Raw genomic sequence first — 112,489 nt, forward strand, 5'->3', positions numbered from 1 at the left:
CGGCCGGCTGATCATCCCCATCGCCGACCGACGCGGCCGGATCATCGCCTTCGGCGGCCGGGTGCTGGGCGAGGGTGAGCCCAAATACCTGAACAGCCCCGACACGCCCCTGTTCGAGAAGGGCCGCGTGCTCTATGGCTGGCCGGTTGCCCGAGAGGCCGCGCGCAAGGCCGGAACGGTGCTGGTGGTCGAAGGCTATCTGGACGTGGCCGCCCTGGTTCAGGCCGGGCGGCCCCATGCCGTGGCGCCGCTGGGCACCGCGCTCACCGAACACCAGATCGAAGAGCTGTGGCGCATGGCGCCCGAGCCGGTGCTGTGCCTGGACGGCGATGCCGCGGGGATCCGTGCGGCGCGGCGTGCGGCCGAGCGGGCCCTGCCGTTGCTCAAGCCCGGCCACAGCCTGCGCTTCGTGCGCCTGCCCGGCGGTCATGATCCCGACAGCCTGATCCGGGCCGAGGGGGTCGGGGCGTTCGACCGGGCCGTGGCGGTCCCGCAGCCGATGATCGACCTGCTCTGGCAGGCGGCGCTGGAGGGCCATGCTACCGACACGCCCGAGCGGCTGGCGGCGCTTGAGGCCGATCTGATGGCCCAGGCCGACACGATCCGCGATCCGCTGATCCGCGATCTCTATCGTCGCGACTTCCGCGACCGCGTCTGGCAGCTCCGCCGCGCAAAGCGCGGCGGCGGGAGCGGCCAGATGGCGGCCGGCCGGCCCGGCTTTCAGCGCCCGCAGGGGGAACGTCGCAGCGGCAAGCCGAAGCCCGGCCAGTTGAACGACGATCCGACACCCATCGCCGCTCCGGCGCTGGGCCAGGGGCATGAGGGCCAGTCGGCACGGCGTGAAGCGGCGCTTCTGGCCGCGGTTCTTCTGCATCCTCAACTGCTTGAGGTGGCGGAGGACGAGGTGGCGGCATTGCCTGTGGCCACCCCCGCGCTTGACAGGTTGCGGGCTGCGATCGTAGATACGCACGCATCGGAGTCCGGTCTTGACAGTGAAACGCTGCAGGACCATTTGAGACTGCGAGGGTTTTCGGACCTGGTGGACCGGTTGACGGCGGCGGAAAATGCCGGCCGTGTGCCGTTCGCGGGGCCGGGTGCCGCATTCGACAGGGTTCTGGCCGGATGGCGCAATGTGCTGGCTGTACACCGGCATGCGCAGCTGGTCGACGAATTGAAGGCCGCAGAGCAGGAGCTTGTCGAGAGCATGACGGAAGAAGCTTTGCAGCGGTTCGTCGCGCTCAAGAAGCTCGTTGACGACAACGAGCGCGGACTGGCGGCCTTCGATCAGAGCGACGGTTTCGACCTTTGAGGGTCGGGGCGGGTTCGGCGATGACGCGGGGCGTCGTTGCCGCGGTGATGGTGCCATCATCGCGGGAGCGGCGCCTCACGGCCGTTGAAGGACGGGGCATCGACCTCATGGGCAAGCATCGGAATCAAGGCGCAGCGTGCGTTTCTGAGCGGGGGAACGACGAATAATGGCGAAAAAAGCGACCACGGCTGTCGAAGCCGGCGAAGGGCGTGAAGACACGCCGGATGGACCGCTGGTCGATTCGCTCGAGATCACCGTCAAGAAGATGGTGGCCCGCGCCAAGGAGCGCGGCTACATCTCCTATGACGAATTGAACAAGGCGTTGCCCCAGGATCAGCTCTCGTCGGAGCAGATCGAAGACGTGATGGCCATGCTCTCTGAGATGGGCATCAACGTCGTCGAGAACGACGAGGAAGGCGAGGAACTGGGCGAGAACCAGAGCGGCGACGACGACGAGGAAGAGTTCGGCGGTTCCCACGCGACCTCGGTCGAGGAAGAGGAACTGGGCCGGACGGACGACCCCGTGCGGATGTATCTGCGCGAGATGGGGTCGATCGAACTGCTGTCCCGCGAGGGCGAGATCCTGCTGGCCAAGCGGATCGAGGCCGGCCGGAACACCATGATCGGCGCGATCTGCGAAAGCCCGCTGACCTTCCGGGCGATCGTGCGCTGGCGCGATGCGCTGGCGGCCGGCGAGGCGATGCTGCGCGACATCATCGACCTTGAGGCCAGCTATGGCGGCGACCAGCCGCCGATGACCGACGAGGAAGCCGAGGCCGAAGCGGCGATGCTGGTGGGCGACCGCCCGGTTGCCGACCCTGCGAAGCTCGTGGTCAACGGCAATGGTACTGCTGCGGCCGTGGCGCGCCCCGAGGGTGAGCCCCGCAAGGCAGCCGCCGAGGAGGGCGACGAGGAAGAGGAGACCGTCCGCGCATCCGACTCCGACGAGGAGGAGGACGAGGAGGGTGATGGCGCCAGCGTGTCGATCTCGGTGATGGAAGCCGAGCTGACGCCCGTGATCCTTGAATCCTTCGACAAGATCGTCGAAGCCTGGGCCAAGCTTGAAAAGCTGCAGGCCAAGCGGCTTGAGGCGGCATTGAAGGGCGAGGAGCAGACCGCTCAGGCCCGTGCCCGTTTCGAGGCGGCCAAGTCCGACGTGATCGAGATGGTCCGCGGCCTGAACTTCGCCCAGCCGCGTATCGATCTGCTGGTCGAGGAACTTTACCTCCTCAACCGCAGCCTGATGTCGCTGGAAGGCCAGCTGATGCGTCTGGCCGTCGGCTGCCGGGTGAAGCGCGAGGACTTCCTGCGCCTCTATAGCGGCCAGGAACTGGCGCCGAACTGGTTCGAGGTGGTGGGCGCGCAGAACGGCAAGGCGTGGAAGACCTTCCTGGAACGCCATGGCGAGGAAGCGGCCGACATCCGCGAAGGCATTTCGCGCATGGCCCGCGAGGTCGGCCTGCCGATCACCGAGTTCAAGCGCATCGTCAGCAACGTCCAGCGCGGCGAGCGCGAGGCGAGCCAGGCCAAGAAGGAGATGGTCGAGGCCAACCTCCGTCTGGTGATCTCGATCGCAAAGAAGTACACCAACCGCGGCCTGCAGTTCCTGGACCTGATCCAGGAGGGCAATATCGGCCTGATGAAGGCGGTGGATAAGTTCGAATACCGCCGCGGTTACAAGTTCTCGACCTATGCCACCTGGTGGATCCGGCAGGCGATCACGCGCTCGATCGCCGACCAGGCCCGGACGATCCGTATCCCGGTGCATATGATCGAGACGATCAACAAGCTGGTCCGCACCTCGCGCCAGATGCTCCACGAAATCGGCCGCGAGCCGACGCCGGAAGAGCTGGCCGAGAAGCTGCAGATGCCGCTTGAAAAGGTCCGCAAGGTCCTGAAGATCGCCAAGGAGCCGATCAGCCTCGAAACGCCGATCGGCGACGAGGAAGACAGCCATCTGGGCGACTTCATCGAGGACAAGAATGCGATCCTGCCGGTCGATGCGGCGATCCATTCGAACCTCAAGGAGACCACCACCCGGGTGCTCGCCAGCCTGACGGCGCGCGAGGAGCGGGTGCTGCGCATGCGTTTCGGCATCGGCATGAACACCGACCACACCCTGGAAGAGGTCGGCCAGCAGTTCTCGGTGACCCGCGAACGCATTCGTCAGATCGAGGCGAAGGCGCTGCGCAAGCTCAAGCATCCGAGCCGGTCGCGCAAGCTGCGCAGCTTCCTCGATCACTAGGATCGACCACCGGGGTCGGGCATCAGGATCGACGACACGACGCGACCGCCACCGGGCCTTCCGGCGGCGGTCGTGTCATTTCCGGCCGGCCCCTCCTGACGAACGGCCCTCTGTGACGAACCGGCTTCCTCTTGACGAAAACGGCGGAACTCGACAAGGTGTGCCGCCGGTAACCGGCGGTGGCATTCAGCCCCGTTCCGGCAGCATGGAAGATGTGGGGGCCTGTAGTTCAGCGGTTAGAACCCGCCGCTCATAACGGTGTTGTCGCAGGTTCGAATCCTGCCGGGCCCACCACCTTCCACAGCCCGACATGTCCATGCCCCGCGTGGATCACCCGCGGGCGATGCAAACGGTTGCCGCACCATCGCCCGCCATTGTCGCCGCCCCGCGCGGTCGCTATCTTGTAACAAGACGCAGCGATCAAGAGGCGCAGATGACCGTCGTTCCGCCGATGCCATGTCGGGCGAGCAAGGCCGTCATCCAGGATGCGGCGGAGAAATACGCGGGCAAGATCCATTTTCTGCCCGGGGATGACCTTTACGATCTGGTCCGCCGGCTGGGTGGACGGGTCCGGTTCAGGGAATTCGCCACCCCGCAGCCGCGTGAGAGCATCCATGTGCGGGCGCCGGACGATTTCGATCTCTACCTGCCTTTCGAGACCACGCCGGCTCGCGACCGCTTCACCATCGGGCACGAACTGGGACATCTGCTGCTGCATTATCCGGTCGTGAAGAAGGCGCATCAGGGTGCCAGCGTCGAGATGGCTGCCACCCGCTATCTGCCTGACAATCCGTCGCCGGATGTCGAACGCTGCGAATGGGAGGCCAACTGGTTCGCGGCCGCCTTCCTGATGCCCTCAGGGCCCTTTGCGGACCTCTGGCGGGAGATGCATGGCGATCGCGGCGCCGTTGCACAACGCTTCTTCGTTTCCCGTCAGGCTGCCGAGAATCGGGCGCGCAGCCTGGGTCTGGCGTAAGCGGCGGCCCGGCACCCCGTGAGCGCTGACCAGGGCGACGACCAGATCCTTGCCGCAGCGGCGGAGCGCTATCGCCTGGAAGCCTTTCTCAGCGTCGACATGGTGGGGTCAAGCGCGTTCAAATTTTCGACCGCCATTGCGGTGGGAATGAAGAGCGCGATGACACGGCTTCGGAAGGCTGGTCCCAGGCCATCCGCAAATTCTATGTCACTTTCCATCAGACCTTTCTGAAGAAGACCCGTCTCCGATTTGGAACTGAGGATCGGGTGCGGTTGTGGAAAGCTCTGGGGGACGAACTCGTTTATCGCTTTACCGTCACTGCCCTGGCCGATACCGCAGGCATCGTCAATGATTTCATTCTGGCGCTTCACCAGACGCGGCAGGTGGTACGCGAGATTTCACGCAGTCTCGATCTGAAAGCCTGTGGCTGGGTGGCGGATTTTCCGGCGCGCAATATGATGATCGACCTCGGCGGACTGAGGGAGACCGACCAGTTCCTCGACGAGATGGCAGAAGGCGTGGGAGGCATTCAGGATTTTATCGGCCCGTCGATGGACACCGGCTTTCGCCTCGGCCGGTTCGCGACCCGGCGCAAGATGGTGCTGTCGGTGGAACTGGTTGCCCTGCTGGCGGAGAGTGACGCAAAGCAGCGTCTTCCCTTCTGTTTCGGATATGATGGCCGCGAGACCCTGAAAGGCATATTGGGTGGCGAAGCCTATCCGCTGATCTGGATCGACACGGAAGATGATCCACGGCGCAAGATCGCCGATCGTCGCGAGGCGGCGATGCTGCAAATGCGCTCCGAGGTGCAGGCGGCAGCCGTGGCCGAATTCTGTCTGGGCTATATCGATGCGTCCGACTGGATGGAGCGGGCCTTTCTGCGCGAGCGCAGCGGAGCCTTCGACACGGTGCCGACCTCTCATATCGATCATGCCCGCCGGGAGCGGGCGCTGCACGCACGTGAAGACCGGCTTTATGCCGAGACGGCCCCGCTGACCGCCGCCATCCAAGGCGATCCCAGTGTCACCAGCTTCGATCTTATCGAAGACATGCCGTCGCCGGCCGGGCGCGGTGAGGGGCCGCGAGAGGATGGCACATGACCCCATTGCCGCCCGCCGCCCGCTCTGTTACCGTCTCCCTATGACGATCCTGCACCCCATCTTCTGCCCGATGCAGACCCGCCGCTGGTGGCCCGCGTAAGCGGGCGGTTTCACCGGCAGCAATCATGCCCTGTGGAAGGCCGCTCACTCCGGAGAGCGGCCTTTGTCGTTTCATCAACGCGACAGGGGCAGGGACCCGGGGACGTGGCCTCCACTGATCCCGATCCGGAGGTTTTCGACCGATGACGTCCCCCCGACCCGCCTCTCATCTGCCCAACAGCCTGCGCAACGGCCCCGACGAAAACGGCCGGTTCGGCATGTTCGGCGGCCGCTTCGTGGCCGAGACCCTGATGCCCAATCTGCTGGCGCTGGAGCAGGCCTATGCCGAAGCGAAGGCCGATCCCGCCTTCGCAGCCGAGATGGACGACATGCGTCGGCATTATATCGGCCGGCCCAGTCCACTCTATTTCGCCGACCGGCTGACCGCACATCTGGGCGGAGCGAAGATCTATCTGAAGCGCGAGGATCTGAACCACACCGGCTCGCACAAGGTGAACAACGTGCTGGGCCAGATCCTGCTTGCACGACGCATGGGCAAGAAGCGGATCATCGCCGAGACCGGGGCCGGCCAGCACGGTGTCGCCACCGCGACACTCTGCGCCCGCTACGGGCTGGATTGCGTGGTCTATATGGGCGAGGTCGACATTGCCCGGCAGATGCCCAATGTCATTCGCATGCGCATGCTGGGCGCCGAGGTGATCCCGGCGCTGTCGGGCTCCCGCACGCTCAAGGATGCGATGAACGAGGCCCTGCGCGACTGGGTGACCAATGTCGAAGACAGCTTCTACTGCATCGGCACCGTCGCGGGCCCGCACCCCTATCCCATGATCGTCCGCGATTTCCAGACGGTGATCGGCGACGAGGCGCGGGCCCAGATCCTGGAAGCCGAGGGGCGGCTGCCTGATGTGGTGATGGCCTGCGTCGGCGGCGGCTCCAACGCCATGGGCCTGTTCCACCCCTTCCTCGACGACGCGGAGGTCGCGATCTACGGCATCGAGGCGGCAGGGCACGGGATCGAGAGCGGCAAGCACGCCGCTTCGCTCACCGGCGGCCGGCCGGGCGTGCTGCATGGCAACCGCACCTTCCTGCTGATGGACGATGACGGCCAGATCACCGAGGCCCATTCCATCTCGGCCGGGCTCGACTATCCCGGGATCGGGCCGGAACATGCCTGGCTGCATCAGATCGGCCGGGTGACCTATCTGCCGGCGACCGATGCCGAGGCGCTGGACGCGTTCCACCTGCTCACCCGGCTGGAAGGCATCATCCCGGCATTGGAGTCGGCCCATGCGCTGGCGCGCGCGATCCGCATGGCGCCGGACCTCGGGGCCGATGCGGTGATGGTGGTCTCGCTGTCGGGCCGCGGCGACAAGGATGTGCCGCAGGTGGCCGAGATGACCGGCGGCTGACATGTCTTCGCCGTGACGCCTGCAATGTCACGGAACCAATCCGACAGTCACGAAAAACGCGACGGGCGGCCGGAAACCGGCCGCCCGTCGTGCTGCGGGGGGAGGGCAGAAGGCCGGGGCGGTCAGCGGCCCCTGCGCATCAGGCCTGCGACCAGCGTGATGACGAAGATGACGATCGCGACCCAGAACAGGATCTTGGCCCCTGCCATTGCCGTGCCTGCGACACCACCAAAGCCCAGAAGGGCGGCGACCAGTGCCACGATCAGGAAAACGATGGCCCAATGAAGAAGGCTGCCCATGGTTCAGATCTCCTTGTCTGTTCGGATCGTGTCTGCGGTATCCGGATGGGATACGCCATCCGTGTAAAGTCGTTCCGCAGTCATCTGGTTCCGAATGATCTCAAGCCCGAAATGTCCGGGCGACGAGGAATGCGAAAGCCGGTACGGGGTGGCGGTCGGATTTTTCTGTTGGCCGCTTTCGACTTGCTTCGTGTTGATTGGAATGTAGCACCGCCCCTCCCGGTTCGGTGCGGGCAAAGACGTGACCGGATTTGGTCAGGCCCCGGCCGGTTTTGGGCCGAAACCCGCCGATCGATCCTCGGGCGCCTTCCTGAGGTCACGGTGGTGCGGCCAAGGGTGTATGATCGCTGGACGTTCCTCTGACGGGAGAGGCATCCATGACCGACGAGAGGCAGGCCTCCGGCGCCGACGCCGAGGGGATCGGCTTTCATCTGGGGGAGCGGGCGGTGCAGGACCTTTACGGTCTGGGGGCGCGGATGGCACCGATCGGCGCCCAGGCGTTCATGACCGCCTTGCCCGACCCGTTCCGCCTGTTCTTCATGGATCTGGAGTTCCTGGTCGTTGCCTCGGTCGACGGGCAGGGCATGCCCTGGGCCTCGCTGCTGGCAGGTTCGCCGGGCTTCATCGCCTCTCCCGATCCCCGGGTGCTCAGCATCCTGGCCGCCGTTCCGGCCGGCGACACGCTCGCAGCCAATCTTCAGCCCGGTGCGGCGCTCGGGCTGCTCGGCATCGATCTGGCCACCCGTCGACGGATCCGGGTCAATGGCCGGGTTCTGGCGCTGGATCGTGACGGCACGCCGCGCATCGATCTGCTGGTCGACCAGTGTTTCGGCAATTGCCCGCGCTATATCCGCCCGCGCCAGGCCGTGCCGGGGCGGGGCGGCATGGATCCGGCGCCGGCCGTGGTGTCTCAGGCGGCCCTGGATCCGCGGGCGCGGGAGATGATTGCCCAGGCGGACACGATCTTCGTTGCCAGCGCCGCCGACAGCCGGGTGGAAGGCCGGGCGGCGGGGGCCGATGCCTCCCATCGTGGCGGCCCCGCCGGTTTTGCCGTGGTCGACGAGGCGGGGGTGATCACCGTGCCCGACTATGCCGGCAACCGCTATTTCAACACGCTGGGCAATATGGTGCTGCGCCCGGCGGCCGGGCTGCTGGTGCCGGATTTCGCGACCGGCGACCTGCTGACCATGACCGGTGATGTCGAGATCGTCTGGCAGGGGCCGGAACTCGCCCGTCATCCGGGTGCCGAGCGGCTCTGGCGGCTCAGGCCGCGCCGGGTGGTGCATCTGGCGGGCGCCTGGCGGGCCCGGCTTCGGGAGACCGGCGGCAGGATTATCGGGATGGGGCCGGATGGGCGCCCTGGTTGAGAAATGGATGACAGTGGTTGATCCGGACATATCCGAAGGTGACCCTGCGGATCGTGACGGGGTATTGTTCCGTTAAGGCTGTGTGAAGGATCTACCGATACCGGCCTGTCATCCCCGCACCACCATCGTCCTTCGGCACATGTCGCCAGGGCGATGCTCCCTTCCAGGAGGTCCGATGCCCGGCCGCCTCGCTCTGCATCCACTTGCCCTGCATCCGCTTTGCCTTGCGCTGCTCGCCTCCGTCGCCATCCCGGCCGTGCCGGCTCGGGCGGCAGACTACGGCGACTTCGCCTATGACACGCTCAGAACCCTGACCATCGATCATGCCGGCCGCCACAGCGGCACCGAAGCCTTCGAGGACGCGGCCGACTGGATGGCGTCGCGCTTCACCCTTGGCGGCACCACGCTGACCCGCCAGCCCTTCACCACCCGCCGTGGCCTCGCATCCCAGAACGTGATCGGCACGGTGGGCAATACCGACCAGGGTTTCATTCTGGTCGGTGCCCATTTCGATAGCGCACCGCAGCGCGCGGGCTATACCGGTCCCGCCCTGCAGGGCGTGGACGACAATGGTTCGGGGGCGGCCGTGCTGACCGAAATCGCCGCCCATCTGGCGGGGTTGCCGGTCGAAACCGGGCTGGTCTTTAACGCCTTCGGCGCTGAGGAGACCGGGCTTGAAGGCTCCGCCTTCTATCGGCAGGAATTGGAGGCCGCGGGCGAGATCGACCGGCTGAAGGGCATGATCAACATCGACAGCCTGATCACCGGCGATTTCATGTATGCCCATGCCGGCACCAACTATCTGACCGACCCGGCGCTGAAAACCTACTGGACCCGGATCCATGCCATCGCCGACGAGCTGGGCATCGACCTGCGCAGCAATCCCGGGCTGAACCCGCATTACCCGGTCGACACCGGCTGCTGCAGTGACGCCGGGGTGTATGAGGATCTGGACATTCCGGTGCTCTGGCTGGAGGCGACCAATTGGGAGATCGGCGACCTGGACGGGTATACCCAGACCACCAATCCGGGTATTCCGGGCGGCGCCAGCTGGCATGACCCCGCGATCGACAATTGGGACGTGCTGGAGGCGGCCTTCGGCCCCGATCATATTCCCGGTCGGCTGGAAGACTGGTCGCGGCTGCTGACCCGGCTGCTGGTGGAGCTGACCGATGCCGATCTTGCGGCCTCGACGCAGTCGGGCGCCGGCTTCAGCGTCGCGATGACCGATCAGCTTGCCCGCGATCATCAGGCCTTCCAGGCGGCGGTGGATCGTGCCGTCCTGGCGCTCTTCACCCGCCGGCCCGGGCTGGGGGAGACCAGCGTCGATGTCTTCGTCGAGGGGCTGGCCCGTCCGGGCGGGTTCGACGGCGCCGCCACGGCCGATCACGAGACCGCAGGCCGCATCGGCTTCCGCGCCGATCACCGGCTGAGCGATCTGGTGACGCTGGGTGCCGATCTGCATCTGTCGCGCGGCCGCGACGATCTGTCGGGCGGGTCGGATCTGGACCGCACCGGTGTCGCCTTGGGGCTGGGCGTGCTGGTGAATGATGGCGCGCCGGGCTGGCTCGCGGCCTCGGTGTCGGCCGGTTATGCCCGGGTGGATGGCACCCGTGCCTTCACCATGACCTCGGGGCTGGGGGTCACCATTCTCGACCAGCGCTTTGATGCGCAGACCAATGCCCGCAGCTTCGGTGCGCGGATCGAGGGCGGCTGGGACCTGGCGCTTGGCGGCATCGCCACCGGTCCGGTGGTCGGGCTGGACTACACCCGCTATGAACTCGACGGCTTCGCCGAGACCGGGCCCGCGCGCACGGCGCTCACCTATCCAGACCAGCGCTATTCGTCGGCGGAAGGCGAGCTGGGCTGGCGGGTGCGCGGCAGCGTCGACCTGGGCGATGCGATGACCCTGACGCCCTATGCCCGCGCGGGCTGGGTGCATGAGTTCGCCGACGGCCGGCCGGAGGCAATTCGCCTGACCGCAGGGGATGGCTCGTCACGGCAGGTGGGGCTGGCAGAGGCCGATGACGATTTCGGCCGGGCGATGCTGGGGGCGCGGCTGTTCTTCGGCGCGACCGTCTCGACCTATGCCGAGATTGAAACCCGCTTCGGTCACGACGATGGGTCGCAGACGGCAGTGACCGCGGGCCTGGGCCTGCGCTTCTGATCAGCGGGCCGGCGCCGATCTGCCCGGGGTTGGTCTGCTCTTACCTGAGGGCGATGACCAACCCCAGAACCACGATCGTGGTCCAGAGCGCGAGAGCGCCGACGCCCACCAGGGTGGCGTGATGGAAATAGGCATCCTGGAGCGTGGCGTTGATCAGTGCCCGGGCCTGTTCGGCCGGCAGCTTCAGCTCCGATTTCACCGCCTGCCACACCTCGGTGCGGCGATGATCCCGATGCGGGGCGCGATAGCCCTTCAGCATCAGGATGGCCCCCATCAGGGTCACGAGGATGGCGCCGGATCTGAGACTCATCATCGGGTCATAGACCAGCGCCATCATGATGACCCAGATGGCGAACAGCGAAAAGGCACAGGCGCGGCGGACGGACACCGCCGCGGCTTGTTCGATGAGATCTGTCTGCATCTGAGAACGACGGGCTGAGGCCGGCTCGTTGGGGACGGGCCGACGGTGCGTTGCGGAGCGGTGACGGGCAGTGGTGCCGATGGGCTGGACCACGAGACGCGGGAGACAGGCGGGGGCCGGAGCAGGGGCCGACCCGGCAGACGAGCTGCACCTGCTACCGAAGATGGGGCCCCGGTCCCGGTGATGCCAGTGGCAAAATTGGTGCCTTTATCCTAGCCCGCGGGGCATCCCGCTGTCATCCCCCGACACGGGGGCATATCATCACCTCAGGCGAGAAGATCATGCATATGAAAGATCTTTTCGGGAAATATCACGCCGGGGCATTCAGTCGCGGCGCCAGACCCAGATTGTACATCACCAGCCAGAAGATAATCCGCAGGATCCAGAGATAGCCGGCCGCCACCAGCGGCCGCAGCCCCGGCAGCACGAAACGCGGGGTCAGCGGCGCCGTCAGCCGCAGCACCGGATCGGTGATCCGACAGAAAAAGCGCCAGATGTAGTTGGGATCGCCGGGCCGGATGAAAGCCGAGAGCAGGGCGCGCCCGATGAGGGTGTAGATCAGCAGCGACAGAACGTAATTGGGCAGGTTGTAGGTCCAGTAGGTCCAGAAGAACGGATCGAACTGCATGGGGGGAGCGGTCTCTCAACGGCGGCGGGGGCGGGCGGACATGGCCACGGCGCCGGAAGGTTGCCCTTCCGGCGCCGCATGGGTTTGACGGGCGATCGATCAGTTCTTCAGGCCCTGAGCATAGGGATTGCTTTCAGCCAGACGGGCGCTCGGCACGCGCACGAACTCGATGAAATCCTGCATATCCTTCGACGGTTCGCGGGTCATCAGACTGACCACCCAGGTGACCAGGAAGCCGGCCGGGATGCCGAACAGGCCGGCCGAGACGTTCCGCACGCCGAACCACAGCTCCATACCGTACCACTGGGTGCCGGCCAGATAGAACAGGCAGACCCCGAGGCCGGCCAGCATGCCGGCACAGGCGCCGGCCTTGGTCGTGCGTTTCCACCACACGCCCATCACCAGTGCCGGGAACAGCCCCGAAGCGGCGATGGAGAAGGCCCAGGCGACCATGGCCAGAATGCCGGCGGGGCGGAACGAGGCGACATAGGCCGCGAGCATCGCGACCAGGATCAGCAACACCCGGGCCACGATCAGCCGGCGGGCGGCGCTCGCCTTGGGATCGATCATCTTGTAGTAGATGTCGTGGCTGAGGGCATTGGCGATGGCAAGCAGCAGGCCGTCGGCGGTGGAAAGGGCGGCAGCAAGGCCGCCGGCCGAGACCAGGCCGGCGATCACATAGGGCAGGCCGGCGATTTCCGGGGTCGCCAGCACGATCGCGTCATTGTTGATGGTGAATTCGGCAAGCTGGAGCAGTCCGTCGCCATTGGCATCCTTGATGGCGAGCAGGCCGATATCCGACCAGATCCGCACCCAGTCGGGCAGGCTGGCGATGGGCTGGCCGATGACGTTGGTATAGACCTCCAGCTTGGCGAAGGCGGCATAGGCGGGCGCGCTGAAATAGAGCAGGAAGATGAACAGCAGGCTCCAGCCCACGGATGACCGCGCCTCCCGCACGCTGGGCGTGGTGAAGAAGCGCATCAGCACATGGGGCAGGGCGGCGGTGCCGACCATCAGGCACAGCACCAGGCTGAAGAAGTTCAGCATGTCGCCGTCGCGGGCGAAGGCGGTGACATGGCCGACCGTGACCCCGAGCGTCGGCTCGATCTGCTCGATCTCCTGCAATGCATAGCCGTACATGATCTGCGGCACCGGTACCCCGGTCAGCTGCGCCGACATCAGGATGATCGGGATCAGATAGGCGATGATCAGGATGATGTACTGCGCGACCTGGGTCCAGGTGACGGCGCGCATGCCGCCCAGCATCGAGCAGACCAGAATGCCGACGAGCCCGACGAAGATTCCGATCTCGAACGGGATGGCCAGAAAGCGCGAGGCGATGATGCCGGCACCCGTCACCTGGGCCACGACATAGGTGAAGGAACACATCATCAGCACGGCGATGCCGATCAGCCGGGGCGTGTGGCCGTCATAGCGGGTGCCGAGGAAGTCGGGCACGGTGAACTGGCCGAATTTGCGCAGATACGGGGCGAGAAGCACCGCCACCAGCACATATCCGCCCGTCCAGCCCAGCACATAGGCGAGACCGTTATAGCCGGAAGCATAGAGCGTGCCGGCCATGCCGATGAACGAGGCGGCGCTCATCCAGTCGGCGGCGGTGGCCATGCCGTTATAGAGAGCCGGCACCCGCCGGCCGGCAACGTAGTATTCAGAAACCTGGACCGTGCGGCTGAGCACGCCGATCATCGCATACACGCCGATCGTCACCGCGACGAAGGCATAGCCGATGATGCGGTCCGGCACGCCCATCTGTTCCAGGATGGCGAGCATGATGGTGAAGCCGACGAAGCCGCCGGTATAGATGCCGTAGACCTTGCCCAGATTCTGGGTGAAATCGCCCTTCATGGCCCGTGCCCCTTCAGTCTTCGGACACGCCGAATTCGTCGTCGATCCGGTTCTGGCGCGCGACGAACCAGAAGATCAGCCAGACGAAGATGATCAGCGACCCTTGTGCGGCCATGTAGAAGCCGAGCGGGAAGCCCAGGATCCGGATCTGGTTCAGCTCCGGTGCGAAGGCGTGGATCACGAAGCCCGACAGGAACCAGATCGTGAGCACAGTCCACATCAGGCTCTTGGTTCTCTGCCAGTACTCCTGCGCCCTTTGCGGCGTCAGGCTGCGATTCTCAGACATGTCTCCCCCCAAAAATGCTCGACGTGGTCGCTTTGCGCGGTCTTGGCCGGCACGCGGCGGATGGCGGAACATCCTGCGGGGCCGGCTGGGCCGATGCGGCATTTCGACATGCGACGACAGGTCGCAGGCATCGGCCTGACGAAGCCCGCTGCCGGTCCGTGACGGCGCGTGGCTCCGGTGGGGGTCACCCGGAGGTTCAACCCTCGGGCGGGTGACGATCTTCTATAGATTTCCGGGCCAAACTGGTAATCTTGTCAACAACCAAGATGACGTGCCGAGGAAAACGGTGCGTTTGTCTGTAAAAGGCGATGCAACGTCGCCAAAGGCAGGAGGTCGCCCCCGCTGATGCTCCGAAGGATGATACGCCTGTGGCGCGAGACGCCGCGTGATCGCGATCGGGCTGCCCTCGACCGCTTCGTCGAGGCACAGTCCGCCTATGTGGCCCAGCGGATGACCATCGGCTATTGCGAGATCAAGGCCGGACCGCTGCGTCACAGCCTGTTCCGCGAAGCCGGATTTCAGGTCCTGCTGGAACGGTCGCGGTGGGAGGCCTTCGCCGCCGTACGCGCCGATATGGCGGTGGCCGTCCGCGACCGGCTGCGGCCTCATGCCGACCAGCCTGCCGCCATCGAGGCGGCGCTGGTCGAAGACTTCGCCGCCTCGATGGCGGCAGCCCCGCATTTTACCGACCGGCCCGATGGCTTTGTGGCCGAGGTCGAGGCGCTGGCGGCCCGTCTGGCACGCGGCCGGGTGGCGGATCCGCAGCCCCCCGCCCGGATCTTCGCCCTGGGCGGCGACCGGGTTTTCGACTGTCTGCCGATTCATCCCAGCCTGCGCGGCCACGAACGGGAGATGATCGTGAACGGGGTGTGCTTCCATGCCGTCGGGGCGCTGGCCAAGGCGGATCTTCGCTTCGACTGGCCGGCGCTTGCCGCCGATCTGGCTGCCGGTGCCCGTGTTGCCGCGTGACGGGCCGCCGCGTGAGGAAAACCGGCCGGTGCTGATCGCCGCCGGGCTGCTGACGGCGGGCGGGCTGGCCGGTGCCGGCTGGGCGGGGCTGACCGCAGGTGCCGCCCCCCTGCCGCTGGGCCTGGCACTGTTCGCCGGGGCCTGCGGGCTTGGCCTCGCCGCCTGGGTCACACAAGCCGCCGCCCGCACCGGCGGGCGGCTGCGCGGTGATCTCGCCCAGGCGCTGAGGGCGGCCACCGATCCCGATCTGCCGTTGCCGGGTTTCGAGGCCGGCGACCTGCCGGGCACGGACGCCCGGCTGGTGGCGCTGGCACGTGCGCTTGCCGAAACCGCGCGTGCCGCCGGTGGCCGCGGCGATGCCAGACTGGCCGCCCTGATCTCGGCCCTGCCCGTCCCGCTGATGGGGGTGGGGCCCACAGGGCTGGTCACCCTGGTCAACCCGGCGATGGCGGCGCTGATCGGGGCGGTGACGCCCGGCACATCGGTCTATGCGGCTCTCGCACGCGAAAGCCTGGCGCCGCTGCTCGCCGCCCCAGGCGGCGATATGCGGCGTACGGCGGTTCACCATGTCGATGGCCGGCTGCTGGACCTCACGGCGGTGCAGCTGCCCGTGCGGGCGGCAACGGCCGGTTGGCTGATCTTTGCCGACCCGCCCGTGGCGGGGATGTCGGTCCTGCCCGCGGCCGATCTGCCGATGGCGCTGGCGCTTCACGACCTTGCCCCCGATCTGCCGCCGGCCGACGACGCCACGCCGCTCGACCGGCTGCCGCTGCTGTCGCTGGATCTGGAGACCACGGGGCTTGAAGTTACGACCGACCGGATGGTCTCGGCCGGCGCGGTCTGCATGGTGGGCGGCCGGCTGTTCCTGGCCGATGTGCTCGACATGCTGGTCGATCCGGGCATTCCGATCCCGGCAGCTGCCACCCGCATCCACGGCATCGATCGGGCGATGCTCCAGGGTGCGCCGCCGCCCTCTGTGGCGGTCGACAGGCTGACGGCCCTGGCGGCCGGGCGGGTGGTGGTGGGCCACAATATCGGCTTCGATCTGGCGGTGCTGCGTGCCGAGGCGGCGCGGACGGGGCATCCGGTCCCCGGCTGGCTGGCGCCTGGGGGGCTCGTACTCGACACCCTGCGCCTGGCGGCGCGGCTTGATCCCGACCGGCCGGAACTTGATCTGGAGGCCATCGCCAGCCGTTACGGCATCGCCGTCTCGGGGCGCCACACGGCCCTGGGCGATGCCCTGCTCACCGGGCGGGTGTTTGCCGCGATGATCCCGCGCCTGGCCGAGATGGGGGTGCATGATCTGGGCGGCGCCCGGCGCTTTGCGGATGGGGCAGGGGCCGTGGCTGCGGCGCAGCGTCGCGCGGGTTGGTGAGTCGCGCGGGTTGGTGAGCCTCGCGGGTTGGTGAGTCGCGCGGGTTGGTGAGCCTCGCGGGCTGGTGATTGGCGGCGTGGCATGGAATGATCGTGGCGCACATGATTGCACCCGCCTCACGATCCCAGAGGGGAGCCCGTCCCGATGGAGCCTTCCGAAGCCGAAGCCCTGTTCCGGCTCGACAGTTACCCCTATCGCCATCGGGCGGGAGAGGTCGCCTCGCGACCGCTGGTCGCGGCGGAGCCGGGCATGACGGTTCAGGATGCGGCCCGGGCCATGGCGCGGGCCGGTATCTCGGCCCTGGTCGAGCGGGATGAGGATGGCCGCCCGACCGGCATCCTGACGGAACGCGACGTCGTCCGTGCACTGGCCCGCGAGGGTGCCGATGCGGCCGTGCTGCCGGCGGCGGCGTTGATGAGCCGGCCGGTGCGCACGGTCGACGAAGATGCGTTCGTCTATGTCGCCATCGGCCGCATGCGCCGGTTCGAGATCCGCCACCTGGTGGTGGTGGACGCGGCCGGCCGGGCCACCGGCATGATCACCCGCCGTGCCCTGCTCAGGCTCAGGGCGGGCGATGCGCTGGCCATGGGCGACCGGGTGGAGGCGGCGGAGGATGCACAAGGGCTGTCCCTCGTTCGCGCCGATCTCGGGCCGCTGGCCGCGAGCCTTCTGGATCAGGCGGTCGATGCCCGGGCGATCGCCTCGGTGATTTCCGCCGTCACGCGCGATCTGACCCAGCGCGCCGCCGCCCTTGCCGAAGCCGCGATGGTGGCCGAGGGGCAGGGCGCCGCCCCCGCCCCCTATGCCGTGCTGGTGCTGGGATCGGCCGGCCGTGGCGAAACCCTGCTGGTGCCCGACCAGGACAATGCCATCGTCCATGCCGGACGCGATGCCGATGACGGCTGGTTCGGGGCGTTCGGGCAGCGGATGTGCCGGCTGCTCGCCGATGCAGGCATTCCCTTCTGTCAGGGCGGGGTGATGGCCTCCAGGCCCGCCTGGCGTCACGGGCTGGAGGGGTGGCGCGGCCGGGTGCGGGCCTGGATCGGTGATCCCGACGGCGACAACATGCTCAACGCCGACATCTTTTTCGACATGGCCCCGGTCGCGGGCGATCTGGCGCTGGCTGAAGAGCTGCACAGCTATGCGCTTGCCCAGGCCGCCCATGCGCCGCATTTCCTGCAGGCGATGATCCGCGATCTCGACCGGATGCACGCGCCCATCGGCCTGTTCGGCGATCTGCGGACCGACGGCAAGGGCCGGCTGGACCTGAAGCGGCACGGGCTGCTGCCGCTGACGCTGACCGCCCGGGCGCTGGCGCTTCGCCACGGCATCGCCGCCACCGGCACGGCGGCCCGGGTGAAGGCGCTGGCGCAGGCGGGGCTGCTCAATCCCACCGATGCCGAGCAGCTGGATCGCTCCCACGCGCTGGTGATGGCCCTGCTGCTGGAAGCACAGGTTGCCCGGATCCGCGAAGGCAAGGTCCCGGACACGCTGGTCGACGTGACAGCGCTGGACTCCCGCCGCCGGTCGCGGTTGAAATCAGCCCTCAAGCATATTGATGCGATGACCTGGGTGATGCGCAGCTCGCTGGGAGGCTGAACGTTCTGATGGATTTCGATGCAGCAGCGGCCGCGCGGGCCGCGCTCGCCTCGGTTGCGGTGGCCCCCGCTCCGCAGGGGCCCGAGGCAGATCAGGCCGGTCTGCTCGACCGGCCGGACGCCATGGTGATCCGCTATCTGGTCTGGCATCCGGCATCGGATATCCGCCCGCGCGGCACGGTGCTGCTGCTTCAGGGCCGCGGCGAATTCGTCGAAAAATATGCCGAGGTGGCAGGGTGGCTGCGCGCCGCGGGTTGGGTGGTCTTTGCACCCGACTGGCGCGGCCAGGGCCGCTCCGGGCGGGTGGCGCCGGACCGGGCGATGGGTCATCTGGAACGCTTCGACGACTGCCTGGACGATCTGGATGCGCTGGCCGCGGGGCCGCTCGCCGGTCTGCCCCGGCCACTGGCCATGCTGGGCCATTCCATGGGCGGCCATCTGGGGATGCGCTGGGTGCTGGAACGGGTGCAGGGGCCGGCACGGCCTGCGGCCATCGTGCTTTCGGCACCGATGATCGACATCCGCATGCCGCTGCCGGCCCGACGGCTGGTGCCGCCGCTGGCCCGGCTGATGCGCGCCCGCGGCCGCGGCATGACCTATGCCCCCGGCCAGGGCCCGGGGCGGGCCAGCGGCGGCGGTTTCGCCGGCAACCGGCTGACCCATGACCCGGCGCGCTGGGCGCGGGAACAGGCACTGCTGGCGGCCGATCCCGCCCTGCATCTGGGCGGCAGCAGCTGGGGCTGGCTGGCGGCGGCCTTCGATTCGATCCGCGATCTGGAGCGCGCGGTGATCCGCATGGGCGCAGGGCTGGATGTTCCGGTCACCCTGTTGCAGGGCGGCGCGGATATGGTGGTGGATCCTGTCGCCCAGTCCAGGCTGGTGGCCCGGCTGCCCCGCGCCCGGCTGGTGGTGGTACCGGGGGCGCTGCACGAGATCCTGATGGAAACCGACGAGATCCAGGCCCCCGCCCGGGCGGTGATCGCGCAGGCCTTGCGCGACATCTGATCAACCGGCCAGAAAACCGCCATCGACACAGAGATTCTGGCCGATCAGGAAGCTTGCCGCATCGGATGCGAGCCAGAGCACGGCCGCAGCCACGTCTTCGGGCCGGCCCATGCGCCGGACCGGCAGGGTGGCTGCGATGCTCGCGAAATCGGCGACCCCGGCACCGGCCATCATCGGGGTTTCGATCCGCCCGGGAGAGACGGCATTGATCCGGATGCCCTCGGGCGCATGCTCGATCGCAAGCGAGCGAGTGAGAGAGAGCAGCGCCGCCTTGGAGGCGGCATAGATCGCAAAACCCGGATAGGGGTTGCGCACCCCGCTGACCGAGGCGTCATTGACGATCACCCCGCCGCCCGCCCCACCGTCGTCTCTCCGGCGCATCGCCCGGATCTGGGCCTGCATCGCCTCGGCGACGGCCCGGAGATTGATCGCGAACACCCGGTCGAGTACGGCGAGATCGCGATCGACCAGCGATCCTTGCGGTTCCTGCCAGCCGGCATTGTTGAAGGCGATGTCGAGCCGTCCCCAGCGGGCCATTGCCGCATCGACCAGCGCGGCGGCCGTGCCGGCTTCGGCCAGATCGCCGGCCTGAAACACGGCGTCGGCCCCCTCGGCGCGGCAGGCTGCCACCACTGCCCGGCCCCGGTCGGCGTCGCGCCCGCCCAGCATCAGCCGGGCCCCCTGCCGCGCAAAGGCCAGCGCCGTGGCCCGGCCGATGCCAGAGGTGGCACCGGAGACGATGATGACGGATGCGGTCATGGCGGCTGGCTCCCTGGTCAGGTTGTCCCGCCAGACTGGCCGATCAGCGCGTCTGCGTATTGGCGGATCTTGCGCCTGTGACCGCTGCCGCCCAGAGCCCGGGGGTAATGCCGTAGCAGCGCTTGAACTGTCGGGTCAGGTGGCTTTGATCGCAGAACCCGGTTGCGGCCGCGACCTCGGCCGGTGCCATGCCTGCCGCAAGATGCAGGCGCGCCAGGTCCAGCCGCGCCTGGGTCAGAAAGGCGTGGGGGGCAAGGCCGGTTTCCTTGCGAAAGGCGCGGCAGAAATGGAACGGGCTCATGCCGGCCAGGGCGGCGAGTGTGCCGACCGACCAGTCGGCGGCAGGGTCGTCGCGCAGCGCCGCCACCACCCGCCGCACCGGTGTCCGCTCGCGGCCGGGCGCCGGCAGCAGGGGCGCGGGCGCGCCGTGTCGCCGGAACAGAAGGGCCATGGCATCGAGCAGCAGGGTCTCGCGCATCAGCCGGCCGGCGCCGCCGTCGATCGCGCGATGCGCCGCAAGCATCAGCCCGGCAAGGTCCGGGTCGTTCACCACGGCATCGCGGAACCAGGGCAGGGTGATCCGGCGACCGAAGGCTTCGTCGCGGAGCGTGTCGAGCAGGTCCGGGCCCAGATAGAAGCTGCGATAGCACCAGGGCCTGTCGCCCGTCACACCGCCCTGATGGGGTTCCCCGGGATTGAAGACCATCACCGTCTGCGCTGTGCCGATCGAGGCGGTGCCGCGGGTGACGCAGCGTCCGGCCCCCGCCTGGGTGACGGCGATGACCATTTCCTCGTGCACATGAGGGGCGAAGACCAGCGTGCCGAAGGCCGCAGTCAGCAGGCCGAGCCCCCCGATCTGGCGGTCGAGGCTGAAGACGGCATGGTTGTCGGGGTCGTATCGGGCCACGTCCGGACATCATCGCAGGAGGAAGGGGGCGGATTGATCCTAAACCGCAGGCGCCCCTGACGTATTGGACGGATTTGACCCCGAAGCCGGTCGAAACGCGCTATAAAACCCAGGATGCAAAGGCGCCGCCACCTCCCCCAACGAGCGGGCGCCGGCCGAGACGAGGAGACGCTCCCCATGGCTTTCATCTATGCCTATGACGACGTGGTACCGGTGATCGACCCGACCGCCTTCGTGCACGAGACCGCGGTGCTGATCGGCGACGTGATCATCGGCCCCGAGGTCTATGTCGGTCCGGGCGCGTCGCTGCGCGGCGACAGCGGCCGGATCTCCGTCCTGCGCGGTGCCAATCTTCAGGACAATGTCGTTGCCCATACCTATCCGGGCGGCGAGGTCGTGGTGGGCGAGATGGCGGCCGCCGGCCATGGCGCCGTGCTGCATGGCTGCCGGCTGGGTCAGCTGTCGCTGGTGGGCATGAATGCGGTGGTGATGGATGATGCCGAAATCGGCGACTTCTCGGTGGTCGCCGCCATGTCCTTCGTGAAGACCGGCATGAAGGTGCCGCCGCGAACCATGGTTGCGGGCGTGCCGGCGAAGCCGCTGCGCGAGGTGGGGGAGGCCGAGATCGGCTGGATCCGCGAAGGCGCGCTCAGCTACGACGACCTCCGCCGCCGGGGGCTTGCGGGAGAGCTGCGGCGGGCGGAGCCGCTGACGGCGCCCGAGCCCGACCGGCGGACGGTCCGGGCCTATCAGGTGAAGCCGCTGTCGGCCATGCGCGGCTGACAGAGGGCGGCTGTGGCCCCAGAACATTGAAGCGACCGGCCCGGATAGGGTACAACCGGGTCCGAAACGGGCGGGTCCGAAACGGGCGGGTCCGAAACGGGTGGCTCATGCCCGGCACCGATTTTCTCTTCAAGCGCCCGCGGAGATCGCCTCCGCCAGGGCCTCACGGGGTGGCATATGGCTTCCTACCAGTACGTCTATACCATGCGTGGTCTGAACAAGACCTATCCGGGCGGCCGTCAGGTCGTCAAGGATGTGACGCTGGCCTTCCTGCCCGGCGCCAAGATCGGCGTGCTGGGCGTGAACGGTGCCGGTAAGTCGACGCTGCTCAAGATCATGGCCGGCATGGACACCGACTATACCGGCGAGGCCTGGGCGGCCGAGGGGCTGAAGGTCGGCTATCTGTCGCAGGAGCCGCAGCTCGATCCCACCAAGACCGCGCTCGAGAACGTCATGGACGGCGTGCGGCCGGTGAAGGATCTGCTCGACCGCTTCGAGGCGGTCAGCGCCAAGTTCGCCGAGGTCGAGGACCCGGACGAGATGGACGCGCTGATCAACGAGCAGGCGGAGCTGCAGGAAAAGATCGACGCGGTCAACGGCTGGGAAATCGACCGCACGGTCGACATCGCCATGGATGCGCTGCGCTGCCCGCCGGCCGATTCCGACGTGACCAAGCTTTCGGGCGGTGAGCGTCGCCGCGTGGCGCTCTGCCAGCTGCTGCTCTCCAAGCCCGACATGCTGCTGCTCGACGAGCCGACCAACCACCTCGACGCCGAATCGGTGGCCTGGCTGGAGCGCTTCCTGCACGACTATCCGGGCACGGTCGTGGCCGTCACCCACGACCGCTACTTCCTGGACAATGTCGCGGGCTGGATCCTGGAACTCGACCGTGGCCGTGCGCTGCCGTTCGAGGGCAACTACACCGCCTGGCTCGATCACAAGGCCAAGCGGCTTGAGCAGGAAGAGAAGGAGGAAAGCTCCCGCCAGAAGACCCTCAAGCAGGAACTGGAATGGGTGCGCTCCTCGCCGTCGGCCCGGCGAACCAAGTCCAAGGCGCGTCTGGCCGCCTATGAACGCCTGCTGGAGCAGGACCGTGAGCGGGTGGGCGATGTCGCCCAGATCGTGATCCCGGCCGGCCCGCGCCTGGGCAATGTGGTGGTCGAGGCGGAGCATGTTTCGAAGGGCTTCGGCGACCGCCTGCTGATCGACGACCTGAATTTCCGGATCCCGCCCGGCGCCATCGTCGGTGTGATCGGCCCGAACGGTGCCGGCAAGTCGACCCTGTTCAAGATGATCACCGGCCACGAGACCCCGGATTCCGGCAGCTTCCGGGTGGGTGAGACGGTGAAGCTCGCCTATGTCGACCAGAGCCGCGACGCGCTGGCCGCCAACAAGACGGTCTGGGAAGAGATTTCCGACGGGCACGAGGACATCGTGCTCGGCAAGCGCACCGTGAAGAGCCGCGCCTATTGCGGCGCCTTCAACTTCAAGGGTGCGGACCAGCAGAAGAAGGTCGGCCAGCTCTCGGGTGGTGAGCGCAACCGCGTGCATCTGGCCAAGACGCTGAAATCGGGCGGCAACCTGATCCTGCTTGACGAGCCGACCAACGACCTCGACGTCGATACCCTGCGCGCGCTTGAAGACGCGCTGCTGGATTTCGGCGGCTCGGCGATCGTGATCAGCCATGACCGCTGGTTCCTGGACCGCATCGCCACCCACATCCTGGCCTTCGAGGGCGACAGCCACGTCGAGTGGTTCGAGGGTAACTTCGAGGCCTACGAGGCCGACAAGCGCCGGCGCCTGGGCGATGCGGCCGTTGAGCCGCACCAGATCAGGTACAAGCCGCTGACCCGTGGCTGAGGCAGCGGATCTTCACATCTGCGCAGACCTGTTACAGTGACGGCGTCGCCCCCATCGTTTCCAGCGATGGGGGCGATATCGTTTCCGGCAATGGGAAACGGTCGGAAGATGACGTATGACGCGAGGCATGAACAGCCGGTCAGATCAGCCCGATCAGCGGTGATCCGATCATGATCACCGAGAAGATCGATAGAACCGCGGCGCCGAACCGTGGGACCAGCCGGGGACGGCGGGCCGCTCCGGCCGTGCCACCGGCCATGGCGCCGAGGCTGATCCAGCCGAATCCGGTCAGGATCAGGATCGTCGAGAAGCCCGCCAGATAGAGAACCGCCGCCGGATCGGCCAGCGGCACGATGCCATGGGCAAAGACCAGGGCCTTCGGGTTCAGCAGGGTTGCAATGAACAGCCGGCGGGGGGAAATGACCTGTCCGGTCTCGTGAACCACGCCGCCGGATTGCCAGAGCTTCCAGGCAATCCAGGCGAGATAGAGTCCGACCACGATGCTGAGCCCCGTGCCGATGTCTGGCCAGGCGGTCAGTATGGGGTGAAGCAGGATCCCGATCACCAGGATGGCGATCAGATAGCCTGCGAGTTCGGCCGGCACCAGGGGCAATGATGCCCTCCATCCGATGGTGGCGCCCGAGGTCGCCAGCAGGGTGTTGGTCGGGCCGGGGGTGGCGAGGATGATGGCCACCGACAGACAGAACAGCAGCGGGTCGGTCATGCGGATCCCCATGAAGCCCGACATGCCGGGGTGGCTGTGCCGGGATACCGCTCGGGAGGTGAGAGGAGGGCGGGGGACCTATATTCAACTATTACGAAATTTTATGAATTCTTCCATCACATTATGGTGGCAAGATATCTCCCGTGAAACATGAAACGGCCGGCGGCAGAAGATCTGCCGCCGGCCGTTCGTTGAGCTGACTGGCACCCGATTACCGGGCCGAGGCGGTAACCTGTCCGGTGCGGCGCTTCAGTTCGCTGATCAGCCCGTCCATGCCCGAGCGCTCGATCACCGACGAGAATTCGGAGCGCTGGGTGATGGCCATGCTCACGCCTTCGATCGCGATGTCGATGATCTGGGGGCTGTTGCCGTCCACGCGGACGCGAAAATCCAGCGGCACCGGCGGCCCGTCGGGGCGCCAGATCTGGCCGGAGATCACGACCATGCGGTCGTCATTGCTGTCGGCGCGGACATTGGTGGTCTTGAAGGCCTTGCCTTCGCCCGATGCTGCCAGCTGCTTCGAATAGGTATCGGCGATGTAGTCGGCGAAGCGGCTGGAATAGGTGGCGACGACATAGGCGTCGAAGGCGTCGCGGAAGGCGTCGCGCTGGGGCTCGCTCGCGGTCCGCCAGTGGCGGCCCAGCACGAAGCGCGAGATCCAGTCGAAATCGAAGCCTTCATGGAACAGCTTGCGGAATCGCTCGGTCCGGGTCTCGCGGTCAAGGCCCGGTTCGGACAGGGCGGAGATCGCCTTGTTGCCGAAATCCTCGATCGAGGTGGCTGCCGTTTGGGGCGAGATGGCGGCCATCGCCACGGACGAGGTGGCGGGGCCGAAAACTGGCAGAACCGGCAGCGCTGCGCCGAGTGCCACGGCAACCGCGATTCCGCGAAGACGGATGGTCATCGCGATGACTCTCCTGGTGGTGTGCCTGGTGATGATGGGCTGCACGCCGGGTGCTGCGCCGCCCGACGGACGTACCGCCATCATATGGTCCAAGACTTAGTCGTCGTCGAGGTCCAGACGGAAGATGTCGTCATTGCCCTGGCCGGTGCCAACCGTGCCATTCGAGATTTCGGACAGCCGCCGCTGCCAGTAGGCGCTGCGCACGGCTGCATAGAAATCGACCGAATTGCGCTGCAGATCGTCCAGCGGCTCGATCGCCCGCTCGCGGGCAACGATGCCGTTGGCGACCGTGATGCCGATGGTCGTGCCCTGGTCGTCGATGGCATAGGTCACGGGATCGCCGAAGGAGTCGGCCGCGCGGCCAAAGGTATGGCGCAGCGTCGCCGGCCCCAGAATGGGCAATACGATGTAGGGGCCGGGGCCGATGCCCCAGACCGCAAAGGTCTGGTCAAAATCCTCGTCATGCGGCGGCGGCATGCCGGCATCGGTCGCAACGTCGATCAGGCCGCCGACGCCGGCGATGCTGTTGATCATGAAGCGGCCGGCGGTTTCCGCGGCGCGTTCCGGCTCGCCCTGGGCCACGTCGTTCACGAAGACCAGCGGCAGCGACAGATTGACCAGGAAGTTGCCGATCACGGTCTGGATCGCCGGCGGGATCATCTGACGATAGAACATGGCGGCCGGACGGATCAGCAGGCCGTCGACGAAGGTATTGGCCGCGAAGATCGCCCGGTTCACGGGCTCGATCGGATCCGACAGTTCGGCCGGCTGGTTGGGCACCGCCGACATCGGCACGTCGTTTCCGGCGGTGGCACAGGCCCCCAGCATTGCGAGGGCCGCGACAGCACCGCCAAGACGTGCGACCAGACGCCGGGGCCGGGGGCCGTCCGCTTCCGGAGACTGGATGGTCATGGTCTGGCACTCCGCCCGGCTTGCTGCAGCCATATGCGTCCGTCCTCCGTATTCGCGGCCCCGATCCGACCCGCACCCCGAACTATCACATGGAAAGACGACGTGCGACAGGTTCACCTATCACAGGACACCGCCACAGGCCACGGAAAAGCCGGCAGCCCCCGCGCTTCGGGGGGCCGGGGCCGGATATGCGCTGCCGGCTTGCCACAGGTCGATTTAAGATATAAAGATATGTTTATGTCATGACCCGCTGAGGGAGCATCAGGGGATGGGAAGCCTTCCGGCCGTCGACGGACCGCATGAGACGGGAACCGTGGCAGCCATGGACACACTGCTCGACGGGCTGAAGGCCGCGGCCGAGCCGACCCGGCTGCGCCTGCTGGCCCTTTTGTCGGCAGGCGAGCTGACCGTCACCGAGCTGACCCAGATCCTGGGCCAGAGCCAGCCGCGTGTCTCCCGTCATCTGAAACTGATGTGCGAGGCCGGTCTGCTCGACCGTATTCCTGAAGGGGCCTGGGTGTTCTACCGGCTGGCGCGTGAGGGGGCCGCCGCAGGTCTGGCCCGGCGCCTGGTGGAACTGCTGCCGCTGGACGACCCGGCGCTGGCGGTTGATCTCGGCCGGTTGCGGCGGGTGAAGGAAGACCGTGCCCGTCAGGCCGAGGCCTATTTCCGGGCGAATGCCGCGGAATGGCGCCGCATCCGCGCCCTGCACGTGCCCGAAGCGCAGGTGGAGGCGGCCCTGTCGGGCCTGATCCGCGCGGCCGGGCCGCGCAGCCTGCTCGATATCGGCACCGGCACCGGCCGGATCCTGGACCTGCTGGGCCCGCTGGTCGATTTCGGGCTGGGGATCGACCGCTCGCGCGAGATGCTGGCCGTGGCGCGCGAACAGCTGGCCTCGTCGGGGCTCGATCATTGCCAGGTGCGGCTGGGCGATCTGAACCAGCTGCCGGTGACGGATGCGGCCTTCGATGCGGTGGTGATTCACCAGGTGCTGCACTATCTGGACGATCCCGGCCATGCGCTGGCCGAAGCGGCACGAGTGCTGCGACCGGGCGGCACGATGGTGGTGGTGGATTTTGCCGCCCATACGCTTGAGGACCTGCGCCGCGACCATGCGCATCGCCGGCTGGGGTTCTCCGACGACGAGGTTGCAGGCTGGCTTGCTGCGGCGGGGTTGGAGGCGGCCACACCGATCCGGCTGCCGGGCGAGCCGCTGACGGTGGTGTTGTGGCCCGCGCACCGGCCGGGTGGTGCGACAGGGCCCGGGGAGGACGAAAACCTTCGTCGCGCTGCGGCGGGCCGCAGGACCGGCCAAAAGAACAGGGAGACGACGTGATGACGGTGACCCCCGACGGGCGGGTTCTGACCCCCCGGGCGCTCTGGGATGCGCCTGCGCCGGTGCCGGGGCTGAAGATCAGCCTGGAGTTCTTCCCGCCCCGCGGCGCCCAGGCAGAGGCGCGGCTGTGGGAGAATGTTGCACGGCTTGCCGCCTATGCGCCGGATTTCGTATCCGTGACTTATGGTGCCGGCGGATCCACCCGCGACAAGACACGAGACACGGTGCTGCGCATGCGCCGCGAATACGGCCTTGCCGCCGCGGCCCATCTGACCTGCGTCGATGCCTCGCGCGCCGATGTGATGACGGTGGCTGAGGGCTATCTGGCGGACGGTATCGATCATGTGGTGGCGCTGCGCGGCGACCCGCCCCAGGGGGCCGGACCCTATGTTCCGCATCCCGACGGCTTCCCCTTCGCGGTCGATCTGGTCCGCGCCCTGGCTGATCTCGGCCGGTTCGAGATCAGCGTGGCGGCCTATCCCGAGGTTCATCCTCAGGCGCAAAGCGCCGGCGCCGATCTCGACAATCTGAAGGCCAAGCTGGATGCCGGCGCCACCCGCGCGATCACCCAGTATTTCTTCGACCCGGCGGTGTTCCTGCGCTTCCGCGACCGCGCGGCGGCGGCGGGCATCACGAAGCCCATCCTGCCCGGGCTGATGCCGGTGCTGGGCTTCCAGCAGATCAGGCGCTTCTCGGCCGCCTGCGGTGCCGGTATTCCGGATTGGATGGAACGGCTCTACGATGGTACCGATGCCGACGAGGCGACCCATCAGGCGGTTTCGGCCATGCTGCTGGCTGAACAGGCGCGGGTGCTCGCGGCGGAAGGCTGCGAGGATCTGCACTTCTACACCCTGAACAAGGCGGAGCTGACCATCAGCGCCTGCCACCTGCTCGGCATCCGCCCGCGGGCGGAGACGGTCGCCGCCCGGGCGGCCGGCTGACCGCGCCCCTCACCACGTTATCCTGGTCCCCGAACAGCGCGATCGAGGCAAGATGTCACGGCTTCTCGACTTTCTCGGCTCCAACGTCCTGCTGCTCGATGGTGGCATGGGCAGCCAGCTTCAGGCGCGTGATCTCAGCGTCGACGGCGACTATTGGGGCAAGGAGAACTGCTCCGAAATCCTCAACCTCTCGCGTCCTGACATCATCCGCGATATCCACATCGCCTATTTCGAGGCGGGGGCGGATGCGGTGGAGACCAACACCTTCGGCGGCTCACCGATCACGCTGGGGGAGTTCGACCTCACCGATCAGGCCTTCGAGATCAATGTGAAGGCCTGTGAGCTGGCGCATGAGGCGGCCGAGCGGTTCAAGGGCGATGGCCGCGAACGCTTCGTGATCGGCTCCATCGGGCCCGGCACGCGGCTGCCGTCGCTTGGCCATATCGATTACGACCGGATGGAGGCGGCCCTCACCATCCAGGCCCGGGGTCTGATCGCTGGCCGTGCCGACGCCTTCCTGATCGAAACCTGTCAGGACCCGCTGCAGATCAAGGCGGCGGTGAATGCGGTCAAGATCGCCCGGGCGGAAGCTGGCGTCGACCTGCCGATCATGGTTCAGGTGACGGTGGAGACCGTCGGCACGCTGCTGGTCGGCACCGACATCGCAGCGGCCACCGCCATCGTGGATGCGCTCGATGTGGATGTCATGGGGCTGAACTGCGCCACCGGCCCGCAGGAGATGCAGGAACACGTCCGCTATCTGTCGCAGACCTGGCGCAAGCGGATCTCGGTGCTGCCCAATGCCGGCCTGCCCGAACTGGTCGACGGCCGCACCCATTATCCGCTGGGCGCGCGCGAACTGGCCCAGTGGCTGGAGCGGTTCATCGTCGAGGACGGCATCGACATCGTCGGCGGCTGCTGCGGCACCGGGCCGGACCATATCCGGGCGATCGACGAGATGCTGCGCCGTCGCGGCGGTGCCCGACATCGTCCGGCGCCGGTGAAGCGTGAGGTGAACTGGATGCCGGGGGCGGCCTCGCTGTTCGGCTTCGTGCCGTATTTCCAGGAAAACGCCTATTTCTCGATCGGCGAGCGCTGCAACGCCAACGGTTCGAAGAAGTTCCGCGAGATGCAGGATGCCGGCAACTGGGACGGTTGCGTCGGCATGGCGCGCGAGCAGGTGAAGGAGGGCTCCAACGCCATCGATCTCTGCGCCGCCTTTACCGGCCGCAACGAGATCGCGGACATGACCGCGCTGACCACGGCCATGCGCGGCTCCGTCTCGGCGCCTCTGGTGATCGATTCGACCGAGCTCAACGTCATCGAGACGACGCTGAAGCTCTATGGCGGCAAGCCGATCATCAACTCGATCAATTTCGAGGATGGCGAGGAACCCGCCCGGGCGCGGCTGGCCCTGGCGAAGAAGTTCGGCGCCGCCATGGTCGCACTGACCATCGATGAAGAGGGCATGGCCAAGACCGCCGATCGCAAGCTGGCGATCGCAGAACGGCTCTATGCGCTCGCGGTCGATGAATACGGTCTGGCGCCCGAAGACCTGCTGTTCGACCCGCTGACCTTCACCATCGCCACCGGCAACGAGGATGATCGCAAGCTCGGCATCGAGACGCTGGAGGGCATCCGGCTGATCCGCGCGCGTTTCCCGCGCTGTCAGATCATCCTCGGCCTGTCGAACATCTCCTTCGGTCTGAAGGCGGCGGCCCGCCATGTGCTGAACTCGGTCTTCCTCGATCATGCGCTGAAGGCCGGGATGAGCGGGGCGATCGTGCACCTCTCGAAGCTGATGCCGCTGCACAAGATCCCCGAGGACGAGGTGAAGGTCGCCGAAGACCTGATTTTCGACCGGCGTGCCGACGGCTACGACCCGCTGATCTCGTTCATGGCGCTGTTCGCCGACCGCAAGGCGGAGAGCCAGGCCACGAAGGTGCGGCCCGAGACGGTGGAAGAGCGTCTGAAGCTCCGGATCATCGACGGCGACCGCGAGGGGCTGGGCGCGGATCTGGACGAGGCGATGGCGAAGATGCCGCCGCTTGAGATCATCAACACCGTGCTGCTCGACGGCATGAAGGTGGTGGGCGAGCTGTTCGGTGCCGGCAAGATGCAGCTGCCCTTCGTGCTTCAGTCGGCCGAGACCATGAAGGCTGCGGTCGCCTGGCTGGAGCCGCATATGGAGAAGGTGGAGGGCGAGCAGAAGGCGACCATCGTGCTTGCCACCGTCAAGGGCGATGTGCACGACATCGGCAAGAACCTGGTCGACATCATCCTTACCAACAACGGTTACCGGGTGGTCAATCTCGGCATCAAGCAGCCGGTGGCCTCGATCATTCAGGCGGCGCGCGAGCACAGGGCCGATGCGGTCGGCATGTCTGGTCTGCTGGTCAAGTCGACCGTGATCATGCGCGAGAACCTGGAAGAGATGACCCGCGAGGGGCTGGACGTGCCGGTGCTGCTGGGCGGTGCCGCGCTGACCCGCAAATATGTCGAGGAAGACTGCGTCGCCGCCTATGGCGCCGGCCGTGTCGCCTATGCCCGCGATGCTTTCGACGGGCTCAGCCTGATGAATGCGGTGGTGGACGGGCGGTTCGATGCGGTGCTGGACGAGGCGAAGCGCAAGCGTGAGGCCCGGCCGTCGAGCATCCGGGGCCCCAAAAAGCGCGCGTCGAGCGACGAGGACATCAAGGCCATGTTGGACCGGCCGGTCGATTTCGACGAGATCCGGCTGCGCCGTTCGGAACTTCATGGCGGGATCGAGGTGCCCGTGCCGCCCTTCTGGGGCGCGCGGGTGATCGAGCACGTGCCGCTGAAGTCGGTCGTGCCCTATCTGAACGAGACCATGCTGTTCCAGTTTCATTGGGGCTACAAGCGCGCCGGCCGCAAGCCGGCCGAGTTCGAGGCCTATGTGAAGCAGGAACTGTGGCCGAAGCTCGAAGCCCTGCTCAAGACCTGCGCCAAAGAGAAGATCCTGGATCCGCAGGCGGCCTATGGCTACTGGAAGGCGGCGGGCGAGGGCAATGATCTGGTGCTGTTCGAGACCGACGGCACCACTGAACTCGCCCGTTTCCGCCTGCCGCGGCAGGATCGCGAGGGCGGGCTCTGCGTCGCCGATTTCGTCCGCGACATCTCGGACCCGGTGCGTGACGTGATCGGGTTGCAGGTGGTGACGGTCGGCCAGCATGCCTCCGACGTCGCCCGCGACTGGTTCGCCGCTGATCGCTATCAGGATTATCTCTACCTCCACGGTCTGGGGGTGGAGGTCGCCGAGGCGATGGCGGAATACGTCCACAAGCGGATCCGTGCCGAGCTCGGCTATGCCGCCGAGGATGCGCGCGAGATCGACCGCATGCTCAAACAGGGCTATCGCGGCTCCCGCTACAGCTTCGGCTATCCGGCCTGTCCGAACCTTGCAGATCAGCGGGTGCTGCTGGAGCTGCTGGGCGCCGATCGCATCGGCATCCAGATGGGCGACGAGGATCAGCTGCACCCCGAACAGTCCACCTCGGCCATCGTGCTGCTGCACCCGCAGGCGAAGTATTTCTCCGTCTGACAGGGGACCAGACGCCAAGGACCGGCCCCCGCTGCAACCGGGGCCGGTCTTTACTTTTGTCCAGTGCTGCACGCCATGGTTGATAATCTGCGCAGCGGTTCCGTGACGATCGGCCGCAGCCCGGGGTGGGCCATTGCATCGAACGTCATGAATCCACCGTTGAACCGCGCGGCCGTCCGGGTGATAAGGGAAGAAGGGGACCGGCATGGGATACCAGCCTTGCCGATCCGGGGGGCCCTGAAGCCGGTGGGTGATCATCTTCGCCGGTGGATGTCTGGACAGGTTTGCCGGACCGTGGGTGCACTGCGGCATGTGCGGTGCCAGATGCAGTGGCGTATGGAACGGCGTTCCACGAAATCGCGGACTTGGCAAACAAAGTTACCTGAGGCAAGAATAACTGCCTCATAATATTGCTGCACCGCAGCGTCGGCGGCGTCGGGGCGCCGCAGAGACAGAACGAGGGCCGGAGAGACCATGAAGATCGCAGTTCCGAGGGAGAGCCGCGCGCACGAGAAGCGCGTCGCGGCGACCCCCGAAACGGTCAAAAAATATCGCGACCTGGGCTTTGAGGTCGTGGTGGAGGCGGGCGCCGGGCTGGGGGCCGCCATCACCGACGATGCATTCAAGGCAGCGGGTGCGGAAATCGCCGCCGATGCCGCGGCGACGCTGGCCGGGGCCGACCTTGTGCTGAAGGTGCAGGCACCCGACGAGGCCGAGACCGCGGCCTTGCCCAAAGGCGCCACTCTGGTCGCCATGCTCAGCCCCTACACCAATCGTGATCTGGTGAAGCGGCTGGCGGAGGCCGGGGTGACCGCCTTCGCCATGGAGCTGGTGCCGCGCATCACCCGCGCCCAGTCGATGGACGTGCTCTCGTCGCAGAGCAACCTTGCGGGCTATCGGGCGGTGATCGACGCGGCAGCCGAGTTCGGCCGCGCGATGCCGATGATGATGACCGCGGCCGGTACCGTGCCGCCGGCGCGCGTGCTGGTGCTGGGGGCGGGCGTCGCCGGCCTGCAGGCGATTGCGACCGCACGTCGCCTGGGCGGTGTCGTCTCGGCTTTCGACGTGCGCCCCGCCGTGAAGGAGCAGGTCGAAAGCCTGGGGGCCAGTTTCGTCGACGTGCCGAGTGACGAAGCGGCCTCCGCCGAGACCAAGGGCGGCTATGCCCGCGAGATGAGCGACGCCTACAAGGCCCGCCAGGCGCAGGTGCTGGCTGATCATGTGAAGAAAAACGACATGGTCATCACCACCGCCCAGATCCCCGGCAAGCCGGCCCCGGTGCTGATCACCGAGGAGATGGTGGCGTCGATGAAGCCGGGTTCGGTGATCGTCGACCTGGCGTCGGAAACCGGCGGCAACTGCGCGCTCACCCGCCATGGCGAAGTGGTCGAGACCCCGGGTGGCGTGCGCATCGTCGCCTTCCCGAACGTGCCGGCGCGGGTGGCGGTGAATGCTGCCCAGCTTTACGCCAAGAACCTGCTGACCTTCGTGACACTGATGGTCGACAAGGAAACCAAGGCGCTGAAGGTCGACACCGCCGACGAGATCATCGCCGGTACGCTGCTGACCCGGGGCGGCGCCGTGGTGCATCCGAACTTCAAGGAGGCCGAGTGATGAGCGCGCTCGACCAGCTTCAGTCCGCCGCCGACGCCAATGTCGAGGCGGCCAATGCCAGCCTCGACGCCGCGCGTCAGGCGCAGGCCGAAATCGCCCGCCTCGCCGCTGAAGGTGCTGCCGCCCATGGTGGCGTCGATCCGCTGGTGCTTGGCCTGACCGTCTTCGTGCTGGCGATCTTCGTCGGCTATTACGTGGTCTGGCGGGTGACGCCGGCGTTGCACACGCCGCTGATGGCGGTCACCAACGCCATCTCGGGCATCATCGTCGTCGGTGCGATCATCGCCGCCGGTCCCGCCACCTTCGGCTTCGCCACGGTGATGGGCTTCCTGGCGGTCACGCTCGCCTCGGTCAACATCTTCGGCGGCTTCGTGGTGACAAACCGCATGCTGCAGATGTTCAAGAAGAAGGGCTGAGGGCGGAACCGTGAACGCAAACCTTTCCTCGCTCCTTTATCTCGTCGCCGCCGTCTGCTTCATCATGGCGCTGAAGGGGCTGTCCTCTCCGGTCAGCGCCCGCAACGGCAACCGCATCGGCATTGCCGGCATGGCGCTGGCCGTGCTGGTCACCCTGTTCCAGCCGGGTGTCGAAAGCTACTGGCTGGTGGTGCTGGGCGTGATCATCGGCGGTGCCGTCGGCACGGTCATTGCGCTGCGCATCCAGATGACCGCGATGCCGCAGCTGGTTGCGGCCTTCCACAGCCTGGTCGGCCTCGCTGCGGTGTTCGTCGCCATCGCCGCCTATTACGCGCCTGAAGCCTATGGCATCGGCACTGCCGGCAGCATCAAGGTCAACAGCCTGATCGAGCTGTCGCTGGGCTCTGCCATCGGTGCGATCACCTTCACCGGCTCGATCATCGCCTTCGGCAAGCTGCAGGGCATCTTCAAGTCAGCGCCGGTGCGCTTCCCGATGCAGCATCCGATCAATCTGGGTCTCGGCATCGCCGTGATCGCGCTGATCGTGGTGTTCTGCCTGACCGAGGCGCCGGCGGCCTTCTGGCTGCTCACCCTCATCGCGCTGGCGCTGGGCATCCTGCTGATCATCCCGATCGGTGGCGCCGACATGCCGGTCGTGGTGTCGATGCTGAACAGCTATTCGGGCTGGGCGGCGGCCGGCATCGGCTTCACCCTGGAAAACCACCTGCTGATCATCACCGGTGCGCTGGTGGGGTCGAGCGGCGCGATCCTGTCCTACATCATGTGCAAGGGCATGAACCGCTCGTTCTTCAACGTGATCCTGGGCGGTTTCGGCACCGATGGCAGCTCGGCTGCGGCGGGTGGCCCCGACATGGGTGACCGCACGGTGAAGCAGGGCAGCGCCGAGGATGCCGCCTTCATCATGAAGAACGCCTCGTCGGTGATCATCGTCCCCGGCTATGGCATGGCGGTGGCCCAGGCGCAGCATGCGCTGAAGGAAATGGCCGACATGCTGGAGAAGGCGGGCGTCAAGGTGCGCTACGCCATCCACCCGGTCGCCGGCCGCATGCCTGGCCATATGAACGTGCTGCTGGCCGAAGCCAACGTGCCCTATGACGCGGTGTTCGAGCTGGAAGACATCAACCGCGACTTCGCCTCGACCGACGTGGCCTTCGTCATCGGCGCCAACGACGTGACCAATCCGGCGGCCAAGACCGACCCGGCAAGCCCGATCTACGGCATGCCGATCCTGGACGTCGAGCGTGCGGGCACGGTGCTGTTCATCAAGCGCAGCATGGCTTCGGGTTATGCCGGCGTCGAGAACGAGCTGTTCTTCCGCGACAACACCATGATGCTCTTCGGCGACGCCAAGAAGATGACCGAGGAAATCGTGAAGGCGATCGAGCACGCCTGATCCGGCACCGCCCGACCGCGTCCACGACGACGCATCAGACGACGAAAAACGCGGCCTCCGGAGACGGGGGCCGCGTTTTTTGCGCGAGGTGATCTTGTCTTTCACAATAAGTTGTACAATTAACTGTACAGAAAGAGGAGGGCGCCATGGACGTCGTGACATACAGCTATCTCAGGCAAAATCTGGCCCGCGTGATGGACGAGGTCACCGACAGCCATTCACTGACCGTCGTCAGCCGACGGGGCCGGGACGATGCCGTGGTGATGATGTCGCTGGCTGACTACAACGGCATGATGGAGACCCTGCATCTGCTCCAATCCCCCAAGAATGCCGAGCGTCTGGCGCGTGCCGTGGCTGATGTGGAAAGCGGCCGTTTCCTTCATCGTGATCTTGTGGATGAGCCGGTCCCGGAATGAGCATCCGACTGGTCTGGATCCAGGATGCGTGGGCTGATTATGTTCACTGGCAGCAGGCTGATAAGGCGATGCTCCGGCGGATCAATGATCTCGTTCGCGATGCTTTGCGGCATCCATTTGAAGGCATTGGGAAGCCCGAGCGGCTAAGGGGAGATCTTTCCGGATACTGGTCCAGGAGAATTGATCGGGAACATCGACTCGTCTATAAAGTGATTGATACAGACGATGGGATGGATCTGATCGTCATCCAGTGTCGTTACCACTACTGAAGCGCCTGCCCGCGCGGTCTGGCGTTCACGGCACGACGAAAAACGCGGCCTCCGGAGACGGGGGCCGCGTTTTTTTCGGTCGAGGGCAGGACCCGTGTCACACCGGCATCAGCACCGGCTCATCCCCCGCCACCGTGGTGCGGTACATCTCGCGGCGGGCGCCGTGATAGTCGCCGATCGGCAGGTGCAGCACCGATCGGTTGTCCCAGATGGTGAGCGTGCCCTGTTCCCAGCGCACCCGGCAGGTGAAGCGCGGGTCGACCGAGAGCTGGAAGAGGTAGCCGAGCAGGGCCTCGGCCTCGGCATCGGTGAAGCCGTCGACGCCGATGGTGTAGGCGGGGCTGACATAGAGGGCGCGGGCACCGGTTTCGGGATGGGTGCGGATGACCGGGTGCAGGCGGGTGGCCATGGCGGTTTCGCTGACCACGATGTCCATATTGGGCAGCCGGTCTGCCACCGCCTCGCGGCTGGCGGGGCCGTAGCCGCGCCGGGCGCTGTGCACCGCCTTCAGCGGTTCCAGCAACCGGACCATGGCCGGGCTCAGTGCCTCGCAGGCGCGGATCTGGCTGGCGAACATGGTGTCGCCGCCCCAGTCGGGCACGTCGTGACCATAGAGCAGGGTGAATGCCGGGGGCGTGTCGAGGAACGACCAGTCGCTGTGCCAGGCCTCGCCGAAGACATTGGGATGCACCTCGTCCGCCGTCTTCAGCAGGCGCAGCACATTGGTGAAGCCGGGCAGAGGGCGCACATAAGGATCCTGGCCGAAAGCGCCGAACCGCAGCGCCACCCGCTCCATGCCGGCCGGATCGAGGCTCTGGCCGCGAATGGCCAGCACCTGATGATGGACCAGGGCCGCACGAAGATCGGCGATGGCGGCATCCGGGGCCGTGGCGACGTCGATGCCGGTGATTTCGGCACCCAGCGCACCGGTCAGGGGCCGGGCCGTGAAATGGGCCGACGGGCGGGGCGCATTGCTGCGGGCGGTCGGCGGTTTGGCAGAAAAGAACGGGTTGGCGGTCATCGGGCAGTCCTCCCTTGGCGCGGGCCGGTTCGTGATGCCGGCCTCGATCTCTTGAGAGTGCGGCCGGGGCGCGGGGTTCGCCATGGCGGCTGCGGCCGGATTCTTGATAAAATCGGCCAGACTGACCGCTCAGGGAGGGATCCCATGGTTCATGCCGGCGATCGCCGGGATCCGGTGGGCGTGCTGAACATCCTGGAGATGGCCGGCGGGCACGGGCTCGACCCTGCGGCGCTGGCGGCTGGGGCAGGCCTGGATGCGGCCGGCCGGAGCGATGCCCCGGTTCTTGCCTGGCAGGAGCTGGCCCTGATCGAGGCGCTGTTGCGTGCCCTGCCGGACCAGGACCCTGCCCGGCTGGGGCTGGAGACCGGGTTGCGCTACCGGGTCTCGGCCTTCGGCCTGTTCGGCTGGGCGATGCTGACCCGTGCAGCCTTTGCCGATGCCCTGGCGCTCTGGGGTCGGCTGCCGACGCTCGGCCTGTCGTTCAGCGCGATCACGGCTCAACATCTGCCGGGACAACCGATCATCTTCGTCCTGGACGATCACGGGCTGGGCTCATTGCCGCGGGCGGTGCGTCGTTTTCTCGTGGCACGAGGGCTGGTGTCGACCGCCGTGCTCACCGCCGATCTGCTCGCGGCTCCGGTGATGCCGATGGCGGCAGAGCTGGGCATTCCGCCACCGACCGAGGCGTCGGACCGCGACCGCTTTCACGAGGTTCTGGGGCCGCATCTCGTCTTCGGCCGGGGCGGCGGGCACAGGCTGATCTATCATGCGGCGCTGGCGCGGCGGCCCTTGCCCTTTGCCCATCCCGTGGCGACGCGCACGGCGGAGCAGGCCTTTCTGGCCGAGGCGGCGCGGCGCGGTGCCGGCGGCCCGGTGGCGGCGCTGGACGTGCTGCTGCGCGATGATGCCGGGCCGCCGGTCGATCTTGTACAGGCCGCGCGCCGGCTGGCGATATCGGAACGGTCGTTGCGCCGCCGGCTTGCCGCGGCCGGGACCAGTTTCCGGCAAAGGCGGGATGTGGCGCTGGCCGAACGGGCACAGCGCCTGCTGGGCGAAGACATGCCGGTCGAACGGGTGGCGATAGCGCTGGGCTATGCCGATGCCGCCGCCTTCACCCGCGCCTTCCGCCGCTGGACCGGAGAGACGCCGGGGCGTTTCGCCCGGTCTCAGCCGCGCCGGTCGGCGATGACGGCATCCTCGACGACATAATCGGCCACGATGCGCAGATCGCGCAGATGGCGGACGCGCGCGATCGATTCGGCATAGAGCGGGTCGGCCTTGTAGGCGGCAAGGGCCGCCTCGTCGTCGAACTCGGCATAGACGATCAGATCGACATCCGACGACAGCGCATCGCGCTTGGTGTTGGTCCCGACCTCGAAGCGGCGGGCATGGGGAATGCCGCCCAGGATCGCGAGGCCGTCGCGCACCGCAGCGAGATCGGCCGGGGTCTTTGCGCTGAACATCACGATATGCCGGATCATCGGGCTTCCTTCACGACCGGGGGAGGGAGGGCGGCGCGGCAGGCGCCGGCGGAAGCTAGACCCGTCACCGGAATCCGGGCAACAAAAAACCGCCGCTCGCGAGGAGGGCGGTCTTTCGTAACGGCAGGCATGTCATGCCGCGGGCCGGTTCAGCTTCAGGGCATGCATCCGGTCGTCGGGGCGCGGAACGCGCCTGCTGCTCAGAGCAGGCCCTCGCGCTGCGCACGCTTCATCGCGAGCTTGCGGGCGCGACGAACGGCCTCCGCATCCTCGCGGGCGCGCTTCTCCGACGGCTTCTCATAATGCCGACGCATCTTCATCTCGCGGAAGATGCCTTCACGCTGCATCTTCTTCTTCAGCGCGCGAAGCGCCTGGTCGACATTGTTGTCGCGAACGATGACCTGCACCAAGTCTACACCCGTCTTGTCAGTCGATTGAAACCCGGTCCGGACGTCCTCCGTCCGGGCCCGTCGCGAAGCACCGCGACAGATCACGACCACCGAAACCCTCGGCGACCATCGGCCGCCTTTGGTACCGGGGCGACGGATGAAAGTCAAACCGATTCGACCGTTGCGAAACGAAAGCCGGCACGAGTGGCCTCCCAGCCTCTCGTCCCGAGATCCCGACGGCGTGCGTGTTTGTTCGAAACCGAGTATAGGGGAAAGGCTGCGCCCCGGCAAGGGTGTGCGGCCAGACCGGAAGAACAGGGAGATGCCAGATGTCCGCCAGCCCCGCCGAGGCCCGCTTCAGCCTCCGCCTGCGTGCCGCCGCCGAGCCCGACTGGAGCGCGGTGACCGGCCACCGCTTCACCGACGAGCTGATCGCCGGCACGCTGGATGATGCGGTCCTTGCCCGCTATCTGGTCCAGGATCACCGCTTCATCGACGCCTTCGTGGCCCTGCTGGGCGCGGCGATCGCCTCGGCCGACCGCTTCGAGGCCCGGATTCCGCTCTGCCGTTTCGCCGCCATGGTGACCAGCGACGAGAACGACTATTTCCTCCGGGCCTTCAACGCACTGGGCGTGGACGAGGCGATGCGGGCGGACCTGCCCGACCACCCGGCCACCGCCACCTTCAAGGCGCTGATGGCCGAGGCGCGGCTGACGGCCGATTATGCCTGCTGTCTGGCGGTGCTGGTGGTGGCGGAATGGAGCTATCTCTCCTGGGCAGAGCGGGCCGAAGGCCGGCTGCCGCCACGCTTCGAGCATGCCGAATGGATCACGCTCCACGACAACCCGTTCTTCCGGGACTTCGTGGGCTGGCTGGTCTCGGAACTCGACCGTGTGGGCCCCATGCTGGATGATGCGACCCGGGCGCGGGTCGAAGACCTGTTCCGGCGCGCCGTTGCGGCGGAACGCGCCTTCTTCGATGCCGCTTATGCGGCGGCGTGACCCGTTGACGGCACGGGGTTGCAACGCTAGCTGATGAGGCACGGTGCCGCGACGACCGCGCCGATCCTGAGGGAGACGGAAGATGACCGCAGACGACGGACGTACCCGCGACGAGCCTGGGGCCGACGACGACATCGGGGTTCTGCCGCCCTCGGATACGGAAACCAGCGGGGCGGGGGGGCTTGAAGCCGGCGTGCCGCAGCTGCTCCGCGACCGCGATGCGGTGCTGGAACAGGCGCTGCCCGATGTGCCCTTCGACGGCTGGACGGATGATCTGGTTCGCCGTGCGGGCCAGGCGGCCGGCTTCGACGCCGCCGCCACCCGCCGGCTGTTTCCGCGCGGGCGCATCGATCTGATCGTGCATTTCTGCGATTATGCCGACCGGCGCATGGCGGCGGAACTGGAGCGGATCGATCTGCCGTCGCTGCCGATCCGCAGCCGCATCACCACCGCCATTCTGGTGCGGCTGGAGCAGAACCTTGCCCATCGCGAGGCGATCCGCACCGCGCTCGGCCTGCTTGCCCTGCCGCAGAATGCCGCCCTCGGCCTGAAGACGCTCTATCGCACGGTCGATGCGATGTGGTGGGCGGCGGGCGACACCGCGACCGATTTCAGCTTCTACACCAAGCGCGCGACCCTGGCTGCGGTCTACAGCTCGACGCTCGCGGTCTGGCTGGACGACAGGAGCGAGGGCTTCGCCGATACCCGCGCCTTCCTGGACCGGCGCATCGCCGATGTGATGCGCATTCAGAAGGTCCGCGGCCGGGTGGAGAAGATGCTGCCCGATCCGCGCCGCTTCCTGCCCGGCGGCAACCGCTTCGCCGGTCGCAATTCCCTGCGGATGCGGGGGCGCTGAGCCCCCGCCACGTCAGCTGCGCGCGGTGCCGAGCCGGGTGACATGGCCCATCTTGCGGCCCGGCTTGGCCTCGCTCTTGCCGTAGAGGTGCAGCTTGGCGCGCGGGTCGGCCAGGATCTCGTGCCAGCGGTCGACGTCGGCGCCCAGCAGGTTTTCCATTTCGGCGTCGACCAGCCGCGCGGGATCGCCCAGCGGCAGGTCGGCGACCGCGCGGATGAACTGCTCGAACTGGCTGGTCGCGGCGGCATCGAAGGACCAGTGGCCGGAATTATGCGGCCGCGGCGCCATTTCATTGACCAGCACCCGGCCGTCGCGGGTGACGAACATTTCCACCGCCAGCAGCCCTTCCAGCCCGAAGGCGTCGGCAAGTGCCAGCGCGATGCGTTCGGCCTCGGCGGCGATGGCCTCGGGCACCTGCGCCGGCACCCGGCTCAGATGCAGGATGCCGTTGCGGTGCTCGTTCTCTGCCGGCTCGAAGCAGCGCACGTCGCCGGCGGGCGAGCGGGCGACGATGACCGAAATCTCGCAGCCGAAATCGACCATGCCCTCAAGGATCGCGGGACGGCCGCCGATCGCCGCGAAGGCGGCCTCGGCCGCGGCATGGACGTCGCCCTCGGCCGCAATGCGGGCCTGGCCCTTGCCGTCATAGCCGAGCGTGCGGGTCTTCAGGATCGCCGGCCGGCCCAGCGCCTCGATCGCGGCAACCAGCCCGTCGACATCGTCCACCCGGGCATAGGGCGCCGTGCCGATGCCCAGCCGGTTGACGAAATCCTTCTCGGACAGGCGGTCCTGGGTGGTCTCCAGCACCGTCCAGGCCGGGCGCACCGGGCGCTTCGCCGCCAGCCCCGCGACGCTTGCCGCGGGCACGTTCTCGAACTCGAAGGTCACCACATCCACCGCCGCCGCGAAGGCGTCGAGGGCGGCCGCATCATCCCAGGCCGCGCGGGTCCAGGCATCGGCCACCTCGGCCGCCGGGCTCTCGGCTTCGGGGGCGTAGATATGGACCTTGTAGCCCATCCGGGCGGCCGCGATCGCGGCCATCCGGCCAAGCTGTCCGCCGCCCATGATGCCGATCACCGAACCGGGGGCGAGCGGGGCGGGGGTGGTGGTGCGATCGGTCATCGGGGTCGTCCGTACAGGGTGAGGGAAGATAGGAAGGCGGCTCAGGCCTGGTCGTCGACCGGTTCCAGCGCCACGCCGTCGGTCTGCTCGGCGCGGAAGGCTTCCAGCGCCTCCAGCACGGCGGCATCGTGGTTGGCGACCACCGCGGCGGCAAGCAGGGCGGCGTTCTTGGCCCCCGCCTCGCCGATCGCCAGCGTGCCCACGGGAATGCCGGCCGGCATCTGCACGATCGACAGCAGGCTGTCCATGCCGTTCAGCGCCTTGCTCTGCACCGGCACGCCGAAGACCGGCACGCTGGTCTGGGCGGCGATCATGCCCGGCAGATGGGCGGCACCGCCGGCACCGGCGATGATCACCTGCAGGCCGCGGCTGCGCGCGGTGGCGGCATAATCGGCCATGCGCTGCGGCGTGCGATGGGCCGAGACGATGCGCACCTCGTGCGGGATGCCGAAACGTTCCAGCAGCACCGCGGCATGGCGCATGGTGGCCCAGTCGGATTGGCTGCCCATCACGATGCCGACCAGGGGAGAGGTGGCGGAGGGCGTTCCGGCGGGCGTTCCGGTCATGAAGCCTTGTCCTTCTGTCTCTGGCGGATCGGGCCGGCGCGGCTGCCGGACCTTCAGGAGGGATCGGGGGCGGCGGATCATACAAACACCGCCCGGCCGTGTATACTCGCGCCGACGCATATGCCCTGCGCGCTCCCCAGAAGACATTGCCGGAAGATGCGGATCATGCCCAGCCCCATGCCCCCACCGCCGCTGACCTCCCTCGGCCGTCACGCCCATGCCGTGTATGGCCGGCCGTCTGCGCGTGAGGTCTGCCTGGAAGCCCAGGACGGCCACGGCGCCGACGTGGTGCTGATCCTTGCCTTCCATCATGCCGCGGCGACCGGCCGCCGGCTGGATGCCCACGGCATCGCGGCGCTGGATGCGGCGGCCGCCGGCTGGCGGGCCGAGATCGTCCGGCCGCTCCGGGCCCTGCGCCGCCGTTTACGGGGGGCGGCGCCCGGCATGGCCGGCATGGCGGCGGATCGCGCCCGCACCATCGGTGACGGCGTGCTTGGCCTTGAAATCGCAGCCGAGACGGCAATGCTCGACGCCCTGGCGCCTGCGCTCGACGGTCTGGCCCGGCCGCTTGCATCCGGAGAAGACGGCCGCACCGCCTTTGCCCGCATGCTGGATCTCTATGGCCAGCTTCTGGTCGCCCGTCCCGAGGGCTGGGCAAGGGTCCGGGACGGGCTGGTGGCCAGCATCGGGCCGGCCATTCCGCGGGGTGAGACGGAAGATCGCGCCTGACCGCTCTGCCTGCCCCCTCCCGTCCCGGCTTGATCCCATACCGGATGGGCCCATCTTCTTCCACTTCCAGGGCTCCTGCCCGCCGCTTGCGCCGACGAGGATCGCCCCGAGGTGAGACAGCCCCCCACAAGCTTCGCCGCCGGCCTTGCCCGCCTGGTTCTGGTCTGGATCCTGGCCGGGCTGCTGGTCAACATGCCGGCCCGCTTCGATACCTGGTTCACGCCTGCCCATTTCCGCCTGTCGATCGAGGTGGCGGCGGTGATCCTGCTTGCCCTGGCATTGCCGGGCGGTTTTCCGGTCGCCCGTGGCAGCAGCCTGGCCCGCAGCCCGGCACAGGCCGAACGCTGGTTGCCCGGGGTTCTGCTCCGGCTGGCGGCGGCGGGGCTGGCGGCGCTGGTGCTGCTGAGAGGGGCGGATCTGGTCGCCCATGCCGCCGCGGGCCGGCCGCTCGATCTCGGCCGTGATCTTTATCTGATGCCGGCGCTCTGGGATGTGCTGGCGGGTGATCCGACAAGGCTGGCGGCGGTGCTGGGCTTCTGGATCCTGCCGGCGGTGGCGGTCTATCTGCTTGCCCGTCGCGGTCAGATCCTGGCCCGACGCCACCTGACCGGCGGCCGTCGCCCGGCGATGACCGTGGCGGCGCTGGGGGGCATGCTGGCGCTCGGCCAGGTGATCGGCGCCGCCAGCCAGACCGGCGGTCCGGTAGGGGCGGGGGCGCTGCGTCTTGCCGCCTTTCAGGCCGATGCGCTGAAGGCGCGGGCCGCGATCGAGGCGGAGCTTGCAGCGGCGGTGGCCGACGACCCTGCGGCCGGTCTGCCGGGGCCCGCGCTGTTTCCGCGGCTGCGTGGCCGCGACGTGAACCTGTTCTTCATGGAAAGCTATGGCTGGTCGGCCCATCACGACCCGCGCATCCGCGAGGCCACGGGCCGGCGGCTGGCGCATCTTGGTCGGACGCTGGATGCCGCCGGCTTTCGCGTGGTCAGCGGCTGGCTCGACAGCCCCGTCGTCGGCGGCCAGTCCTGGCTTGCCCATGGCACGCTGCTCTCGGGCCTGACGCTCGACCGGCAGCGGGCCTATGACTACGCGCTCTCGGCCGGGCGCACGACGCTGGTCGATCTGTTCGGCCGTGCCGGCTGGCGGACGGTGGCGCTGATGCCGGCCATCCGCGAAACCTGGCCCGAGGCGGCCGCCTTCGGTTATGACCGGGTGATGGATGCGGCGGCACTCGACTATCGCGGCCCCGCTTTCGGCTGGCCGACCGTGCCCGATCAATATGCGCTCGACCGCTACGCCACCGAGGAACAGGCGCTGGTGGACCGGCCGCCGCTCTTCCTCGAATTCGCCATGATTACCAGCCATCACCCCTGGGGGCCGCTGCCGCCGCTGCTCGACGACTGGTCGATGGCGGGGGCCGCCGGCGGGCGGATCTTCGAAACCGCCGCCCCGCCCGAGGACCAGCCCTTTGCCCGCGACACGGCCGACTGGGCGGAACGCTATGCCAATGCGCTGGATTATACCCTGGCCCTGGTCGGCCGCTGGGCGGTGGAGCGCATGCCTGAAGATGCATTGCTGATCGTGGTCGGCGACCACCAGCCGCCGCTGGTCACCCCGGCGGGTGCGCCGCACAGCGTGCCGATCCACGTGATTGCCCGCGATCCGGGGCTGATCCGTGCGTTCCAGGCCGAGGGGCTGACCCCCGGTCTGATGCTGTCCGCCGATGCGCCGGTCCGGCCGATGGCGGTCTGGCGCGACCTGATGATCCGCGCCACCCGTGATGCCGCACCGCCCGTGGCGGGCTTGCCTTCAGACCTTTCCGGAGATAGCTTCGAAAATCGAAGCTAAATGACACGGGGGCCATCGAAGGCCCCGGTCCTGAACGGGAAGGCAGGAACGCCTCATGAAGACGCGCATCACGGAACTGCTGGGCATCCGGCATCCGATCATCCAGGGCGGCATGCATTATGTGGGCTTCGCCGAGCTTGCGGCCGCGGTGTCGAATGCCGGCGCGCTCGGCATCATCACCGGCCTGACCCAGAAGACACCCGAGCTTCTGGCCCGCGAGATCGCGCGGGCCCGCGAGATGACCGACCAGCCCTTCGGCGTGAACCTGACCTTCCTGCCCACTTTCCAGGCGCCGCCCTATCCGGAATACATCCAGGCGATCGTCGAAGGGGGCGTGAAGATCGTCGAGACCGCCGGCCGCAGCCCCGAGGCCTATATGCCGGCGCTGAAGGCGGCGGGGATCAAGGTGATCCATAAATGCACCTCGGTCCGCCATGCGCTGAAGGCCGAGAAGATCGGCTGCGATGCGGTCAGCGTCGACGGTTTCGAATGCGGCGGGCATCCGGGTGAGGACGACATCCCCAACATGATCCTGCTGCCGCGCGCAGCCGAAGAACTGACCATCCCCTTCGTCGCCTCGGGCGGCATGGCCGATGCGCGCAGCCTGGTGGCGGCGCTGGCGCTGGGGGCCGATGGCATGAACATGGGCACCCGCTTCATCGCGACCAAAGAGGCGCCGGTCCACGAGAACGTCAAGCAGGCGATCGTGGCCGCCACCGAACTCGACACCCGCCTGGTCATGCGCCCGCTGCGCAATACCGAGCGCGTGCTGGCCAATGCCGCGGTCGACCGGCTGGTCGAGATCGAGCGCGAAAAGGGTGCCGACCTCAAGATCGACGACATCCACGATCTGGTGGCCGGCGTCTATCCGCGGGTGATGATCGAGGGTGAGATGGATGCCGGCGCCTGGAGCTGCGGCATGGTCGCCGGTCTGATCCACGACGTGCCGAGCTGTCAGGAACTGATCGACCGGATCATGTCCGAGGCGGAAGGCCTGATCAATCAGCGCCTTGCGGGCATGATCGCCGGCTGACGGCCGGGCGGGGAGGGGAAAGCACGGTGGCGCGGGAACCGCTCGATCGGATGAATTGCAGCATCGCCCATGCGCTCGACGTGGTGGGATCGATCGACGGTTTCCTGATCCTGCGCAACGCCTTCAACGGCATGCGCACCTTCGACGCCTTCCAGGACCATCTGGGCCTGTCGTCGAGCGTGCTTTCCACCCGCCTGAAGCAGATGACCGAGGCCGGCATCCTGCGCAAGACCCCGTCGCCCACCGATGGCCGGTCGTATGAATATCGCCTGACCGAACAGGGGCTCGGCCTCTATCCGGTGATGGTGGCGCTGCTCCATTGGGGCGAGCGCTGGGCCCCGGACCCCGGCGGCGAGCGCATGTTCCTGACCGAAACCGCCACCGGCCGCCCGGTGGCGCAGATGGCGGTCCGCTCCGAAGACGGCCGCCCGCTCCGCCCGCAGGAAATCACCGCCGTGGCGGGGCCGGGGGCGGACGACAAGATCCGGCAGCTTGTGGGGTGGCGGCACCGGCAAGGCTGACACCGCCACCCGGATGAGGGCGACAGGAAGCCGATCAGGCCTCGATGGCCCCCCAGTTCTTGTAGACGGCCCGCGTGCCGAGATGTTTCCAGGTGACGCCGCCGTCGCCGGCCGTGCCGGAAGTATGCGTCGGCGGCGTGGTGCCGGTGGTGCCGTCTGCGGTGGCCTCGTAGGCCTCGGTGCCGTTATAGCGCAAGTCACCGATCGCGACCGTTTCGCCCGTCGTCCAGGCGAACTGCACCATGTGACCGCCGGTCACCACCACCCAGCCGATGTTGCCGCCAGCCGTCGGGTTGAGTCTGAAGCGGATGTCGCCCCGCTTCACTTCGGTGTTCCAGAGCCACGGAGAGGCGGCGAGGTCGACATGCCGCAGTTCATGCCACATGCCCAGCTGCATGCCGTTGATGAAGCGCGGCGTGCCTGACCAGTTGGCGTCGGAGTCGAGCATCGGGACGAGGCGCCGGGTCTCAGGCGTTTCAAGATTGGAAGCTCCCTCGTAATGCCGAACCCGCATATGGGGCTGCCCGTCGATGACGGTCAGTTCGCCGTTGCGCAGGGTGAGCGGTGCGGTGGTGTTGTGCCCGCCCATGTCGATCAGCAGGCCGTCGCGTCCATAGGGGGCTGAAACCGTCGCCTGATGCAGGGCCTCCGTCGGACGAACGCCGATCGACCAGCTGCCGTAGATATTCCATTCATTCACCGGTGCTGCCGGGTCTTTGGGGTCGAAACCCGACGGATCGGCGATCGAAAAGGGAAGCCTTTCGAGGAAGTAGCGGGTGCTCGAGGCAACACCTGCCAAGGCGACCCGGTTATCACGGAGATTGGCGTCTTCTTCCAGATACATCAGCCAGACACCCGGAATGGCCGTCCAGGTGATGGTGCCGTCGGTCACCTGTCCGCCGGCGAGCAGTGGCCAGTTGGGTTCGCTGGCCGCTGTCTGGCCACTCTGAGTGGCGCTGTACATCAGGCCCGTCGCCTTGCCGAGTGGCGGGATGACCATGGCCTGTTTTCCGGCCTCGATGGCGAACGTCCGCCCTGCGCTCCAGCGTGCGATATTGCCGCCCACACCTTCCCCCCGCACCGAAATCTTCGATTCCTGGAGCCGGGCACTTACCAACAGGCCGCAGCGCAGCGCCTCACCGCCGGTGTCGCGCGAATTGGTCGAGGACAGATAGACGCTCAGATCGATCTCGCCGTTATAGAGCGTGGCGGTCGCGTTGCCGTCCTGGCCGGGGTTGCGCCGGACCTCGATACCGACGGACTCGAGCGACGTGTCCCAGGGCATTTCGCAATGGACATGCCTGATGACGCGGCAGCCGTGGAAGGATCCGTTGGCCTCTCTGGTTTCAAAGACGACGCCACGGACGGTGTTGGCGGTGACGCAGTCTTCGAAGACGGTGTATTCGCTGTACAGAAATTCCTTCGGGGCGCCGAAATCCGGCGGCAGGCCGAAATCGGGAACCGCGTTCAGAAAGTGGATGGAGATATCCGCAGGATGGGCGTAGTTCGACACGCGGATGCGCTGGTTGACGGTGAACATGGCGCCGGTGACACAGATGCCGGTGTGGCCACCGGTCACGCCGGCCTTTTTGATGACCGAGAAGTCGCGAATGCCCCAGCCGCGCGGGCAATCCCGATTTTTGAGCGTGTCCAGGGTTTCGAGCATCAGGCAGTACTGATGGCCGCCGGTGTGGACCAGCATGGTGACGCTGGTACCGCTGCCTTCGAGAACCGTCTTGTTGATACGGTGTCCGCCCGCGAGCGGGATCTCACCCTGGGGCAGGATCACATGGCGAGAGGCGGCGAGCGCCCTGTTCAGGGCCGCCGAATTGACGACGCCCTCGGAACTGGTCAGGCTGCGCGGGCGGCAGCCATACCAGGCGGCATAGACCGGCCCTTCGAAGCTTCGCCGCCAGCGGCCGGGACTGGTGCCGGCGACCGCGTCGGGTTTGACCAGGATACCGTCGTCATCGGCCGCGGTCGAAGCGGGATCGTAGACGAACCAGCCGCTACCACCATCACCGGGCAGATCGTGGCCGTGGACATAGACCGCCCCGTTCAGCACCGGCCAGGCCCTCAACCCAGCCAGATGAGCGGGATATTCGACGCCGCCGTCGACCGGGTCGGCCGACCAGATCAGGGTGCCGTCGGTGCGATCGAGCCGGGCGGCTGCCGGGGCATCATCCAGCCAGATCTCGGGGAAACGGCCATCCGCGTCGGACAGGATCGGATGGCCATGGGTGGCGGTATGGGCGGCATCGACCCAGGCCGTCTTGGGCGTGGTGGTGCCGGCATCGAACAGATGAAGTCGGGTGGACGGGTAGGGCGTGCCGTTGCCATCGACCGGGACGGGGATCGGCAGGACGAACTTCATGGGGCAAACTCCCGCTGCAAATGCTGTCCGGAGGCCTCCGTTCCAGGCTGGCGCGGAATACCTTCGGATGCGGGAGTCAGGCTAAGTACCGACAGGTTTCGTGTAAAAATCTGTTATGTTGCAACATGTTGCATCTAAAGATCAGCCTGTGCCTTATCCGGAGTGGCTGCCGTCTCCCGCCACCGCTTCAGCCCCGGCGTGTCGATGTCGAAGAGGTCCAGGACCCGGCCGAGGGTGTGGTCGATCATCGCCTGCAGGCTGTCGGGCTTTGCATAGAAGGCCGGCACCGGCGGGGCGATGATGGCGCCGGCTTCGGCGGCCTGGGTCATGGCGCGCAGATGGCCCAGATGCAGCGGGGTTTCGCGGACCATCAGCACCAGCCGGCGGCGTTCCTTCAGCACCACATCGGCGGCCCGGGTCAGAAGGCCGGTGGTGTTGCCATAGGCGATCTCCGACAGGCTGCGGATCGAGCAGGGGGCGACCACCATGCCCAGGGTGCGGAACGAACCGCTGGAGATCGCGGCGCCGACATCGCGCGGATCATGGACCGTATGGGCCAGCGCCTTCACCTCGGCCACGCGCAGATCGGTTTCGTAGGCAACCGTCATTTCGGCCGCCTTGCTCATCACCAGATGGCTCTCGATCCCGGCCGATTTCAGCAACTGCAACAGACGGATACCGTAGACGACGCCCGAGGCGCCCGAGATGCCGACGATCAGACGGCGGGGCCCATGCCGGGCCATGCCATTCATTGCCGTCATCGAACCGTCATCAGGGGGGTTGAAGCCGTCCGTCGTCATATCCACGTAACTTTCTGAGGGGTCGCCCTGTGAAAGGGGCCGGGCCGCGCCACGGGAGGTGGCGGTCTGTCCCGGTCCAAGATGGTATTGCGCAACGGAGGTGTCCATGAGCGTTCAGGCGCGTGTCGAAGCCTTGAAGCAGAAGCATGCCGCTCTCGACGAGGCGTTGCACAGTGAATACATCCGCCCGAAGCCGGACGATCAGGCGATCGCCGAGCTGAAGCGCAGCAAGCTGAAAGTCAAGGAAGAGATCTCGCGGCTGGAGATCAACTGACCCGGTAGACCCGCCTTCCCGAGGCCGTAGTGCCCGCCGGCGGGATGCCGGCCTGTGCTGCGGCAATCAGGCCGCGGCCGTCTGGTGCCGATACGGCCGATGAAGACCCCCGCGATCCCGCGAAACCCCTGCCGCCCGGATGGACGGCAGGGGTTTTCGTATGACGGGGGCCGGCTGCCTGTAGTTTCTTACAGCTCTCGCGCCCGTTCGCGGAGCACGAATTTCTGCACCTTGCCGGTCGAGGTCTTGGGCAGGTCGGTGAAGACGAAGGTCTTGGGCAGCTTGAAGCGGGCCAGATGCTTCGCGCAGTGCTCGCGAATCTCGGCTTCGGTGGTGGTGGAACCGGGCTTCAGGGTGATGAAGGCGCAGGGTGTTTCGCCCCACTTCTCATCCGGCCGGGCGACGACGGCGGCTTCCATCACCGCCGGATGGCTGTAGAGCACTTCTTCGACCTCGATCGACGAAATGTTCTCGCCGCCCGAGATGATGATATCCTTCGACCGGTCCTTGAGTTCGATATAGCCGTCGGGGTGCATCACCCCCAGATCGCCGGAATGGAACCAACCGCCGGCAAAGGCCTTGTCGGTGGCCGACTTATTCTTCAGATAGCCTTTCATGGTGATGTTGCCGCGCATCATCACCTCACCCATGGTCCGGCCGTCGGCCGGTACGGGCTCCAGCGTTTCGGGATCGGCGACCGTCAGCCCCTGCTGCAGGGCATAGCGCACGCCCTGGCGCGCCTTGATCCGCGCACGCTCCTCCAGCGGCTTCGCATCCCATTCGGGCTTCCATTCGCAGACCACCACCGGGCCGTAGACTTCCGTCAGGCCATAGACATGGGTGATCTCGAAGCCCATCGCCTCCATGCCCGCAATCACCGAAGAGGGCGGGGCAGAGGCGGCGGTCATCATCTGGATCTTGTGGTCGAAATTGCGCTTCACCTCAGCGGGCGCATTGACCAGCAGGCCGAGCACGGTGGGGGCCCCGCAGAGATGGGTGACGCCGTGGGTCTCGATTGCATCGAAGATCGCTTTGGCCTCAACCCGGCGCAGGCAGACCTGGGTACCCGCGGCTGCAACCATGGTGTAAGGGAAGCACCAGCCCGAGCAATGGAACATGGGCAGGGTCCAGAGATAGACCGAGCCCTTGGGCAGATCCCAGGTCAGGATGTTGTTGACCCCGTTCATCCAGGCGCCGCGATGGCTGTAGACCACGCCCTTGGGATCGCCCGTGGTGCCCGAGGTATAGCCCAGCGAAATCGATTGCCACTCGTCGGCCGGCATCTCCCAGGCATAGTGGGGGTCGCCTTCGGCCAGCAGCGCCTCGTACTCGATCTCGCCCAGGAACTCGCCATGGGTGATCGCCGGGTCGTCGATGTCGATCACCAGGGGCTTGTCGTCCAGCAGCTCCAGCGTCGCCTTGATCACGCCGCTGAATTCGCGGTCGGTGAACAGGACCTTGGTTTCCGCATGTTTCAGGATGAAGGCGAGCGCTTCCGGGTCGAGCCGGATGTTCAGCTCGTTCAGCACCGCGCCGGTCATCGGCACGCCGTAATGGGCCTCCAGCATGGCGGGCGTATTGGGCGCCATGATCGACACCGTGTCGCCATAGCCGATGCCGCGGGCCGCCAGGGCCGAGGCCAGGCGCCGGCAGCGGGCATAGAGTTCGCGATAGGTCCAGCGCTGATCGCCATGGATCACCGCCACCCGGTCGGGATGGACGTCGGCCGTGCGCTCCAGCAGCGAGAGCGGGGTCAGCGGCTGGTAGTTCGCCGGGTTGCGATCGAGGTTGGTGTCGTATTTCGACGGGGTGCTCTCGGCCGACATGGGGTGGTCTCTCCGGATGGTCCTGAAAACCTGAAGGCGCGACCACCCGCAAGGCGGTCGCGCCAGGATCGTTATAATTCCGCAGAGCGGATCATTCGTCGAGGGTTGAGGTGTCGCCCTCTGGCAGCCCCAGCTCGCGGGCCTTGAGCAGGCGGCGCATGATCTTGCCCGACCGGGTTTTGGGCAGCTTGTCGACGATCACCAGTTCCGAGGGCTGGGCGATCGGGCCCAGATCCTCGCGGACATGGGCGACCAGCTTCGCGACCAGGGCCTGATCGCCGGTCTCGCCGGCGCGCACCACCACGAAGGCCTTGATCTTTTCGCCCTTCAGATCGTCGGGCAGGCCGACCACGGCGGCCTCGGCGACGGCCGGATGGCCGACCAGAGAGCTTTCGACATCGGCCGTGCCGATGCGGTGGCCGGCCACGTTGATGACGTCGTCGGAGCGGCCGAGCAGGGCGATATAGCCTTCATCGTCCCGCACCGCCAGATCGCCGGTGACATAGCCGCCCAGACGTTCCGACCAGTAGCTTGCATAGCGCTTGGGGTCGCCCCAGACCGTACGCAGCATGTAGGGCAGGGGCTGTTCCACCACGAACAGCCCGCCCTGACCATTGGGAACGTCCGCCCCCGTCTCGGGATCGACGATCCGGGCGAGCAGCGTGGGCATGGCGATGCCGGCGCGGCCCGGCCGGCTGGCCATGGCCGGATAGGTGCCGAGCATGGGGCTTGCCACCTCGGTCTGGAAGAAGTTGTCGACGCAATGCGCGAAGGCCTCGCCGTCATCCGAGAGGATCTCGCGCTGCGCCCAGGACCAGGCCTCGGGGTTCAGCGGCTCGCCCGCGCAGGCCATGACCTTCAGGCTGCGGCGGGAGTATTTCTTCACGAAATCGCTGCCGAACCGCATCCACATCCGCACCGCCGTGGGCGCCGTGAACATCTCCGTCACCCCGAAGCGGTCGACGACGTCCCAGGTGACGCCGGCATCGGGATAGTCGGGGGTGCCTTCACGGATGATCTGATGACAGCCGACCAGCATCGGCCCATAAGCGATGTAGGAATGACCCACGATCCAGCCGATATCCGACAGCGACCACCAGACCGAATCCTGCGTCACGCCGAAGAAGGTGCGGATCAGCGTGTCGCAGCCGACCATATAGCCGCCATGGACATGGACCACGCCCTTGGGCGCGCCGGTGGTGCCCGAGGTATAGAGGATGAAGAGGGGATCTTCCGCCTCCATTTCCTCGGCCTCGATGAAGTCGGGCTGATGGGCGATGAGGGCGGCGAAATCGACCTCGCCGGCCGCGACCTCGCGACCGGTGCGCGACAGCACCACGACATGGTCCAGCTTCGGCGCATCCTCGCCCGAAAGGGCCCGGTCGACGATGCCCTTCAGGTCGACGATCTTGCCCCGCCGCCAGGTCGCGTCGGACACCAGCACCACTTTCGCGCCGCTATCCTGGATGCGCTTCTTCAGCGCACCTTCGCCCATGCCGGCATAGACCATGGAATGCACCGCGCCGATGCGCGCGCAGGCATGCATCGAGAACACGCCTTCCGGGGTCAGCGGCATGTAGATGACCACCCGATCGCCGCGGGCGACACCCAGGCTTTTCAACCCGTTGGCAATCCGGCAGACCTCGGCCAGGGCCTCGGCATAGGTGAAGCTGCGTTCCTCGCCGTTTTCCGAGACGAAGGTCATCGCCTTGGCTTCGCCGCGGCCGGCCTTCACATGGCGGTCCAGGCAGTTGATCGAGATGTTGGTACGTCCGCCGGTGAACCACTGATGGTCCGGCATCTCGAAACGGCAGACCTCGTCCCAGGGCTTCGTCCAGGTCAGGCTTTGCGCCCGCTCTGCCCAGTAGCCGAGCGGGTCGGCATTGGCGGCGGCGACATAGGCCTTCGGATCCTTCACCGTCGCGGCCTCGACGACACGCGCCGGCGGATCGAAGCGTTCGGTGACGGTCAGCAGCGCGGCGATCTTGGCGGCGGCCTGATCGGACATGGTCGTTTCCCCCTGGCTGCGGACGGCCTGCGCCTCGACGCAATAATTATCGGGATGCCCGGCCCGTCGTCCGCGTAATTTCCCACCGGTTCCCGTTGAAAGAGTTGATCGGGTAAAACATGGTTCAAGTCAAGGGTGTGGACCCCCTCCGATGGTCGGGGGGCGGGGCGCCGGTGCAGACACGCATCCGCAGGACCGGCCCGCTATCCGCGGTGGTGTATCATCTGTCTTGAAATTAAATTATAATCAACAGGCAAAACAAAAAATCTACTTGCGTGTACACTCACGTAAATACATGATCATTCTGTCGCGGCCATCTCCTTCGTCCCCGCCGCGGCTCGTTTCCGGGAGTTAGCCGGCCGATCAGCGGTTGATCGGCCGGCCTTTTTCCATGAGATTCCTGCGGATCTGAGGGCAAGCTCTGCTTCGCCTTCTGCCAAGATGGACGGGAGTATGGGGTAATTGCCGACAGTGAGATGATGACGAACCCTGTCGGGCGCGGCTAAATGCCGCGCAGTCTCATCTCTCGCGGAGCCGCCCCCATGCCCGCCTCTCCCGCATCCTCGCGTCAGCCCGGCTTCGGCCTGGCGGCCTGGACCGTCGTGGTCATCGGCTTCCTGTCGCTCGGGCTCGCCTTTTCGACCCGCGCGGCGCTGGGCCTCGCCATGCCGGTCTGGGAACAGGCGGAAGGCTGGAGCCGGACCGAGGTTTCCAATGCCGGTGCGCTCGCCCTGGTGGTGATGGCCCTGCTGGCACCGACCGCCGGTCTTTTGACCGACAGCCATGGGCCGCGCCGCCTGCTGGGGGCCGGGCTGGTGATGGTTGCCGCCGCGGCCGGGCTGATCTCGCTGGCTGACGGGCCGGTGATGCTGATCCTGGCCTTCTCGGTTGTCGGCGGCATCGGCTTCGGTGCGGTGGCGACCCATGTGGTGGCGACCGCCGTGGCACTGATGGTGCCGCCCGCCCGCCGCGGCTTCGCCACCGGCATCGCCACCGCAGGTGCCACGGCCGGGCAGCTGGCCCTGGTGCCGATCCTGTCGGTCTGGATGACGGCGGACGACTGGCGCAGCGGCTTCATCGGCCTCGCCATTGCGGCCGGCGTGGCGGCGGTGGCGGCTTTCGTGCTGCTGCCGCGGGCCCGCGCCGCAGCGGTCGCCTCAGGAGGGGTTGCACCGGTCGCAGAGCCCATGGCCCGGCGGATCGGCTTCCTGGCCACCAATCCGGTTTTTCACGCCCTGTTCTGGAGCTTCTTCATCTGCGGCATCACCACCTCGGGGGTGATCGAGGTGCATCTGATGCCCTATGCCGCACTCTGCGGTTTCCCGCCATTGCCGTCCGCCACGGCCTATGGCGTGCTTTGTGCCGTCAATCTGGGCGGCATGATCCTGGCGGGCCATCTGGGCGACCGGGTCGATCGCGGGCGGTTGCTGGCGGTCATCTATGCCGGCCGGGCAGGGGCGCTGGTGCTGCTGGTCTTCATCGGCGACGATTACGGCCTGCTGCTGATCTTCGCGGTGCTGTTCGGCCTGTTCGACTATTCCACCGTCGCCCCTACCGCGGGTCTTGTCGCCGACCGCCTGGGCCTGCACCGGATGGGCCTGGCCATGGGGCTGCTTTCGGCCGGCCACTCGCTGGGTGCCGCGCTGGGTGCCTGGGCAGGCGGCCGGATCTTCGCCGCCACTGGCGATTATGCCGGGCTCTGGTATGGCGCTGCGGCACTTTCGGGCGTGGCGGTGCTGATCGTGCTGACCCTCGCACGGCCGCGCGGCCGCGATCTGCGCCCCGGGCGGGAGGCGCTGCCTGCCTGATATGTGGTCACCTGCCATTAATTTCGTGTCACGCAGCTTCCCTGACCTCCGGTCGGGAGACTATGCTGGGGCCTGATTGGACACGATGACAGGCGAGATGATCACACCGGCCACCATGCCCTTCAGCCTGACACCGGATCAGGCGGCGGCGCTCGATGCGATCGAGGCCTTCCTGCGTGACGACGCACCGGATGCCTTCATCCTGCGCGGCGGGGCCGGCACCGGCAAGACGGCGCTGATCGCGGCCCTGGTCGCCCGGATGGCGGGGCGGAACCTGTCTCCGGCCCTGGTTGCCCCCACCGGTCGGGCGGCACGTATCCTGACCCACAAGGTGGGCCGGATGGCTGGGGGCGAGGCCGTGACGGCCGTGACCATCCATCGTGCGATCTATGCGCTCGACCGGATCGAGGTGAACGAAGAGGCCGTCTCCGAGACCGATCCCGGCATGCGGATGATCTTTCCGCTGCGGGGGGAGGAAGCCGTTGCCCCGCTGATCGTGGTCGACGAGGCTTCGATGGTCGGCGACCGCGAGATGCAGGGCGATCTGCTGCGCTTCGGCTCCGGGCGGTTGCTGGCGGACCTGATCGCCTTCTGTCGCATGCGGCGACCGGGGCGCGAACGGGATCGGCTGGCGAAACTGCTTTTCGTCGGCGATCCCGCCCAGCTGCCGCCGGTGGGGGAAGAGACATCGCCTGCGCTCGATGCCGGTCATCTGGCCGCGGCCTTCGGGTTGAAGGTCACCGGCTTCGACCTTGCGACGGTGCTGCGCCAGGCCGAGGGCAGCGCCATTCTGGACCGGGCGACCCGCATCCGCGAGGCGCTGGCGGCGGAGCGGTTCGACACGCTCTCTCTCAGCCCTGATGGCGCGGAGATCATGGAGGTGGATGCCGCCGGTGCCGTCGGGGTGATCGTCGACGGCATCCGTGCGCGGGAACAGGCGGTGGCGGTGGTGGCCTCCAATGCCACCGCGCTCGACTACAACCGCAGTGTCCGCGAACGGCTCTGGGGCGATGCCGCCTTGCCGGTGCAGGCCGGCGACACGCTGCTGGTCAACCGCAATTCACGCCGCCATGGCCTCAGCAACGGCGATGTGGTGAAGGTGTTGTCGGCCGACGATCCGGCCGAAACCGTGCCGGTGCCGCTCGCCGGCGGCCATCTGGTCACCCTGCGTTTCCGGCATGCGGTGGTGGCGCATCGCGAGGGCGATGGTACGGTCGTCCGCACCCGCTGCCTGTTGCTCGAAAACCTGCTCGACCAGCCGGGGCGGGACCTCACCCCGCTGGAACAACGGGCGCTGCTGGTCCATTTCCGCACCCGTCATCCGGATCTGTCGCCCAAATCCGCGGCCTTCCGGCAGTTGATCGTGGAAGACCCTTATGTGAACGCGCTCCAGGTCAAATACGGCTATGCCGTCACCTGCCACAAGGCCCAGGGCGGGGAATGGCAGACGGTGCTGGTCCATTTCGCGCCCGGCCGCGGTCTGCGCAATCCGGCATTCTTCCGCTGGACCTACACCGCCATCACCCGGGCGGTGCGCCGGCTGATCGTGGTCAACCCGCCGGATTTCAGCCCGGCGGATGTCTGGGCGCATGATCCGGCACCGGCAGCCATGGCCGACACCGCGTCAGAGGATCCGCGGACGGATCCCGACTGGTATCGGCTGTCCTTTCCCGGCACCGCCGCCCCGCTGATGGCGGTCCACCGCCGGCTGCGCGCCGCCTGGGCGGCCCGGGGGATCACGATCGAAGGGCTGCAGCATCTTCAGTATTGCGAGCGCTACACCCTGGCCCGCGACGGCCGGCGGGTCATGGTGCAATACCACTACAACGGAAAGTTCCGGCCCGGCCGGGCCGGCCTGGCGCCGGGCGGCGGCGATGCCGGGCTGGCCGGGGATGCCATCAGGGCGTTCCAGGCGCTTGAGGATGATGGGGCCGGGGCGGGGCAGCCGGCCTTCATCCGGGATTTCCTGATCGAACTGGACGCGGCGCTGGCGGGGACGGCCATCCGGCGCACCGGCCAGAAACCGATGCCCTATCGCCTGCGCATCGGCCTGGCAGATGCCACCCGTGCGGGTGAGATCGATGTCATCCACGACGCCCGCCAGAACTGGACCGCGGTCCAGGAGGTCGGCGGCCCCGGCGCGACCCACGGGCTTTGCGACGAGCTGCGCCGGTTGATGACCGCACATATCGGTTACCGGCCGTGAGCTCGCGGGAGATCTTCGCCCTGCGCCGGCAGGGCCGTCATGCCGAGGCGCTGGATCTGGCGCGCCGTGCCCATGCCGATGCCGGGGACGGGGCGTCCGATCTCTGGCTGCTGCGCGCCTATGCCTGGGTGCTGTACGACCGGATCCGGCAGGCGGTGGAGGCGCACGATGCCGGGCGCCTGTCCCCCACCGCGCTCACCGCTGCAATCTCGCCGCCCCTGCGCGAATTCTCACGCATGGGGGATCCCCTCCGACGGGACAGCGCCTTCTCGCAGATCCTGCGTCTGGCCGGGAAGGTCTCAGGCGTCTGGCCGGACTTCCTGGCCTTTGCCCATTGGGCCGGCATCGACGACTTCACCTGGGACGACCGCGAGCCATTCGTGGACGAAACCGGCCGCAAGCTCGACGACCTGCGCACCCGCTTCATCCGGGCGGTCTGTCGCGCCACGGTGGCGAAGGCAGGCGCCGGCGGTCCTGAGGGCGCAGCCGTGGCCTGGGGGAGGGAGGTACTGGATCGTGCGCTTGAGGCCAGGCCCGATGATCAATGGCTGAACTACTACCGCAGCAGGTTGCACCTCGCCGATGGTGAGACCGCACAGGCGAGCCGCCGCCTGGTCCCGGTGCTGCGCCGTCAGGGGCGGGCGGCCTGGGTCTGGGGTCTGCTGGGCGAGATCCTGGAAGAGGCGGGCGCGCGGGGCGATGCCCTGATCTGCCTGATCCATGCCACCCGTCTTGCCCGCGAGGAACAGGAGCTGGGCCAGCTGCGCATCCGCCTGGCCCGGCTTCTGGCGCTCGACAGCCGCTTCGACGAGGCGGCGGAACAGCTGCGCCAGGCGATGCAGTACCGCGAGCAGCACGGCTATCGCATCCCGCCGGAACTGGCGGGCCTCTGCGCGGCCGACTGGTTTGCAGGCGCGGTTGCGCGGGCGCCGGCACCGGTTGAAGCCGAAGCCGAAGCCTTGCTCCGCGGGCTGGAGCGCGCGAATCTCAGCTACAGCCCGGGCGTGATCGACCATGTCAACACGGCCAAGGCGTTGAGCTATGTGGCGACGGGTGCCAGCAGCGGCTTCGTCCTGCCCCATGGCCGGTTCCCGGCGATCAGGGATCTGGTGCCGGGCACGGTGGTGGAGGTCGGCCATGTCACGGCCGACGGGCCCGCGCTCGACTGGCGCCCCTCTGCCGCCACATCCCTGCCGGGGCTGTGCGAGAGCTTCACCGGCGTGATTGACCGCCAGGAGGACCAGGCTTTCGCCTTTCTGCGCAGCCCCGGGGGCGATGTCTTCGTGCCCCCCGATCTTGCAGCCGGGGTTGCTGTGGGCAGCTGGCCGGGCCGAAGCTGCCTTGCGATCCGGCGGACCGACAGGAAGGGGCGCACCGGCTGGCGGGCCGTCCGGCTGTCTGGCGCCTGATGCATGAACGCAACGGGCGGCACCCGCGAAGGTGCCGCCCGTCAGGTTTACCCGGCCGGTGACGGCTCAATAGTCGTCGTTGAAGCCGAACTCTTCGTCATCGTCGAACTTCATCGGTTCGGGGATCTGCTCGTTGGGGTCGCGGTTCAGCCGGCGGATGGCCAGCTCGCGGTTCAGGTCGGTCTGGGTGCACAGGCCCAGCAGCACCGGATCGCGCGGCTTGATATTCGGGCTGTTCCAGTGGGTCCGGTTGCGAACGGCATTCACCGTCTGCTTGGTCGTGCCCAGCAGCTTGCAGACCTGCGCATCGTCGAGCTCGGGGTGGTTCTTAAGCAGGAAGGCGATCGCGTCGGGCCGCTCCTGGCGCTTGGCCACGGGGGTGTAGCGCGGGCCCTTGGTCCGGCGCATCAGCGGCACGGTCGGCTCACGCAGCTTCAGCCGCGCCGCCGGGTTGCGCTCGCAGCGCGTCACCTCTTCCGGGGTGAGCTGACCGTTCTTGATCGGATCCTGACCGACGATGCCGGTCGCGACGTCACCATCGGCGATGCCCTGAACCTCCAGCGGATGAAGGCTGCAGAACTCGGCAATCTGGTCGAAGGTGAGGGCGGTGTTCTCGACCAGCCAGACGGCAGTGGCCTTCGGCATCAGGGGACCAGCCATGTCGCTCCTCGTTCGAACTGTTCAGGCTACCGCCTGGCAGGCACCCGCTGGGGGCTCGGGGATGGGCCCCCGGCGGCGGTCGTGCCGATGACTATAGCGAAGCCCCGGCTTTAAACGAAAGCCGCGCGACAGGCAAGCACCGTCGCGCGGCCATTTGTGTGACCGGCGGCCATGGGCTCAGAGATCGGCCACCTTCAGCACGATCTTGCCGACATGGGTGCTGCCGTCCAGGCGGGCATGTGCATCGGCCGCCTGCGTGAAGGGTATCACACTGTCGATCACCGGCCCGACCCGGCCGGCTTCGATCAGCGGCCAGACCTTTTCGGCCAGCGCATCGGCGATCGCCGCCTTCTCGGCCACCGGCCGGGCGCGGAGTGTGGAGCCGGTCACGGTCAGCCGCTTCATCATGATCGGGCGAAGGTCGACCTCGGTCTTCGGTCCCTGCAGGAAGGCGATGTAGACCAGCCGGCCGTCGCGGCGCAGCAGCTGCAGATTGCGGCCCAGATAGGGGCCGCCGACCATGTCCAGGATCACGTCGACACCGGGATCGCCGGCGGTCGCGGCCTCGACCGCCTCTTTGAAATCCGTGGTGCGATAATTGATCGCAAGCGTCGCCCCCAGCTCTTCGCAGGCCCGGCACTTGTCGTCGGACCCCGCCGTGGCATAGACCTCGGCGCCGAGCGCCGCCGCCAGCTGGATGGCGGTGGTGCCGATACCGCTGGATCCGCCATGGACCAGCAGGCGTTCACCCGCCTTCAGCGCGCCGCGCTCGAAGACATTGGTCCAGACGGTAAAATAAGTCTCGGGCAGGGCGGCCGCCTTCACCAGGTCCAGCCCCGCCGGCACCGGCAGGCATTGTTCCTGGGGGGCCGCCACATATTCCGCATAGCCGCCACCGGTGACCAGCGCGCAGACCCGATCGCCCGGCTTTACCCGGGTGACGCCGTCGCCGGCCGCGACCACCACGCCTGCAACTTCCAGTCCCGGAATGTCCGAGGCACCGGGCGGCGGGGGGTAGTTGCCCTGGCGCTGCAGCGAATCCGGCTTGTTGACGCCGGCGGCGGCAACCCGGATCAGCACCTCGCCATGGCCTGGATGCGGGACGGGGCGCGTGCAGGGCTTCAGTACCTCGGGACCACCGGGGGCGGTGATCTCGATCGCGGTCATGGTGTCGGGCAGTACGGTCTCGGGTTGGGCGGTCATGCGGGGCGTCTCCGGTCTTGTCCTGCGGTGGCGGGGCACCACCGCGGCCCCGGTCGGACGGGGCACGGCTGTCGGAAATGATCATTCCGGTTCGCGGCCGAGCATGGACCCAAAGCCGGCCGGATGGAAGGGGGCGCGGATGCGGGCAGGCTCAGGGCTCCAGCACCATGCCCTCACGCGCGACCACCGTGCCGGGCCGGCGTTCGGCAACCTCGGCGGCGATGCGGTCCATCTGCTCGTCGTCATGGGCCGGGTCGTGATGGAAGACGACATAGGTCTTCACGCCCGCTTCCTCGGCCAGCCGCATGCCGGCCGACCATGTGGAATGGCCCCAGCCGATCCGGCTCGGATATTCCTCATCGGTGAACATGGCGTCGTAGACCATGATGTCGGCACCGGCCACCAGCTCGGCGATACGCGGATCGACGCCCTCGGCCGGGTGCTCGGTATCGGTGATGTAGCAGATGGAGCGGCCGTCGAATTCGACCCGGTAGCCCACCGCCCGTTGCGGGTGGTTGAGCAGGGCGGTGCGGATCCGGATTCCGGGATGCGGCTCCAGCACATCGCCCGGGGCGAAATCGCGGAAGCTCATATCCGCCTTCATGATCTCGACCGGGACCGGAAAGACCGGGTCGCTCATCAATGCACACAGCAGGTCGCGCAGATTGCGCTCGGGATGCAGGTGCCCGGCCCACATCCGATAGGTGTTGCGCGGATCGAAGGCGGTCGAAAAGAACGGGAAGCCGCAGATATGGTCGAAATGGGTGTGGGTCAGGAACAGATCCGCATCCACCGGAACCCGGGTTCTCAGCTCGTCGTCCAGGACACGCAGCCCCGTGCCGGCATCGAAGATCAGGCGTCGGTCTCCGCATCGTATCTCAAGACACGACGTGTTGCCGCCATAGCGGACCGTCGACGGGCCGGGGCAGGCGATGCTGCCGCGCACGCCCCAGAACTTCACCCAGAATTCCTGTGTCTTTGCCAATCCCTTACCCGCCGTTTCGAGCGGCCTCTCCTGTCCGACCCCGCGTGCTCTACAGGTATATGGTGACAGGGATGCGACGACACCCCATGCGGTTCCGGCATGGCCGGCCCGCACCGGTGTCTTTCCGGCGGTCCCTGTCCGTTCGGCCACCGCTCTCCCGGCGGTGATCCGTGCGTCTCCCGAACGGCAGTTTGCCTGCTTCGGTGGCGTGATGCAAACCGCGCACATCTTGCCCGGAACGTCGCCGCACACTACGGTTCTGAAGACGACAGGCCGATCACCACGAACAGGCGCATGATGACCTTTTCAGTCGCCTTCTGGGGGGTACGCGGCAGCATCGCCTGCCCCACACCCCGTCATATGCGCTATGGCGGCAACACGTCATGCGTGGCGGTGACCTGTGGGGACCGCCAGCTGATCTTCGATGCCGGTACCGGCATCCGCGAGCTGGGGCACCATATGAACCTTGCGGGCGTGCGCACCGCCACGCTGCTGCTGTCGCACACCCATTGGGACCACATCGTGGGCTTTCCCTTCTTCTCGCCCGCCTTCCGCCGCGGCAACCGGTTCGAGGTGCTGGCCGGCCATCTGATCGCGTCGGGCGGCATCCGGCGGGTCATCGACCGCCAGATGCAGGCGCCGACCTTTCCGGTGCCGCTGGAGGCGATGAATGCCGAGATGACCTTCGACGATTTCGCCGCCGGAGATACGCTGATGCTGGGCCCCGACATCCGGGTCCGGACCCTGCCGCTCAACCACCCCGACGGTGCTACCGGTTATCGCATCGACCATGCCGGTCGGTCTGTAGCCTACATCACCGATACCGAACATCGCCCCGACGGACCCGATCAGAATGTGCTGGCGCTGATGGACGGGGTGGATCTCGCGATCTATGACAGCACCTATACCGACGACGAATATCCGGCCAAGGCCGGCTGGGGGCATTCCACCTGGCAGGAAGGGGTGCGTCTGGCGCGGATGGCCGGCGCGCGCCGGCTGGCCATCTTCCATCACGACCCGGATCACGAGGATGATTTCATGGACCGGGTGGGGGCGGCTGCCGCGGTGATGTGGCCGTCGGCTTTCGTTGCCCGCGAGGGTCTGGTGGTCGACCTGTTGACCGACAGCTTCCACGATCTGCCGCGCTGACGACGACACCCCGCCCGGCAGGGCCGGACGGGGTGCGGTCTTGCTGCGAAGGAAGAAGGGACGGCGCCCTGCGCCGGGCCGCACCGGCGCCGCCCCGAGTGGCATGGGCGGGCGGGGAGACAGGAGGGAGCACCCGCCCACGCCGCGTCGCCGCCATGCCTGCTGCCTCGTTGCATGACGGCCACGAAAGCGTCAGCCGCGTCCGCTCAGCGGATGGCGACCGGGTTGATGATTGCCTGCACCGCGCCGGTATAGCGGGGCTGGCCCAGCACGAACATGAACTCGTACGCCTTGTCTTTCGCGAGTTCGGTGGTGTTCATGTTCTCAAGGATGTAGACGCCGTTCTGGGGCAGCAGAATCTGGTGCACCTCGAAAACGCCCGCGCCCTGCTCGAAGGGGATCACCTCCAGCGCCCAGCTGTCGGCGCCGACCGCGACCACGCCCTTCTCGGCCAGATAGCGCGCGCCTTCGCGGCCGAGGCCCGGCTCGCCGGTCGAATAGCGTTTGTCGTCCTTGCCGATCAGGCTGATCCAGCCGGTGTGGAACAGCACCACGTCGCCCTTGCGGATCTCGACGCCCTGCTTCTTTGCGACCTCGTCGATCTCGGCCTTGTTGAAGGCGGTGCCTTCCTTGACGACATCGGTGCCGTAATGGGCGGCCATGTCGAGCAGCACGCCGCGGGTGGTGATCGGGGGCACCTTTTCGATGCCGAGCTTGGTCAGCCCGGTCATCGCTGCGAAATCCTTGGCCTGATGGCCGTTATAATAGGTGCCGTCGATGCCGATATGGCCAAGACCGTCGAGCTGGCTGCCGATGCCCATCCAGCCTTCGACGATGTCGTCGTTGTAGGTGGTCTTGGTCGGCCCCAGGCTGGCGCCCTGGGTCTGGCCCGGCTGAACGACATAGATCTTGAAGCCGCGCGGCGCATAGGCCGGCGTCTTGGAATTGGTTTCGATGCCGAGCGGATAGGTCTTGCCGGTCTTGACCAGCTGGGCCGCCTCCAGAACCTTTTCGGGGCTGAGGTTGTTGGCGGCGCCGATCTCGTCATCCGGGCCCCATTTGGACTTGGTCCAGTCGTCGGCGGCCAGTGCGACGCCGGCGATCAGACAGCCCATGGCGGTTGCTGCGGCGGTGCGTGCAAGGCGCCGGGCATGTCTGCGGACGGACAGGCCGGTACCGTGGCGGGTCGTGGTCATAAGGGTCTTCTCCTCCCTGAGCGGTCCGGCCTGTTCCGGGCCGGATCGCCGCCTGACGTGGCCGGCCGCTCCGTTGGGCAGAAGTGGCAGCCGGTCCACCTGCAGCCCCCGCCATCGTCATCGTGGCGGGGTGCATGCCATCGGGGCGTGTCGTTCATTCCCGGAGATGCCCCCGGATGCCGCCCCTTTGCCGTGAATGGTTAACTGAATATTATCGGCGCGCAAGCTGATTATAAATTTAGCGCAATGTAAGAAATCTTTTGTCTAGTTTCTTGATATTTTGATCACTTTAAACATGGTTTGAGAATTGATGCACTACGAAGGTATGCATCTGATCATGTTGCGCTGCGGCAGGCAGGCGCGGCCTTGACGCTGGCGGGGGCGGGCCGGGCGGGGCTAGACTGCGACGGCGCTGCGGGATCCTCCGGAAGGGCTTCCGGGGGCGGCGGCGCCGTCAGAGTTCAGAGGAGCCGTTTCGTCATGAGTCTCAAGGGTAAGACCGCGCTCGTCACCGGGTCGACCAGCGGTATCGGGCTGGCCATCGCCCGCGCGCTGGCCTTGGCCGGCGCCGATCTGGTCCTGAACGGTTTCGGCGACGCAGCGCAGATCGAGGCGCTGGTGGCCGAGATCCAGGCCGAGGCCGGGGTGAAGGTCGTCTATGACGGTGCCGATATGAGCAAGCCCGCCGAGATCGAGGCGCTGTTCGCCAATGCGGCCCCGAACGGGATCGACATCCTGGTCAACAATGCCGGCATCCAGCATGTGGCGAAGATCGAGGATTTCCCGGTCGGGCAGTGGGACCGGATCATTGCGATCAACCTGTCCTCCGCCTTCCACACCAGCCGGCTGGCGCTGCCGGGCATGAAGGCGAAGGGCTGGGGCCGGATCCTGAACATCGCCTCGGCCCATGGCCTGGTCGGCTCGGCCGAGAAATCTGCCTATGTTGCGGCCAAGCACGGCATCGTCGGCCTGACCAAGGTGACCGCGCTCGAGACCGCCGAGACCGGCGTCACCTGCAATGCGATCTGCCCGGGCTGGGTGCGCACGCCGCTGGTCGAGCGCCAGATCGAGGCCAAGTCGCAGGAGCACGGCATCTCGATCGAGGAAGCCAGCCGCGACCTGCTGGCCGAGAAACAGCCGACGCTGCGCTTCACCACCCCGGAACAGCTGGGCGGCGTGGCGGTCTTCCTGTGCAGCGCGGCGGCCGACAACATCACCGGCATCTCGCTGCCGGTCGACGGCGCCTGGACTGCCCGCTGACCCTGCCTTTCATCATCACAAACAAGAACCAGCCGAGGAAACGCCCCCGATGACCGAGATCCCCTCCGCCACCGATCCGCGCGTCTACATGGTGCATGGCCGTCCGGCCACCGCCCGGGTGAAGGGCGATCCGGCCACCGGTGACGCACCGGTGCTGGTGCTGCTGCACGGCGCCGGTCTCGACCGCCGCTTCTGGCGCCCGGTTTTCGACGATGCCGCGATCACCACGCCCGTGATCGCCTTCGATCTGCCGGGCCGCCAGGGCAGCGAGGGGGAGGCCTTCACCCGCATCTCCGACAGTGCCGCCTGGATCGTGGCGGCACTGAAGGCGGCCGGTATCCGCCGTGCCGTTCTGGTCGGCCACAGCATGGGCACCCTGATCGCCATGGAGACGGCGCTGCTGCTCCGCGGCGATGACGCAGTGGCGGTGGACCGCCTGGTTCTTCTGGCGCCGGCCGATCTGATGGCGGTGAACGATGCGCTGCTGCAGCAGACCCTGAACGACCCGGCCGCCGCCCAGGCGATGATGGACAAATGGTCCTACGGCATTCCCGACGGCCCGCATTGCGCCGAGGCCCGCGCCAATGCCGCCGATGCGCCGGCGGGCGTGCTCCATGCCGACCTCACCGCCTGCAACGCTTTCGGCAGCGCGCTCGACCTCGCCGCCGCCATCGCCGTGCCGGTCGATGTGGTGGTGGGCGAGGCCGACAGGATGACCCGGGCCAAACAGGGCCGCGCCCTCGCCGCCGCCTTTCGCCATGCCGAGGTCACCGGCCTCGACGGCGTCGGCCACATGATGCTGCACGAAAAGCCTGAACCGGTTCTGGCCGTGCTCCGCCGCGCGGTTGGGGTGATCAGCCCGGTGGTCTGAAGCAGGGGGGGCCTTACGCCCGCGGCCGCAGCCCGTCGAGCAGAAGCCGGGTGAGGGCGTCGGTGGTGGCGTCGGCGAAGGCGGGGTCGTCGAGGGTGTGGCCCGAGACCGCCTCTACCTGGACCGCGAAATCGGCATAGTGCTGGGTGGTGGCCCAGATCGCGAAGATCAGGTGGCGCGGGTCGACCGGGGCCAGGCGGCCGGCGGCGATCCAGCCCCGGATGATGTCGCTCTTTTCGTCGACCAGGTCGCGCAGCGCGCCGTCGAGCAGGGGTTTGAGCAGGGGGGCTCCGCGCAGCATCTCCATGGCGAAGAGCCTGGAGGCCGCAGGGTCCCGGCGCGACCAGTCGAGCTTTTCGGCAATGTAGCCGCGAATGGCGGCCACCGGGTCGTCTTCGACATCCATGTCGCGCAGCGGCACCAGCCAGCGGTCGAGCACCCGGTCCAGCGCCTCGGTATAGAGCCGTTCCTTGGTCGGGAAGTAGTAGAGCAGGTTGGTCTTCGACATCCCCGCCTCGCGGGCGATGGCCTCTATCCGTGCCCCGTCGAGCCCGACGCGCGAGAACACCGCCACCGCCGCGGTCAGGATGCGGTCGATCCGCTCGTCCGAGGCCCGGTGGCGGCGGGGGCGGTGGTCGGGGTTGCCCGGTGGGATCAGGCCATCCATGGGGTCAGCGGCTCTCCCGTCGATAGAAACTGCCCGAGCCCTGGGGCGGGCGGCTGCGGCCGACCAGCCCGACCAGGGTGAGAATGGCCGCCAGATAAGGCAGCACCACGAAGAGCTGATAGGGCACGTCGCCATTGGCGAATTGCAGCCGGAGCTGGATGGCATCCGACAGGCCGAAGAGCAGGCAGGCGAGGGCGGCACCCACCGGCGACCAGCGCCCCAGGATCACCGCGGCGACGGCGATGAAGCCTTTGCCCGCGGTCATGCCCTCGGTGAACAGGAAGACCTGAGAAAGCACCAGCACCGCGCCGCCCAGCCCCGCCAGCATGCCGCAGGCAATGACGGCACACAGACGGTAAAGACGGACCGGCAGCCCGGCGACGTCGGCGGCGCGCGGGTTTTCGCCCACCGCCTTCAGCCTGAGGCCGATGCCCGTGCGGGCCAGGACCAGGGCTGCGAGCGGCACCGCCAGGATGGCGGCCCAGGTCATCGGATCGGTCGAGAACAGGGCCTTGCCGATGACGGGAATATCGGCGAGCCCCGGAATGGTAAGGTCGCCGAAGCCCGGCACCCGGTTTTCCGCCGCGCGGCCCGCGGCGGTCAGCCGGTGCAGGAAAGCGGCAAGCCCCAGCCCGGCGAGATTGGCGCCGATGCCGGCGACGATCTGGTTGGCCCCGGCATAGATGGTCGCGATCCCGAAGGCGGCCCCCAGCATGCCGCCCGCAAGCGCCCCGGTCACCACCCCCCAGCCGGCGGAGCCGCCGGCGATGGCGCCCCAGGCGGCCCCGAAGGCACCCAGGATCATAGAGCCTTCCAGGCTGATGTTCACCACGCCGGCACGTTCCGAGAACACGCCGCCCAGTGCCGCGAAGACCAGGGGCACCGACAGGCGCAGCATGGTGGCGAAAAGCTCGCCCAGGGCGGCGGGATCGGTCAGCATGTCGATCATGACACCGCTCCGCTGCCGGCCGTGGGGATTGCGGCTCTGCGTCTGCGGGCCAGCAGCCGGTCGAAGGCGCCGTAGCGCTGAAGGGCGAGGCCCGACGCCGCGAAAAGCACGATCAGCCCCTGAACGATGGTGACCGCCGTGGCGTCCAGGCCGGCGCTTTTCAGCGTCGTGGCCGCGGTGCGCAGCAGCGCCATGAAGGCGGCCGAGATCACCGACCAGACGGGATCACCTGCCGCCAGGAAGGCGACCACCAGCCCGTCATAGCCATAGCCGGCGGCGAAATTGGCATAGAGCCGGTGCTTGAGGCCGATCACCTCGAAGGCGCCGGCAAGGCCGGCTGCGGCGCCGCCCAGCGCGAAGGCGATCACGGTCGTCCGGCCGACGGCGATGCCGGCATAGGTGGCGGCACCGGGCGATTTGCCCGCCACCTCTACCCCATACCCCCAGGCGGTGCGGCCAAGGGCGAAACGGGCGAGCACGGCGACCAGAAGGCCCACGATCACCCCCAGATGGGCCTCGGTATCGGCCATCAGCAGCGGCAGGAAGCTCGCTTCGGGGATTTCGGGCGAATAGGGGTAGGGGGCACCCGGGGCCTTCAGCGGCCCGCTTGCCGCATAGCTGACCAGGTTGAGCGCCACATAGTTCATCAGCAGCGTGGTCACCACCTCGTCGATGCCGCGCCGGGCCTTGAGCACACCGGCGATGCCGGCCCAGAGCGCCCCACCCAGGGCACCGGCCAGGCTGGCCGCCAGCAGCGCCACCGGCATCGGCACGCCTGCGGGCAGGTTCAGCGCCACGACGGTCGCGAACAGGCCGCCCATATAGATCTGGCCTTCGGCACCGACATTGTAGAGCCCCGCGCGGAGCGGGATCGCCACCGCGATGCCGGCCAGCAGCAGGGGCGACATCCGCGACAGCAGGTCCGACAGGCCCCAATAGTCGAGCAGCACCCGGTCGACGATCTGGGTGCCCAGATCGACGGGGTCACCGCCGGTGGCCGCCACCAGCAGCGCGCCCACGGCCAGGGCGAGCACCACCGCGCCGACCGGCACGGCGGCCCCTTTGAGAAGGCGGGCAGACATCATGCGGCGTCTCCGGTGCGGGTGTCGTCGGCAGAGGGGGCGGTGCCGCCGCCCATCAGCCGTCCCAGGGTCTGCGGGTCGGCCTCGGCACGTGACACGATGCCGGTGATCCGGCCGCCGCTCATCACGGCGATCCGGTCGGCGACCGCTCGCAACTCGTCAAGCTCGGTCGAAATATAGAGCACCGCGGCGCCGGTCCGGGCCAGGTCCAGCACCTTGCGCTGGACGAAAGCGGTGGCGGCGACGTCGAGACCTTTGGTCGGCTGCTCGGCAATCAGGAGCCGCGGCGCGTGGCCCAGTTCCCGGGCCAGAACCAGCTTCTGCTGATTGCCGCCCGAAAGCGCGCGCGCCGGGCCATGGGCGGCGCCACGGATATCGAAGTCGGTGATCGCCTGCGTCAGCCGGCGGGTGGCAAGCGCCCGATCGATGATGCCGAAGCGGCGGCGCACCGGTGGCCGGTCGACATCGCGCAGAATCAGATTGCGGGCGCCGTCCATGTCCAGCACCAGCCCGGTATGGTGGCGGTCGCGCGGGACATAGGCGACCCGGTGGCGGGTCAACCGCTCGCGCGCGCGGCCGGGGGTGACGGTTGCGCCGTCGACCAGCACATCGCCCGCACCCGGCCGGCGCAGCCCCGCCAGCGCCTCGGCCAGTTCGGCCTGGCCGTTGCCGTCGACACCGGCGATGCCCAGCACCTCGCCCGGTGCAATCCGGAACGAGACCCCGCGTACCGCCGGCCGGCCGGCATCGTCGTCGATGTCGAGACCGGCGACTTCCAGAACCGGGATCGCCCGGCTGTCGATCGTCGAGGGCGCGGCGGCCGCGGCCGTACCGGCCTCGTCGGCCCCCACCATCAGCGCCGCCAGACCGTCGGCGTCCACCCGGCCGATCGGCAGGGTGGCGACCAGCCGGCCGCGGCGGAGCACGGTGACGTCGTCGGCCGCGGCAAAGACCTCGGCCAGTTTGTGGGTGACCAGCAACACCGTGCGGCCGGCGGCGGCCAGCCGGCGGAGGGCCGCCATCAGCCCCAGGGCCTCTGCCGGGGTCAGCACGCTGGTCGGCTCGTCCAGCACCACGATCCGGGCGCCGCGGACCAGAACCTTCAGGATCTCGACCCGCTGGCGCATGCCGGGCGGCATGTCTTCCACCCTGGCATCCAGATCGACGGTGAACCCCAGCTCTGCCGCAAGGGCTGCGGCTTCCGCCCGGGCGCGGCCGAGGCCGCGATCCAGCCGGCCGCCGGTGGCCAGCGCCACATTCTCGGCGCCGGTGAAACGGTCGACCAGGGTGAGGTGCTGGTGGATCATGCCGAAGCCCAGATCCAGTGCCCGTTTCGGATCACCCGGCGGCACCGGCCGGCCGTCGAGTGCCACCTGGCCGGCATCGGGACGGTAGAGGCCGGACAGGATGTTCATCAGCGTCGACTTGCCGGCGCCGTTTTCCCCCAGCACCGCATGCACGGTGCCGGGGGCGATGTCGAGGGTGATGCCGTCGAGGGCGGGCACACCGCCGAAGCTCTTGGCGATGCCGTCGAGCGTGAGGCGCGGCATGGGGCGGTATCCGGGGTGGTTGGCGGGGGAGGAGCGGCGGAGCGGCAGAGGCCGGCGGTCAGATCTGCTTCCTGCCCGCCGCCAGATCGGCGATCAGCGCCTCGACCTCGGCCTTCACCCCGGCCGGCACGGCCGCGTGGAAGCTGCCGAAGCGCGCGGCGTCAGAGGTCGCGAGGCCGTAGACATAGTCTTTGCCGCCGGCCTTGCCGGCCTTGGCGTCTTCCAGGAAGTGCACCAGCGCGGCATTCACATCCATGATCACCGACTGGATCACGGTGTCGGGCCAGTCGACGATGGCGTCGTAATAGATGCCGAAGGCCTTCACGCCCGCTTCCTTCGCCGCGGTCAGCGCCCCGTTCGACGCAAGGTCCATGGTCGGGAACAGCACGTCCGCGCCCTGCGAGATCTGGGCCGAAGCGGCCTCCTTGCCCTTCGCCACGTCGTTCCAGTCGCCCATATAGGTGACCAGGACTTTGGTGCCCGGCTTGCCGGCCTCGGCGCCCTTGGTATAGCCCTCGACCAGTTCGGTCGAGAACTTGATCTCGGTGGCGCCCAGCCAGCCGATGGTGCCGGTCTTCGACACCTTGGCCGCCATATAGCCCAGCACATAGCCGAGCTGACGGTAGTCGAAATTGATCGTCGCGACATTGCCGCCGGCGCTCGCCCCCGACGAGACCACGAACAGCGTGTCCTTGAACTGTTTGGCCAGCCGGTCGGCCGGATCCTGGAACTCGCCGCCATGGCCGATGACGATGCCGTAGCCGCGCCGGGCGAAATCGCGCATCGCCGACAGCTGGTCGGGTTCGGCGACACCTTCGGCATAGGCGACGTCGATGCCCATGGTCTCCTTGGCCTTCATCAGCCCGTCATAGGCGCTCTGGTTCCAGGCCTGGTCGCGGATGCTGCCGGGCAGCACGGCCGCGACGCGCAGCGCCTCGTCGGCGGCATGGGCCTGCGGGGCCATGGTGAGCGAGGTGGCGGCGATCAGGGCGGCGAAGCCGGCGATGCCGAGCCGGCGGGCGAAGCGCGAAAGAGACATCCGGGTGCGGTCCTCGGAACAGGGTCAGGGGTGTCGGCACGGTCTTAGCAATCCCCGTGCCGCAGCCTGCCGGCCCCGGAATGCGGGACGCTTCGGCCGGACACATCACATCGTGTGCACAATTTCCGCACAGGAATTTCAATCCTGGCTAAATTTTGACCATCCGGTCGGGATTTTCCGCCGGCGCCGCCTGCGGTGGCATGGCTTCTGCGGCTGGTCCGCTTCTTGCTGACACCGCGGCGGACCATATCCCCCCACCGACATGCCGAACGGAGACGACAGATCATGGCCGTGGTTCAGACCGGCAACGGGCCGCGCGAACTCGTCGACAGCGGGCTCGATGCCCGCAGCCTCGCCTTCACCGAAATCCCGGTGATCGATTTCGGGGCGCTGGTCGACCCTGCGTCCACACCCGCCGAGTGCATGGCGGTAGGCGATGCGGTGCGCGATGCCTGCACCCGGGTCGGCTTCTTCTATGTCCGCAATCACGGCGTCGATCCGGCGGTGATCGCCGGCACCTACGGGGCCGCGCGCGACTTCTTCGCCCTGCCGATGGACGAGAAGATGCGCATCCATATCCGCAAGTCGAAGAACCATCGCGGCTATGTGCCGCTGCTGGAAGAAAACACCGACCCGACCGCGAAGGGTGATCTGCACGAGGCTTTCGACATGGCGCTGGAAGTGCCGGCCGATGATGCCGACGTGCTGGCCGGCAAGACCATGTACGGCCCCAATGTCTGGCCGGAGCTGGATGGGTTCCGCCCGGCGATGGAGGGGTATTACGACGCCGTCTACCAGCTGGGTCGGCGGATCTTTCGCGGCTTCGCACTGGCGCTGGGCCTGGCCGAGGATCACTTCGAACCCCTGATCCGCAAGCCCATGGCACAGCTGCGCGTGGTCCACTATCCGCCCCAGCAGGGGCCGATCGACGAGCGTCAGATCGGCATCGGCGCCCATTCGGATTACGAGTGCTTCACCATCCTGAACCAGATGGAGGGGGTATCGGCCCTGCAGGTGCTGAACGGCGCGGGCGAATGGATCGAGGCACCGCCGATTCCGGGCACCTTCATCATCAATGTCGGCGACCAGATGGCGCGATGGACCAACGACGTCTTCGCCTCGACCATCCACCGCGCCATCAACCGATCGGGCCGCGAGCGCTATTCGATCCCGTTCTTCTTCGGCCCCGATTACGACACGCCGATCGAGGTGCTGGACACCTGCACCACTCCGGAGCGTCCGGCGCGCTACCCCACCGTCACCTCGGGCGCGTATATCCTGTCGCGCTTCGACGAGACCTTCGCCTATCGCAAGGCGGGCGAGCCGGAACCCGCCGGATGAGGATCAGGGACGCCTGTGAGGGCGTCCCAAGCCGCCATTGAGGCGGCGGCCAAGGGCGTGGGACACGCCCGCCCGGCGAGGGACCGACTACAGACCCCTGCGACGGCTGAGAAAAATGATCGTTTCGAGGAGCAGGGCCGCGAGCATTGTGGCCCCCATCACCGGGAAGAGGATCGCCGGCACCGCCATCAGTGCCGCCGCCTGCGCCTGACTGCGGCCATCCGCCTGACGCGGGGCCCCGAGCCGGCCCTTGGGGCGGCGCTTCCACCACATCACCGGGGCGGCCCCGCACATCACGATCAGGGCGAGGCAGGCGAGCAGCAGCACCAGCCGGTTCAGGGCACCCCATTCCTGGCCCATATGAACGTTGACGCCCCATTCGGTGGCGCGGGCGACCGGGCCGTAATCGGCGTAAGAGGCATCGATCAGCGTTTCGCCGGTCCAGCGGTTCAGGTGGATGATCCGCTGTCGGGCGAGATCATGCGGGAAGACCATAGCGGTATAGACCCCGTCCGGCGCCTGGGGCAGGGCCAGCTTGTAGCCGGGGGCGATGCCCAGGGTTTCGACGATCATGCGGGCGCGATCGATGCCGATATCGGGGGCGGCACTGCCCGTGGCGGGTGAAAGCGGCAGGGGGGCATCTTCCAGCGTCCAGGCGGTTTCGCCCAGCGCCGAGGTCGGCACGGGGCTGGCCGGCACTGCCTGCCAGACCCCCAGCGGATAGCCGAGCCCGGCATCGGTCGCCGTCGACCGGACGGCCGGTCCCCAGACCTGGCTCCAGGTCATGCCCGAGACCGCCAGGAACAGGATCACCGGCGCCACCACGATGCCGGTCACCGCGTGCAGGTCGCGCCAGAACACCCGCCCGGCCGGGCCGGGCCGCCGCCGGGAAGCGGTGCGGATGCGCAGCACGCCGTCGAGCTGCCGGCCCTCGGGCTTTCGTCCCCGCGGCCACCACAGCCAGATCCCCGTCAGGATCAGCGACACCGTCCAGCCGCCGGTAATCTCGATCAGCAGATTTGGCACCTGGCCGGCGATGATCAGGCTGTGCAGCCGGCGCACCACCATCATCGGGGCGGCCAGATCGGCGCGGTCGCCCAGAATCCGGCCGGTGCGCGGGTCCAGGAACACGGTGAGCGCCGTGCCGTCGGCCGTCTTCATGCCGATACCGGCGCTGCGGTCGGCGGCGGCGGGGGCAAGATACGAAACCGGCCGGGCATCCGGCCGGGCTGCCTCTGCGGCCGCGATCAGCTCCGAGGGCGGCAGGGTGGTCTGGCCCGGTGCGACCGGCTGGTCCAGCACCAGCATATGGCCGTCGATCAGCCGGTCGAACGTATCCTTGTAGAGATAGATGGCGCCGGTCGAAGCCAGCAGCAGCAGGAAGGGCAAGGCCAGCAGGCCGGCGAAGAAATGCCAGCGCCAGAGCGCGCGATAAAGCGTGCCGGCAAGGCTTGCCGGCCGCGCCGCCGTGGCGGCGGAGGTGGTGACGGTCATGATGTCTCTATCCGGTCCGGTCCGTGGGGATCCTGTGATCAGGCAGGGAGCGGACGGAAAGGGGGCGCATGGGCGCCGAGCGGCGGGCCGGCCCGGGCCGGCACCGGTGCCACGGCAGCAGGAGCCGCCGGGTGGTCGATGGCCGGCAGGGCCATGGGCAGGGCGGGGCCCGCCGGTGCCGGCGGCAGGTCGGGCACGGCCACCATGGCGAAGTCGCAGACCGATCCGCGCCGGTCGTCGGCACCGCCATCGCCGCCGTCATCCGCCGGCGGATCGAAGCGCAGCCCAAGGCAGGTGACCAGATCGAAGCGGCCCTGGGCCGCGGCCGACAGATCGGGCATCACGCCCGCCGGCAGCAGCGCACGCAGCAGCAGCGCCAGGGCAAGCGCCCAGGCGGCGAGCGGGCGGCGGTGATGCAGGGGCCTGCGGTGACGGGTCATCCGGCCAGAATGCCCGTGCGGCGCCACGGCTGCATCTGCGGCGAAATGTCGCGGTCGTGTCAGCCTTCGGGATAGATGAAGGCCGACACGCCGATCAGCAGGTCGTCATAGCGGCGGATCCAGGCCTGTTTGGGCAGCACCCGGCCGCTTGCCTCATGGGCATAGCTGTAATGGGACCAGCCTTGACCTTCGGGGGAGCGGGCAATGCGGATCCAGTCTTCGATGAAGCGGTTGCCGTCGCCATCGCTGATCCGGCGGAGATTGATGCCGGTCTGGCCCGGCCTTCGGGCATGGGCGCGGCAGGTGCCGTTCAGATCGTAGACGAAGACATAGAGATCACGATCGTCGAACCGGACCGGCCCGCGATTCACTTCGGCGAGGCCTGCGGCGCGGCCATGGGCCTCGAAATAGGCGACGGCCCGGTCGGCCATGGCGCGGGCTTCTTCCGCGGTCTGCCCGGCCTCTCCCGGCAGCAGGGCGGGCCCGGCTGCCGCGATACCGGGGACGGCCAGTCCGGCTGCGAAGATGCCCGCCTTCCATCCACGTCGCATGTCTGCCTCCCGGTTGCAAACGTTCAGGTAGAATATCGGAGACGCCTTCAAACGAAAAGGCCGCCGCCGGTTGCCCGGCGGCGGCCTTGATCATGCGGACGATCCTGCGGGATCAGCCCTTGATCTCGCCGGTGACCCAGTAGTTCACGCGGGCCGGATGCTCTTCGATGTACTTCGCGACTGCATCCTCATAGGACGTCTTCTCGGCCTCGGCCATCACCGCCTGCAGCTCTTCCAGCGGCAGCGAGAAGCGGGTCAGGAAGGCGAAGAGTTCCGGATGCTCGCGATCCAGGCCCGTGCGCGCGATGGCATGGACGCGCTCCGAACCGCCGAGGGCGCCCTCGGGATCGTCCAGATAGCGCAGATCATAGGCGCCGAACATCCAGTGCGGGCTCCAGCCGGTGACGACGATCCACTCGTCGCGCTTGATCGCGCGGTCGAGCGCCGCCGTCATCGCCGCACCCGAGGCCGAGACCAGTTCGTAATCCAGGCCATAGGCCTTGATCGCCTCGTCCGACAGGCGCATCAGCCCGGCGCCGGGGTCGATGCCCTGGATCTTGTTGTCCAGCTTCTCGGCCACCTCGGGCTTCTTCAGGTCGGCAATGGTCTTGACCTGATCCTCGGGGATGTAGTTGGGCACGACCCAGCCGAGCTTGGCACCGGTATACATCGGGCCGAGATCGATCACCTTGCCGGCGACCTTCTCGTAGTAATCGGCATGGGTGTCGGGCAGCCAGGCCATCATCATCAGGTCCAGATCGCCCTTCTCGACGCCCTGATACTGGGGTGCGATGTCGGCGAGGGTCAGCTCGACGTCATAGCCCAGGCGGTCTTCCATGACCTTGGCCGCCATCTTGGTGACCGTCTCGGCATCGGACCAGGCGGTCCAGCCGATGTTGATCTTCTTCTCCTCGGCGGCCATGGCAGAGGTGGCCATCGTGCCGACCAGGGCGGTGGCGGCGAGGGCCGTGAGGGCACGCTTCGGGATGAAGCTCATGTCGATCTCCTCGGAAATGGTTTCGGGTGCAGGTGACTTGAGGAAGGCGTTGGTGGGGGGCGGGACGGGGGCGCCGGCGTCAGCGCTTGCGCCCGCGGCTCCGGCCGAAGCTCTGGGTCAGACGGTCGAGCACGATGGCCAGGACCACCACGCCCAGCCCGGCCTCGAAGCCCAGCCCGATATCCAGCCGCTGGATGCCGCGCAGCACCTCGTTGCCGAGGCCGCCGGCACCGATCATCGAGGCGATGACCACCATCGACAGGGCCAGCATGATGGTCTGGTTCACGCCGGCCATGATCGACGGCAGGGCGCTGGGCAGCTGGACCTTCACCAGCAGCTGGCCGCTGCTGCAGCCGAAGGCGCGGCCGGCCTCGACCATTTCGGCCGGCACCTGGCGGATGCCGAGATTGGTGAGACGCACCGCCGGCGGCATCGAGAAGATCACCGTGGCGATGGCGCCGGGCACCTGGCCCAGGCCGAAAAACATCACCGCCGGGATCAGATAGACGAAGGGCGGCATGGTCTGCATCAGGTCCAGCACCGGCCGGATGGCGGTTTCCACCTTGTCCGAGCGGGCGGCGGCGATGCCGAGCGGCAGGCCGATCGCGAGGCTGAGCAATGTGGAGGCGATCACCAGCGACAGGCTGCGCATGGTCGCATCCCAAAGGTCCATACCGACCAGGGCCAGCAGGGCTATCAGGACGAAGACCGCAAAGCCGCGGCTGACACGCCAGAGGGCGATGCCGGTGAGTGCGATCACCATCAACCACCAGGGGATGAAGGCAAGCACGCCGGCGAAGGCCGAGACCACGCTTTCGACCACATCGGCGATCGCGTCGAAGGCGGGGGAGAAGTTGTCGAGCAGGAAGTCGACCACCGCCTCGACGCCATCGCCGATCGGAAGGGTGAATCCAAGATCGTTCATCACGCGGCCTCCCCGCTGCCGGTTGCCGAGGCGGCTGCGGCCGCCGGCTGGTCGTCGCTGCCGCGATCCAGCGCATTCAGCAGCGCCCGACGGCTGACGACGCCGCGATAGACGCCCTCGGCATCGATCACCGGCACCGGATAGGGGGCAGTGGCGACGGGTCCCAGGATGTCGGACAGTGCCGCATCGGCCGGCACCGTCACCGGATCGGGCAGATAGGCGGCACGGATCACGGCCTCGTGGTCGACGGGCTTGTCGCCATGCTTGCGGTCGCGCTCGGCGATCGCGGCTTCCAGACTTTCGACCGAGATGACGCCGCGGAAATGGCGGCGGCGGTCGTGGACCACGGCGAAGTCGCGTTCGGCGCGGCGGATGCGCTCCAGCGCCGCCCGCAGGTGGCTTTCCTGAAGATTGACCACCGTCAGACCTTCGCGGCGGGCGACATCGGCGGCGGTATAAACCTGGGCCACGTCGACGCCGCGGAAGAAGGCGCGGACATAATCATCGGCCGGGTCGCGCAGGATCTCGTCGGGCGTGCCGACCTGGATCATGCGGCCGCCTTCCATGATCGCGATCCGGTCGCCGATGCGCATCGCCTCGTCCAGATCATGGCTGATGAAGACGATGGTCCGGCTTTCTTCTTCCTGGAGGCGGATCAGCTCGTCCTGCATCTCGCTGCGGATCAGCGGGTCGAGGGCCGAGAAGGCCTCGTCCATCAGCAGGACGGTCGGGTTCTGGGCCAGCGCCCGGGCAAGGCCGACACGCTGCTGCTGACCACCCGACAGCTCGTTCGGATAGCGGTCGGCCAGATGACCCAGCCCTACCTTTTCAAGAGCGGCACGGGCGCGGTCGCGGCGCTCCGACACTTTCATACCGGCGACATCCAGCCCGAAGGCAGCGTTGTCGAGCGCGGTGAGGTGCGGCATCAGCGCGAAACTCTGGAACACCATGGCGATATCCCGGCGGCGCAGGTCGCGCAGCGCCTTGGTATCCATGGCCGTCACATCGACCCCGTCGATCAGCACCCTGCCGTCGGTCGGGTCGATCAGCCGGTTCAGCATCCGCACCAGGGTGCTCTTGCCCGAACCGGACAGCCCCATGATCACGAAGATCTCGCCCGCGCGGACCGTGAAGTCCACCTCACGGACCGCCACGGTGTTCCCCGTGGCTTCATGAATGGCGGCGGAACTTTCTCCCCGGGCGATGCGTTTCAACGCCTGGGACGGGTGGGGCCCGAAAACCTTGGTCAGCCCCTGGACGACGATCTTTTCGCTGTTGTCGCTCATGCTCCGTCGATCTGATCGGGCTGCCCATCGGGGTGCGATGAGTGCGGCGCCGATGCCGGGCATCACGGATGACACCAGACAAAAAAGGCCCCGGACAGTCGAGCGGGTATCGCCTGACCATCGGGTGACAATCGCATCAGAGATGCGCATAGCCGTTCGGAACGGGCCTATGGGCGCCGACCACGAGTATCCAGACGACGTGTGCGCCGTTGGACGGATGGGCCGCCGGTTATGTCCGGGCTGACTTCATGTCATGCCCGGAAATCTATGCGTGATCTGTATGTATCACATCAGGGCCGGTTTGAAAACCCATGGGGTGCCACAAAGTCTGTGGGTGATCACGATGCTCACGTAAAACGAGCGTGGTATGATATTCCTTGCCGGCTCGCGCTTGGTCTGTACGACGGGAGGAGTGGCGGCTGCAATGAGGCGTCGCCGGAGCCTGAACGCAAAAAGCCCCCGCCGGTGGCGGGGGCTTTCTGGCAGGCGAGGGCGGGGGCCGTTGGGCGCGGCTCCCGCCTTTTGATGTGTCGGTGTCAGAGGGTCGGAGCGTTATGCCCCGACGCTTGCGCCTTGTCGATGTTCAGGCCTTACCGATGTTCGGGCCTTACCGATGTTCGGGCCCTACCGATGCTCACGCGTTGCCGGCGGCACCGATGGCGATGCGCTTCGGCTGACGCTCCTCGGGGAGCTTGCGGATCAGCGACACGGTCAGCACACCGGCGGCGAGATCGGCCGCGGCCACCTCGACATGCTCGGCCAGGGTGAAGCGGCGTTCGAACGAAGCAGGCGCGAAGCCACGGGTCAGGTAGGTGACACCCTCTTCAGCCGCCTCGGCAGGCCTGGTGCCCTTCACGGTGAGCACGCGATCATCGACGGTGATCTCGATCTCGCTCTCGGCAAAGCCCGGAACGGCGAGTTCGATGCGGAACGTGTCTTCGCCGGTGCGGGCGATGTTCACGCCGTCGGCGCGGCCGTCGGCCAGACGATCGACCAGATCGAAGAGCGGGGTGCGGAAGGGATCGAAGCCGCGGGTCGCACGGAACGCGGGGGCAAACTGCAGGAGACCAGCCATGGGTCACATCCTCCGATAGACGAGCAATGTGTGGATCGACCGACGCCGCTGCATCCGTTCATGCGCCCGCTTCGGGGCCGCACAGGGTGGTGGTCGGTCGGTGCCGGTCCGACGCTCCGGCCCCGGCACGACCATGATGTAAGAAGGCCCGCAGCCCGTTCAAGAGGGTCGGCAGCGCCTTCGGGAGCTTACCCTCTCAACGCGCAAACCCGGCATCCGAGCCCCTGGATGGGGACGAATGCCGGGTTTGCGCGAGGACGCTCCGGAGGGCGGCGCTGGCCGCCCGGCGGTCGTTCAGATGCCGAAGTTCGCGAAACGCTTCTTGAACTTCGCGACCTGACCGGCCTTCTCGGACAGACGGACGGTGCCGCCGGTCCAAACCGGATGGGTCTTGATGTCGACGTCAAGCTGCAGCGTGTCGCCAGCCTTGCCATAGGTCGAACGGGTCTGGAAGGTGGTGCCGTCGGTCATCACCACGGTGATCTCGTGGTAATCCGGATGGATGCCCTGCTTCATGGCGATGCCTCCTCGCGGAAAATTCGAGGCTGCGACATACCATGGACAGGGCAACCCGTCCAGCCGAATAACGCCGGGCCCGGCGGAATCGCCTTACTTGTTGGTCAGCTTCAGCTCGATGCGGCGGTTGCGGCGATAGGCCTCCTGGGTCTCGGCCGTGTCGATCGGATGAAACTCGCCATAGCCGGCCGCCGACAGCCGCCAGGGCGGCACACCCTGCGAAATCAGGAACTTGACCACCGAGATCGCGCGGGCCGCCGACAGCTCCCAGTTGGAGGCGAAGGCGGGGGTGGAGATCGGCCGGATGTCGGTATGGCCATCAACCTGCAGCACCCAGTTGATGTCCTCCGGAATCTCGCCGGCGATCTGGTTGAGCGCTTCCGCCAGCCGGGCGAGCTGGGCGCGGCCCGGGCCGGTGACATCGGCAGAGCCGCTGTCGAACAGCACCTCCGACTGGAAGACGAAGCGGTCGCCGACGATCTGGATATCGTCGCGTCCGCCCAGCACTTCGCGCAGCCGGCCGAAGAACTCCGACCGGTAGCGGGCCAGTTCCTCGACCTTGGCCGCCAGCGCCTGGTTCAGCTGCCGGCCCAGATCGGCGATGGTCGCCTGCTGTTCCTCGCTGCGCTTGCGGCTTTCATCCAGCAGGCCCGCAAGCCGCGCCAGCTCCTGGTTCAGCCGCTCCAGCTGCGCCGCCATGTCGGCGACCCGGGCTTCGGCGGCATCGGCGCGCTGCTTCTGCCGGTCGGCGCGATCGAGTGCAGCGTCGACGCTCGATGCCTGGGCCTCGATGGCCGATTTCGCGTCGGCCAGCTGGTCGCCGGCGCTCTGCAGCGCCAGCGCCCGCTGGTCTGCGGTCTGTTCGCTCGCCACCAGCCGCTCGTCCAGGATGCGCAGCCGCTCTTCAAGCTCCGCCAGACGTTCGTTCAGGCTGCGCTTGTCGGTCTCGGCACTTTCCAGCGCCGTCGCGATCCGCGCCCGCTCGGCCTCGGTGGCCTGCTGGGTCTGGGCGGCCTCGTTCAACGCCTGTTCAAGGGCGGTAATCCGCTGGTCGGCCTCGGACACCCGCGCCGCCAGGCTGTCGCGCTCGGCGGTAGAGCGTTCGAGGTCGCTGGAGACCCGGTCGAGTGTGGTGCGCAGCTCATCCGCACCGGCCCGCTCCAGGTTCAGAAGCTCCGTGATCTCATTGAGCTGCCGCGTCAGCTGGTCCAGCTTCTCCTCGCGGCCCGACAGGGCCTGGCTCAGATAGAACTGGGCCAGCATGAAGACCACAAGCAGGAAGATGATGACCAGCAGCAGCGACGACAACGCGTCGACGAAGCCGGGCCAGATGTCGCTGCCGCCCTGTTTGCGGCGATAACGGCGCATGAGCGTCGATCCTTGGAACGCTGACGGGGCATCCGCGGGGATGCCGGTAGGAGCTGACGAAGACGGCGCCCGGCTCAGCGCCGTGCGTCGTCTTCGGCGGCGAGGGCTGCGATGGTGCGGGCGAGCAGGCGGACCTCGGAGCGGATGTCCTCCACCGCCTGCTGCCGGCCCTGGGGGATGTCCTCGACCATCCGCGAGAGCAGGATGTCGACATTGCGCAGATGCGCGCGGCTGGCCTCGTCGAAGCCGTCGTCGCGGTTCTGCGCCTCCACCAGAGCGGCGAGCAGGGGTTTCAGATCCTTCTGCTGCTCGGCCATCTTCACCAGCACGGTCTGTTCGACGCGCATCTGATCGGTGAGGGTTGCCAGCCGTTCGGTCAGCGCCTTCAGGTTCTCGTCGCCCTGCCGGCGGACCTCTTCAGAGCGCTGCAGGGTGCGCTTCAGATCCGAGAGGTTCTCGGCGGTCTGTTCGACCAGCGCCGCCAGATAGGCACCGGCGCCGGGTGCGCCCTCGATCTCGATCGCCCCGGCACCGCCGCCGAGTTTGGTGAGACGCGAGAACCATTCCTCGACTTCGTTGAAGAACCGGCTCTGGGCCTGGCCGGCCTGAAGGTCCAGGAAGCCCAGGACCAGAGAGCTTGCAAGGCCGAAGAGCGAGGACGAGAAGGCCGTGCCCATACCGGCCAGCGGCGCTTCCAGACCGGCTTTCAGGTCGTCGAACAGCCGCCCGACATCGCCGGTGCCGACCGAGAGATTGCCGATCACGGCCGCGACCGCGGTGATGGTCTGGATCAGCCCCCAGAAGGTGCCGAGCAGGCCCAGAAAGATCAGCAGGCCGATGATGTAGCGGCTGATTTCACGGCTCTCATCCAGCCGCGAGCCCAGGCTGTCGAGCAGCGAGCGGGTGGCGAGCGGCGAGAGCTTCGCGTCCTCGCGGGTCTGCGACATCATGCCCGCGATCGGCGCCAGCAGATCGGGCGTGGGCGTCGCCGCCATCCCCGGCCGGTTCTGGCGGAAGCCTTCCAGCCAGGCGACTTCGCCGTTCAGCCGCCAGACATTGCGCAGCGTGTAGGCGCAGCCCAGCACCGCGGTGCCGATGATCAGCGCGTTCAGGACCGGATTGGTCATGAAGGCGTCGATGAGTGTCGGTCCAAGCAGGGCGGCCACGGCCAGCGCCAGGACGAGGAAGATGATCATCCGCACCAGATAGCGCTGGGGGCGGGTCAGGGTATCGGTCGTCGGGCGGGCCATGCGGATCAACCCTTGCTCTTCGATCGGTGTCTGGCATGCGGCCGGACGATGCCGACCTGCGGGCAGGGGAATATGTCGTCGAGGGACGGCGGCGGCCGGCCCGGAAGTCCAACGCCGCTCATCCCGCCCCCCGGATGTCGAGATCGACCCGGTCGGCGGGGCCGTCGGGGGCGGCGCCGTGTACCTTCAACTCGATACGTGTCGGGCCGATCCCGGCGCCCGACAGGATCTCGCGCACCGCCAGCGCCCGGTCGAGCGCCAGCCGCCGCGCGGCATGGGGCGGCGCATCGGCGGCGGCGGTCGCATAGGCGTCCACCAGCACGCGTGTCCGGTCGGGCAGCCCGCCGGCGAAATCCTCGATCGCGCGCCGCCCGGAAGCCGGGATCTCGGCGCTGCCGGTCTCGAAGGGAATGGAGAGGGGGGCGTGCGACACGGCGTGCTGTGCGGCGGCGACGCCTGACGTCGCTGCCGCCAGCGGCACCAGGGCTGCCAGACCGGTCATTGCGATGACCAGGGCGTGGCGGGCCAGGCGGTGGGCAGCCGGATGGCGGGGCGCATGCGCCACGCAAACGCCCCGGCCATGGGGCCGGGGGGGGCTGCACTGCCGGGCGGTGGATGTCGGCGTCGACGCGGGCGTCATGGCATCCTGATGGCTGATCGCCTGCGGCCGTCATGCGGCCGCACGGCAGGACCGGCCGGTGCGCCGGGGCGCGCCGACCCGTCCAACCATAGCCCACCCGCCGAAGCAGCGGCAAGCCCGGCGGGTATGGCTGCGCCTGCTGGCCGCAGGATGGCCGGGTCTTACGCCTTGGCGGCGGCTTCGCCCGGGCGGCTGGGGCGCTTCGCCAGCATGGTGCTCAGCACCTTGTGGGTCTGGCCATGGATGGTGGTGTTGCCGGCGATCACATTGCCGCTGGTCAGCATGCCGTCACCGCCGGTCAGGTCGCTGACGAAACCGCCGGCCTCGCGGACCAGGATCACGCCGGCCGCCATGTCCCAGGGCTGCAGATCCAGCTCGAAGAAGGCATCGAAGCGGCCGGCCGCGACATAGGCGAGGTCCAGCGCGGCCGATCCGAAGCGGCGGATGCCGCCGGTGTTCTTCATCATGCCGGCCAGCATCTTCAGGTATTCGGCGTGATTGGGCTTGTCGGCGCGCGGAATGCCGGTGGCGATCACGCAGTCGATCAGCTGCCGGCGGGCGGCGACGCGGATGCGGCGGTCGTTGACGAAGGCACCATAGCCCTTTTCGGCCGAGAACATCTCGTCGCGCAGCGGGTCATAGGTCACGCCGGCGATGATCTCGCCTTCGCGCTCCAGCGCCACGGTCACGGCGAAATGCGGAATGCCGTGCAGAAAGTTATGGGTGCCGTCGAGCGGATCGATGATCCAGCGATGCGACGGGCCGTCGCCCGAGCCCTTCACCTCGCCGCCTTCCTCCATCAGGAAGCCGAAATCGGGGCGGGCCTTGGCGAGTTCGGCGCGCAGCACCTTCTCGGACTTCAGATCGGCGCTGGACACGAAATCGGCGGGGCCCTTGCGGGACACCTGGAGGTTCTCGACCTCGCCGAAATCGCGGATCAGGCCGCGGGCGGCCTTCTGGGCGGCACCGATCATGACATTGAGGATGGGGGAACGGATGGCCATCGGTGGCAACTCCCGGGCACGAGGTCGTCGGACGAACAGAAAGAACGGGGCAGAGGCGACGGCGGCGGGCGCCATCGCACAGGGACGAAGCGCCCCCGCCGGCGTGGGACCGCCTGCGGGGGCGCATCATGCCCGAACGGGGCGCGGGACGGAACTGCGGAAGCCGCAGGTCAGTCCTTCGCGCGCTCCAGATAGGTCTGGTCGGCGGTCATCACCACCACGCGGGTGCCGGTCTCGATATGCGGCGGCACCATGATGCGCACGCCGTTCTCAAGCAGGGCCGGCTTGTACGACGCCGCGGCGGTCTGGCCCTTCACGGTCGGCTCGGTCTCGGTGACCTCCAGGATGACCGACTCGGGCAGTTCCACCGACAGCGGCTCTTCCTCGTAGGACGAGACGGTGACGGTCATGCCGTCCTGCAGGAAAACCGCGGCATCGCCGGCCAGTTCCCGGGGCACGTTGATCTGCTCGTAGGTCTCCTGATCCATCAGGGTCAGCATGTCGCCGTCGGCGTAGAGGTACTGGTATTCCTTCTCGTCCAGCCGCACGCGCTCCACGGCTTCCGAGGCGCGGAAGCGCTCGTTCAGCTTGGTGCCGGTGCGGATGTCCTTCAGTTCCACCTGCAGATACGCACCGCCCTTGCCGGGCTGGGTGTGCATGGTGCGACGGGCGACCCAGAGCCGGTTCTGATGCTCGATGATCATGCCCGGGCGGATGGCGTTGCCGTTGATCTTCATGGCCTGCGGTCCTTCGTTTCCGGCCCCTCTGCGCTGCCGGACAGTCTGCCGGGGCAGTGGGCTCGGGACGGGTCTTCGGGATGGCGCTGGTCGGAAAGGGGGCAAAGATGAAGAGGCGCCGCCATCCCGTGAAATCGCCGCCGCCCCGCGTCTCGGGGGCTGACGGAAAGCCGCGGGTCCACGCGGCCGCTGCCGCGGAGGGGGACCCTCGGGCCGTCAGCCCCGGTCGGGGACGGGGCCTTCGTCTTCGAGGGCCCGCGCGATCTCGCGGTTGAAGTCGGCAACCGCCTGGGCGGGGCCGGCCTCGTAATTCCACACCCCGGCGGTAACCGCCAGGAAATCGGCACCGGCACGGACCAGGGGCGCGCAGTTGGCGACCGTGATGCCGCCGATGGCGACGCAGGGCACTTCCATCAGCTCCTGCCACCAGTCCAGCAGGTCCAGCCCGGCGGTCGCCGGCGGGGTCTTGGTGGTGGAGGGGAAGAAGGCGCCGAAGGCGACGTAATCCGCACCTTCCTCGGCCGCGACCATGGCGCGGTGGCGCGAGGCATAGGCGGAGACGCCCAGAATGGCGTTGGGTCCCAGGATCCTGCGGGCCTTGGCCTGGTCCATGTCGTCCTGGCCGATATGGGCGCCGTCGGCCCCCATTTCGGCGGCGATGTCGGGCCGGTCGTTGACCAGCACGGCAACACCGCGCGGCTGGGCCACCGGCAGCAGCCGCTCCACCGCGCGCCGGACGTCATCGTCGGCCGCATCCTTCAGACGGATCTGCAGGCAGGCGACGTCACCGCCGTCGAGCGCGCGGGCAAGCGTATCCGCGAACGCCGCCGGCGCGAAGGCCGGCGGCGTCAGCAGATAGAGGCGGCAATCGCGGGACGCGCTCACGCCTTGCCCTGATAGATCTTGATGATCTGGTCGAGCAGGGCGAGGGCCTCCTCACGCGGGCGCTGGAAGGTGTTGCGGCCGATGATCGAGCCGTTGGCACCACCGTCGCGCAGCTGCCGGATCTCGTCCATCAGCTCGTCGGTGCCCTTGGCGTTGCCGCCCGAGAACACCACGATGCGGCGGCCGGCGAACGAGGCCTGCATGACGTGCGAAATGCGCTCCGCCAGCGTCGAGCGGGCGATGTCGTACTTCTCGTAGACCTTCTTGGCCTCGTCCTGCTCAAGATCGGCGGTCGGCGGCTTCACCTTGATGATGTTGGCGCCGAGCAGGGCCGCATGGTGGGCGGCGTAGGCGCAGACGTCGAGGGCGGTCTCACCCTTCTTCGACAGCATGCCGCCACGCGGATACGACCAGACGACGACGGCGACGCCCTTCGACTTCGCTTCGAGGGTCAGCTCGCGCAGCTCCTCGATCATCTCGAACTGGTATTCCGAGCCCGGATAGATGGTGAAGCCGATGGCCGAGCAGCCGAGGCGCAGCGCGTCGTCGACGGTCGCGGTCACGGCCTGGTCCTTCTCGGTCGCCAGGCTGTTGGAGCTGTTGACCTTCAGGATGGTCGGGATCGCGCCGGCGAAGGTGTCGGCACCGGCTTCCAGCATGCCGAGCGGGGCGGCATAGGCCGACAGGCCGGCATCGATCGCCAGCTGATAGTGGTAGTGCGGGTCGTAGGCCGGCGGGTTCGGGGCGAAGCTGCGCGCGGGACCGTGCTCGAAGCCCTGGTCGACCGGCAGGATGACCAGACGGCCGGTGCCGCCCAGACGGCCTTCCATCAGGATGCGGGCGAGGTTCGCCTTCACACCCGGGTTCTCGCCTTCGTAATTGGCGAGGATCCGCTTCACGCGCTGAGTGATCTTCATCCGGTCGTCGTTCCCTGGCTGATGCGCCGGCGGCGCCAGAGGCGGCCGCCTTTGCTGTAAACTCCTGGTCCGGCGCTGAAAAGCAGTACCGGCCGCGGGGGATGCCCGTCCGATGCGCCTTGTAACCGAGACGTGCGTGATTTGCAATCACCCGACCACGGTGGGGGGCGCGACAACTTCGTGTCAGGGGCCCCCATAAGGCGTCTCAAAGGGGGTCTTGGGGCGTTCGTACCCTGGTTTCGGGGGCGGCTGCGGCGCAGAGCGCCATAAGTACGGCGGGTGATGTCTCGATCACCGGATCGGCCAGCCCCGAGATGGCCAGCATATGGGCGCGTGCTGCGTCGCTGCCGCAGTCGACCACCAGCCGGCAACCGGCGGTTTCGGGCCGGGCGGCCAGCGCTGTGGCCAGCTCCCGGATCCAGCCGATCCCGCCCGCGGCGAGCAGCCCGGGCGGGGTGGTCACGGCGGCGGGCACCGCCCGTCGACCGTCCCTGATGGCGTCGGCGAGGGCGGTGATGTCGGCGAGGGCCGCCACCGCTGCCACGCGATCATCCCCGCCTGCACCGACCGTCATTGGTCAACGGGAAAGCGCTGCGACGCCCGGCAGTTCCTTGCCCTCGCAATATTCGAGGAAGGCACCGCCCGCGGTGGAGACATAGGTGAGTGCATCGACCACACCGGCATGGGCCAGTGCCGCCACCGTGTCGCCGCCGCCGGCGATGGAGGCGAGCGTGCCGGCGCTGGTCAGCTTTTCGACCGCCCTCGCAACCGCCACCGTCGCGGCATCGAAGGGCTGGATCTCGAAGGCGCCGAAGGGGCCGTTCCAGAGCAGGGTCTTCGAGCCTGCAAGGCAGGCTTCGACCTCGGCGACGGTCTTCGGCCCCACATCCAGGATCATCTCGTCGGCTGCGACGTCGTTCACATCGACGGTGCGGTTTTCGGCCCCCGCCTTGAACTCGCGCGCCACCACCGCATCGACCGGCAGCACCACCCGGCAGCCGGCGGCCTGGGCCTTGGCCAGGATGCCGCGCGCGGTTTCGGCCAGATCGGCCTCGCACAGCGACTTGCCGACGGCGATGCCCTGGGCATGCAGGAAGGTGTTGGCCATGCCGCCGCCGATGATCACCGCATCGACCCGCGCGACCAGATTGTTCAGCAGGTCGATCTTGGTCGAGACCTTGGCACCGCCGACGATGGCCGCCACCGGGCGCTGCGGCTCGGCAAGCGCCGCACCCAGGGCCTCAAGCTCGGCCTGCATCGACAGGCCGGCGGCGGTGGGCAGGCGCTCGGCCAGGCCCACGGTCGAGGCATGGGCGCGATGGGCGCAGGAGAAGGCGTCGGAGACGAAGATCTGGCCCAGGCTTGCCAGCGCATCGGCGAAGCCGGCTTCGTTCTTTTCTTCCCCGGCATGGAAGCGCAGGTTTTCAAGCAGTGCGACCTCGCCATCGGCAAGCCTGCCCACCACGGCGGCGGCGGCATCACCGATGCAATCCTCGGCGAAGGCGACCGGGCGGCCGATCGCGGCTGCGAGCGGGTCCACCACCGGCTTCAGGGACATCGACGGCACGACCTTGCCCTTCGGCCGGTCGAAATGCGAGAGCACGACCACCCGGGCGCCGCGTTCGGCCAGCGCGCGCACCGTCGGGGCCTGGCGCTCGATGCGGGTTGCGTCGGTGACGACGCCGTCCTTCATCGGCACGTTCAGGTCCAGGCGGACAAGGACGACCTTGCCGGCGACGTCGATCTGGTCGAGGGTCTTGAAGCTGGCGGGCATGGGGGAGCGTTCCGTTCTCGCGAGGGAAGGGCCGTATGAGAGGCGATCTGAAGACGATCTAAAGAAACGGGCCCCGCGCATCGTTGCGCGGGGCCCGCATCAGACAAGATCAGAGCTTGCCGAGCGCCACGGCCGTGTCGGCCATGCGGTTCGAGAAGCCCCACTCGTTATCATACCACGAGAGAACACGCACCAGCGTGCCATCGATCACCGCGGTCTGGGTGGTGTCGAAGCTCGACGAATGCGGGTCGTGGTTGAAGTCGATCGACACCAGCGGCTCGCTGACCACGCCCAGAACGCCCTTCATCGGGCCCTCGGCGGCGGCGCGCATCGCGGCATTGACCTCGTCGACCGTGGTCGCGCGCTTGGCGACGACGGTCAGGTCGATCATCGACACGTTCGGGGTCGGCACGCGCACGGCGACGCCGTCCAGCTTGCCCTTCAGCTCGGGCAGCACCAGGCCGACCGCACGGGCGGCGCCGGTGGAGGTCGGGATGATCGACTGTGCCGCGGCACGGGCGCGGCGCAGGTCCTTGTGCGCCACGTCCAGCACCGGCTGGTCGCCGGTATAGGCGTGGACCGTGGTCATGTAGCCGTGCTCGATGCCGATGGTGTCGTTCAGCACCTTGGCGACCGGAGCCAGGCAGTTGGTGGTGCAGGAGGCATTCGACACCACGGTGTGCTCAGGCGTCAGGCCGTCCTCGTTCACACCGAAGACCACGGTGTAGTCGGCGTTGTCGGCCGGGGCCGAGACCAGCACCTTGCGGGCGCCGGCTTCCAGGTGCTTCGCGGCGGCATCACGCTTGGTGAAGATGCCGGTGCACTCCAGTGCCACGTCGACCTTCAGCTCGGCCCAGGGCAGCTTGGCCGGGTCGCGTTCCGAGGTCACCTTGATCGGGCCGGTGCCGACGTCGATGGTGTCACCCTCGACCTTGACCTCGCCGTTGAAACGGCCATGGACCGAATCGTACTTGAACAGATGGGCGTTGGTCTCGGCAGGCGCGAGATCGTTGATCCCGACGACCTGGATGTCGGTACGGCCCGACTCGACGATCGCACGCAGAACGCCACGGCCGATGCGGCCGAAGCCGTTGATCGCCACCCGAATGGTCATGCCTTCCTCCGAACTGTCTTCGACGTGGGGGAGCCGACCGCCTTGGCGGCTCCCCTGGGGGGTTGTTACGGTCGCTGCGGCACCCCGGATCGGCCAGCCCCCGAACGGGGGAGGGCCGGAACCGGATCCCCGGTCAGACGCGCGCGAGTGCGGCGTCGACCACGGCCTCGGCGGTGATGCCGAAGTGACGGTAGAGTTCGGGCGCCGGCGCGCTGGCGCCGAAGCCGGTCATGCCGATCACGGCGCCCTTGGGGCCGGTCCAGCGTTCCCAACCGAAGCCGATCCCGGCTTCGATCGCGACACGGACCACGTCGCCGCCCAGCACCTCGGCCTGATATCCGGCGGGCTGCGCCGCGAACAGTTCCCAGCAGGGCATGGAGACCACGCGGGTCGGCACGCCCTTGGCTTCCAGCGCCTCGGCGGCGGCCACCGCGATCTCGACTTCCGACCCGGTGGCGAGCAGCACGACCTGCGGTGCGGCCGAGGCCTCGCGCAGGATATAGGCGCCCTTCGCCGACAGGTTCCCGGCCGACGCCTCAAGGCGCAGCTGCTTCAGGTTCTGGCGGCTGAGCGCCAGCACCGACGGGCCGTTGGTCCGCTCCAGCGCCGCCGCCCAGCATTCCGCCGTCTCGACCACATCGGCCGGACGCATGACCGCCACATTCGGCATCATGCGCAGGCTCATCAGATGCTCGACCGGCTGATGGGTCGGGCCGTCTTCACCCAGGCCGATCGAGTCGTGGGTCATCACATAGATGACCCGCTGCTCCATCAGTGCCGACAGACGGATCGACGGCCGGCAATAATCGGTGAAGACCAGGAAGGTTCCGCCATAGGGGATCACGCCGCCATGCAGCGCCATGCCGTTCATGGCCGCAGCCATGCCGTGCTCGCGGATGCCCCAGAAGATATAGCGGCCGTCGAATTCACCCGGCGCCACCGGCTTCATGCCCTTGGTGCGGGTGTTGTTCGATCCGGTCAGGTCGGCGGAGCCGCCGATCAGTTCCGGAATGGCCGGCACCAGCACTTCCAGCGCCATTTCCGACGCCTTGCGGGTGGCGACGGTCTTGGGCGAGGCGATCAGGCCAGCGATGTAGTCGTCCAGCGCCTGTTTCCAGCCGGCCGGCAGTTCGCCCGCCATGGCGCGGGTGAATTCCGCCTGCGTCCCGGCGTCGAGTGCAGCCAGACGCGTTTCCCAGGCGGCGCGCTCGGCGGCACCGCGGGCGCCGGCATGGGCCCAGGCGGTACGGATATCGGCCGGGATCTCAAAGGGGGCATGGGGCCAGGCCAGCGCCTCGCGGGTGCCGGCGATCTCTTCGGCGCCCAGCGCCGCGCCATGCACGCCCGAGGTGCCGGCTTTCTTCGGCGCGCCATAGCCGATGACGGTACGGCAGGCGATCATCACCGGCCTGTCGGAGCTGCGCGCCCGGTCGAGCGCGGCGGCGACCGCCTCGGCATCATGGCCGTCGACCGCATCGGTCGCCCAGCCGGCGGCTTCGAAGCGTGCCCGCTGGTCTTCCGAGCTGGACAGCGAGACCGGGCCGTCGATCGAGATGCCGTTGTCGTCCCAGAGCACGATCAGCTTCGAGAGCTTCAGATGGCCCGCGAGCGAGATCGCCTCCTGGCTGATGCCCTCCATCAGGCAACCGTCGCCAGCGATGACATAGGTGTAGTGGTCGACCACCGATCCGCCGAAGCGGGCGGCGAGCAGGCGCTCGGCCAGCGCCATGCCGACGGCGTTGGCGATGCCCTGGCCCAGCGGGCCGGTCGTGGTCTCGATGCCCGAGGCATGGCCGTATTCGGGGTGGCCGGCGGTGCGGGCGCCCAGCTGGCGGAAGTTCTTCACCTCGTCCAGCGTCATGTCTTCATAGCCGGTCAGATGCAGCAGGGCATAAAGCAGCATCGAGCCATGGCCGGCGGAAAGCACGAAGCGGTCGCGATCGGCCCATTTCGGGGCTTTGGGATCGAACTTCAGGAACCGGGTGAACAGCACGGTGGCTGCGTCGGCCATGCCCATCGGCATGCCCGGATGGCCGGAATTCGCACGCTCGACGGCGTCCATGGCAAGGGCGCGCACGGCATTGGCCATGTCACGCGGCGTGGGCGCGGTGGTCGAGGTGGCATCGGTCGTCTGAGCGGTCATGGGCCTTCACGCAAGCGTTCGAAGAGGGGCAGCGGCCGGCGCGGGGCCGGCAGGGAGCGCCACGGGCAAAGCGGACCTGCGGTGCGCGCGGGCAATTGCACGCCTCAGCGACCGCGTCAACCACCTTTAACGAGTGCCGTGCGGCGCAAAGATGGCGGGGTGTCATCTCTCCGTCAACCGCCTATTTCCGCGGCGCCTTCCTGCCACCGGTCCGCAGTCGCCGCATCCGGGTCCCACAGGGGCCGGCGGGGGGCCGCCCGGGCATGCCTGGTTCACCCTGGCGCGTGAACAGCACCAATCTGCATCAGGTCGCAGCCAACAGCGGAATCCTGCGGTGTGCGGGGTCTCTCTACCATGACGCTCATCCAAAACGGGCCGGATTACGGCCGTGGGGCAGGAGGGAGACGATGGAATTCCTGACGGCGTTCTTCGGAGCGATCGACAATCTGACCTGGGGGTGGGCGCTCATCCCCATTCTCGTCGTGTTCGGCGTGTTCCTGACCATCATGTCGGGCTTCGTGCAGTTCGTGTTTTTCCGGCGGATGTTCCGGGTACTGGGCCGCGGCGCCAACAATGCCGATCCGAACGCGATCTCGGCGCGCGAGGCGCTGCTGGTCTCGGTGGGCGGGCGCGTCGGCGGCGGCAACATCGCCGGTGTCGCGGTCGCCATCACGCTCGGTGGCCCGGGCGCGGTGTTCTGGATGTGGGCGATCGCGCTCTGCGGCATGGCGACCAGCCTGATCGAATGCACGCTCGCCCAGCTCTACAAGACCCGCGACGGCGAGGGCGGGTTCCGAGGCGGGCCGGCCTATTACATCCGCCGCGGCCTCGGCGGGCGCTATAACTGGCTGGCCGTCGTCTACGGCATCTGCCTGATGGCCTCGTTCGGCTTCGGCTTCAATGCCTTCCAGGGCAACACCATGGCCGGCGCCCTGCACGACAGTTTCGGCATCGACCGCCTCTGGTCGGGCATCGTGATCGTGGCGGTGACCGCGCTGGTCATCTTCGGCGGCATCAAGCGCATTGCCCGGGCGGCGGATGTTGTGGTGCCGGTCATGGCGCTCGGCTACATCGCCATCGCCCTGGTGGTCATCGTGCTCAACATCACCGACGTGCCGGATATGCTGGTGCGCATCGTCCGCTCGGCTTTCGGCTTCGATCAGGCGGTTGCCGGCGGCATGGGTGCCGCCATTGCCCAGGGCCTGCGTCGCGGCCTGTTCTCCAACGAAGCCGGCCTGGGCTCGGCGCCGAATGTGGCGGCCACCGCGCTGGTCCGCCATCCGGTCAGCCAGGGGATCACCCAGTCGCTGTCGGTGTTCATCGACACCATTCTGATCTGCACCTGCACCGCGCTGATCATCCTGCTGGGTGACGTCTATGTTCCGGGTGCCCAGGGTATCGACGGCGTGGCGCTGACCCAGCAGTCGCTGGCAGGGCATCTGGGCGATGCCGCGCGCTATCTGCTCACCCTCGCCATCCTGCTCTTCGCCTTCTCGTCGATCATCTATAACTACTATCTGGGCGAGAACGGCCTGGCGGTGATGACCCGGTCGAAGCCCGCCGTGCTGGCGCTGCGCTTCGCCATCCTGGCCATGGTGTTCCTGGGCGCGGCCGCGCCGCAGGCAACGTCGGTGTTCTTCTTCTCGGACCCGATGATGGGCCTGCTCGCCCTGGTCAATCTGATCGCGATCATCATGCTCTTCCCGGTGGCGATGCGGGTGATCGACGACTACCGCGCCCAGCTCAAGGCCGGCGTCGCCCGCCCGGTGCTCGATCCCGCGCGCTTCCCCGATCTGGATCTCGATCGCAAGGCCTGGGACCCGACGATCTGGAAGTGATCCCGACGTGACTGCCGGGGCCGTTCTCTCCGGACGGCCCCGGTCCCACCCCCGCACACCACAGCCTGGATCAGACCGATGCACCATACGATGCGCATCGAAGAGGACGGCCTTGGCCGCATGCCTCTGCCCGAAGATTGCCTCTGGGGCATACACACCGCCCGGGCGATCGCCAATTTCCCGATCACCGGCATTCCGCTGTCGCTGTTTCCCGAATTCGTCCGGGCGCTGGCCTGGGTGAAGGTGGCGGCGGCCCGCGCCAATCTGGCGTTGGGGGTGCTGACGCCGGAAAAGCACGACGTGATCGTGGCGGTCGCGGCCGAGATCATCGACGGCCGCCATCTGGAGCATTTCAGGGTCGACATGATCCAGGGCGGTGCCGGCACCTCGACCAACATGAACGTCAACGAGGTGATCGCCAATCTGGGCCTGATCCGGATGGGCTTCCGGCCCGGCGACTACGACCATCTGCACCCGAATGACGACGTCAACCGCTCACAGTCCACCAACGACGTCTATCCCACGGCGCTGCGCCTTGCGATCGTCGATCAGTGCGCCGCCTTCCGTGAGGCGCAGCTTCGGCTCTGTGCCGCTTTCGAGGATCGCGCGGCGGCCTTTGCCCATATCCGCAAGATCGGCCGCACCCAGCTTCAGGATGCGGTGCCGATGACGCTGGGCCAGGAATTCGCCGGCTTCGCCGCCACGATCCGTGAGGATGTCGCGATCATCGCGCGGCTGTCGGAACTGCTGCTTGAGGTCAATCTGGGCGGCACCGCCATCGGCACCCGGGTCAATACGCCCGACGGCTATGCCGAGCGTGCGGTCGCCGAACTCGCCCTGGTCTCGGGGCTGAAGGTGACGCTGGCCGGCGATCTGGTCGAGGCGTCATCCGATACCGGCGCCTATGTCACCTTCTCGGGCGTGCTCAAGCGGATCGCGGTCAAGCTGTCCAAGATCTGCAACGATCTGCGCCTGCTTTCGTCGGGCCCGCGCTCGGGCTTCAACGAGATCCGGCTGCCGGCGATGCAGGCGGGCAGTTCGATCATGCCGGGCAAGGTCAACCCGGTGATCCCCGAAGTCGTCAACCAGGTCGCCTTTCAGGTGATCGGCAACGACCTGACCGTCACCATGGCCGCAGAGGCGGGGCAGTTGCAGCTCAACGCCTTCGAGCCGGTCATCATCCTCAACCTGCTCCAGTCCATGCGCATGCTGATCAGGGCCATGGACACGCTGGCCACGCGCTGCGTGACCGGTATCGAGGCGAATGTCGCCCAATGCGAGGGGGCATTGGAGAACTCGCTGGTGCTGGCCACGATGCTCGTCCCCCATATCGGCTATGCACGGGCCGCCCGGGTGGCGAAGACCGCGCTGGCAGACGGGGCAGGGGTTGCCGAGACCGCGCTGCGGCTGGGGGTCGGCAGTCATGAGGAGATCGCCGCCTGGCTCCGCTGATGCGGACCTGCCGGCGGCGACGGATCGGGGGAGCTTCGGGGGAAGGCTCCCCCGATTTCGTTTGGCAGGCTCAGCCGAGCCAGAGGCGGATGAGGGCGGCTTCCGGGGTTTCCGGGCCGCCATTCTCCACCCCGCAGGACCAGAGACCGGCGCCCGCGGCATAGCTGCCGGGAACGAGCCCGCCCTGTTCGCACTGGCTGACCGCCCGGATGCGTTTGCCCGCCCTGACGGCATCGGCCAGGGCGTCGATGACCGCCGGATCGGCCATGGCGGTGCCGGCGCCGAAGACCCTGAGCACCGCGCCGTCGAGTTCAGCCAGGCAGGCCCGCAGCATGGATGCCGGAATGCCCGGCGACAGGGAGAGTATCGCAAGCCGCCGGTCGCCGAACCGTCGGCGGCGTGGCGGGCAGGCCGGAGCCTGCGGGATGGCCCGGAAGCTGTCGGCGCCTTGCGAATCGTGCTTCACCAGCCCGTCCGCCGGCATCAGGCGGCCGGCGAAGGCCAGCATCACCGCTTCACCGGGGCGGAGGGCGGCATCGATCGCAAGATCGAGATTGTCTTCCGCATCGCCGTGGCGGCCGAGCGGCTGCATGGAACCGCAGAGCACGACATGGCGGCCGAGCCCCGCCAGTGCCTGCGACAGCGCGGCACCGGTGAAGGCCATGGTGTCGGTGCCGTGGGTGACGATCACCGGCGTGCCCGGATGGTCGTCGATCAGGTCGAGCATCCGGTTCCAGTGCGCCGGGCCGACATCGGCGCTGTCGAGCAGCGGCGCGAAGACGCGGGTGGTCAGCCGGATGTTCTTGGGCAGGCGCGCCTCGACCGCGGCCTCGACCAGCCCGTCGACGGGGCCGAGGCCGTCGGGCGTATCGCCCATGCCGATGGTGCCGCCGGTGTGGATGAGCAGCAGGCGCATCAGGCCGCCTTCATGCCGGCATGGCCGAGGGCAAGCGCCGCCAGCCGGGCCGCGACCGCATCGGTCACGTCGATGAGTTGCCGCCCGGCCACCGGCTGCGCGATCAGCGGCAGCTCGGTGCAGGCGAGCAGGATGGTTTCGGCCTGCATCTGCATGATGATCTCCTCAAGCCGCGGGCGGAGTGACGGATGGGCGCCACCCAGCCGCTTCACGTCGTGGATGAGCGTCTGCAGCCGGTCGGGGTCGGCCGGGGTTTCGATCGCGACATGGGCGGCGAGGCCAGCATAGGCGGAGTGGTCGTCGAGCGCCACGACCGGGGCTGCCCCCAGCAGCCCGATTCGACATGCGCCGCTCTGCCGGATCTCGTCATGGAGCACGCCCTGAAACGAAACCAGCTGACCGGCGCCGGGGATATCGGCCAGCAGCGCATCGATCCGCGGGGCGTACCAGTTCAGCGTATTGCAGGCAATGGCGAAGGCATCGACCCCGGGCGCAATCTCCCGCACCGTCCGCTCCATTGCCGCCCAGACCACCGCCTCGTTGGCCCTGAGGTCCATCGAGAGCCCGAGAGCGGGTTCCGAAACCGCAACCAGCCGCGGCGCGTCCAGATCGCCGCGGAAGCTGGTGCCCATCAACGCCTGGGTATGGCGCAGGATCTTGGCCCAGAGATCGAGCCCGGCTTCGGGGCCGGAGCCTGTGATGATGCCGAGCGTATAGGCCCGGCCGGCATGGGGGCGCGGTGTCATGGCATGGGTCTTTCCCGCGAAGATGGTCCGAGGGCATCGCGCCGAAGGCACGTAGGCTGCCATGAAATGGTGTCGATGGGGCCCCTGCTTGACAATGCGGCACTCGGTGCTCAATCTGATGCAGATTTGTGCGATTACAGCATCAAAGAGCGCAGATGACCGAGATCGCCGAGAATCTTCGCCTGCTCTGCTCGTATCGGCCGTCGATCTCTCAGGTCGGGCGGGATCTCGGCATCAACCGCAGCCAGCTCAACCGCTACCTGGCCGGCAGCTCCGCGCCGCGGCCGGCGCTGCTGCGCAAGATCTGTGACTATTTCGGCGTCGAACCCTACGAGATGATGCTGCCGCCGCGCGATTTTGCCGAGATCGTCCGGGTCCGCGGTCTGGACGAGGGCACCACCAACCGCCGGCTGCGCCAGCATTTCGACCGGGTGATGGCCCTGGGCGATGCCCGGGTCCGCAATCTGACCGGCATGTTCTTCGAATACTACTATTCCATGTCACAGAAGGGGAAGGTGATCCGCGGGCTGATCGTCTTCTCGGTGGAGGACGGGCGGACCTTCTACCGGCGCCTGGAACGCATGGGGCCGCATGACCGGCCCGGCCGGCGCCACTACCGTTATCAGGGTGCGGCCCTGGTCGCCGGGGACCGGGTGTTCATGTCGGATTACGAATACGGCGCCGGCATCGAGCTGACCCAGACGGTGCTCTATCCGGACTACGCCCTGCGCTGGACCCGGCTGCACGGGGTGAAGCTGGGGGTGTCGGCCGATCAGGCCCATATGCCCTGTTCGGTCCGGGTCTATCTGGAGCGGATCCCGGCGCGGCTGTCGCTGACCGGTGCACTCAGGGCCTGTGGCCTGTTCGATCCCGGCCATCCCGAAATCCCGCCGCATGTGCCCGAGATGATCGACAACCGCATGTCCGGTCCCTATGCCTTCGACGCCTATGCCCGGCGGTGACCGCTGGCGCAGTGCGGCCCTGGTCCCTGGCATCACGCCCATGGTCCCTGGCATCACTCATTGACGCAGGGGGCGCCCGCTCCCTATGTTGGCGGGGCGCCGTCGAGGCGGGGACAACCCGCCCGATCCGAGGTGCGCGCCCCCCGGCGGCCGGCACCGGCTTTCGGGGGATGTCGGTTCAGCTCGTCAGTCCCGGCCTGCCGGAGATGGGGATCGGATTCCCATGCAACGGTTGGTCATCGCGTTCCGGCCCTGCGCCGGGCCGTGCTATCCTGACGAGGTTCTCCCGGCTTGGGCCGTGCCGACGAACAAGCGCAACCTCCTGTCTTCATGGTGGCCGGATCTATGGCGAATATGGAAATGGCGTGGCAGAGGCTGTCGAGCGCGCTCACGCGGCTGGATGCTGCGAGTCGCAAGGCGGCCGAGCGGGTGACCCAGGCGCGGGCGTCCGGAGAGGCGGCCGCTTCCGGGGCGGCCGGTGCCCGGATCGACGCGCTCAGGGCCGAGATCGAGACCCTTGCGACGGAACGCGACCGGCTGAAGGCGGCGTTGACCGAGGCTGAAGAGGCCCGTCTGCGCGCAGATGATCGCGGCCGCCGGGCGGGTGAGCAGATCGACCGGGCCATGGGCGTCATCGGGCGTGTGCTTGATGACCGCTGAGCCGAACCGGATCGGAGACGAGAAAGCCATGGCCGAAGTCGAGGTACGCATCCTGGGCCGGGCGTTCACGCTCGCCTGTGGCGAAGGGCAGGAGGAAAGCGTCCGCACCCTTGCCCGCAAGGTCGAGGAACGGGTGCAGCAGGCGGCGAGCGGCCGCAGCGTGGCGGTGGATGCCCGGGTGATGCTGATGGCGGCGATCCTGCTGGCAGAGCAGGCCAACGAGGCCGAACAGGGGCTCTACCGGGCGCGGGTGGAGGTGGAAAAGATCCGCCGCACCGCCGATCGCTCCGCCGCTGACGTCGATGCGACCCTCGCCCGGGCGCTCGATGATTTCGCGGCACGCATCGAGACTATTGCAACCCGGCTCGAGAAACTCTAAATCTCGAAACAGGACGGGCTCTGGCCTTTCGGTGAGGCAACCTAAATCCCAGGGACCGATACCATCTACATGAGGGAGCTGTCCCTCCCCGTGCGTGCGGATAGGGCACCGGCCGGTTCGTCCGGACCGGTACGCCCGGACCAAGCCACGGGGATCACGGCGCCCACCTGCACACGCGGGTCCATGTGGATTTTCACCGCCAACCTTCGTGCCGGTCCCCGTCCGCCAGTTTCCGAACGACCCCGGCCGCGTCCTCGCGGCCGGGGCGTCGCCGTTTACGGCCGGTCTTGTCCCGGCCTGTCTCCGGAGCGCCGTCCCTGACCATTCCGCTGCAGGATCCCGGGCTGCCAGACCCGGCACTCGATGCCCGCAAGGCCGCCATGCGCCGCGACTTCCGGCGTTTGCGCCGCGCGGCGCAGGCGGCAGGCGGTGCCGATGCCGCAACGGCCTTTGCCGCAGAGGCGGGGGCAGTTGTGGCCCGGCTGCCGCGGCCGCCGCGATGGATTGCGGGCTATGTGGCGGCGGGCGGCGAGATCGACGTGTTGCCGCTGCTGATCGCCCTTGGGGCGGCCACCGGCGCCGGGCTCTGCCTGCCGGTGGTGACGGCGCCCGATACGCCGCTGGGCTTCCGGGCCTGGCAGCCCGATGCCCGGCTGGTGGCCGGCGCCTTCGGCATCCTGATGCCCGACGAGACCGCGGCCCCGTGTGCGCCCGACCTGCTGCTGATGCCGCTGGTCGCGGTGGACCCGGCCGGTCGCCGGCTGGGGCAGGGGGGCGGCTTCTACGACCGGACCCTGGCGGCGGCCGAGGCTGCCGGGCAGATGCCGTTCACGATCGGTGTGTGCTTTGCCGTCCAGGTGACGGACGAGGTGCCTGCCGGGCCGCTGGACCGGCCGCTCGATCTGATCCTGACCGATCAAGGCCTGCTGGTCCCGGTGAGGTGAGCCGAAATACCCCTGGGCGCGGCGTGGGGCGCGCCTCATATCCATCCACGGGCGGTATCGCAGCCGGTGCCAGGCGCCCATGTACAGACGATGCAGAGACGAAAGGTCGAACGGTGCGGATACTCTTTCTTGGTGACGTGGTCGGACGTTCCGGCCGGCAGGCGGTGATCGATCATGCGTCGACCATCCGGTCGGCCCTCGGCGTCGACCTGTTGATCGTCAACGGGGAGAATGCCGCCTCGGGCTTCGGCATCACGCCCAAGATCTGCGAAAGCTTCTATGCCGCCGGCGTCGACATCCTGACCACCGGCAATCACATCTGGGATCAGCGCGAGATCCTGGGCTGGATCGATCAGGACCAGCGGCTGGTGCGTCCGATCAACTTTCCGCCCGGCACGCCCGGCCGGGGGGCCACCATGGCGACCCTGCCCGACGGCCGGCGGGTTGTGGTGATCAACGTCATGTGCAGCCTGTTCATGGAATCGCTCGACGATCCGTTCCGGGCGCTGGCGCCGGTGCTGCGCGACTATCCGCTGGGCGGGCTCGTCTCGGGCATCTTCGTCGATCTGCATGGCGAGGCGACCAGCGAGAAGATGGCCTATGGCCATTTCCTCGACGGCCAGGTGACCGCCGTGGTCGGCACCCATACCCATGTGCCGACCGCCGATCACCAGGTTCTGCCGGGCGGTACCGCCTTTCAGTGCGACGCCGGCATGTGCGGCGACTATGACAGCGTCATCGGCATGGACAAGAACGCCTCGCTCGACCGCTTCACCCGGAAGATGCGCGGCCAGAAGCTGCTGCCGGCCAATGGACCGGCCACCATCTGCGGCACGCTGATCGAGACCGACGACGCGACCGGCCTTGCGAAGTCGATCGCGCCGCTGCGCGTGGGCGGGCGGCTCAGCCCCGCCTGGCCCGGTGCCGAGCCGATGCCGGAAAGCCTGTTGCAGCTGCACCTGCCCCAGGGGCAGGCCGAGACGGTCGGTTGAGGTCCTGAACGCTCGTGATTTCGTCTCCGGGGATGCATCCGGCGGCGAGTTCTGCTATCGAAGCGTCCGGAAGCACGGGAGGCCAGGCGCCACCGGTGGCGGAAGTTTTTGCATCAACCATCGCAAGCCGCGGCTTGCGATGGTTGATGCAAGGCGCCATTGAGGCGGCGGCCAGGGGCGCGGGAGCGCCCGCCCGGCGAGGGACAAAAGGCAGCTCAACCTGCTGAGCTGCCGGTCAGACTCCAGAGGGTTGGCGGTAGAGATGGCCGGTCATTCACAGTTTAAGAACATCATGCACCGCAAGGCCGCGCAGGATAAGAAGCGCGCCAAGGTGTTCACGAAGCTGCTCCGCGAACTGGTGATCGCCGCCAAGGAAGGCGGTGCCGATCCCAATTCCAATCCGCGGCTGCGCAGCGCCGTGGCGGCGGCCCGCGTCGCCAATATGCCCAAGGACAATATCGAGCGCGCGATCAAGCGTGGCGCCGGTGGTGCCGACGGCGAGAACTATGAAGAGGTGCGGTACGAGGGCTACGGCCCGGGTGGCGTGGCGCTGATCGTCGAGGCGCTGACCGACAACCGCAACCGCACCGCCTCTGAAGTGCGCTCCGCCTTCAGCAAGCATGGCGGGTCGCTGGGCGAGACCAATTCGGTGGCCTTCAACTTCAACCGCGTCGGCCGTATCACCTATCCGCTTTCGGTGGCGGGTGCCGAGGCGATGCTGGAAGCCGCGATCGAGGCCGGTGCCGACGATCTGGAAAGCGACGACGAGACCCACGTCGTCTACACCCAGCCCGATGCGCTGCAGGAAGTGCGTACGGCGCTGGAGGGCAGCTATGGCGACCCGCAGGAGTTCAAGCTCGGCTGGGTGCCGCTCAGCACCATCGCGATCGACGAGGAACAGGCCCAGACCCTGTTCAAGCTGATCGAGGTGCTGGAAGACAACGACGACGTCCAGGAGGTGATCGCGAATTTCGAGGTCTCCGACGAGGTGATGGCGAAGCTGAACGGATGAGCCCGGTCAGCTGAGCCGGGTCAGGGGCTGTTGCCTGCCATGCGCATCATCGGCATCGATCCGGGGCTTCGGATCACGGGCTGGGGCATCATCGACACCGAGGGCTCCAGGCTGACCCATGTCGGCCATGGCGTGGTGACCTCCGACGACAAGGCCGCTCTCTCCGACCGGCTGCGTACGCTCTATGACGGCCTCTACGAGGTGGTGGAGCGCTATCAGCCGGCGGGGGCGGCGGTCGAACAGACTTTCGTCAACGCCAATGCGATGTCGGCGCTGAAGCTGGGCCATGCCCGGGCGGTGGCACTGCTGGTGCCGGCGCAGTCGGGGCTGGTGGTGGCGGAATACGAGCCGAGCCTGGTGAAGAAGGCGCTGACCGGCAGCGGCCGCGCCGACAAGGCGCAGGTCGCCGCCATGGTCGCCCGGCTGCTGCCCGGCATCGACCGGGATGCGCGTGCGGATGCTTATGACGCACTCGCCGTCGCGATCTGTCACGCGCATCATGGGGGCACGCGGGCCGGCTGGACGGCCCGGGCCCGCTAGGGCGGCCCAACAGGGGAGACCACACCCGGCATGTTCGCGCGGCTCAAGGGCATCGTCGACGAGATCGGTGCCGATCATGCGGTGATCGACGTTCATGGCGTCGGCTATCTGGTGCAGGCCTCGCGCCGCACCCTGGGCGCACTGGGCGGTACCGGCGCCGCCGCCACGCTGCACGTAGAAACCCATGTGCGCGAGAACGACATTCATCTCTACGGTTTCGTCGACCGGGCGGAGCGCGACTGGTTCCGCCTGCTGGTGACGGTGCAGGGCGTGGGCGCCAAGGTGGCGCTGGCGGTGCTTTCGGTGCTCGACCCTACCGCGCTGGCCTCGGCGATTGCGGCTCAGGACGCCCGCGCGCCGGCCCGCGCCACCGGCGTCGGTCCCAAGCTCGCCAAGCGTATCGTGATGGAACTGAAGGACAAGGCGGCGCTGGTCGGCATCGGTGCGGCCGACGTGGCGGTGCTGGCGAAATCGATCAAGACGCCCGAGGCCATCGCCGCGGTCAGCAAACCGCCCGAGGTCGCGGCCTTCGACGACGCGCTGTCGGCGCTGGTCAATCTGGGGTATCGCGAGGCGGAGGCGGAGCCGGCGCTGCGCCGGGTGGCGGAAGCTGCGGGTGAGGCGGCGGGCGACGTTCAGATCCTGCTTCGCGGCGCGCTCAAGGAACTGGCGCGATGAGCAGCGGCGACGAGCGTCTGGTTCAGCCCGCAGCTCTTGCCGAGGACCGGCAGGATCCGGCGCTGCGGCCGGAACGGCTGGCGGATTTCGTGGGCCAGCGCCAGGTGTTGGGCAATCTGGCGGTGTTCATCGCCGCCGCGCGTGCGCGCGGCGATGCACTGGACCATGTGCTGCTGCACGGACCTCCGGGCCTGGGCAAGACCACGCTGGCCCAGATCGTGGCCAAGGAGCTGGGGGTCGGGTTCCGGGCCACCTCGGGGCCGGTGATCGCACGGGCCGGCGATCTGGCAGCGATCCTGACCAATCTCAACGAATACGACGTGCTGTTCATCGATGAAATCCACCGCCTCAACCCGGCGGTGGAAGAAATCCTCTATCCGGCGATGGAGGATTTCCAGCTCGATCTGGTGATCGGCGAGGGGCCGTCGGCGCGCTCGGTGCGGATCGATCTGCCGCGCTTCACCCTGGTGGCGGCCACCACGCGCGCGGGGCTGGTCACCCGGCCGCTGCGCGAGCGCTTCGGCATCCCGCTCCGGCTGAACTATTACGAGATCGATGAACTGGCCTCGATCGTTCGTCGTGGCGGCCGGCTGCTGGGCGCACCCTTGACCGAAGAGGGCGCGCTGGAGATTGCCCGACGGTCGCGCGGCACGCCGCGTGTCGCCGGTCGGCTGCTCCGCCGGGTGCGCGACTTCGCGGCCGTGGCCGAGGCGGCGGCGATCGATGCCGGCGTGGCCGACCGGGCGCTGAACCGGCTGGAGGTCGATGCCCGTGGTCTCGACGCCATGGACCGGCGCTATCTTGGCTGCATCGCCCGCCATTACGGCGGGGGGCCGGTGGGGGTGGAGACCCTGGCGGCGGCGCTGTCGGAAAGCCGGGATGCGATCGAGGATGTGATCGAGCCCTTCCTGATCCAGCAGGGTTTCCTGGCCCGCACGCCCCGCGGCCGGGTGCTGACCCGCGGCGGCTGGCAGCATCTGGGGCTGATGCCGCCGGCCCGCGATGGCGAGGCCGACCTGTTCGCCGGCGCCGAGACCGACCCCGACCCGGATCTTTGAACGCGGCCCCCGCCGGGATATCTTGCGCGACGGTAGTGTCGATCCGCATAATGCGGCGCACAGGTTGCATTTGAAGGCCGCGAACCCTTTGGAGGATCCCATGGACACCACGCCCGCCGCCGTTCAGCCCGATGTCATCCGGGTGCGGGTCTATTGGGAAGATACCGATGCCGCCGGGATCGTCTACTATGCCAACTATTTGAAATTCATGGAGCGGGGCCGCACCGAATGGCTGCGCCGCCGCGGCATCGATCAGCGGCCGCTGCTGGAGAATGACGGCTTCGGCTTTGCGGTGCGCGAGGTGGCGCTGGACTATCAGGCGCCCGCCCGGCTTGAAGACCTGTTGACCGTCTCGACCTGGATCACCGGCCGCGGGGCCGCCTGGGTGGAGTTCGAGCAGGTGGTGGCGCGCGGCGATCAGACGCTGGTGCGCGGCCGGATCAAATGCGTGGCGCTGAACCCGGCGAGCGGCCAGCCACGGCGCCTGCCGAAAGCGCTGATCGCGCTTGCGGATGCGGCGGCCGCCCCGCGTTGAGCGGGACGGCCGGACGGGTGTTCCCGGATCGGCTCCGGTCAGTCGAAATTCGGCCAGGGGCGCTGCTCGTCGCGCATGCCCTCCCAGGCGGCCGCCATGCGCAGTACGCCCAGATCGTCGAAGCGCCGGCCGACGATCTGCAGACCGATCGGCAGGCCCTTGGCGTCGTAGCCGCAATTGACCGAGATCGCCGGCTGTTCCGACATGTTCCAGACGACGGTGTAGCCGATATGCTCGAACGGCCGCTCGGGATCGTCCAGCGGCGAGGCCTGGTCGGCCGGGTAGGTGACGGTGGGGGCGACCGGCGACAGGACGAAATCGTAGCCGCCGCCGTTGAACAGCCGGCCGGCGGCCTTGCGCATCTCGAAGATGCGGTTCAGGCCGCGCACCGCCTGCAGGGCGCTGCGGGTCTGGCCGCTTTCGGCCCAGGCGCGGATATAGGGCAGGATCTTCGCGCGGGTCGCTTCCGGCAGGCGCTCGACATCATCCCAGGCGCGGACCCGCCAGAAATCGTCCAGACCGTCGAGCATCTCGCGGGTCAGCACCGCCGGAACCTCTTCGACGACGGCACCCGCCGCCTCGAAGCGCCGTGCGGCTTCCGTAACCGCCGCCAGCACCTCGGCATTCGGTGCCATACCGGCGCCGATGTCGAGCATCAGCCCGATGCGCAGGCCACGGATCTGAAGCCCGTCCAGGTCCATCCAGTCGATATCGGCCGGCGGCAGGGCGCTGCCGTCGCGCCAGTCGGCCTTCGACAGCACCGACATGGCGAGCGCAGTATCGGCGACGGTGCGGGTCATGGGGCCGACCACCCGGCCCAGATAGGCCGGATCGACCGGCACCCGGCCGTTGGTGCCCTTCATGCCGACGATGCCGCACCAGCTGGCCGGCAGGCGGATCGAGCCGCCGATATCGGTGCCGAGATGGATCGGGCCATAACCGGCCGCGGCCGCGGAACCTGCACCGGCAGAGGAGCCGCCGGGATTGGTGTTGAGGTCCCAGGGGTTGCGGGCCAGCTTGTGGAAGCTGGACAGGCCGGACGAGAGCATGCCGTAATCGGGCATGGTGGTCTTGGCCAGGATCACGCTGCCGGCCTCGCGCAGCCGGGCGGCGGCGGGCGCATCGGCGGCGGCCGGGGTCATGTCCGATGCGGCGGTGCCGACAGGCACCGGGCAGCCCTTGGTCGCAATGTTTTCCTTGATCGTGACCGGCACGCCGTCGAGCGGGCCCAGCGCCTCGCCCTTCTGCCAGCGGCTGGTGGCCTCGGCGGCGGCGGCGCGCGCGGCCTCGGGGTCGAAGGCCCAGGTCGCGTTGAGCTTCGGCTCCCACGCCTCGATCCGCGCGATGACGGCTTCGGTCACCTCGGTGGGCGAGGTGTCCCCGGCGGCGTAAAGCCGCCCCAGCTCAACGGCGGACAGATCGGCGAGCGACGTCATGGGTACAGGTGCCTTTCGTATGTGCAGGCCGAAGGCGGGGAGGGGCAGGGATCGGGCTGCATCGGCCCGGTTTCATCCTGCGGGGGCAGGTATCGGCGGCGGAGACGCGCGGTGCCGGCTGCCCGGTCCGTATGCCTTCGGATCGGACCGGGCCGATTATGGCGTCCGACGCAGGGCAGGGTCCAGGCAAATGCATTGGCATGTTGTGAATTTCCTCTCGTAAATCTTTGTATAATATTGAGAATATTGCGGTGCGGCACGCGCTCCCACCGGGGATCTGTTGCGCCGCGATGACATTCGCCACAACGACCGCATCGCCGTCTCACATGGCCCCTTCACAAGTCACGCGGGTTGGCATATCTCGTGGCCGGCTCACGGCCGGGGACGAGGTGTCCGCACCTCGTCCGACTGTCGGAGCTTCGGCCGGTCCCCCGTGTCAAATTCGTGAAACGGCAGCGGTTTCGGCCGAACTCTGGTAATCAAACGGGTCGATGAATGAGGGCGGGGCAGCTTCCCGGGCAGTGCCGGGGCCCGTCCGATCCACGGAGGACGTGAATGGAGCAGGAGGTCGTGAGCCAGGCGGCGCTCGCCGGATCGGTGGCAGCGCACGACATGAGCATTCTCAGCCTGGTTATGAACGCCGACATCATCGTGAAGGCGGTGATGCTTATGCTCGTCCTGGCCTCCGTCTGGTCCTGGGCGATCATCTTCGACAAGTTCCGGTTGATGGGCCGGCTGAAGCGCCGCGCCGACGACTTCGAGAACCGGTTCTGGTCGGGCGGGTCCCTTGAAGAACTTTACGACGCCATTTCCGAGCGGGCCGACCATCCGATGGCCCAGGTCTTTGCGGCGGCGATGGGCGAATGGCGCCGGGCCAAGGCCAAGGGCACCGCGCTCACCGACGCCACGTCGCGTGCCAATCTGCGTCAGCGGATCCAGCAGGTGATGGAGATCGCGCTCAACCGCGAGATGTCGCTTCTGGAGCGCAATCTGGGCTTCCTGGCAACCGTCGGCTCCACGGCACCCTTCGTCGGACTGTTCGGCACCGTGTGGGGCATCATGAACAGCTTCACCTCGATCGCGATGACCAAGAACACCACGCTGGCCGTTGTGGCGCCGGGTATCGCCGAGGCCCTGTTCGCGACCGCGATCGGTCTCGTCGCCGCGATCCCGGCGGTTATCTTCTACAACAAGCTGTCGAGCGATGTCGGCCGCTACGGCGCCCGGCTTGAGAATTTCACGGGCGAGTTCGGCGCACTGATCGCCCGCCAGATCGAAGACAGGCGCTGACCCATGGCCGGTGGCATCCGACCTTCCAACGGGCATGGCCGCCGCCGGCGCTGGGGCGGTGGTCAGCCGATGAGCGAGATCAACGTGACGCCGCTGGTCGACGTCATGCTGGTGCTGCTGATCATCTTCATGGTAACCGCGCCGCTGCTGACCGCGGGGGTCGAGGTCGACCTGCCGGAAAGCTCGGCGGCACCGCTCGCCGGCCAGGACGAACCGCTTTCGGTGTCGGTCGATGCCCAGGGGCGGGTCTTCGTTCAGGACAAGGAAGTGACGCTGGAACAGCTGCCGGCAACGCTGATGGCGGTGGCAAAGAATAAGACCGACACCCGGATCTTCGTGCGCGGCGATCGCAGCGTGGATTACGGTCGGGTGATGCAGGCGATGGGGGCCGTGACCGGCGCCGGCTTCACCAAGGTCTCGCTGGTTACCACCCTACAGCAGGGCACGCCCGCCCGACGTTGACGGCCCGCGGGTGCGGGAACCTTTTCGGCCCCGTGCCGGTTGACACCGGCCGGGATCGTGGCTTCGGGGGAGGGTGCTTCCCCAAGCCGGCATTCCATGGAGCTTCGGACCTGAGGTGAAGCGCGGTCTGACATATTCGCTGGCAGCACATGGCGCCGTTGCGGCGCTGTTGTGGTTCGGCCTGCCGTCGCTCAGCCGACCCTTGCCGCCGGAGGAACAGACGATCGTGATCGACGTCGTTCCGGTGAGCGAGGTCACGCGGGCATCGCAGCTGCGTCCGAAGCCCGATCCGAAGCCCGAGCCCGAGAAGCAGGTGGCGCAGGCCAGCCCGCCTCCGCCACCACCGCCTCCGCCACCACCGCCTCCACCTCCACCGCCTCCTCCGCCGCCACCTCCTCCGGCGGCTCCACCGCCACCACCTCCTCCTCCACCGCCACCACCTCCTCCTCCACCTCCACCGCCTCCACCTCCACCGCCGCCACCACCTCCACCGCCGCCTCCGGCCCCAAAGCCGCAGCCGGCACCTCCGCCGCCACCGCCGCCACCGCCGCCGCCACCGCCTCCGCCGCCCAAAAAGCCGGAACCGGAGAAGAAGCCGGAGCCGCCGAAAAAGCCTGAGCCGGAGAAGAAGCCGGAGCCGGAGAAGAAGCCCGAACCGCCGAAGAAGCCTGAACCGGAGAAGAAGCCCGAGCCCGAGAAGAAGCCCGAACCACCCAAGCCAGCGCCGAAAAAGCCGGAACCGGAGAAGAAACCGGAACCGGAAAAGAAGCCGGAGCCGGATGATCCTCTGGCCTCGCTGCGTAAGAGCCTGGATCAGCTCAAATCGCAGACGAAGGAGGACGCCCCCCGCGAACAGCAGGTCGCGCGGTCCAATCAGCCGCAGGCGCCCGTGATGCAGCGCAATGCCCAGCAGACCGATCAGGTATCGGTCAGCGACATCGCCTTCATCCGGAGCCAGATCGAGCGACGCTGGTCGGTGCCGGTCGGCGCGCCGGAGGCGGAGAATCTCGTGGTCGAGGTTCGCATCCGCCTGGCGCCCGATGGTACGGTGCTGTCTGCCGACGTGGTCGACCGCGCGCGGATGTCGCGGCCGGGCGAAGAGGCATATCGCGTGGCCGCGGAAAGCGCGGTCCGTGCCGTGCGTGCCGCAAGTCCGCTGGAGTTGCCGGCAGGCAAATACGAGCAGCTCAAGGACATTGTCCTGGCGTTCAACCCGAAGAACATGGTGGGCCGATGACAGACACGATCCGTTCCGCAACCGCCGGTCAGGCGCCGCGTCAGAAGATGCGGCCGGTCCTGCGGGCCTTCGCGGTTGCGGCAGTCGGGCTGGTCGTGGGGCTGGGCGGGGCGGGATTGCCCCAGCCGGCCTCGGCGCAGGTACGCATCGACATCACCCGTGGCGTGGTGGAGCCGATGCCGATCGCGATCAGTCCGTTCCTTGCGGTCGATCCCTCGGCAGCACCCTTCGACGCCGACATTCCGGGCGTGGTGGCGAACGATCTCGCAAGCTCCGGCCTGTTCCGGCCGATCGACCGCGGCGCCTTCCTGCAGGGCCCGGCCGAGATGAACCCGATGCCGGATTTCGCCGACTGGCGGCAGATCAACGCCCAGGCGCTGGTCACCGGCCAGGTGCGGCGCGAAGGCGACCAGATCGCCGTCGAATTCCGGCTGTGGGACGTGTTCGGCCAGACCCAGATGGCGGGCGTGGTCTATCGCGTCGACCCCAAGCTCTGGCGCCGTGTCGCCCATATGATCGCCGATCAGATCTACGAGCGGATCACCGGCGAGGGCGGCTATTTCGATACCCAGATCGTCTATGTCGCGGAAAGCGGCCCGGCCAACAAGCGGGTCAAGCGGCTGGCGATCATGGATCAGGATGGCGCCAACCACCGTTTTCTCTCTGACGGTGCGGATCAGGTCCTGACGCCGCGTTTCTCGCCGAACTCGCGTGAGATCACCTATATGGCCTTCCGGGGTCGTCAGGCGCGGGTGTTCATCTACGACCTGGATACCGGCCGTCAGCGGGTGCTGGGCGATTTCCCGGGCATGACCTTTGCCCCGCGCTTCACCCCCGACGGGCGCAGCGTGGTGATGTCGATGGCGCGCGATGGCGTGACCTCGATCTATCGTCTCGACACCAATGGCGGGTCGGTGCAGCGGCTGACCTCGTCGCAGGCGATCGACACCTCGCCCTCGATGTCGCCCGACGGGCGCCGGATGACGTTCAATTCCGACCGCTCCGGCGGTCAGCAGATCTACGTGTCCGGTGCCGACGGCTCGGGTGCCCAGCGCATCAGCTTCGGCAACGGCACCTATGCAACGCCGGTCTGGTCGCCCCGCGGCGATCTGATCGCGTTCACCAAGATGAACCGCGGACGGTTCTACATCGGGGTGATGCGCCCCGATGGCAGCGACGAGAGGTTGCTGACGGACGGCTATCTGGTTGAGGGCCCGACCTGGGCGCCCAATGGCCGTGTCCTCGCCTTCTTCCGTCAAGACCGTCCTGGCGGACCGACCAGACTGTATTCGATTGATATCACGGGATATAACGAGCGGTTGATCGTCACTCCCGGCGAGGCATCGGATCCGGCGTGGTCGGCCTTGATTCGATGAGGTCAATAGTTATACTTTGACCTGTCGTGTGCCTGGCGACCGGGTAGGTCATGACCCTCGCGTGACCTACGCTGGCGATTGGAGCGAACGCCGGCCAGGACTACCTCTCCGCTTTCCGGTGCTCCGACATGTCTCGGATACCTTAGGTAGAAAATGCGCACCAAGATCCTCACTGCTGTCGCCGCCCTGGCCTTCATGGCCGCCTGCTCGTCCGCGCCGGAAGATACCGGTTCGACCGGCGCCTCGGGCGGGGCCTCGTCGTCGTCGTCCTATGGCTCGGGCCAGGGCACCGTTTCCACCGGCGCGCAGCCCGGCAGCTGGGAATACGTCCAGCAGACCGCCGGCGACCGCGTGTTCTTCGAGCTGGACAGCTCGTCGCTGACCGCCGAGGGTCGCCAGACCCTGTCGGTTCAGGCCGATTTCCTCCGCGCCAACCCCGCGCAGCGGGTTGTGATCGAGGGGCATGCCGACGAGCGCGGCACCCGCGAGTACAACCTGGCCCTCGGTGACCGTCGCGCCACCGCTGCCAAGAACTATCTCGTCGCGCTCGGCATCTCGCCGGACCGCCTTGAGACCATCTCCTACGGCAAGGAGCGCCCGGCCGTCCTCGGTTCCGACGAGGCCGCCTGGGCGCAGAACCGTCGCGCCGTGACCGTGCTGGTCAACTGACGACGGTATCCTGCCCGGCCGGATCCTGCCCGGCCGTATCCTGAGGGTCTGCTCTGACCTCGATCGGCGGCCGGTGTTTCCCGCATCCAACGGGGAGCACCGGCCGTCGGCCGTTCTGCGGGTGGGCCACGCTGCGAACCGGTCTCTCTCTGAGGTGTCGGTCTTTCTGCCGCCCCATGGCCTGGGCTATAAGGGACGAGGCGTGGCGCCTGCGTCCTGCATCGTTCGTGTTCCGCCCTTCGTCTTCCTCTCCCCATCGAGGCATCGACCACCATGTCTGTTTCCGTGACCCGGCCCCGCCCGTCCGGCCTCAAGCGCCGCCTGGTCGGCGGTACCGCCCTGGTGATGACCACCCTGGCCCTTCTGGTGGTCGAACAGCCCGATGCCAGCGCCCAGCAGCAGGTGCAGGGTGGTCTTGCCCCCGCCGCCCTCGGCGCCTTCGACGGCCGGCTGAGCGGGGTGGAAGAGACCCAGCGTCGCCATACCGGGCGGATCGAAGAGCTGGAATTCCGCATGCGCCGGTTGGAAGAACGGGTCGACGGGCTTGAGCGCAATCTCAACGACCGTCTGGGCCGCATCGAGCAGATGCTCCAGAACGGTGCGGCCGCCGGCGCTGCCGCGGGCGGAAGCGATGCAACCGGCATGACCCCGGGGGCAGCCGCCGCACCGGCCGATGCCGCCCAGGGCCAGCCCGCGGGGCAGGGCCAGCCGGCAGGGCAGGGCCAGCCGGCAGGGCAGGGCCAGGCTGCCGAGGCGCCGCGCAGCGGAGCCGTTCAGCCGCTCGGCACCATCACCACCCGCCGCGATGCCGCCGGCAACAGCATCACCACCACCGAGGCCGCGCCCTCGCAGCCGACCCCGCCGCCGGTCGCGGGTGGCGAGGCGGCGAAGAGCCGGGTTGCGTCACTGCAGACCGAACAGGACCTCTATCGCTACGGTCTCGACCTGCTGCTCAAGGATCGCGACTATGCCGGCGCCGAGGTGGCGTTCAACGAGCTGATCCAGCGCTTCAAGCAGGGTGAGCTAGTCGGCAATGCCTATTACTGGCTGGGCGAGACCTATTATGCCCAGGGCCA

Annotated in this window: 105 protein-coding genes and 1 tRNA gene (2 of these 106 only partly in view); 55 read left to right on the plus strand and 51 right to left on the minus strand. The window is 67.8% G+C overall.

Annotated elements, in window-relative coordinates:
• The 6 genes from dnaG to trpB all read left to right on the plus strand — a co-directional run.
• Positions 1 to 1,309: the 3' portion of a DNA primase gene (gene dnaG, locus P7L68_RS11955; protein ID WP_372005588.1), read on the plus strand. 590 nt of this gene lie to the left of the window's left edge; the window shows 1,309 of its 1,899 coding nt (coding positions 591-1,899); its start codon lies off the left edge, out of view; the stop codon is at positions 1,307 to 1,309.
• A 166-nt stretch (positions 1,310 to 1,475) separates the two neighbouring features.
• Positions 1,476 to 3,554: an RNA polymerase sigma factor RpoD gene (gene rpoD, locus P7L68_RS11960; protein ID WP_372005591.1), complete on the plus strand. Its 2,079-nt coding sequence runs from the start codon at positions 1,476 to 1,478 to the stop codon at positions 3,552 to 3,554.
• A gap of 218 nt (positions 3,555 to 3,772) precedes the next feature.
• A tRNA-Ile gene (locus P7L68_RS11965) sits at positions 3,773 to 3,848 on the plus strand.
• Between the two features lie 139 nt (positions 3,849 to 3,987).
• Entirely contained in the window at positions 3,988 to 4,530 is a 543-nt protein-coding gene (locus P7L68_RS11970) for an ImmA/IrrE family metallo-endopeptidase (RefSeq protein WP_372005593.1), read from the plus strand.
• Positions 4,531 to 4,802: 272 nt separating this feature from the next.
• On the plus strand, positions 4,803 to 5,630 hold the full coding sequence (locus tag P7L68_RS11975) for a hypothetical protein (protein ID WP_372005595.1): 828 nt from the start codon (positions 4,803 to 4,805) through the stop codon (positions 5,628 to 5,630).
• 242 nt (positions 5,631 to 5,872) lie between these two features.
• A complete protein-coding gene (trpB, locus tag P7L68_RS11980) occupies positions 5,873 to 7,099 on the plus strand; it encodes a tryptophan synthase subunit beta (RefSeq protein ID WP_372005598.1) in 1,227 nt (408 codons plus the stop codon).
• 122 nt (positions 7,100 to 7,221) lie between these two features.
• Here trpB and P7L68_RS11985 read toward each other — a convergent pair whose 3' ends face one another.
• Positions 7,222 to 7,398 carry a DUF1328 domain-containing protein gene (locus P7L68_RS11985; protein WP_372005601.1) on the minus strand — a complete coding sequence of 59 codons (177 nt, stop codon included), beginning with the start codon at positions 7,396 to 7,398 and terminating at the stop codon, positions 7,222 to 7,224.
• Between the two features lie 377 nt (positions 7,399 to 7,775).
• Between P7L68_RS11985 and P7L68_RS11990 the strand changes: the two genes are divergently transcribed.
• Together P7L68_RS11990 and P7L68_RS11995 are read left to right on the plus strand one after the other, a co-directional pair.
• Positions 7,776 to 8,765 (plus strand): pyridoxamine 5'-phosphate oxidase family protein, encoded by a 990-nt coding sequence (locus tag P7L68_RS11990; RefSeq protein WP_372005604.1) that lies wholly within the window; start codon positions 7,776 to 7,778, stop codon positions 8,763 to 8,765.
• A gap of 175 nt (positions 8,766 to 8,940) precedes the next feature.
• Positions 8,941 to 10,932 carry an autotransporter outer membrane beta-barrel domain-containing protein gene (locus P7L68_RS11995; RefSeq protein WP_372005607.1) on the plus strand — a complete coding sequence of 664 codons (1,992 nt, stop codon included), beginning with the start codon at positions 8,941 to 8,943 and terminating at the stop codon, positions 10,930 to 10,932.
• 40 nt (positions 10,933 to 10,972) lie between these two features.
• Here the strand turns inward: P7L68_RS11995 and P7L68_RS12000 are convergent, their stop codons facing one another.
• The 4 genes from P7L68_RS12000 to P7L68_RS12015 form a co-directional block, all read right to left on the minus strand.
• Positions 10,973 to 11,353 (minus strand): hypothetical protein, encoded by a 381-nt coding sequence (locus P7L68_RS12000; RefSeq protein WP_372005609.1) that lies wholly within the window; start codon positions 11,351 to 11,353, stop codon positions 10,973 to 10,975.
• 310 nt (positions 11,354 to 11,663) lie between these two features.
• Positions 11,664 to 11,981, minus strand: coding sequence for a YggT family protein (locus P7L68_RS12005; RefSeq protein WP_014744328.1), 318 nt, complete (start codon positions 11,979 to 11,981; stop codon positions 11,664 to 11,666).
• 99 nt (positions 11,982 to 12,080) lie between these two features.
• Positions 12,081 to 13,847, minus strand: a complete 1,767-nt coding sequence (locus P7L68_RS12010; RefSeq protein ID WP_372005612.1) for a sodium:solute symporter family protein — start codon at positions 13,845 to 13,847, stop codon at positions 12,081 to 12,083.
• Between the two features lie 13 nt (positions 13,848 to 13,860).
• Positions 13,861 to 14,133, minus strand: a complete 273-nt coding sequence (locus P7L68_RS12015; RefSeq protein ID WP_372005614.1) for a DUF4212 domain-containing protein — start codon at positions 14,131 to 14,133, stop codon at positions 13,861 to 13,863.
• A gap of 345 nt (positions 14,134 to 14,478) precedes the next feature.
• On the opposite strand from P7L68_RS12015, the gene P7L68_RS12020 reads away from it, so the two are divergent.
• The 4 genes from P7L68_RS12020 to P7L68_RS12035 all read left to right on the plus strand — a co-directional run bounded on the left by P7L68_RS12020 (position 14,479) and on the right by P7L68_RS12035 (position 19,080).
• Positions 14,479 to 15,102, plus strand: coding sequence for a hypothetical protein (locus tag P7L68_RS12020; RefSeq protein WP_372005616.1), 624 nt, complete (start codon positions 14,479 to 14,481; stop codon positions 15,100 to 15,102).
• A gap of 28 nt (positions 15,103 to 15,130) precedes the next feature.
• Positions 15,131 to 16,477: a PolC-type DNA polymerase III gene (locus P7L68_RS12025; RefSeq protein WP_372005618.1), complete on the plus strand. Its 1,347-nt coding sequence runs from the start codon at positions 15,131 to 15,133 to the stop codon at positions 16,475 to 16,477.
• A gap of 144 nt (positions 16,478 to 16,621) precedes the next feature.
• The gene (locus P7L68_RS12030; RefSeq protein ID WP_372005621.1) at positions 16,622 to 18,076 is read left to right on the plus strand and encodes a DUF294 nucleotidyltransferase-like domain-containing protein; all 1,455 of its coding nucleotides are present in this window, start codon (positions 16,622 to 16,624) and stop codon (positions 18,074 to 18,076) included.
• Positions 18,077 to 18,084: 8 nt separating this feature from the next.
• The gene (locus P7L68_RS12035) at positions 18,085 to 19,080 is read left to right on the plus strand and encodes an alpha/beta fold hydrolase (RefSeq protein WP_372005622.1); all 996 of its coding nucleotides are present in this window, start codon (positions 18,085 to 18,087) and stop codon (positions 19,078 to 19,080) included.
• Here the strand turns inward: P7L68_RS12035 and P7L68_RS12040 are convergent, their stop codons facing one another.
• On the minus strand, positions 19,081 to 19,839 hold the full coding sequence (locus P7L68_RS12040) for an SDR family NAD(P)-dependent oxidoreductase (RefSeq protein WP_372005624.1): 759 nt from the start codon (positions 19,837 to 19,839) through the stop codon (positions 19,081 to 19,083).
• A 43-nt stretch (positions 19,840 to 19,882) separates the two neighbouring features.
• Entirely contained in the window at positions 19,883 to 20,746 is an 864-nt protein-coding gene (locus P7L68_RS12045; RefSeq protein ID WP_372005627.1) for a helix-turn-helix domain-containing protein, read from the minus strand.
• 177 nt (positions 20,747 to 20,923) lie between these two features.
• Between P7L68_RS12045 and P7L68_RS12050 the strand changes: the two genes are divergently transcribed.
• Together P7L68_RS12050 and ettA are read left to right on the plus strand one after the other, a co-directional pair.
• Complete coding sequence (locus P7L68_RS12050; protein WP_372005629.1) at positions 20,924 to 21,529, plus strand: gamma carbonic anhydrase family protein; 606 nt, start codon at positions 20,924 to 20,926, stop codon at positions 21,527 to 21,529.
• Positions 21,530 to 21,706: 177 nt separating this feature from the next.
• A complete protein-coding gene (gene ettA, locus P7L68_RS12055; RefSeq protein WP_372005631.1) occupies positions 21,707 to 23,389 on the plus strand; it encodes an energy-dependent translational throttle protein EttA in 1,683 nt (560 codons plus the stop codon).
• A 139-nt stretch (positions 23,390 to 23,528) separates the two neighbouring features.
• Here the strand turns inward: ettA and P7L68_RS12060 are convergent, their stop codons facing one another.
• From P7L68_RS12060 to P7L68_RS12070, 3 genes are all read right to left on the minus strand, one after another.
• A complete protein-coding gene (locus P7L68_RS12060; protein ID WP_372005633.1) occupies positions 23,529 to 24,113 on the minus strand; it encodes a LysE family translocator in 585 nt (194 codons plus the stop codon).
• 211 nt (positions 24,114 to 24,324) lie between these two features.
• Positions 24,325 to 25,017 carry a phospholipid-binding protein MlaC gene (locus tag P7L68_RS12065; RefSeq protein WP_372005635.1) on the minus strand — a complete coding sequence of 231 codons (693 nt, stop codon included), beginning with the start codon at positions 25,015 to 25,017 and terminating at the stop codon, positions 24,325 to 24,327.
• Positions 25,018 to 25,113: 96 nt separating this feature from the next.
• A complete protein-coding gene (locus tag P7L68_RS12070; RefSeq protein WP_372005638.1) occupies positions 25,114 to 25,929 on the minus strand; it encodes a VacJ family lipoprotein in 816 nt (271 codons plus the stop codon).
• Positions 25,930 to 26,251: 322 nt separating this feature from the next.
• Here P7L68_RS12070 and P7L68_RS12075 point away from each other — a divergent pair, with 322 nt between their 5' ends.
• The 8 genes from P7L68_RS12075 (at position 26,252) to P7L68_RS12110 (ending at position 35,897) form a co-directional block, all read left to right on the plus strand.
• Positions 26,252 to 27,265, plus strand: a complete 1,014-nt coding sequence (locus tag P7L68_RS12075) for an ArsR/SmtB family transcription factor (RefSeq protein ID WP_372005639.1) — start codon at positions 26,252 to 26,254, stop codon at positions 27,263 to 27,265.
• On the plus strand, positions 27,265 to 28,206 hold the full coding sequence (gene metF / locus P7L68_RS12080) for a methylenetetrahydrofolate reductase [NAD(P)H] (protein ID WP_372005641.1): 942 nt from the start codon (positions 27,265 to 27,267) through the stop codon (positions 28,204 to 28,206). The genes P7L68_RS12075 and metF overlap by 1 nt, the downstream gene beginning before the upstream one ends.
• Positions 28,207 to 28,258: 52 nt before the next feature.
• The gene (gene metH / locus P7L68_RS12085) at positions 28,259 to 31,768 is read left to right on the plus strand and encodes a methionine synthase (RefSeq protein WP_372005645.1); all 3,510 of its coding nucleotides are present in this window, start codon (positions 28,259 to 28,261) and stop codon (positions 31,766 to 31,768) included.
• Between the two features lie 474 nt (positions 31,769 to 32,242).
• Complete coding sequence (locus P7L68_RS12090) at positions 32,243 to 33,382, plus strand: Re/Si-specific NAD(P)(+) transhydrogenase subunit alpha (RefSeq protein ID WP_372005647.1); 1,140 nt, start codon at positions 32,243 to 32,245, stop codon at positions 33,380 to 33,382.
• Positions 33,382 to 33,798 carry an NAD(P) transhydrogenase subunit alpha gene (locus P7L68_RS12095; RefSeq protein WP_372005649.1) on the plus strand — a complete coding sequence of 139 codons (417 nt, stop codon included), beginning with the start codon at positions 33,382 to 33,384 and terminating at the stop codon, positions 33,796 to 33,798. The genes P7L68_RS12090 and P7L68_RS12095 overlap by 1 nt, the downstream gene beginning before the upstream one ends.
• 64 nt (positions 33,799 to 33,862) lie before the next feature.
• Positions 33,863 to 35,212, plus strand: coding sequence for an NAD(P)(+) transhydrogenase (Re/Si-specific) subunit beta (locus tag P7L68_RS12100; RefSeq protein ID WP_372006829.1), 1,350 nt, complete (start codon positions 33,863 to 33,865; stop codon positions 35,210 to 35,212).
• 146 nt (positions 35,213 to 35,358) lie between these two features.
• Positions 35,359 to 35,628 (plus strand): type II toxin-antitoxin system Phd/YefM family antitoxin, encoded by a 270-nt coding sequence (locus P7L68_RS12105; protein ID WP_372005652.1) that lies wholly within the window; start codon positions 35,359 to 35,361, stop codon positions 35,626 to 35,628.
• Positions 35,625 to 35,897, plus strand: coding sequence for a Txe/YoeB family addiction module toxin (locus P7L68_RS12110; RefSeq protein WP_372005654.1), 273 nt, complete (start codon positions 35,625 to 35,627; stop codon positions 35,895 to 35,897). Before P7L68_RS12105 ends, P7L68_RS12110 begins: the two co-directional genes overlap by 4 nt.
• Positions 35,898 to 35,994: 97 nt before the next feature.
• On the opposite strand, the gene P7L68_RS12115 is transcribed toward P7L68_RS12110, so the two are convergent.
• Entirely contained in the window at positions 35,995 to 36,918 is a 924-nt protein-coding gene (locus P7L68_RS12115) for a TauD/TfdA dioxygenase family protein (protein WP_372005656.1), read from the minus strand.
• Between the two features lie 144 nt (positions 36,919 to 37,062).
• On the opposite strand from P7L68_RS12115, the gene P7L68_RS12120 reads away from it, so the two are divergent.
• Positions 37,063 to 38,127 (plus strand): helix-turn-helix domain-containing protein, encoded by a 1,065-nt coding sequence (locus P7L68_RS12120; protein ID WP_372005659.1) that lies wholly within the window; start codon positions 37,063 to 37,065, stop codon positions 38,125 to 38,127.
• On the opposite strand, the gene P7L68_RS12125 is transcribed toward P7L68_RS12120, so the two are convergent.
• Together P7L68_RS12125 and rpsU are read right to left on the minus strand one after the other, a co-directional pair.
• A complete protein-coding gene (locus tag P7L68_RS12125; protein ID WP_062768238.1) occupies positions 38,085 to 38,399 on the minus strand; it encodes a Dabb family protein in 315 nt (104 codons plus the stop codon). The two genes, P7L68_RS12120 and P7L68_RS12125, sit on opposite strands and share 43 nt — an antisense overlap.
• 200 nt (positions 38,400 to 38,599) lie before the next feature.
• On the minus strand, positions 38,600 to 38,806 hold the full coding sequence (rpsU, locus tag P7L68_RS12130; protein WP_014744351.1) for a 30S ribosomal protein S21: 207 nt from the start codon (positions 38,804 to 38,806) through the stop codon (positions 38,600 to 38,602).
• Between the two features lie 311 nt (positions 38,807 to 39,117).
• On the opposite strand from rpsU, the gene P7L68_RS12135 reads away from it, so the two are divergent.
• Positions 39,118 to 39,789: a TenA family protein gene (locus tag P7L68_RS12135; protein ID WP_372005662.1), complete on the plus strand. Its 672-nt coding sequence runs from the start codon at positions 39,118 to 39,120 to the stop codon at positions 39,787 to 39,789.
• Between the two features lie 82 nt (positions 39,790 to 39,871).
• Positions 39,872 to 40,645 (plus strand): COQ9 family protein, encoded by a 774-nt coding sequence (locus tag P7L68_RS12140; RefSeq protein WP_372005665.1) that lies wholly within the window; start codon positions 39,872 to 39,874, stop codon positions 40,643 to 40,645.
• 12 nt (positions 40,646 to 40,657) lie between these two features.
• Here P7L68_RS12140 and P7L68_RS12145 read toward each other — a convergent pair whose 3' ends face one another.
• Both P7L68_RS12145 and purE read right to left on the minus strand, forming a co-directional pair.
• Entirely contained in the window at positions 40,658 to 41,767 is a 1,110-nt protein-coding gene (locus P7L68_RS12145; RefSeq protein ID WP_372005668.1) for a 5-(carboxyamino)imidazole ribonucleotide synthase, read from the minus strand.
• A gap of 41 nt (positions 41,768 to 41,808) precedes the next feature.
• On the minus strand, positions 41,809 to 42,333 hold the full coding sequence (purE, locus tag P7L68_RS12150) for a 5-(carboxyamino)imidazole ribonucleotide mutase (protein WP_372005670.1): 525 nt from the start codon (positions 42,331 to 42,333) through the stop codon (positions 41,809 to 41,811).
• Positions 42,334 to 42,498: 165 nt separating this feature from the next.
• On the opposite strand from purE, the gene P7L68_RS12155 reads away from it, so the two are divergent.
• The 4 genes from P7L68_RS12155 (at position 42,499) to P7L68_RS12170 (ending at position 46,458) form a co-directional block, all read left to right on the plus strand.
• Positions 42,499 to 43,062 carry a TIGR02444 family protein gene (locus P7L68_RS12155; protein WP_372005672.1) on the plus strand — a complete coding sequence of 188 codons (564 nt, stop codon included), beginning with the start codon at positions 42,499 to 42,501 and terminating at the stop codon, positions 43,060 to 43,062.
• Positions 43,063 to 43,173: 111 nt separating this feature from the next.
• On the plus strand, positions 43,174 to 44,904 hold the full coding sequence (locus tag P7L68_RS12160; protein ID WP_372005673.1) for a hypothetical protein: 1,731 nt from the start codon (positions 43,174 to 43,176) through the stop codon (positions 44,902 to 44,904).
• 55 nt (positions 44,905 to 44,959) lie between these two features.
• Complete coding sequence (locus tag P7L68_RS12165; protein ID WP_014744358.1) at positions 44,960 to 45,937, plus strand: nitronate monooxygenase family protein; 978 nt, start codon at positions 44,960 to 44,962, stop codon at positions 45,935 to 45,937.
• A gap of 26 nt (positions 45,938 to 45,963) precedes the next feature.
• Entirely contained in the window at positions 45,964 to 46,458 is a 495-nt protein-coding gene (locus P7L68_RS12170) for a winged helix-turn-helix transcriptional regulator (protein WP_372005677.1), read from the plus strand.
• A gap of 34 nt (positions 46,459 to 46,492) precedes the next feature.
• Here the strand turns inward: P7L68_RS12170 and P7L68_RS12175 are convergent, their stop codons facing one another.
• Both P7L68_RS12175 and P7L68_RS12180 read right to left on the minus strand, forming a co-directional pair.
• The gene (locus P7L68_RS12175) at positions 46,493 to 48,832 is read right to left on the minus strand and encodes a hypothetical protein (RefSeq protein WP_372005679.1); all 2,340 of its coding nucleotides are present in this window, start codon (positions 48,830 to 48,832) and stop codon (positions 46,493 to 46,495) included.
• Between the two features lie 134 nt (positions 48,833 to 48,966).
• Positions 48,967 to 49,575, minus strand: coding sequence for a UbiX family flavin prenyltransferase (locus P7L68_RS12180; RefSeq protein WP_372006830.1), 609 nt, complete (start codon positions 49,573 to 49,575; stop codon positions 48,967 to 48,969).
• A 163-nt stretch (positions 49,576 to 49,738) separates the two neighbouring features.
• Here P7L68_RS12180 and P7L68_RS12185 point away from each other — a divergent pair, with 163 nt between their 5' ends.
• Entirely contained in the window at positions 49,739 to 49,906 is a 168-nt protein-coding gene (locus P7L68_RS12185; RefSeq protein WP_372005682.1) for a YdcH family protein, read from the plus strand.
• A 188-nt stretch (positions 49,907 to 50,094) separates the two neighbouring features.
• Here P7L68_RS12185 and P7L68_RS12190 read toward each other — a convergent pair whose 3' ends face one another.
• On the minus strand, positions 50,095 to 51,732 hold the full coding sequence (locus P7L68_RS12190) for an acyl-CoA synthetase (RefSeq protein ID WP_372005684.1): 1,638 nt from the start codon (positions 51,730 to 51,732) through the stop codon (positions 50,095 to 50,097).
• 91 nt (positions 51,733 to 51,823) lie between these two features.
• The gene (locus P7L68_RS12195) at positions 51,824 to 53,740 is read right to left on the minus strand and encodes an acetate--CoA ligase (RefSeq protein ID WP_372005685.1); all 1,917 of its coding nucleotides are present in this window, start codon (positions 53,738 to 53,740) and stop codon (positions 51,824 to 51,826) included.
• Positions 53,741 to 54,282: 542 nt separating this feature from the next.
• Between P7L68_RS12195 and P7L68_RS12200 the strand changes: the two genes are divergently transcribed.
• From P7L68_RS12200 to P7L68_RS12210, 3 genes are all read left to right on the plus strand, one after another.
• Positions 54,283 to 55,548: an MFS transporter gene (locus tag P7L68_RS12200; protein ID WP_372005687.1), complete on the plus strand. Its 1,266-nt coding sequence runs from the start codon at positions 54,283 to 54,285 to the stop codon at positions 55,546 to 55,548.
• 97 nt (positions 55,549 to 55,645) lie between these two features.
• Positions 55,646 to 57,754 (plus strand): ATP-dependent RecD-like DNA helicase, encoded by a 2,109-nt coding sequence (locus tag P7L68_RS12205; protein WP_372005689.1) that lies wholly within the window; start codon positions 55,646 to 55,648, stop codon positions 57,752 to 57,754.
• Positions 57,751 to 59,163 (plus strand): tetratricopeptide repeat protein, encoded by a 1,413-nt coding sequence (locus P7L68_RS12210; RefSeq protein WP_372005692.1) that lies wholly within the window; start codon positions 57,751 to 57,753, stop codon positions 59,161 to 59,163. The genes P7L68_RS12205 and P7L68_RS12210 overlap by 4 nt, the downstream gene beginning before the upstream one ends.
• 66 nt (positions 59,164 to 59,229) lie before the next feature.
• Here P7L68_RS12210 and P7L68_RS12215 read toward each other — a convergent pair whose 3' ends face one another.
• From P7L68_RS12215 to P7L68_RS12225, 3 genes are all read right to left on the minus strand, one after another.
• Positions 59,230 to 59,823 (minus strand): DUF1013 domain-containing protein, encoded by a 594-nt coding sequence (locus P7L68_RS12215; protein ID WP_372005694.1) that lies wholly within the window; start codon positions 59,821 to 59,823, stop codon positions 59,230 to 59,232.
• 177 nt (positions 59,824 to 60,000) lie between these two features.
• Positions 60,001 to 61,026 carry an NAD(P)H-quinone oxidoreductase gene (locus P7L68_RS12220; protein WP_372005696.1) on the minus strand — a complete coding sequence of 342 codons (1,026 nt, stop codon included), beginning with the start codon at positions 61,024 to 61,026 and terminating at the stop codon, positions 60,001 to 60,003.
• A gap of 151 nt (positions 61,027 to 61,177) precedes the next feature.
• On the minus strand, positions 61,178 to 62,011 hold the full coding sequence (locus P7L68_RS12225; protein WP_372005698.1) for an MBL fold metallo-hydrolase: 834 nt from the start codon (positions 62,009 to 62,011) through the stop codon (positions 61,178 to 61,180).
• Positions 62,012 to 62,308: 297 nt separating this feature from the next.
• Here P7L68_RS12225 and P7L68_RS12230 point away from each other — a divergent pair, with 297 nt between their 5' ends.
• Positions 62,309 to 63,160 (plus strand): MBL fold metallo-hydrolase, encoded by an 852-nt coding sequence (locus P7L68_RS12230; protein WP_372006831.1) that lies wholly within the window; start codon positions 62,309 to 62,311, stop codon positions 63,158 to 63,160.
• A gap of 206 nt (positions 63,161 to 63,366) precedes the next feature.
• On the opposite strand, the gene P7L68_RS12235 is transcribed toward P7L68_RS12230, so the two are convergent.
• Positions 63,367 to 64,275, minus strand: a complete 909-nt coding sequence (locus tag P7L68_RS12235) for a cyclase family protein (RefSeq protein ID WP_372006832.1) — start codon at positions 64,273 to 64,275, stop codon at positions 63,367 to 63,369.
• Between the two features lie 561 nt (positions 64,276 to 64,836).
• Here P7L68_RS12235 and P7L68_RS12240 point away from each other — a divergent pair.
• Together P7L68_RS12240 and P7L68_RS12245 are read left to right on the plus strand one after the other, a co-directional pair.
• Positions 64,837 to 65,616: a 3-hydroxybutyrate dehydrogenase gene (locus tag P7L68_RS12240; RefSeq protein WP_372005701.1), complete on the plus strand. Its 780-nt coding sequence runs from the start codon at positions 64,837 to 64,839 to the stop codon at positions 65,614 to 65,616.
• A gap of 49 nt (positions 65,617 to 65,665) precedes the next feature.
• Positions 65,666 to 66,487, plus strand: a complete 822-nt coding sequence (locus P7L68_RS12245; protein WP_372005703.1) for an alpha/beta fold hydrolase — start codon at positions 65,666 to 65,668, stop codon at positions 66,485 to 66,487.
• Positions 66,488 to 66,500: 13 nt separating this feature from the next.
• Here the strand turns inward: P7L68_RS12245 and rutR are convergent, their stop codons facing one another.
• The 5 genes from rutR to P7L68_RS12270 are packed head-to-tail and all read right to left on the minus strand — an operon-like array spanning position 66,501 to position 71,774.
• A complete protein-coding gene (gene rutR / locus P7L68_RS12250) occupies positions 66,501 to 67,154 on the minus strand; it encodes an HTH-type transcriptional regulator RutR (RefSeq protein WP_372005705.1) in 654 nt (217 codons plus the stop codon).
• Between the two features lie 4 nt (positions 67,155 to 67,158).
• Positions 67,159 to 68,103, minus strand: a complete 945-nt coding sequence (locus tag P7L68_RS12255; protein ID WP_372005707.1) for an ABC transporter permease — start codon at positions 68,101 to 68,103, stop codon at positions 67,159 to 67,161.
• Complete coding sequence (locus P7L68_RS12260) at positions 68,100 to 69,188, minus strand: ABC transporter permease (protein ID WP_372005709.1); 1,089 nt, start codon at positions 69,186 to 69,188, stop codon at positions 68,100 to 68,102. Before P7L68_RS12260 ends, P7L68_RS12255 begins: the two co-directional genes overlap by 4 nt.
• On the minus strand, positions 69,185 to 70,735 hold the full coding sequence (locus P7L68_RS12265) for an ABC transporter ATP-binding protein (RefSeq protein ID WP_372005711.1): 1,551 nt from the start codon (positions 70,733 to 70,735) through the stop codon (positions 69,185 to 69,187). The genes P7L68_RS12260 and P7L68_RS12265 overlap by 4 nt, the downstream gene beginning before the upstream one ends.
• Positions 70,736 to 70,793: 58 nt before the next feature.
• Positions 70,794 to 71,774, minus strand: coding sequence for a BMP family protein (locus P7L68_RS12270; protein WP_372005713.1), 981 nt, complete (start codon positions 71,772 to 71,774; stop codon positions 70,794 to 70,796).
• Positions 71,775 to 72,059: 285 nt separating this feature from the next.
• Here P7L68_RS12270 and P7L68_RS12275 point away from each other — a divergent pair, with 285 nt between their 5' ends.
• Positions 72,060 to 73,115 (plus strand): isopenicillin N synthase family dioxygenase, encoded by a 1,056-nt coding sequence (locus P7L68_RS12275; RefSeq protein ID WP_372005715.1) that lies wholly within the window; start codon positions 72,060 to 72,062, stop codon positions 73,113 to 73,115.
• An 87-nt stretch (positions 73,116 to 73,202) separates the two neighbouring features.
• On the opposite strand, the gene P7L68_RS12280 is transcribed toward P7L68_RS12275, so the two are convergent.
• The 19 genes from P7L68_RS12280 to tkt form a co-directional block, all read right to left on the minus strand.
• Positions 73,203 to 74,609, minus strand: a complete 1,407-nt coding sequence (locus tag P7L68_RS12280; RefSeq protein ID WP_372005718.1) for a PepSY-associated TM helix domain-containing protein — start codon at positions 74,607 to 74,609, stop codon at positions 73,203 to 73,205.
• 38 nt (positions 74,610 to 74,647) lie between these two features.
• Positions 74,648 to 75,049, minus strand: a complete 402-nt coding sequence (locus P7L68_RS12285; RefSeq protein ID WP_372005720.1) for a DUF2946 domain-containing protein — start codon at positions 75,047 to 75,049, stop codon at positions 74,648 to 74,650.
• A gap of 59 nt (positions 75,050 to 75,108) precedes the next feature.
• Positions 75,109 to 75,600 carry a cache domain-containing protein gene (locus P7L68_RS12290; protein WP_372005723.1) on the minus strand — a complete coding sequence of 164 codons (492 nt, stop codon included), beginning with the start codon at positions 75,598 to 75,600 and terminating at the stop codon, positions 75,109 to 75,111.
• A gap of 112 nt (positions 75,601 to 75,712) precedes the next feature.
• The gene (locus tag P7L68_RS12295; protein WP_372005725.1) at positions 75,713 to 76,597 is read right to left on the minus strand and encodes a glycine betaine ABC transporter substrate-binding protein; all 885 of its coding nucleotides are present in this window, start codon (positions 76,595 to 76,597) and stop codon (positions 75,713 to 75,715) included.
• Between the two features lie 79 nt (positions 76,598 to 76,676).
• Positions 76,677 to 77,522, minus strand: a complete 846-nt coding sequence (locus P7L68_RS12300; RefSeq protein ID WP_372005726.1) for an ABC transporter permease — start codon at positions 77,520 to 77,522, stop codon at positions 76,677 to 76,679.
• Positions 77,522 to 78,808: a glycine betaine/L-proline ABC transporter ATP-binding protein ProV gene (gene proV, locus P7L68_RS12305; protein ID WP_372005729.1), complete on the minus strand. Its 1,287-nt coding sequence runs from the start codon at positions 78,806 to 78,808 to the stop codon at positions 77,522 to 77,524. Before proV ends, P7L68_RS12300 begins: the two co-directional genes overlap by 1 nt.
• 634 nt (positions 78,809 to 79,442) lie before the next feature.
• On the minus strand, positions 79,443 to 79,883 hold the full coding sequence (locus P7L68_RS12310) for an Hsp20 family protein (protein ID WP_372005731.1): 441 nt from the start codon (positions 79,881 to 79,883) through the stop codon (positions 79,443 to 79,445).
• Positions 79,884 to 80,177: 294 nt separating this feature from the next.
• Positions 80,178 to 80,399 (minus strand): 50S ribosomal protein L31, encoded by a 222-nt coding sequence (rpmE, locus tag P7L68_RS12315; RefSeq protein ID WP_372005734.1) that lies wholly within the window; start codon positions 80,397 to 80,399, stop codon positions 80,178 to 80,180.
• Between the two features lie 93 nt (positions 80,400 to 80,492).
• A complete protein-coding gene (locus P7L68_RS12320; protein ID WP_372005736.1) occupies positions 80,493 to 81,767 on the minus strand; it encodes a peptidoglycan -binding protein in 1,275 nt (424 codons plus the stop codon).
• 74 nt (positions 81,768 to 81,841) lie between these two features.
• Positions 81,842 to 83,017 carry a flagellar motor protein MotA gene (locus P7L68_RS12325; RefSeq protein ID WP_372005739.1) on the minus strand — a complete coding sequence of 392 codons (1,176 nt, stop codon included), beginning with the start codon at positions 83,015 to 83,017 and terminating at the stop codon, positions 81,842 to 81,844.
• A gap of 118 nt (positions 83,018 to 83,135) precedes the next feature.
• The gene (locus P7L68_RS12330; RefSeq protein ID WP_372005742.1) at positions 83,136 to 83,582 is read right to left on the minus strand and encodes an OmpA family protein; all 447 of its coding nucleotides are present in this window, start codon (positions 83,580 to 83,582) and stop codon (positions 83,136 to 83,138) included.
• A gap of 236 nt (positions 83,583 to 83,818) precedes the next feature.
• Positions 83,819 to 84,661 carry an inositol monophosphatase family protein gene (locus P7L68_RS12335; protein ID WP_372005745.1) on the minus strand — a complete coding sequence of 281 codons (843 nt, stop codon included), beginning with the start codon at positions 84,659 to 84,661 and terminating at the stop codon, positions 83,819 to 83,821.
• Positions 84,662 to 84,831: 170 nt separating this feature from the next.
• Complete coding sequence (gene efp, locus P7L68_RS12340) at positions 84,832 to 85,398, minus strand: elongation factor P (protein WP_372005748.1); 567 nt, start codon at positions 85,396 to 85,398, stop codon at positions 84,832 to 84,834.
• A gap of 216 nt (positions 85,399 to 85,614) precedes the next feature.
• Positions 85,615 to 86,283: a thiamine phosphate synthase gene (gene thiE, locus P7L68_RS12345; RefSeq protein WP_372005750.1), complete on the minus strand. Its 669-nt coding sequence runs from the start codon at positions 86,281 to 86,283 to the stop codon at positions 85,615 to 85,617.
• Positions 86,280 to 87,200, minus strand: a complete 921-nt coding sequence (locus tag P7L68_RS12350) for a class I fructose-bisphosphate aldolase (protein ID WP_372005752.1) — start codon at positions 87,198 to 87,200, stop codon at positions 86,280 to 86,282. Before P7L68_RS12350 ends, thiE begins: the two co-directional genes overlap by 4 nt.
• Before the next feature lie 205 nt (positions 87,201 to 87,405).
• On the minus strand, positions 87,406 to 87,744 hold the full coding sequence (locus P7L68_RS12355; protein ID WP_372005754.1) for a hypothetical protein: 339 nt from the start codon (positions 87,742 to 87,744) through the stop codon (positions 87,406 to 87,408).
• A gap of 33 nt (positions 87,745 to 87,777) precedes the next feature.
• On the minus strand, positions 87,778 to 88,974 hold the full coding sequence (gene pgk, locus P7L68_RS12360; protein WP_372005757.1) for a phosphoglycerate kinase: 1,197 nt from the start codon (positions 88,972 to 88,974) through the stop codon (positions 87,778 to 87,780).
• Positions 88,975 to 89,083: 109 nt separating this feature from the next.
• Positions 89,084 to 90,088, minus strand: a complete 1,005-nt coding sequence (gap, locus tag P7L68_RS12365) for a type I glyceraldehyde-3-phosphate dehydrogenase (RefSeq protein ID WP_372005759.1) — start codon at positions 90,086 to 90,088, stop codon at positions 89,084 to 89,086.
• 133 nt (positions 90,089 to 90,221) lie between these two features.
• Positions 90,222 to 92,231 carry a transketolase gene (tkt, locus tag P7L68_RS12370; protein WP_372005762.1) on the minus strand — a complete coding sequence of 670 codons (2,010 nt, stop codon included), beginning with the start codon at positions 92,229 to 92,231 and terminating at the stop codon, positions 90,222 to 90,224.
• Positions 92,232 to 92,638: 407 nt separating this feature from the next.
• Here tkt and P7L68_RS12375 point away from each other — a divergent pair, with 407 nt between their 5' ends.
• Both P7L68_RS12375 and P7L68_RS12380 read left to right on the plus strand, forming a co-directional pair.
• Positions 92,639 to 94,069, plus strand: coding sequence for an alanine/glycine:cation symporter family protein (locus P7L68_RS12375; protein ID WP_372005765.1), 1,431 nt, complete (start codon positions 92,639 to 92,641; stop codon positions 94,067 to 94,069).
• Between the two features lie 78 nt (positions 94,070 to 94,147).
• Complete coding sequence (locus P7L68_RS12380) at positions 94,148 to 95,521, plus strand: aspartate ammonia-lyase (RefSeq protein WP_372005768.1); 1,374 nt, start codon at positions 94,148 to 94,150, stop codon at positions 95,519 to 95,521.
• A 70-nt stretch (positions 95,522 to 95,591) separates the two neighbouring features.
• Here the strand turns inward: P7L68_RS12380 and P7L68_RS12385 are convergent, their stop codons facing one another.
• Positions 95,592 to 96,437, minus strand: a complete 846-nt coding sequence (locus P7L68_RS12385) for an asparaginase (protein ID WP_372005771.1) — start codon at positions 96,435 to 96,437, stop codon at positions 95,592 to 95,594.
• On the minus strand, positions 96,437 to 97,183 hold the full coding sequence (locus P7L68_RS12390; RefSeq protein ID WP_372005774.1) for an aspartate/glutamate racemase family protein: 747 nt from the start codon (positions 97,181 to 97,183) through the stop codon (positions 96,437 to 96,439). Before P7L68_RS12390 ends, P7L68_RS12385 begins: the two co-directional genes overlap by 1 nt.
• Before the next feature lie 155 nt (positions 97,184 to 97,338).
• On the opposite strand from P7L68_RS12390, the gene P7L68_RS12395 reads away from it, so the two are divergent.
• The 10 genes from P7L68_RS12395 (at position 97,339) to ybgC (ending at position 104,943) form a co-directional block, all read left to right on the plus strand.
• The gene (locus P7L68_RS12395) at positions 97,339 to 98,145 is read left to right on the plus strand and encodes a helix-turn-helix domain-containing protein (RefSeq protein ID WP_372005776.1); all 807 of its coding nucleotides are present in this window, start codon (positions 97,339 to 97,341) and stop codon (positions 98,143 to 98,145) included.
• A 360-nt stretch (positions 98,146 to 98,505) separates the two neighbouring features.
• Entirely contained in the window at positions 98,506 to 98,805 is a 300-nt protein-coding gene (locus P7L68_RS12400) for a hypothetical protein (RefSeq protein ID WP_372005779.1), read from the plus strand.
• Between the two features lie 28 nt (positions 98,806 to 98,833).
• Complete coding sequence (locus tag P7L68_RS12405; protein ID WP_014744411.1) at positions 98,834 to 99,184, plus strand: cell division protein ZapA; 351 nt, start codon at positions 98,834 to 98,836, stop codon at positions 99,182 to 99,184.
• Positions 99,185 to 99,564: 380 nt separating this feature from the next.
• Positions 99,565 to 100,128 carry a 5-formyltetrahydrofolate cyclo-ligase gene (locus P7L68_RS12410; RefSeq protein WP_372005783.1) on the plus strand — a complete coding sequence of 188 codons (564 nt, stop codon included), beginning with the start codon at positions 99,565 to 99,567 and terminating at the stop codon, positions 100,126 to 100,128.
• Positions 100,129 to 100,241: 113 nt separating this feature from the next.
• Positions 100,242 to 101,120, plus strand: coding sequence for a YmdB family metallophosphoesterase (locus P7L68_RS12415; protein WP_372005786.1), 879 nt, complete (start codon positions 100,242 to 100,244; stop codon positions 101,118 to 101,120).
• Between the two features lie 262 nt (positions 101,121 to 101,382).
• Entirely contained in the window at positions 101,383 to 102,132 is a 750-nt protein-coding gene (locus P7L68_RS12420; RefSeq protein WP_372005789.1) for a YebC/PmpR family DNA-binding transcriptional regulator, read from the plus strand.
• A 39-nt stretch (positions 102,133 to 102,171) separates the two neighbouring features.
• The gene (ruvC, locus tag P7L68_RS12425) at positions 102,172 to 102,672 is read left to right on the plus strand and encodes a crossover junction endodeoxyribonuclease RuvC (protein ID WP_014744416.1); all 501 of its coding nucleotides are present in this window, start codon (positions 102,172 to 102,174) and stop codon (positions 102,670 to 102,672) included.
• Positions 102,673 to 102,702: 30 nt separating this feature from the next.
• Entirely contained in the window at positions 102,703 to 103,350 is a 648-nt protein-coding gene (ruvA, locus tag P7L68_RS12430) for a Holliday junction branch migration protein RuvA (protein WP_372005792.1), read from the plus strand.
• A complete protein-coding gene (gene ruvB, locus P7L68_RS12435) occupies positions 103,347 to 104,408 on the plus strand; it encodes a Holliday junction branch migration DNA helicase RuvB (protein ID WP_372005794.1) in 1,062 nt (353 codons plus the stop codon). Before ruvA ends, ruvB begins: the two co-directional genes overlap by 4 nt.
• Positions 104,409 to 104,508: 100 nt before the next feature.
• On the plus strand, positions 104,509 to 104,943 hold the full coding sequence (ybgC, locus tag P7L68_RS12440) for a tol-pal system-associated acyl-CoA thioesterase (RefSeq protein ID WP_372005796.1): 435 nt from the start codon (positions 104,509 to 104,511) through the stop codon (positions 104,941 to 104,943).
• Positions 104,944 to 104,981: 38 nt separating this feature from the next.
• On the opposite strand, the gene P7L68_RS12445 is transcribed toward ybgC, so the two are convergent.
• A complete protein-coding gene (locus P7L68_RS12445; protein WP_372005799.1) occupies positions 104,982 to 106,379 on the minus strand; it encodes an amidase in 1,398 nt (465 codons plus the stop codon).
• A gap of 555 nt (positions 106,380 to 106,934) precedes the next feature.
• Here P7L68_RS12445 and tolQ point away from each other — a divergent pair.
• Entirely contained in the window at positions 106,935 to 107,669 is a 735-nt protein-coding gene (gene tolQ / locus P7L68_RS12450) for a protein TolQ (RefSeq protein ID WP_372005802.1), read from the plus strand.
• Between the two features lie 3 nt (positions 107,670 to 107,672).
• Positions 107,673 to 108,131: a protein TolR gene (gene tolR, locus P7L68_RS12455; protein WP_372005805.1), complete on the plus strand. Its 459-nt coding sequence runs from the start codon at positions 107,673 to 107,675 to the stop codon at positions 108,129 to 108,131.
• Positions 108,132 to 108,385: 254 nt separating this feature from the next.
• Here tolR and P7L68_RS12460 read toward each other — a convergent pair whose 3' ends face one another.
• Positions 108,386 to 108,688, minus strand: coding sequence for a hypothetical protein (locus P7L68_RS12460; protein ID WP_372005807.1), 303 nt, complete (start codon positions 108,686 to 108,688; stop codon positions 108,386 to 108,388).
• Between the two features lie 335 nt (positions 108,689 to 109,023).
• Between P7L68_RS12460 and P7L68_RS12465 the strand changes: the two genes are divergently transcribed.
• The 4 genes from P7L68_RS12465 to ybgF form a co-directional block, all read left to right on the plus strand.
• Positions 109,024 to 109,368: a TonB C-terminal domain-containing protein gene (locus tag P7L68_RS12465; protein WP_372005809.1), complete on the plus strand. Its 345-nt coding sequence runs from the start codon at positions 109,024 to 109,026 to the stop codon at positions 109,366 to 109,368.
• A 47-nt stretch (positions 109,369 to 109,415) separates the two neighbouring features.
• Entirely contained in the window at positions 109,416 to 110,744 is a 1,329-nt protein-coding gene (tolB, locus tag P7L68_RS12470) for a Tol-Pal system beta propeller repeat protein TolB (RefSeq protein WP_372006834.1), read from the plus strand.
• Between the two features lie 153 nt (positions 110,745 to 110,897).
• Positions 110,898 to 111,413, plus strand: coding sequence for a peptidoglycan-associated lipoprotein Pal (pal, locus tag P7L68_RS12475; RefSeq protein WP_372005812.1), 516 nt, complete (start codon positions 110,898 to 110,900; stop codon positions 111,411 to 111,413).
• 273 nt (positions 111,414 to 111,686) lie between these two features.
• Positions 111,687 to 112,489: the 5' portion of a tol-pal system protein YbgF gene (gene ybgF, locus P7L68_RS12480; protein WP_372005814.1), read on the plus strand. Its footprint extends 223 nt past the window's final position; the window shows 803 of its 1,026 coding nt (coding positions 1-803); it begins with the start codon at positions 111,687 to 111,689; the stop codon falls past the right edge of the window.

This window comes from Tistrella mobilis, from assembly GCF_041468085.1.
Classification (GTDB): domain Bacteria; phylum Pseudomonadota; class Alphaproteobacteria; order Tistrellales; family Tistrellaceae; genus Tistrella; species Tistrella mobilis_A.

What these genes read in the sequence shown, in the direction of transcription:
- P7L68_RS12015 (WP_372005614.1), bottom strand. Translation starts at nt 14,133, where the DNA reads ATGTCTGAGAATCGCAGCCTGACGCCGCAAAGGGCGCAGGAGTACTGG.
- metH (WP_372005645.1), top strand. Translation starts at nt 28,259, where the DNA reads ATGTCACGGCTTCTCGACTTTCTCGGCTCCAACGTCCTGCTGCTCGAT.
- P7L68_RS12125 (WP_062768238.1), bottom strand. Translation starts at nt 38,399, where the DNA reads ATGATCCGGCATATCGTGATGTTCAGCGCAAAGACCCCGGCCGATCTC.
- P7L68_RS11995 (WP_372005607.1), top strand. Translation starts at nt 8,941, where the DNA reads ATGCCCGGCCGCCTCGCTCTGCATCCACTTGCCCTGCATCCGCTTTGC.
- P7L68_RS12050 (WP_372005629.1), top strand. Translation starts at nt 20,924, where the DNA reads ATGGCTTTCATCTATGCCTATGACGACGTGGTACCGGTGATCGACCCG.
- P7L68_RS12265 (WP_372005711.1), bottom strand. Translation starts at nt 70,735, where the DNA reads ATGCCGCGCCTCACGCTCGACGGCATCGCCAAGAGCTTCGGCGGTGTG.
- P7L68_RS12230 (WP_372006831.1), top strand. Translation starts at nt 62,309, where the DNA reads ATGACCTTTTCAGTCGCCTTCTGGGGGGTACGCGGCAGCATCGCCTGC.
- P7L68_RS12285 (WP_372005720.1), bottom strand. Translation starts at nt 75,049, where the DNA reads ATGACCCGTCACCGCAGGCCCCTGCATCACCGCCGCCCGCTCGCCGCC.
- P7L68_RS12240 (WP_372005701.1), top strand. Translation starts at nt 64,837, where the DNA reads ATGAGTCTCAAGGGTAAGACCGCGCTCGTCACCGGGTCGACCAGCGGT.
- P7L68_RS12335 (WP_372005745.1), bottom strand. Translation starts at nt 84,661, where the DNA reads ATGGCCATCCGTTCCCCCATCCTCAATGTCATGATCGGTGCCGCCCAG.
- P7L68_RS12420 (WP_372005789.1), top strand. Translation starts at nt 101,383, where the DNA reads ATGGCCGGTCATTCACAGTTTAAGAACATCATGCACCGCAAGGCCGCG.
- P7L68_RS12310 (WP_372005731.1), bottom strand. Translation starts at nt 79,883, where the DNA reads ATGGCTGGTCTCCTGCAGTTTGCCCCCGCGTTCCGTGCGACCCGCGGC.
- tolQ (WP_372005802.1), top strand. Translation starts at nt 106,935, where the DNA reads ATGGAGCAGGAGGTCGTGAGCCAGGCGGCGCTCGCCGGATCGGTGGCA.
- P7L68_RS12195 (WP_372005685.1), bottom strand. Translation starts at nt 53,740, where the DNA reads ATGTCCGATCAGGCCGCCGCCAAGATCGCCGCGCTGCTGACCGTCACC.
- P7L68_RS12320 (WP_372005736.1), bottom strand. Translation starts at nt 81,767, where the DNA reads ATGCGCCGTTATCGCCGCAAACAGGGCGGCAGCGACATCTGGCCCGGC.
- P7L68_RS12445 (WP_372005799.1), bottom strand. Translation starts at nt 106,379, where the DNA reads ATGACGTCGCTCGCCGATCTGTCCGCCGTTGAGCTGGGGCGGCTTTAC.
- P7L68_RS12410 (WP_372005783.1), top strand. Translation starts at nt 99,565, where the DNA reads ATGCGCCGCGACTTCCGGCGTTTGCGCCGCGCGGCGCAGGCGGCAGGC.
- pal (WP_372005812.1), top strand. Translation starts at nt 110,898, where the DNA reads ATGCGCACCAAGATCCTCACTGCTGTCGCCGCCCTGGCCTTCATGGCC.
- P7L68_RS12235 (WP_372006832.1), bottom strand. Translation starts at nt 64,275, where the DNA reads ATGGGCTGTCTGATCGCCGGCGTCGCACTGGCCGCCGACGACTGGACC.
- ruvB (WP_372005794.1), top strand. Translation starts at nt 103,347, where the DNA reads ATGAGCAGCGGCGACGAGCGTCTGGTTCAGCCCGCAGCTCTTGCCGAG.
- P7L68_RS12020 (WP_372005616.1), top strand. Translation starts at nt 14,479, where the DNA reads ATGCTCCGAAGGATGATACGCCTGTGGCGCGAGACGCCGCGTGATCGC.
- P7L68_RS11970 (WP_372005593.1), top strand. Translation starts at nt 3,988, where the DNA reads ATGACCGTCGTTCCGCCGATGCCATGTCGGGCGAGCAAGGCCGTCATC.
- P7L68_RS12255 (WP_372005707.1), bottom strand. Translation starts at nt 68,103, where the DNA reads ATGATCGACATGCTGACCGATCCCGCCGCCCTGGGCGAGCTTTTCGCC.
- P7L68_RS11990 (WP_372005604.1), top strand. Translation starts at nt 7,776, where the DNA reads ATGACCGACGAGAGGCAGGCCTCCGGCGCCGACGCCGAGGGGATCGGC.
- P7L68_RS12070 (WP_372005638.1), bottom strand. Translation starts at nt 25,929, where the DNA reads ATGACCATCCAGTCTCCGGAAGCGGACGGCCCCCGGCCCCGGCGTCTG.
- purE (WP_372005670.1), bottom strand. Translation starts at nt 42,333, where the DNA reads ATGACCGGAACGCCCGCCGGAACGCCCTCCGCCACCTCTCCCCTGGTC.
- ybgC (WP_372005796.1), top strand. Translation starts at nt 104,509, where the DNA reads ATGGACACCACGCCCGCCGCCGTTCAGCCCGATGTCATCCGGGTGCGG.
- P7L68_RS12010 (WP_372005612.1), bottom strand. Translation starts at nt 13,847, where the DNA reads ATGAAGGGCGATTTCACCCAGAATCTGGGCAAGGTCTACGGCATCTAT.
- ruvC (WP_014744416.1), top strand. Translation starts at nt 102,172, where the DNA reads ATGCGCATCATCGGCATCGATCCGGGGCTTCGGATCACGGGCTGGGGC.
- P7L68_RS12400 (WP_372005779.1), top strand. Translation starts at nt 98,506, where the DNA reads ATGGCGTGGCAGAGGCTGTCGAGCGCGCTCACGCGGCTGGATGCTGCG.
- rutR (WP_372005705.1), bottom strand. Translation starts at nt 67,154, where the DNA reads ATGGATGGCCTGATCCCACCGGGCAACCCCGACCACCGCCCCCGCCGC.
- P7L68_RS12300 (WP_372005726.1), bottom strand. Translation starts at nt 77,522, where the DNA reads ATGAACGATCTTGGATTCACCCTTCCGATCGGCGATGGCGTCGAGGCG.
- rpmE (WP_372005734.1), bottom strand. Translation starts at nt 80,399, where the DNA reads ATGAAGCAGGGCATCCATCCGGATTACCACGAGATCACCGTGGTGATG.
- P7L68_RS12075 (WP_372005639.1), top strand. Translation starts at nt 26,252, where the DNA reads ATGGACACACTGCTCGACGGGCTGAAGGCCGCGGCCGAGCCGACCCGG.
- P7L68_RS12095 (WP_372005649.1), top strand. Translation starts at nt 33,382, where the DNA reads ATGAGCGCGCTCGACCAGCTTCAGTCCGCCGCCGACGCCAATGTCGAG.
- P7L68_RS12205 (WP_372005689.1), top strand. Translation starts at nt 55,646, where the DNA reads ATGATCACACCGGCCACCATGCCCTTCAGCCTGACACCGGATCAGGCG.
- proV (WP_372005729.1), bottom strand. Translation starts at nt 78,808, where the DNA reads ATGAGCGACAACAGCGAAAAGATCGTCGTCCAGGGGCTGACCAAGGTT.
- P7L68_RS12380 (WP_372005768.1), top strand. Translation starts at nt 94,148, where the DNA reads ATGCACCATACGATGCGCATCGAAGAGGACGGCCTTGGCCGCATGCCT.
- metF (WP_372005641.1), top strand. Translation starts at nt 27,265, where the DNA reads ATGACGGTGACCCCCGACGGGCGGGTTCTGACCCCCCGGGCGCTCTGG.
- ruvA (WP_372005792.1), top strand. Translation starts at nt 102,703, where the DNA reads ATGTTCGCGCGGCTCAAGGGCATCGTCGACGAGATCGGTGCCGATCAT.
- P7L68_RS12100 (WP_372006829.1), top strand. Translation starts at nt 33,863, where the DNA reads ATGGCGCTGAAGGGGCTGTCCTCTCCGGTCAGCGCCCGCAACGGCAAC.
- P7L68_RS12000 (WP_372005609.1), bottom strand. Translation starts at nt 11,353, where the DNA reads ATGCAGACAGATCTCATCGAACAAGCCGCGGCGGTGTCCGTCCGCCGC.
- P7L68_RS12390 (WP_372005774.1), bottom strand. Translation starts at nt 97,183, where the DNA reads ATGACACCGCGCCCCCATGCCGGCCGGGCCTATACGCTCGGCATCATC.
- P7L68_RS12165 (WP_014744358.1), top strand. Translation starts at nt 44,960, where the DNA reads ATGAAGACGCGCATCACGGAACTGCTGGGCATCCGGCATCCGATCATC.
- trpB (WP_372005598.1), top strand. Translation starts at nt 5,873, where the DNA reads ATGACGTCCCCCCGACCCGCCTCTCATCTGCCCAACAGCCTGCGCAAC.
- P7L68_RS12215 (WP_372005694.1), bottom strand. Translation starts at nt 59,823, where the DNA reads ATGGCTGGTCCCCTGATGCCGAAGGCCACTGCCGTCTGGCTGGTCGAG.
- gap (WP_372005759.1), bottom strand. Translation starts at nt 90,088, where the DNA reads ATGACCATTCGGGTGGCGATCAACGGCTTCGGCCGCATCGGCCGTGGC.
- P7L68_RS12140 (WP_372005665.1), top strand. Translation starts at nt 39,872, where the DNA reads ATGACCGCAGACGACGGACGTACCCGCGACGAGCCTGGGGCCGACGAC.
- rpoD (WP_372005591.1), top strand. Translation starts at nt 1,476, where the DNA reads ATGGCGAAAAAAGCGACCACGGCTGTCGAAGCCGGCGAAGGGCGTGAA.
- tolB (WP_372006834.1), top strand. Translation starts at nt 109,416, where the DNA reads ATGCGGCCGGTCCTGCGGGCCTTCGCGGTTGCGGCAGTCGGGCTGGTC.
- P7L68_RS12135 (WP_372005662.1), top strand. Translation starts at nt 39,118, where the DNA reads ATGTCCGCCAGCCCCGCCGAGGCCCGCTTCAGCCTCCGCCTGCGTGCC.
- P7L68_RS12350 (WP_372005752.1), bottom strand. Translation starts at nt 87,200, where the DNA reads ATGAAGATCACTCAGCGCGTGAAGCGGATCCTCGCCAATTACGAAGGC.
- tolR (WP_372005805.1), top strand. Translation starts at nt 107,673, where the DNA reads ATGGCCGGTGGCATCCGACCTTCCAACGGGCATGGCCGCCGCCGGCGC.
- ettA (WP_372005631.1), top strand. Translation starts at nt 21,707, where the DNA reads ATGGCTTCCTACCAGTACGTCTATACCATGCGTGGTCTGAACAAGACC.
- P7L68_RS12040 (WP_372005624.1), bottom strand. Translation starts at nt 19,839, where the DNA reads ATGACCGCATCCGTCATCATCGTCTCCGGTGCCACCTCTGGCATCGGC.
- P7L68_RS12245 (WP_372005703.1), top strand. Translation starts at nt 65,666, where the DNA reads ATGACCGAGATCCCCTCCGCCACCGATCCGCGCGTCTACATGGTGCAT.
- P7L68_RS12005 (WP_014744328.1), bottom strand. Translation starts at nt 11,981, where the DNA reads ATGCAGTTCGATCCGTTCTTCTGGACCTACTGGACCTACAACCTGCCC.
- P7L68_RS12145 (WP_372005668.1), bottom strand. Translation starts at nt 41,767, where the DNA reads ATGACCGATCGCACCACCACCCCCGCCCCGCTCGCCCCCGGTTCGGTG.
- efp (WP_372005748.1), bottom strand. Translation starts at nt 85,398, where the DNA reads ATGAAGATCAACGGCAACGCCATCCGCCCGGGCATGATCATCGAGCAT.
- P7L68_RS12065 (WP_372005635.1), bottom strand. Translation starts at nt 25,017, where the DNA reads ATGACCATCCGTCTTCGCGGAATCGCGGTTGCCGTGGCACTCGGCGCA.
- P7L68_RS12465 (WP_372005809.1), top strand. Translation starts at nt 109,024, where the DNA reads ATGCAGCGCAATGCCCAGCAGACCGATCAGGTATCGGTCAGCGACATC.
- P7L68_RS12275 (WP_372005715.1), top strand. Translation starts at nt 72,060, where the DNA reads ATGGCCGTGGTTCAGACCGGCAACGGGCCGCGCGAACTCGTCGACAGC.
- P7L68_RS12060 (WP_372005633.1), bottom strand. Translation starts at nt 24,113, where the DNA reads ATGACCGACCCGCTGCTGTTCTGTCTGTCGGTGGCCATCATCCTCGCC.
- P7L68_RS12290 (WP_372005723.1), bottom strand. Translation starts at nt 75,600, where the DNA reads ATGCGACGTGGATGGAAGGCGGGCATCTTCGCAGCCGGACTGGCCGTC.
- P7L68_RS12280 (WP_372005718.1), bottom strand. Translation starts at nt 74,609, where the DNA reads ATGACCGTCACCACCTCCGCCGCCACGGCGGCGCGGCCGGCAAGCCTT.
- P7L68_RS12030 (WP_372005621.1), top strand. Translation starts at nt 16,622, where the DNA reads ATGGAGCCTTCCGAAGCCGAAGCCCTGTTCCGGCTCGACAGTTACCCC.
- P7L68_RS12115 (WP_372005656.1), bottom strand. Translation starts at nt 36,918, where the DNA reads ATGACCGCCAACCCGTTCTTTTCTGCCAAACCGCCGACCGCCCGCAGC.
- P7L68_RS12155 (WP_372005672.1), top strand. Translation starts at nt 42,499, where the DNA reads ATGCCCAGCCCCATGCCCCCACCGCCGCTGACCTCCCTCGGCCGTCAC.
- P7L68_RS12110 (WP_372005654.1), top strand. Translation starts at nt 35,625, where the DNA reads ATGAGCATCCGACTGGTCTGGATCCAGGATGCGTGGGCTGATTATGTT.
- P7L68_RS12200 (WP_372005687.1), top strand. Translation starts at nt 54,283, where the DNA reads ATGCCCGCCTCTCCCGCATCCTCGCGTCAGCCCGGCTTCGGCCTGGCG.
- P7L68_RS12035 (WP_372005622.1), top strand. Translation starts at nt 18,085, where the DNA reads ATGGATTTCGATGCAGCAGCGGCCGCGCGGGCCGCGCTCGCCTCGGTT.
- P7L68_RS12185 (WP_372005682.1), top strand. Translation starts at nt 49,739, where the DNA reads ATGAGCGTTCAGGCGCGTGTCGAAGCCTTGAAGCAGAAGCATGCCGCT.
- P7L68_RS12325 (WP_372005739.1), bottom strand. Translation starts at nt 83,017, where the DNA reads ATGGCCCGCCCGACGACCGATACCCTGACCCGCCCCCAGCGCTATCTG.
- P7L68_RS12105 (WP_372005652.1), top strand. Translation starts at nt 35,359, where the DNA reads ATGGACGTCGTGACATACAGCTATCTCAGGCAAAATCTGGCCCGCGTG.
- P7L68_RS12385 (WP_372005771.1), bottom strand. Translation starts at nt 96,437, where the DNA reads ATGCGCCTGCTGCTCATCCACACCGGCGGCACCATCGGCATGGGCGAT.
- P7L68_RS12120 (WP_372005659.1), top strand. Translation starts at nt 37,063, where the DNA reads ATGGTTCATGCCGGCGATCGCCGGGATCCGGTGGGCGTGCTGAACATC.
- P7L68_RS11985 (WP_372005601.1), bottom strand. Translation starts at nt 7,398, where the DNA reads ATGGGCAGCCTTCTTCATTGGGCCATCGTTTTCCTGATCGTGGCACTG.
- P7L68_RS12270 (WP_372005713.1), bottom strand. Translation starts at nt 71,774, where the DNA reads ATGTCTCTTTCGCGCTTCGCCCGCCGGCTCGGCATCGCCGGCTTCGCC.
- pgk (WP_372005757.1), bottom strand. Translation starts at nt 88,974, where the DNA reads ATGCCCGCCAGCTTCAAGACCCTCGACCAGATCGACGTCGCCGGCAAG.
- P7L68_RS12260 (WP_372005709.1), bottom strand. Translation starts at nt 69,188, where the DNA reads ATGATGTCTGCCCGCCTTCTCAAAGGGGCCGCCGTGCCGGTCGGCGCG.
- tkt (WP_372005762.1), bottom strand. Translation starts at nt 92,231, where the DNA reads ATGACCGCTCAGACGACCGATGCCACCTCGACCACCGCGCCCACGCCG.
- P7L68_RS12395 (WP_372005776.1), top strand. Translation starts at nt 97,339, where the DNA reads ATGACCGAGATCGCCGAGAATCTTCGCCTGCTCTGCTCGTATCGGCCG.
- P7L68_RS12220 (WP_372005696.1), bottom strand. Translation starts at nt 61,026, where the DNA reads ATGACCGCCCAACCCGAGACCGTACTGCCCGACACCATGACCGCGATC.
- P7L68_RS12180 (WP_372006830.1), bottom strand. Translation starts at nt 49,575, where the DNA reads ATGGCCCGGCATGGGCCCCGCCGTCTGATCGTCGGCATCTCGGGCGCC.
- P7L68_RS12175 (WP_372005679.1), bottom strand. Translation starts at nt 48,832, where the DNA reads ATGAAGTTCGTCCTGCCGATCCCCGTCCCGGTCGATGGCAACGGCACG.
- P7L68_RS12405 (WP_014744411.1), top strand. Translation starts at nt 98,834, where the DNA reads ATGGCCGAAGTCGAGGTACGCATCCTGGGCCGGGCGTTCACGCTCGCC.
- P7L68_RS12375 (WP_372005765.1), top strand. Translation starts at nt 92,639, where the DNA reads ATGGAATTCCTGACGGCGTTCTTCGGAGCGATCGACAATCTGACCTGG.
- P7L68_RS12295 (WP_372005725.1), bottom strand. Translation starts at nt 76,597, where the DNA reads ATGAGCTTCATCCCGAAGCGTGCCCTCACGGCCCTCGCCGCCACCGCC.
- P7L68_RS12090 (WP_372005647.1), top strand. Translation starts at nt 32,243, where the DNA reads ATGAAGATCGCAGTTCCGAGGGAGAGCCGCGCGCACGAGAAGCGCGTC.
- P7L68_RS12190 (WP_372005684.1), bottom strand. Translation starts at nt 51,732, where the DNA reads ATGTCGGCCGAGAGCACCCCGTCGAAATACGACACCAACCTCGATCGC.